Origin of the sequence: Nonomuraea sp. NPDC050022 (genome assembly GCF_044460705.1) — a bacterium.
In the GTDB taxonomy this organism is placed as follows: Bacteria; Actinomycetota; Actinomycetes; order Streptosporangiales; family Streptosporangiaceae; genus Nonomuraea.
In genome coordinates, this window is record NZ_JBITKE010000014.1 from 227832 (window position 1) to 330205 (window position 102374).

88 protein-coding genes and 1 pseudogene (1 of these 89 only partly in view) are annotated in these 102374 nt (G+C 70.1%); 38 read left to right on the top strand and 51 right to left on the bottom strand.

Features of this window, described 5'->3' with window-relative positions; all coding sequences use genetic code 11:
• The 9 genes from ACIBO2_RS46785 to ACIBO2_RS46825 all read right to left on the bottom strand — a co-directional run.
• Window positions 1-9, bottom strand: partial view of a fused response regulator/phosphatase gene (locus tag ACIBO2_RS46785; RefSeq protein ID WP_358537796.1) — the 5' portion only. 1596 nt of this gene lie to the left of the window's left edge; 9 of the gene's 1605 nt are visible here — the first part of the coding sequence; its start codon is at window positions 7-9; the stop codon falls past the left edge of the window.
• Window positions 2-1666 carry an ATP-binding protein gene (locus ACIBO2_RS46790; protein WP_358537798.1) on the bottom strand — a complete coding sequence of 555 codons (1665 nt, stop codon included), beginning with the start codon at window positions 1664-1666 and terminating at the stop codon, window positions 2-4. The genes ACIBO2_RS46785 and ACIBO2_RS46790 overlap by 8 nt, the downstream gene beginning before the upstream one ends.
• On the bottom strand, window positions 1653-2678 hold the full coding sequence (locus tag ACIBO2_RS46795; RefSeq protein ID WP_397304367.1) for an ATP-binding SpoIIE family protein phosphatase: 1026 nt from the start codon (window positions 2676-2678) through the stop codon (window positions 1653-1655). The genes ACIBO2_RS46790 and ACIBO2_RS46795 overlap by 14 nt, the downstream gene beginning before the upstream one ends.
• A gap of 1 nt (window position 2679) precedes the next feature.
• Window positions 2680-3081: an anti-sigma regulatory factor gene (locus ACIBO2_RS46800; RefSeq protein WP_397304368.1), complete on the bottom strand. Its 402-nt coding sequence runs from the start codon at window positions 3079-3081 to the stop codon at window positions 2680-2682.
• Window positions 3078-3443, bottom strand: a complete 366-nt coding sequence (locus ACIBO2_RS46805) for an STAS domain-containing protein (protein ID WP_358436944.1) — start codon at window positions 3441-3443, stop codon at window positions 3078-3080. Before ACIBO2_RS46805 ends, ACIBO2_RS46800 begins: the two co-directional genes overlap by 4 nt.
• Complete coding sequence (locus ACIBO2_RS46810; RefSeq protein WP_397304369.1) at window positions 3443-4282, bottom strand: STAS domain-containing protein; 840 nt, start codon at window positions 4280-4282, stop codon at window positions 3443-3445. Before ACIBO2_RS46810 ends, ACIBO2_RS46805 begins: the two co-directional genes overlap by 1 nt.
• Window positions 4283-4440: 158 nt before the next feature.
• Window positions 4441-5583 (bottom strand): DegT/DnrJ/EryC1/StrS family aminotransferase, encoded by a 1143-nt coding sequence (locus tag ACIBO2_RS46815; protein ID WP_358537808.1) that lies wholly within the window; start codon window positions 5581-5583, stop codon window positions 4441-4443.
• Between the two features lie 156 nt (window positions 5584-5739).
• Window positions 5740-7008 (bottom strand): NAD(P)/FAD-dependent oxidoreductase, encoded by a 1269-nt coding sequence (locus ACIBO2_RS46820; protein WP_358537811.1) that lies wholly within the window; start codon window positions 7006-7008, stop codon window positions 5740-5742.
• Window positions 7009-7059: 51 nt separating this feature from the next.
• Window positions 7060-8172 carry a ferritin-like domain-containing protein gene (locus ACIBO2_RS46825; protein WP_358537814.1) on the bottom strand — a complete coding sequence of 371 codons (1113 nt, stop codon included), beginning with the start codon at window positions 8170-8172 and terminating at the stop codon, window positions 7060-7062.
• Window positions 8173-8258: 86 nt separating this feature from the next.
• On the opposite strand from ACIBO2_RS46825, the gene ACIBO2_RS46830 reads away from it, so the two are divergent.
• On the top strand, window positions 8259-8909 hold the full coding sequence (locus tag ACIBO2_RS46830; RefSeq protein ID WP_397304370.1) for a TetR/AcrR family transcriptional regulator: 651 nt from the start codon (window positions 8259-8261) through the stop codon (window positions 8907-8909).
• Window positions 8910-8931: 22 nt separating this feature from the next.
• Here the strand turns inward: ACIBO2_RS46830 and ACIBO2_RS46835 are convergent, their stop codons facing one another.
• A complete protein-coding gene (locus tag ACIBO2_RS46835; protein ID WP_358537820.1) occupies window positions 8932-9504 on the bottom strand; it encodes a lytic transglycosylase domain-containing protein in 573 nt (190 codons plus the stop codon).
• Window positions 9505-9843: 339 nt separating this feature from the next.
• A complete protein-coding gene (locus ACIBO2_RS46840; RefSeq protein ID WP_357941357.1) occupies window positions 9844-10266 on the bottom strand; it encodes a transglycosylase SLT domain-containing protein in 423 nt (140 codons plus the stop codon).
• A gap of 187 nt (window positions 10267-10453) precedes the next feature.
• Between ACIBO2_RS46840 and ACIBO2_RS46845 the strand changes: the two genes are divergently transcribed.
• The gene (locus tag ACIBO2_RS46845; RefSeq protein WP_358537823.1) at window positions 10454-10939 is read left to right on the top strand and encodes a glutathione peroxidase; all 486 of its coding nucleotides are present in this window, start codon (window positions 10454-10456) and stop codon (window positions 10937-10939) included.
• A 265-nt stretch (window positions 10940-11204) separates the two neighbouring features.
• On the opposite strand, the gene ACIBO2_RS46850 is transcribed toward ACIBO2_RS46845, so the two are convergent.
• Entirely contained in the window at window positions 11205-12281 is a 1077-nt protein-coding gene (locus tag ACIBO2_RS46850; RefSeq protein WP_358537826.1) for a LacI family DNA-binding transcriptional regulator, read from the bottom strand.
• Window positions 12282-12452: 171 nt separating this feature from the next.
• Here ACIBO2_RS46850 and ACIBO2_RS46855 point away from each other — a divergent pair, with 171 nt between their 5' ends.
• On the top strand, window positions 12453-13670 hold the full coding sequence (locus tag ACIBO2_RS46855) for a sn-glycerol-3-phosphate ABC transporter ATP-binding protein UgpC (RefSeq protein ID WP_358436916.1): 1218 nt from the start codon (window positions 12453-12455) through the stop codon (window positions 13668-13670).
• A gap of 168 nt (window positions 13671-13838) precedes the next feature.
• Here the strand turns inward: ACIBO2_RS46855 and ACIBO2_RS46860 are convergent, their stop codons facing one another.
• From ACIBO2_RS46860 to ACIBO2_RS46885, 6 genes are all read right to left on the bottom strand, one after another.
• Window positions 13839-14588 carry an SDR family oxidoreductase gene (locus ACIBO2_RS46860; RefSeq protein WP_358537830.1) on the bottom strand — a complete coding sequence of 250 codons (750 nt, stop codon included), beginning with the start codon at window positions 14586-14588 and terminating at the stop codon, window positions 13839-13841.
• Between the two features lie 56 nt (window positions 14589-14644).
• Entirely contained in the window at window positions 14645-14980 is a 336-nt protein-coding gene (locus ACIBO2_RS46865) for a MerR family transcriptional regulator (RefSeq protein WP_358537833.1), read from the bottom strand.
• 109 nt (window positions 14981-15089) lie between these two features.
• Window positions 15090-15530, bottom strand: a complete 441-nt coding sequence (locus ACIBO2_RS46870; RefSeq protein WP_358537836.1) for an Hsp20/alpha crystallin family protein — start codon at window positions 15528-15530, stop codon at window positions 15090-15092.
• Between the two features lie 153 nt (window positions 15531-15683).
• Window positions 15684-15824 (bottom strand): hypothetical protein, encoded by a 141-nt coding sequence (locus ACIBO2_RS46875; protein WP_358537839.1) that lies wholly within the window; start codon window positions 15822-15824, stop codon window positions 15684-15686.
• A gap of 144 nt (window positions 15825-15968) precedes the next feature.
• Entirely contained in the window at window positions 15969-16754 is a 786-nt protein-coding gene (locus ACIBO2_RS46880; protein WP_397304371.1) for a neutral zinc metallopeptidase, read from the bottom strand.
• 256 nt (window positions 16755-17010) lie between these two features.
• On the bottom strand, window positions 17011-17226 hold the full coding sequence (locus ACIBO2_RS46885) for a hypothetical protein (RefSeq protein ID WP_358537845.1): 216 nt from the start codon (window positions 17224-17226) through the stop codon (window positions 17011-17013).
• Between ACIBO2_RS46885 and ACIBO2_RS46890 the strand changes: the two genes are divergently transcribed.
• Window positions 17219-18154, top strand: coding sequence for a hypothetical protein (locus ACIBO2_RS46890; protein WP_358537848.1), 936 nt, complete (start codon window positions 17219-17221; stop codon window positions 18152-18154). The two genes, ACIBO2_RS46885 and ACIBO2_RS46890, sit on opposite strands and share 8 nt — an antisense overlap.
• 44 nt (window positions 18155-18198) lie before the next feature.
• On the opposite strand, the gene ACIBO2_RS46895 is transcribed toward ACIBO2_RS46890, so the two are convergent.
• Together ACIBO2_RS46895 and ACIBO2_RS46900 are read right to left on the bottom strand one after the other, a co-directional pair.
• Window positions 18199-18384 (bottom strand): hypothetical protein, encoded by a 186-nt coding sequence (locus tag ACIBO2_RS46895; RefSeq protein WP_358537851.1) that lies wholly within the window; start codon window positions 18382-18384, stop codon window positions 18199-18201.
• Between the two features lie 84 nt (window positions 18385-18468).
• Window positions 18469-18804: a carboxymuconolactone decarboxylase family protein gene (locus tag ACIBO2_RS46900; RefSeq protein WP_358537853.1), complete on the bottom strand. Its 336-nt coding sequence runs from the start codon at window positions 18802-18804 to the stop codon at window positions 18469-18471.
• A gap of 227 nt (window positions 18805-19031) precedes the next feature.
• Between ACIBO2_RS46900 and ACIBO2_RS46905 the strand changes: the two genes are divergently transcribed.
• Together ACIBO2_RS46905 and ACIBO2_RS46910 are read left to right on the top strand one after the other, a co-directional pair.
• Window positions 19032-19709 carry a hypothetical protein gene (locus ACIBO2_RS46905; RefSeq protein ID WP_358537856.1) on the top strand — a complete coding sequence of 226 codons (678 nt, stop codon included), beginning with the start codon at window positions 19032-19034 and terminating at the stop codon, window positions 19707-19709.
• A 10-nt stretch (window positions 19710-19719) separates the two neighbouring features.
• Complete coding sequence (locus tag ACIBO2_RS46910) at window positions 19720-22626, top strand: AAA family ATPase (RefSeq protein WP_397304372.1); 2907 nt, start codon at window positions 19720-19722, stop codon at window positions 22624-22626.
• Window positions 22627-22640: 14 nt separating this feature from the next.
• Here ACIBO2_RS46910 and ACIBO2_RS46915 read toward each other — a convergent pair whose 3' ends face one another.
• Window positions 22641-23195, bottom strand: a complete 555-nt coding sequence (locus tag ACIBO2_RS46915) for a hemerythrin domain-containing protein (RefSeq protein ID WP_358537862.1) — start codon at window positions 23193-23195, stop codon at window positions 22641-22643.
• Between the two features lie 193 nt (window positions 23196-23388).
• Between ACIBO2_RS46915 and glnII the strand changes: the two genes are divergently transcribed.
• Complete coding sequence (glnII, locus tag ACIBO2_RS46920; RefSeq protein WP_358537865.1) at window positions 23389-24408, top strand: glutamine synthetase; 1020 nt, start codon at window positions 23389-23391, stop codon at window positions 24406-24408.
• A 64-nt stretch (window positions 24409-24472) separates the two neighbouring features.
• On the opposite strand, the gene ACIBO2_RS46925 is transcribed toward glnII, so the two are convergent.
• From ACIBO2_RS46925 to ACIBO2_RS46935, 3 genes are all read right to left on the bottom strand, one after another.
• A complete protein-coding gene (locus ACIBO2_RS46925) occupies window positions 24473-25903 on the bottom strand; it encodes a CehA/McbA family metallohydrolase (protein WP_358537868.1) in 1431 nt (476 codons plus the stop codon).
• A gap of 107 nt (window positions 25904-26010) precedes the next feature.
• The gene (locus ACIBO2_RS46930) at window positions 26011-27546 is read right to left on the bottom strand and encodes an aldehyde dehydrogenase family protein (protein ID WP_358537871.1); all 1536 of its coding nucleotides are present in this window, start codon (window positions 27544-27546) and stop codon (window positions 26011-26013) included.
• A gap of 712 nt (window positions 27547-28258) precedes the next feature.
• Window positions 28259-28480, bottom strand: coding sequence for a hypothetical protein (locus ACIBO2_RS46935; RefSeq protein ID WP_358537874.1), 222 nt, complete (start codon window positions 28478-28480; stop codon window positions 28259-28261).
• A 96-nt stretch (window positions 28481-28576) separates the two neighbouring features.
• On the opposite strand from ACIBO2_RS46935, the gene ACIBO2_RS46940 reads away from it, so the two are divergent.
• Window positions 28577-28843 carry a winged helix-turn-helix domain-containing protein gene (locus ACIBO2_RS46940; RefSeq protein WP_358537876.1) on the top strand — a complete coding sequence of 89 codons (267 nt, stop codon included), beginning with the start codon at window positions 28577-28579 and terminating at the stop codon, window positions 28841-28843.
• A 12-nt stretch (window positions 28844-28855) separates the two neighbouring features.
• Here the strand turns inward: ACIBO2_RS46940 and ACIBO2_RS46945 are convergent, their stop codons facing one another.
• The 5 genes from ACIBO2_RS46945 to ACIBO2_RS46965 all read right to left on the bottom strand — a co-directional run bounded on the left by ACIBO2_RS46945 (window position 28856) and on the right by ACIBO2_RS46965 (window position 33061).
• Window positions 28856-30139, bottom strand: a complete 1284-nt coding sequence (locus ACIBO2_RS46945) for an MFS transporter (protein ID WP_397304373.1) — start codon at window positions 30137-30139, stop codon at window positions 28856-28858.
• Window positions 30140-30229: 90 nt separating this feature from the next.
• Window positions 30230-30709 carry an RrF2 family transcriptional regulator gene (locus ACIBO2_RS46950; protein WP_397304374.1) on the bottom strand — a complete coding sequence of 160 codons (480 nt, stop codon included), beginning with the start codon at window positions 30707-30709 and terminating at the stop codon, window positions 30230-30232.
• Window positions 30710-30849: 140 nt separating this feature from the next.
• On the bottom strand, window positions 30850-31251 hold the full coding sequence (locus tag ACIBO2_RS46955) for a PIN domain nuclease (protein ID WP_358537885.1): 402 nt from the start codon (window positions 31249-31251) through the stop codon (window positions 30850-30852).
• Window positions 31248-31472 carry a type II toxin-antitoxin system VapB family antitoxin gene (locus ACIBO2_RS46960; protein ID WP_358537887.1) on the bottom strand — a complete coding sequence of 75 codons (225 nt, stop codon included), beginning with the start codon at window positions 31470-31472 and terminating at the stop codon, window positions 31248-31250. Before ACIBO2_RS46960 ends, ACIBO2_RS46955 begins: the two co-directional genes overlap by 4 nt.
• Window positions 31473-31552: 80 nt before the next feature.
• The gene (locus ACIBO2_RS46965; RefSeq protein WP_397304376.1) at window positions 31553-33061 is read right to left on the bottom strand and encodes a serine/threonine-protein kinase; all 1509 of its coding nucleotides are present in this window, start codon (window positions 33059-33061) and stop codon (window positions 31553-31555) included.
• 507 nt (window positions 33062-33568) lie between these two features.
• Between ACIBO2_RS46965 and ACIBO2_RS46970 the strand changes: the two genes are divergently transcribed.
• The 6 genes from ACIBO2_RS46970 (at window position 33569) to ACIBO2_RS46995 (ending at window position 49061) form a co-directional block, all read left to right on the top strand.
• Complete coding sequence (locus ACIBO2_RS46970) at window positions 33569-37633, top strand: LamG-like jellyroll fold domain-containing protein (protein WP_397304378.1); 4065 nt, start codon at window positions 33569-33571, stop codon at window positions 37631-37633.
• 178 nt (window positions 37634-37811) lie between these two features.
• Window positions 37812-39824, top strand: coding sequence for an erythromycin esterase family protein (locus ACIBO2_RS46975; protein WP_358537894.1), 2013 nt, complete (start codon window positions 37812-37814; stop codon window positions 39822-39824).
• Window positions 39825-39923: 99 nt separating this feature from the next.
• Window positions 39924-40571 carry a dienelactone hydrolase family protein gene (locus tag ACIBO2_RS46980; RefSeq protein WP_358537897.1) on the top strand — a complete coding sequence of 216 codons (648 nt, stop codon included), beginning with the start codon at window positions 39924-39926 and terminating at the stop codon, window positions 40569-40571.
• A 106-nt stretch (window positions 40572-40677) separates the two neighbouring features.
• Entirely contained in the window at window positions 40678-41007 is a 330-nt protein-coding gene (locus ACIBO2_RS46985) for a hypothetical protein (protein ID WP_358537899.1), read from the top strand.
• 39 nt (window positions 41008-41046) lie between these two features.
• Window positions 41047-48507: a zeta toxin family protein gene (locus ACIBO2_RS46990; RefSeq protein WP_397304379.1), complete on the top strand. Its 7461-nt coding sequence runs from the start codon at window positions 41047-41049 to the stop codon at window positions 48505-48507.
• 2 nt (window positions 48508-48509) lie between these two features.
• Window positions 48510-49061, top strand: coding sequence for a hypothetical protein (locus ACIBO2_RS46995; RefSeq protein ID WP_358537904.1), 552 nt, complete (start codon window positions 48510-48512; stop codon window positions 49059-49061).
• 1 nt (window position 49062) lies between these two features.
• Here the strand turns inward: ACIBO2_RS46995 and ACIBO2_RS47000 are convergent, their stop codons facing one another.
• Window positions 49063-49401, bottom strand: a complete 339-nt coding sequence (locus ACIBO2_RS47000) for a hypothetical protein (protein ID WP_358537907.1) — start codon at window positions 49399-49401, stop codon at window positions 49063-49065.
• 126 nt (window positions 49402-49527) lie between these two features.
• Between ACIBO2_RS47000 and ACIBO2_RS47005 the strand changes: the two genes are divergently transcribed.
• A complete protein-coding gene (locus tag ACIBO2_RS47005; RefSeq protein WP_397304380.1) occupies window positions 49528-50745 on the top strand; it encodes an FxsB family cyclophane-forming radical SAM/SPASM peptide maturase in 1218 nt (405 codons plus the stop codon).
• On the top strand, window positions 50742-52073 hold the full coding sequence (locus ACIBO2_RS47010; RefSeq protein ID WP_397304381.1) for an HEXXH motif domain-containing protein: 1332 nt from the start codon (window positions 50742-50744) through the stop codon (window positions 52071-52073). Before ACIBO2_RS47005 ends, ACIBO2_RS47010 begins: the two co-directional genes overlap by 4 nt.
• Here the strand turns inward: ACIBO2_RS47010 and fxsT (ACIBO2_RS47015) are convergent.
• On the bottom strand, window positions 52033-54537 hold the full coding sequence (gene fxsT, locus ACIBO2_RS47015; RefSeq protein WP_397304382.1) for an FxSxx-COOH system tetratricopeptide repeat protein: 2505 nt from the start codon (window positions 54535-54537) through the stop codon (window positions 52033-52035). The genes ACIBO2_RS47010 and fxsT (ACIBO2_RS47015) overlap by 41 nt on opposite strands.
• A 351-nt stretch (window positions 54538-54888) precedes the next feature.
• Window positions 54889-57375 carry an FxSxx-COOH system tetratricopeptide repeat protein gene (gene fxsT, locus ACIBO2_RS47020; RefSeq protein ID WP_358537916.1) on the bottom strand — a complete coding sequence of 829 codons (2487 nt, stop codon included), beginning with the start codon at window positions 57373-57375 and terminating at the stop codon, window positions 54889-54891.
• 191 nt (window positions 57376-57566) lie between these two features.
• Here fxsT (ACIBO2_RS47020) and fxsA point away from each other — a divergent pair, with 191 nt between their 5' ends.
• The 3 genes from fxsA to ACIBO2_RS47035 are packed head-to-tail and all read left to right on the top strand — an operon-like array spanning window position 57567 to window position 60703.
• The gene (gene fxsA / locus ACIBO2_RS47025) at window positions 57567-57752 is read left to right on the top strand and encodes an FxSxx-COOH cyclophane-containing RiPP peptide (protein ID WP_397304383.1); all 186 of its coding nucleotides are present in this window, start codon (window positions 57567-57569) and stop codon (window positions 57750-57752) included.
• Window positions 57753-57812: 60 nt separating this feature from the next.
• Complete coding sequence (locus ACIBO2_RS47030) at window positions 57813-58703, top strand: SIR2 family protein (protein ID WP_358537921.1); 891 nt, start codon at window positions 57813-57815, stop codon at window positions 58701-58703.
• Window positions 58700-60703: a tetratricopeptide repeat protein gene (locus ACIBO2_RS47035; protein WP_397304384.1), complete on the top strand. Its 2004-nt coding sequence runs from the start codon at window positions 58700-58702 to the stop codon at window positions 60701-60703. Before ACIBO2_RS47030 ends, ACIBO2_RS47035 begins: the two co-directional genes overlap by 4 nt.
• A 330-nt stretch (window positions 60704-61033) precedes the next feature.
• Here the strand turns inward: ACIBO2_RS47035 and ACIBO2_RS47040 are convergent, their stop codons facing one another.
• Genes ACIBO2_RS47040 through manD form a run of 4 tightly spaced genes read right to left on the bottom strand, consistent with a single transcriptional unit; the run spans window position 61034 to window position 66225 of the window.
• Window positions 61034-62071, bottom strand: coding sequence for an L-idonate 5-dehydrogenase (locus ACIBO2_RS47040; protein ID WP_358537926.1), 1038 nt, complete (start codon window positions 62069-62071; stop codon window positions 61034-61036).
• Complete coding sequence (locus ACIBO2_RS47045) at window positions 62068-63414, bottom strand: MFS transporter (protein WP_358537929.1); 1347 nt, start codon at window positions 63412-63414, stop codon at window positions 62068-62070. The genes ACIBO2_RS47040 and ACIBO2_RS47045 overlap by 4 nt, the downstream gene beginning before the upstream one ends.
• Before the next feature lie 49 nt (window positions 63415-63463).
• Window positions 63464-65020 carry a mannitol dehydrogenase family protein gene (locus ACIBO2_RS47050; protein WP_397304385.1) on the bottom strand — a complete coding sequence of 519 codons (1557 nt, stop codon included), beginning with the start codon at window positions 65018-65020 and terminating at the stop codon, window positions 63464-63466.
• The gene (gene manD / locus ACIBO2_RS47055; protein WP_358537935.1) at window positions 65017-66225 is read right to left on the bottom strand and encodes a D-mannonate dehydratase ManD; all 1209 of its coding nucleotides are present in this window, start codon (window positions 66223-66225) and stop codon (window positions 65017-65019) included. Before manD ends, ACIBO2_RS47050 begins: the two co-directional genes overlap by 4 nt.
• 115 nt (window positions 66226-66340) lie before the next feature.
• Between manD and ACIBO2_RS47060 the strand changes: the two genes are divergently transcribed.
• The 6 genes from ACIBO2_RS47060 (at window position 66341) to ACIBO2_RS47085 (ending at window position 71379) form a co-directional block, all read left to right on the top strand.
• A complete protein-coding gene (locus tag ACIBO2_RS47060) occupies window positions 66341-67051 on the top strand; it encodes a GntR family transcriptional regulator (RefSeq protein ID WP_358537938.1) in 711 nt (236 codons plus the stop codon).
• A gap of 50 nt (window positions 67052-67101) precedes the next feature.
• Window positions 67102-68073 carry a MerR family transcriptional regulator gene (locus ACIBO2_RS47065; RefSeq protein WP_397304386.1) on the top strand — a complete coding sequence of 324 codons (972 nt, stop codon included), beginning with the start codon at window positions 67102-67104 and terminating at the stop codon, window positions 68071-68073.
• Window positions 68074-68090: 17 nt separating this feature from the next.
• The gene (locus ACIBO2_RS47070) at window positions 68091-69479 is read left to right on the top strand and encodes an amino acid permease (protein WP_358537943.1); all 1389 of its coding nucleotides are present in this window, start codon (window positions 68091-68093) and stop codon (window positions 69477-69479) included.
• A gap of 93 nt (window positions 69480-69572) precedes the next feature.
• Window positions 69573-70373, top strand: a complete 801-nt coding sequence (locus ACIBO2_RS47075; RefSeq protein ID WP_358537945.1) for a PAS domain S-box protein — start codon at window positions 69573-69575, stop codon at window positions 70371-70373.
• On the top strand, window positions 70357-70824 hold the full coding sequence (locus ACIBO2_RS47080; RefSeq protein WP_358537947.1) for a hypothetical protein: 468 nt from the start codon (window positions 70357-70359) through the stop codon (window positions 70822-70824). The genes ACIBO2_RS47075 and ACIBO2_RS47080 overlap by 17 nt, the downstream gene beginning before the upstream one ends.
• Before the next feature lie 69 nt (window positions 70825-70893).
• On the top strand, window positions 70894-71379 hold the full coding sequence (locus tag ACIBO2_RS47085) for a DinB family protein (protein WP_358537949.1): 486 nt from the start codon (window positions 70894-70896) through the stop codon (window positions 71377-71379).
• 11 nt (window positions 71380-71390) lie between these two features.
• Here ACIBO2_RS47085 and ACIBO2_RS47090 read toward each other — a convergent pair whose 3' ends face one another.
• The 3 genes from ACIBO2_RS47090 to ACIBO2_RS47100 are packed head-to-tail and all read right to left on the bottom strand — an operon-like array spanning window position 71391 to window position 73883.
• Window positions 71391-72704, bottom strand: coding sequence for a hypothetical protein (locus tag ACIBO2_RS47090; RefSeq protein ID WP_397304387.1), 1314 nt, complete (start codon window positions 72702-72704; stop codon window positions 71391-71393).
• The gene (locus tag ACIBO2_RS47095) at window positions 72701-73366 is read right to left on the bottom strand and encodes an ABC transporter ATP-binding protein (RefSeq protein ID WP_358537953.1); all 666 of its coding nucleotides are present in this window, start codon (window positions 73364-73366) and stop codon (window positions 72701-72703) included. The genes ACIBO2_RS47090 and ACIBO2_RS47095 overlap by 4 nt, the downstream gene beginning before the upstream one ends.
• Complete coding sequence (locus tag ACIBO2_RS47100) at window positions 73359-73883, bottom strand: PadR family transcriptional regulator (RefSeq protein WP_358537955.1); 525 nt, start codon at window positions 73881-73883, stop codon at window positions 73359-73361. The genes ACIBO2_RS47095 and ACIBO2_RS47100 overlap by 8 nt, the downstream gene beginning before the upstream one ends.
• Before the next feature lie 39 nt (window positions 73884-73922).
• On the opposite strand from ACIBO2_RS47100, the gene ACIBO2_RS47105 reads away from it, so the two are divergent.
• Both ACIBO2_RS47105 and ACIBO2_RS47110 read left to right on the top strand, forming a co-directional pair.
• Window positions 73923-74918, top strand: coding sequence for a phosphotransferase enzyme family protein (locus ACIBO2_RS47105; RefSeq protein ID WP_397304388.1), 996 nt, complete (start codon window positions 73923-73925; stop codon window positions 74916-74918).
• A gap of 104 nt (window positions 74919-75022) precedes the next feature.
• Window positions 75023-77704 (top strand): hypothetical protein, encoded by a 2682-nt coding sequence (locus tag ACIBO2_RS47110; protein WP_397304389.1) that lies wholly within the window; start codon window positions 75023-75025, stop codon window positions 77702-77704.
• Here ACIBO2_RS47110 and ACIBO2_RS47115 read toward each other — a convergent pair.
• The 5 genes from ACIBO2_RS47115 to ACIBO2_RS47135 are packed head-to-tail and all read right to left on the bottom strand — an operon-like array spanning window position 77701 to window position 82036.
• A complete protein-coding gene (locus ACIBO2_RS47115) occupies window positions 77701-78357 on the bottom strand; it encodes a nucleoside/nucleotide kinase family protein (RefSeq protein WP_358537961.1) in 657 nt (218 codons plus the stop codon). The two genes, ACIBO2_RS47110 and ACIBO2_RS47115, sit on opposite strands and share 4 nt — an antisense overlap.
• Window positions 78354-79229 (bottom strand): sugar phosphate isomerase/epimerase, encoded by an 876-nt coding sequence (locus tag ACIBO2_RS47120; RefSeq protein ID WP_358537963.1) that lies wholly within the window; start codon window positions 79227-79229, stop codon window positions 78354-78356. Before ACIBO2_RS47120 ends, ACIBO2_RS47115 begins: the two co-directional genes overlap by 4 nt.
• A 35-nt stretch (window positions 79230-79264) precedes the next feature.
• On the bottom strand, window positions 79265-80011 hold the full coding sequence (locus ACIBO2_RS47125) for an ATP-binding cassette domain-containing protein (protein WP_358537965.1): 747 nt from the start codon (window positions 80009-80011) through the stop codon (window positions 79265-79267).
• Window positions 80008-80982, bottom strand: coding sequence for an ABC transporter permease (locus ACIBO2_RS47130; protein WP_397304390.1), 975 nt, complete (start codon window positions 80980-80982; stop codon window positions 80008-80010). The genes ACIBO2_RS47125 and ACIBO2_RS47130 overlap by 4 nt, the downstream gene beginning before the upstream one ends.
• Window positions 80983-80989: 7 nt before the next feature.
• Window positions 80990-82036 carry a substrate-binding domain-containing protein gene (locus ACIBO2_RS47135; RefSeq protein ID WP_358537970.1) on the bottom strand — a complete coding sequence of 349 codons (1047 nt, stop codon included), beginning with the start codon at window positions 82034-82036 and terminating at the stop codon, window positions 80990-80992.
• Window positions 82037-82166: 130 nt separating this feature from the next.
• Between ACIBO2_RS47135 and ACIBO2_RS47140 the strand changes: the two genes are divergently transcribed.
• Both ACIBO2_RS47140 and ACIBO2_RS47145 read left to right on the top strand, forming a co-directional pair.
• A complete protein-coding gene (locus ACIBO2_RS47140) occupies window positions 82167-83411 on the top strand; it encodes an ROK family protein (RefSeq protein WP_358537972.1) in 1245 nt (414 codons plus the stop codon).
• Window positions 83412-83414: 3 nt separating this feature from the next.
• Window positions 83415-84077: a nucleoside monophosphate kinase gene (locus tag ACIBO2_RS47145; RefSeq protein WP_358537974.1), complete on the top strand. Its 663-nt coding sequence runs from the start codon at window positions 83415-83417 to the stop codon at window positions 84075-84077.
• 51 nt (window positions 84078-84128) lie between these two features.
• Here ACIBO2_RS47145 and ACIBO2_RS47150 read toward each other — a convergent pair whose 3' ends face one another.
• From ACIBO2_RS47150 to ACIBO2_RS47165, 4 genes are read right to left on the bottom strand one after another with little or no spacing between them, the layout of a single operon-like run.
• The gene (locus tag ACIBO2_RS47150) at window positions 84129-85268 is read right to left on the bottom strand and encodes an acyl-CoA dehydrogenase family protein (RefSeq protein ID WP_358537977.1); all 1140 of its coding nucleotides are present in this window, start codon (window positions 85266-85268) and stop codon (window positions 84129-84131) included.
• Window positions 85269-85270: 2 nt separating this feature from the next.
• Window positions 85271-86833, bottom strand: coding sequence for an AMP-binding protein (locus tag ACIBO2_RS47155; RefSeq protein WP_397304393.1), 1563 nt, complete (start codon window positions 86831-86833; stop codon window positions 85271-85273).
• A gap of 17 nt (window positions 86834-86850) precedes the next feature.
• Window positions 86851-87768, bottom strand: a complete 918-nt coding sequence (locus ACIBO2_RS47160) for a sulfotransferase (protein WP_358537985.1) — start codon at window positions 87766-87768, stop codon at window positions 86851-86853.
• On the bottom strand, window positions 87765-89027 hold the full coding sequence (locus ACIBO2_RS47165; RefSeq protein WP_397304394.1) for a DegT/DnrJ/EryC1/StrS family aminotransferase: 1263 nt from the start codon (window positions 89025-89027) through the stop codon (window positions 87765-87767). The genes ACIBO2_RS47160 and ACIBO2_RS47165 overlap by 4 nt, the downstream gene beginning before the upstream one ends.
• 176 nt (window positions 89028-89203) lie before the next feature.
• Between ACIBO2_RS47165 and ACIBO2_RS47170 the strand changes: the two genes are divergently transcribed.
• The 5 genes from ACIBO2_RS47170 (at window position 89204) to ACIBO2_RS47190 (ending at window position 95223) form a co-directional block, all read left to right on the top strand.
• Window positions 89204-90568: an FAD-binding oxidoreductase gene (locus tag ACIBO2_RS47170; RefSeq protein WP_397304395.1), complete on the top strand. Its 1365-nt coding sequence runs from the start codon at window positions 89204-89206 to the stop codon at window positions 90566-90568.
• 116 nt (window positions 90569-90684) lie between these two features.
• The gene (locus ACIBO2_RS47175) at window positions 90685-92469 is read left to right on the top strand and encodes a carbamoyltransferase (protein WP_397304397.1); all 1785 of its coding nucleotides are present in this window, start codon (window positions 90685-90687) and stop codon (window positions 92467-92469) included.
• Window positions 92470-92514: 45 nt separating this feature from the next.
• Window positions 92515-93312, top strand: a complete 798-nt coding sequence (locus ACIBO2_RS47180; RefSeq protein WP_358537994.1) for a family 3 encapsulin nanocompartment shell protein — start codon at window positions 92515-92517, stop codon at window positions 93310-93312.
• A gap of 13 nt (window positions 93313-93325) precedes the next feature.
• Complete coding sequence (locus ACIBO2_RS47185) at window positions 93326-94090, top strand: SDR family oxidoreductase (RefSeq protein WP_357960323.1); 765 nt, start codon at window positions 93326-93328, stop codon at window positions 94088-94090.
• Entirely contained in the window at window positions 94087-95223 is a 1137-nt protein-coding gene (locus ACIBO2_RS47190) for an MFS transporter (protein WP_358537996.1), read from the top strand. Before ACIBO2_RS47185 ends, ACIBO2_RS47190 begins: the two co-directional genes overlap by 4 nt.
• 60 nt (window positions 95224-95283) lie before the next feature.
• Here the strand turns inward: ACIBO2_RS47190 and ACIBO2_RS47195 are convergent, their stop codons facing one another.
• The 3 genes from ACIBO2_RS47195 to ACIBO2_RS47205 all read right to left on the bottom strand — a co-directional run bounded on the left by ACIBO2_RS47195 (window position 95284) and on the right by ACIBO2_RS47205 (window position 97615).
• Window positions 95284-95934, bottom strand: a complete 651-nt coding sequence (locus ACIBO2_RS47195; protein ID WP_225289552.1) for a response regulator transcription factor — start codon at window positions 95932-95934, stop codon at window positions 95284-95286.
• A gap of 491 nt (window positions 95935-96425) precedes the next feature.
• Window positions 96426-96983 (bottom strand): NUDIX domain-containing protein, encoded by a 558-nt coding sequence (locus tag ACIBO2_RS47200; RefSeq protein WP_397304398.1) that lies wholly within the window; start codon window positions 96981-96983, stop codon window positions 96426-96428.
• A 77-nt stretch (window positions 96984-97060) separates the two neighbouring features.
• Window positions 97061-97615, bottom strand: coding sequence for a cupin domain-containing protein (locus ACIBO2_RS47205; RefSeq protein ID WP_358538001.1), 555 nt, complete (start codon window positions 97613-97615; stop codon window positions 97061-97063).
• 449 nt (window positions 97616-98064) lie between these two features.
• Between ACIBO2_RS47205 and ACIBO2_RS47210 the strand changes: the two are divergent.
• The 4 genes and pseudogenes from ACIBO2_RS47210 to ACIBO2_RS47225 form a co-directional block, all read left to right on the top strand.
• Window positions 98065-98118: pseudogene (locus ACIBO2_RS47210) on the top strand (hypothetical protein); the annotation flags it as partial.
• 567 nt (window positions 98119-98685) lie between these two features.
• Window positions 98686-99732, top strand: a complete 1047-nt coding sequence (locus tag ACIBO2_RS47215; protein WP_397304406.1) for a hypothetical protein — start codon at window positions 98686-98688, stop codon at window positions 99730-99732.
• Window positions 99729-101213, top strand: coding sequence for a DUF5691 domain-containing protein (locus ACIBO2_RS47220; RefSeq protein ID WP_397304399.1), 1485 nt, complete (start codon window positions 99729-99731; stop codon window positions 101211-101213). The genes ACIBO2_RS47215 and ACIBO2_RS47220 overlap by 4 nt, the downstream gene beginning before the upstream one ends.
• The gene (locus tag ACIBO2_RS47225) at window positions 101210-102289 is read left to right on the top strand and encodes an AAA family ATPase (protein WP_358538006.1); all 1080 of its coding nucleotides are present in this window, start codon (window positions 101210-101212) and stop codon (window positions 102287-102289) included. The genes ACIBO2_RS47220 and ACIBO2_RS47225 overlap by 4 nt, the downstream gene beginning before the upstream one ends.
• The last annotated feature ends 85 nt before the right edge of the window (window positions 102290-102374 follow it).

Below are 102374 nucleotides of genomic sequence, written 5' to 3' on the forward strand. Positions count from 1 at the left end.
CTCAGTCATGATCCGTCCCCGCCGCGCCCCGGATGGCCTGGAGCAGCTGGTCGCGGCGCAGCCCCTGCTTGGACAGCACCGGGTGGCCGGACGGCGCGGCGTCGGGCCGGATCGTCACCACCACGACGCCGACCCGCCCCAGGGCTTGGTCCTCGGCCATGCGCTGCAGCAGCGCGGTGCCGTCGAGCCGCGGCATCAGCATGTCCAGCAGGATCACATCCGGCGGGCGCGCGGTCATCATCTCCAGCGCGGCGACGCCGTCCGCCGCCTCCTCCACCTCGACGGCGAAGCCGTACAGCATCCTGCGGGCGGCGGCGCGGAACGCCTCGTCGTCGTCGGCGACCAGCACCCGCGCGATCTCGGGCGTGCCGTCGTGGTGCGGCAGCCGCATTGTCACCGTGGTGCCCCGCCCGACGTCGCTCGTCAGCTCCAGCGTGCCGCCCAGCGCCTCGGTGAGCCGGCGGGCGTACGGCAGGCCGAGCCCCGTGCCCTTGACCCTGACCTGGAGCGCGCTCGGCACCTGGAAGAACTCCTCGAACACGGTCGCCAGATACTCGCGGGGGATGCCGATGCCCGTGTCGGTGACCGTGATGACCACCTCGCCGGCGGCCGCGTCGGCGTGCGCGCTCAGCCGTACCTCGCCCTCCTGGGTGAACTTCAGGGCGTTGGACAGCAGGTTGCGCAGGACGCGGACCAGCATCCCCTCGTCGGTGTAGACGTCGGTGACCTCGGGCGCGACGTCGACGCGCACCGTGACGTCGCCGGGCCCGCTGGTGGGCTGCATCGTCAGGCGCAGGTGCTCGGCCAGCGTGGGCAGGTGGACGACCGACGACTGGGGGTCGAGCCGCCCGGACTCGGCCTTGGCCATGTCGAGCAGCTCGCCGACCTGCTCCAGCAGCGTCTCCGCCGAGTCGCCGATGAAGCGCACCTGACGTGACTGCTCCTCGCTGAGCGGCTCGCTGCCGGGCCCGATCATCAGCCTGACCAGGCCGATGATGGAGTTGAGCGGGGTGCGCAGCTCGTGGCTGACCGTCGCCCAGAACCGGTTCCTGGCCTCGGCCGCCTCGCGGAGCTGGGAGGACTTCTCATCCAGCTCCCCGTACAGGGCGACCACGCCGCGGTTGGTCTCCTCCAGCTCGGCCGACAGCTGGTTGTACAGGGCCAGCACCCCGGTGTTGGTCTCCTGCAGCTCGGCGTTGAGCCGCAGGACGTCCTCCAGGGTCGCGGCGAGCTCCTTGTTCTGCTGGCGCAGCTCTTCCAGGGCGCTGACCGGCGCCATCCCGGCCAGGCGTTCGCGGATCTCGTCGATCGGGAGTCGTGGGGAGTGGGGAGGCAGCCGCTTGGCTATGGTGACGCGACCGTGTTCGGCGTCGAGGGTGACCACGTCGACCAGGCGGCCGGCCAGCGCCAGCCCCTCCGATCGGGCGAAAACCGCGCCCATTGCGTGATCCATGGTGATGAGCAGTTTCCCTTCATCGAGCGAGAAGACGACGGCCGCCCCGGTGCCGAGCAGCTCCCGGCAGACCTCGCTCAGCGCGGTCGCCACCCTGACCTGGTCCTGTGCCTCCAGCCCGGCCAGCTCGGCGACGGCCTTGCCCAGGCGGCGCACCACGAAGACGTCATGGTCGTGGTCGAGCGCGGCCCTGGCCAGCTCAGTCGCGGTCATGGCCGGACCTCACGGTCACCACGCAGGCGTCGTCCCGGCGGCTGCCCGCCTCGCGCAGCAGCCCGGCGGCGACGACCGCGGGGGAGCGGGCGAACAGGCCCGGCATGGCGGCGGGGTCCCACCGTTCGGTCAGGCCGTCGGAGTGCAGCACCACGGTGGCGTGCTCGGGCAGCTCGAACTCGTACTGGCGCAGCTGCCGCGCCTGGTGTCCGGCGATGCCGGGCACCGAGATCATCCCTCTGCGGGCATCGGCGCTGACGATCCAGCCGGAGACGTTGCCCAGCCCGGCGTAGGAGACGGTGGCGCCCCTGACACGGGCCACCGCGACCGCGCCTCCCCGGGTATGGACGAGGCCCCGATGCAGGCGTTCGAGTGTCGCCAGCGGCTCTTCGTCCGCCGCCCGCCGGAACAGCTCCACCGCCGTCCTGGACGCCTGGGCGGCCAGCTCGCCGTGGCCCAGGCCGTCGCACAGCAGGATGGTCGTCTCGGACGTGGCGCCCTCGCCTGTGGCGGCGATCGCGAAGGAGTCGCCGCAGACCGCCTCCTCGCCGATGGGGCGGCTCAGGCCGCTGGCGTACGGCGCCGAGGTGGGCGCGCCGGTGGCGGCGAAGCGCATGACCAGGATGGTGCCCTTGCCGGGCAGGGAATGGACGTCGTACCAGGACGAGATGCGGGCCATCGCCCCCATCCCGATGCCGAGGGTGCCGGAGGTGGAGTAGCCGTCGCGCAGGGCGCGGGCGATGTCGGGCATGCCCGGGCCCTTGTCGATGGCGATCAGCTCCACGACGGCCGGGTCCCCGGGCTGGGAACGGACCATGACGACGCCCTCCACCGCGTGCTTGACCAGGTTGGAGACGGCCTCGGTGACCGCGACCGCGGTCTGCCCCGTACGTTCGCCGTCGAACCCGGCGGCCTCGGCGAGTTCGACGGCCATCCGGCGTACGGCGCCCACCGCGCTGGGGTTCTCCGCTCGCACCCAGGTGTCGTCCCGCGTGTAGCTCACCGGCACCATGTCATCGAGCCCATTTCGTCACCGTCACCGTCGTGCCCTTTCCTGGAGCCGAGACCAGGTCGAACTCGTCGACCAGCCGTCGTGACCCGCTCAGGCCCAGCCCCAGCCCGGTGCCGGTGGTCCAGCCGTCGGTGAGTGCCTGCTCGATGTCGGGAATCCCCGGCCCCTCGTCGCTGAAGGTGAGTTTAAGGCCGCGGCGCGTCCCGTTCTCGACGATCTCGATGTGGGCCAGGCCGCCGCCGCCGTACACCAGGGCGTTGCGGGCCAGTTCGCTGGCCGCGGTCACCACCTTGGTCTGGTCGATGAGGGACAGTCCCACCTCGACCGCGACACTCCGGACCCGCTGGCGGACCATGACGACGTCGGAGTTGCTGGCGATGGGCAGTTCCCAGCCGCCGGTCACGACGTCGCGCCTCTCACGTGGTCGAGCAGCGCGATTCCCTTCTCCAGGTTGAGTGCGGTGCGTACGCCGCCCAGCGACAGGCCGAGCTCGACCAGGGTGATCGCGACGGCCGGCCGCATGCCGACGACCACGGTCTGGGCGTCGAGCAACCGCGACGTGGCGGCGATGGTGGCCAGCATCCTGCCGATGAAGGAGTCGACGATCTCCACCGCGGTGATGTCGATGATGACGCCGCGCGCTCCGTGGGTCACCACGGCGTCGGCCAGGTCCTCCTGCAGGGCGAGCACGCTCTGGTCGTCCAGGTCGATCTGGATGGAGATGATCAGGATGTCGCCGAGCTTGAGAATGGGCACCCGGTCCATCAGACGTCCTCCGTCCGCACCGCGAGCCGGGTCGCCTTCGGCGCGATCACCTCGATGCCGCTGCGCCTGAGCGCGTGGGCCAGCGCGTCGGCGAGCGAGGCCTTGGTCACGATGTCGCCGAACTCGATGCCGAGGGTGACGATGGTGTGCGCGATCTGCGGGCGGATGCCGGAAATGACGCACTCGGCGCCCATCAGGCGGGCGGCGACGACGGCCTTGAGCAGGTGCTGGGCGACCTGGGTGTCGACGGCCGGGACACCGGTGATGTCGATCACCGCGTGCTCGGCGCCCGTGTCGACCAGCGTCTGCAGCAGCTTCTCCATCACGACCTGGGTCCTGGCGGAGTCGAGCGTGCCGACCAGGGGCACCGCCACGATGCCCTCCCACAGCTTGACGACCGGCGTCGACAGCTCCAGCAGCTGCTCGGCCTGGTCGAGGATGATCCGCTCACGGGCCGTCGTGTACGTCTCGAAGGTGAACAGGCCGAGGTCGTCGATGAGCCTGGAGAACCAGATGAAGCCGCGCAGCGCCTCGGCGCCGCCGTCGCTCTCGACGGCCTCGTACAGCGCCTCCTTCAGGCCGAAGACGGCCCTGGCGGTGTCCGCGGGGGTGAAGCCCTGGCGGGCGCGGGAACGTGACAACTCGGCGAGCAGGCCGCGCATGTCGGCGAGGTCGCCGCCCTGTTCGAGGGAGGCGAGCAGCGCCCGGTAGATGTCGTTCAGCTCCTCGCTGGACGCCTTGGCGATCAGGGTCCACCGGTGCAGGATCTGCGTCTCGTTCTCGCGGAGCAGCTCTTCGATACGTCGCCTGGCGACATCGGCATCGACGGTCAAGGTCACTCCTGGGAGGAAATTTCACCGGCATTGCCGGGGATGCTAACGACACTGTTCCGCTTCGGCGGGCGCTTAGCGAGATAGCCCGCTTCATGCGTTGAACGACCTTATCTGACGATATAAAGGGATAAGTCCTGCTTTGCGAGATAGTGATTCACGGCCGATCAGGCGAAACCGGCGCCATCCGCCGGGCGGGCACCCAGCCTGGTCAGCAGCCGTACCATGCGCGGGGCATCGAGCGGATCCACCGGCAGCACGTGGCCGGTCCACCAGCGGGCGATCTCGGGTGTGGGCCCCTGCTGGATCATCGGCAGATAGTCGTCCAGCGGCGGATCGTAGACGAAACCGGGCACTACACCGAGCCGCTCCAGCCCGGCGACGATCTCGTCGCGGCTCTCGACCAGTAACGGCACCCGCAGGAGCGGACGTACGGGGGATTCGCGGACGCCCGCCGCCACCCACGGCGTCCGGCGCAGCACCTCGACCCCGGCCAGGCGCCGCTCCCGCTCGCGGTCGATCGCCCGCAGGCGCGCGCGCTGGTAGCGGCAGAGCGCGGGGCCCGGGCGCATCCGCCAGCCGTCGTGGTCGATCCCCAGCCACGGGTCCATGGCCGACAGGTTGCCCCTGACGGCCATGAGGGCTTCCTCATGGGGCGCGGGGCGGTGCCCGCTCCACTTGACGATCCCGAGCCGCCGCGACAGGTGCCACATCAGCCGGACCGCGCCGGTGCGGTGGAGGGTCTCGCGGAGCATCGGCTGTACCACGGCCTCCAGCTGGTCGCGCGGCTCGCCGGACAGCAGCAGCGCGTCTCTCGCCTCGGCCAGCGCCGCCAGCGCGCCGGGATTGGGCGTGGTCAGGAAGCCGCCGGACGCCCGGCCGTGCTTGGCCAGGCTGTACACGCCGGCCTGGCCGAACGTGCCGGCCAGGCGCCCGCCGACCATCGTCTGGAAGGCGTGGGCGGCGTCGTCGATGAGGACGAGGCCGCGCCGCTCACACTGCGTGATCAGATCCCTTATCTGGTCCGGCTGGCCGTACAGGTGGGTAGTGATGACGCCGGCCAGGCCGCTCCAGTTGACGCGCGGCGCGTCGATGTTGCCGTCGCGCCACGACACCGGCGCCATCACCGGCTCCAGGTCGGCGGCCAGCACCATGAACAGCACGGCCTCGGAGGTGGTCGGCGCGATCAGCACCCGCTCGCCGGGGTCGAACCAGTGGCGTAACGCCAGCAGCAGGCCGAACCGGGCCGACGGCACATGCAGGCAGTCCTGGCCGACCCGGTGCCGCATGAGGTCTTCCAGCGGGCTCATCGGCGACCTCGCCGGACGCGGCGTCTCAGCATTCGTTCGGCCAGAGCGTGCAGGAAGGACCGGTCCAAATGCGCCCCTCCCTGGTCTTGATCACTTTGCAGATTTATAGCAGCAGAGCCTCGATAGGGCTTAGGGGGCGTAACGAAGTGATATCCGCTATTCGACGACGGTGGCCGCGCTGCGGCGCGGCCCCGCGTACCGCGCCAAGAAGCTGACCAGGACGCTCAGCCGGTTGCGGCCGCCCAGCAGGTAGGTCAGGTGCAGCCCGATCCAGGCCAGCCAGGCGAGCGGGCCGTGCATGGTCATGCCGTTGGACAGCTGCAGCACGGCCGAGGCCCGGCCGACCGTGGCCATGATGCCGGGATCGTTGTAGGAGAAGGGCGCCGCGGGACGGCCGTGGGCCAGCGCCAGGATCTGCTTGCCCACGTGCTCGCCCATCTGGATGGCGGGCTGGGCCAGCTGCGGCAGCGGGTCGGGCGGCCCGGCCAGGTCGCCGGCGACGAAGATCTCCGGGTACGCCGCGACGTTGAGCGCCTGGGTGACCTCGATCCGGCCGCCCTTGCCCTGCGGCAGGCCCAGGTTCGACACCTCGGCGGGCGCGGCGACGCCCAGCGCCCATACGGTGACGTCGCTCGGCAGCCGGGTGCCGTCGCTCAGCACGACCGCGTCGGGCTCGACCGAGGCCACCGTGCTGCCGAGCCGCAGGTGCACGCCGCGCCTGCGCAGCGCGTTCGCGGCCGCGTCGCGCAGCCGCGGCTTGTACGGCGAGAGCACGTAATCGAAGCGCTCGACCAGGGTGACACTCGTCTGATCGGGTTTGATCTCCGGATAGGTCACCGGGAGCGTCCGCTGGCGCAGCTCGGCCATCGTGCCCGCGATCTCCACCCCGGTCGCGCCCGCGCCGACCACCACGGCGTGCGCGCTCTCGCGCTTACCGTCCGCGACCTGCTCCAAGAGGGTCTGCAGCCGTTTACGCAGCACGATCGAATCCTGGACCGAATAGATCGGGTAGCCGTTGTCCCGCGCGCCCTCGATGCCGTACCAGTTGGTGGTCACTCCGGTGGTGAGCACGAGGTAGTCGTAGTCGAGCGAGGTGCCGTCGTCGAACTCCACCCGCCGCTCGGCCGGGTGCAGCTTCGTCAGCGCGCCCCGCCGGGCCCGCGCCCGCCGATACTTGGCGGCGAACGCCCGCGTCGGGTAGGTGATGTCCCCGGCGGCGAGCCCGGCCGTCGCCACCTGGTAGAGCAGCGGCTGGAAGGTGGAGTAGGGGTGACGGTCGACGAGCGTGACGCGCGCGCCACCGCGGGCCAGTTCCCGGGTGGCGTTCAGTCCGGCGAAGCCCGCGCCCACGACGACGACATGCGGCCTGGTGGACCGTGCTGGTTCCTGGACCATGGCGAGATGCCCCCTCCGGCGGATGCTCATAGGGTGCATATGGCACAGGAGGCAACTCTTAAACCATTCGCCGGAGCTCTCTCAGTTGGCGCCCATCTCGATGGTCTCGGCGACCTCGGCGTGCCGCTCGGCCTCCTCCTCGGCGAAGCGGGCCTCGTCGAGCTTGTCGGCGATGTCCTCGTCCTGCCGCATCAGCGCGTCGAGCGACTGGCCCGCCATCTCCAGCACGCCCATGTCCGCGTACGCCTGCTGCAACCGCGGGCTCCACAGCCCGATGTCCTTCACGCACGGCACGATCCGGCTGAACAGCAGCGACCGGAACAGCCGCAGATACTCCGAGTGCTCCGTGGCCACCTCCGCCTCTTCGACCTCCGCCTTCGACAGGCCCAGGTTCTCCCAGGTCTCCCGGCCCCTGAGCCGGTCGCGCATCAGGTAGCAGCCCTCGATGACGAAGTCCTCGCGTTCGCGCCGCTCGGCCTCGGTTAAGTTCCCGTAGAAGTCGCGCAGCGCCATCCGGCCGAAGGCCACGTGCCTGGCCTCGTCCTGCATGACGTAGGCGAGGATCTGCTTGGGCAGCGGCTTGGTGGTGATGTCGCGCATGACGCCGAACGCCGCCAGCGCCAGGCCCTCGATCAGCACCTGCATCCCCAGGTAGGGCATGTCCCACCGCGAGTCGCTGAGCGTCGAGTCGAGCAGCGACTTGAGGTGCTCGTTGATGGGGTAGGCCAGGCCCACCTTCTCCTGCAGGAAGCGGGCGTACGTCTCGGCGTGCCGGGCCTCGTCCATGGTCTGGGTGGCGGCGTAGAACTTGGCGTCGAGATCCGGGACCGACTCCACGATCTTGGCCGAGCAGATCATCGCGCCCTGCTCACCGTGCAGGAACTGCGAGAACTGCCAGGCCGCGCCGTGCAGGCGGACGTCCTGGCGCTGCTTGTCGTCCATCCGGCGCCAGAGCGGCGTGTCGTAGATGGCGATCGTCTGGTCCGGGATGCCGAGCACGTTGTACGGGTCGACCTCGAGATCCCAGTCGATGCGCTTGGTGGAGTCCCACTGCTTGTCCTTGCCCTTTTGGTACAGGGCCAGCATCCGATCCCTGCCGTCGTCGTACTCCCACGTAAACCTGCTGGCACCGGACATCTTCACGTCCCACGTGGAGAGCTCGGCCGGGATGGTGTAGAGATCGTGCGTCGACATGGGGTCCTCCGCAGGGGGGCTACGTACACCGTACGTCCACTGTCGAGGCTTGCACGTACGGCGTACGTACGTCAATAGAATGAGCTATGCCCACCGAGCCTCTCTCGCGGACCCGCATCGTCGCCGCGGCGATCGACCTCATCGAGCGTGAGGGGGCCGACGCGGTGTCCATGCGGCGCATCGCCGCGGACCTCGGCGTCGGCGTGATGTCGCTCTACAACCACGTGCCGAACAAGGACGCCCTGCTCGACGGCGTCGCCGAGGCGGTGCTCAGCCAGATCGAGTTCACCGACGACCCCGACGCCCACTGGACCGACCGGGTGCGCATGCAGGCCCGCGCCTTCCGCCAGATCGCGCACGGCCACCCGCGCTGCACGATGCTCGTCGTCAGCCGCCAGCTCCACTCCAACGCCGGGCTGCTGCCGGTCGAGCGGGCCCTGGCCACGCTGCGCAGCGCCGGATTCGACGGGCAGGACGCGGTGCGGGTGCTGCGGATGTTCATCGCCTACATCGTGGGCTCGCTGCTGCGCGAGGTCGGGGTCACGCCCACGTTCGCCCCGCCGCGCGGGCAGATGATCAACCCGGACGACGTCGATCCCACCCTGTTCCCCGAGGTGAACGGGCTGGCTCCGCTGCTGTCCAGCTGTGACCACGACGCCGACTTCGACTTCGGCGTCGAGTTGCTGATCCAGGCGATCGCGGTGCTGCCGAAGCGCAAGAGGGAGGGCACCCGGTGATCCCGGATGCCCTCCAGCTCTTCTAGTACCAGTTGTGCGCTCTGAAGTGGCCCCAGGCGCCGCACGGTTTGCCGTATCTGCCCTTGATGTAACCCAGGCCCCAGCGGATCTGCGTCTCAGGGTTGGACTTCCAGTCCTCGCCCGCTCCCCGCATCTTTCCTCCGGGGAGCGCCTGCGGGATGCCATAGGCGCCTGAGGAGCTGTTGTACGCGTGGTGGTTCCAGTTGCTCTCTCTGGTCCAGAGATTGTCCAGGCACTGGAACTCCTGGTAGGACCAGGCTCGCTGGACGACCTGGTTGAGCGCGATGCCCTTGTTCCGGCTCTTCGGCGCCTTGGCCCTGATCTTGATCTTCGGCCGCGCGGAGGTGGTCCAGGAACGGGTCTTGATCACGGGGGCGTGCCATGAGCCCTCGATGACCCGGGGCTCGGGTATCCGCGGTGCGGTCGCTCGCGGTTGTGCTGGTCTTGGTTGGGCTGTTCGCGGCTGTGCGGTTCGCGGTCCGGCTTCGGCCCAGACGAGGGTCGAACTGCCGGTGACGGCCGTGAGCGTGGTCAGAGTGATGAACGTGTAGCGCAGGGCGCGGTTGCTGTCCATGTCGATCCTTGCTGCCAGGTCGCGTGCGGACAGGCGCTCTTGCTTCCCCGGCGCCCTTGCCGGTCCGCGTCCGTGGCTCGGACGAGGAGGGTCCGCGCGGCCCCCCGGGCTTCCGTTGACGCCCACATGGTGCTGGGCGGCCCGGAGGGCTCCACGACGTTTCTCTAGCCCGGTTTCTATTACGCACAGTCACTATCAATCACTCTCAGTGATTGGCTTTGGGAAGACGATGGCGTGATCGCTAGAGATATTTAGGGTGCTCGCAGGGCCGCCATGGCGCGGCCCGTTCGCGCGTTGACCTGGCCTTTCGTGAAAACAGGGACAGGCTGGGGGCGCGGATCAGTACCAGTGGCGGGACTGGAAGTGCGCCCACGCGCGGCAGGGGGAGCCGTACCGCTGCTTGATGTAGCCGAGGCCCCACGCGATCTGCGTGCGCGGGTTGGTGCGCCAGTCGCGGCCCTTGGTGGCCATCTTGTGGCCGGGCAGCGCCTGCGGGATGCCGTAGGCGCCCGAGCCGTTACCGGCCCGGTGGTTCCAGCCGCTCTCTCGCGACCAGAGGCGCACCAGGCAGCGGTACTGGGCCTTGGTCCAGCCGCGCTTGGCGACCATGTGCTTGGCGATGGTCTTGTTCTTGCTGATGGCGCGTTGCGTGCTTGTTTCGGAGCTTGCCTGGGAGCTCTGCGCCTGTGCGGCCGTCGCGCCGCCTGCCACCACGAACGTGGCGGACAGGATCAAGGCGCTCGTACGGCGGAGCATGGGCATGCGGGTTCCCTTTCGATGGGTTCGGGGGACCGCGCCACCCTGCCCTATCCGCCCGATTTACCGCGAATTGACCATGAAAAGGTAGATCGTCAGTAAAGATCACGCTTTGGGGCTGTTCAGGGGAAATGTCGGGAAAATGTGGAGTGCATCACAAACCGGGAGAGGGGGCGTTCTGTAGGGTCGGCTCATGAGTCTTCGTGACATTCCTGTCCGCACCCTCGCGGACGCCCCCACCACGCTCGCCGAGCTCGTCGGCGACAAGGCCGTGCTCATCGTGAACGTGGCCTCCAAGTGCGGCCTCACCCCGCAGTACACCGGCCTCGTCGAGCTGCAGCGGCAGTACGGCGAGCGCGGGTTCAGTGTGATCGGCATGCCGTGCAACCAGTTCATGGGCCAGGAGCCCGGCTCGGCCGAGGAGATCCAGGAGTTCTGCGCCACCACGTACGGCGTGGACTTCCCGCTGCTGGAGAAGGCCGAGGTGAACGGGCCCGGCCGGCACCCGCTCTACGAGGCGCTCGTGGAGACGCCCGACGCGGAGGGGGCGGGCGGCGACATCCAGTGGAACTTCGAGAAGTTCCTCGTCGACCGCGAGGGGGCAGTGGTCGCTCGCTTCCGTCCGCGTACCACCCCGGACGACCCGGCGGTCATCGCGGCGATCGAGAAGGTGGTCTGAGGGCGGGTGGCCCCAAGGGCTCTCGGATGGTCCGTCGCACGACCGTCTCGGTCTCTGTGAGGTCCGTATGAGGCTGGGGTCCTTGGGAGGTACCCCCTCCGGGCGGCGGAAGAGGACCGTCCGTCGTGGCTGGGGTTCCTTCGGGGGGAGTGTAAGGACGGATGCCCGGCGGACGTGCGTGGACACCGTCCCAGGGGCGGCGGCAGTCGGTCGGCGGGGGTGGCCAGTGGCTGGGGCCCCAGCCACTGCGGACGTTGGGGGGTGGTCAGTGGCGGGGGCCGCAGCTGCCTCGGACGATGAGTTCCGTCGGGAGCAGTACGCTCCGGGGGCGCCGGGTCCCCGCTCGCAGCACCAGCTCCGCCGCTCGGTAGCCGATGTCGCGGCCCGGTTGGGCGATCACGGTCAGCGGCGGGGAGCACAGTTCGGCCCACGGCACGTCGTCGTACATCACCAGCGACACGTCCCGTGGCACCCGCAGGTCCAGCTCCCTGGCCGCCAGGACGGCCGCCTCGCCCAGGACGTTGCCGCCGGTCACCACGGCCGTCAGGTCGGGGCGGCTCTGGAACAGCCCGGACGCGGCCGCGTAGGCCGAGTCGCGGCTGCCCGTGGCGAACACGATCAGATCCTCATCCACCGGCGCGCCGACCGCCTCGCGGAAGGCCGCCACCCGCCGGCCGTGCCCCGGGCCGCCGAGGAAGGCGATGCGCCGGTGGCCGAGCCCTCTCAGGTAGCGCACCGCCGTACGGATGCCGGCCCGGTCGTCGGCCAGCACGGCGGGGACGTCCAGCGGCCGGGCGCGCGAGGCGGGCGGCAGGCCGTCGAGCAGCATGAGGTCGGAGACGCCACGCGACGCGGAGTCCCTGTCGGAGGGCACATCAGAGGCCGCGTCGGACGGCAGCCGGTCGGCGAAGACCACCGTCATGCCCGCCTTGATCGCCGGGGCCCACGTCTCGGCGCCGCCCGACGGGACCGCGATCACCCGGTCCACGCTCTGCTCCAACAGCATGCCGACCAGTTCGGCCTCCTGCTCGGGATCGTCGCCCGTCGAGCCGAGCACGACCGGCTCGCCCGCCGAGCGCGCGCAGGCCAGCACGCCCTCGGCCAGCTGGCCGTAGAAGGTGTCGGTGAGGTCGGGCACGAACAGCCCCATGCCGCCGGTGCGCCGCTGGCGGAGATTGCGGCCGAGCGCGCTCGGGCGGTAATCGAGGTGGGCGGCGACGGCCAGCACCCGTTCCCTCGTCTCCGGGCTGGCCGAGCCGCCGGACAGGACCCGGGACACGGTCGCGACGCCGACGCCCGCAGCCTCGGCCACATCCTTGATGGTGGCCCGCCTCGATTCCATGGAAACGATTCCATCATGGTTTCCGCCGCGCAGGAAGACCAGGACACTGACATGCGCTGATCCCTTGACACACATGTCCGTTTCGGGTGAGATGCTTGAAAACGTATCCATGCAAATGGATACCCCCCGCACATCATCCGGGTCACCCGCCCGGGAGCGCGAAGGAATGTCATGGCATCCATCGTTCTGACCAATGTCGACAAGATCTACGCCGGTGGCGTTAAGGCTGTGAACGGGCTCAACCTTGAGATCAAGGATGGCGAGTTCATGGTGCTGGTCGGCCCATCCGGTTGCGGTAAGTCGACCGCGCTCCGGATGATCGCCGGTTTGGAGGACATCAGCGGTGGCGAGATCGCGATCGGCGAGAAGGTGGTCAACCACCTGCCGCCGAAGGACCGCGACATCGCCATGGTCTTCCAGAACTACGCGCTGTACCCCCACATGACGGTCGAGGAGAACCTCGCCTTCGGCCTCAAGCTTCGCAAGATGCCCAAGCCGGAGATCCAGAAGCGCGTCAACGAGGCCGCCAAGATGCTCGGCCTGGAGACCTACCTCAAGCGCAAGCCGGCCGCCCTGTCCGGTGGTCAGCGCCAGCGTGTCGCGATGGGCCGCGCCATCGTCCGCGAGCCCCAGGCGTTCCTCATGGACGAGCCGCTGTCGAACCTCGACGCCAAGCTCCGTGTCTCCATGCGCGCCTCCCTCAACCAGATGCACGAGCGCCTCGGCGTCACCACCGTCTACGTCACGCACGACCAGGTCGAGGCCATGACGCTGGGCGACCGCGTCTGCGTTCTGCGCGACGGCATCCTGCAGCAGGTCGACACGCCGCAGAACCTGTTCGACAAGCCGGTCAACCTGTTCGTCGCCGGCTTCATGGGCTCGCCCGCCATGAACTTCGTCACCGCCGAGCTGGTCCGCGACGGCGGCACCGCCGTCACGTTCGCCGACCTCAAGCTGGACATCCCGGAGTCGACCTTCACCGACAAGCCGGGCCTCGACCAGTACATCGGCAAGCAGGTCATCCTCGGCATCCGCCCGTCCGACTTCGAGGACGCCGCCTCCGCCGGCCAGAACGCCAACGGCTGGGCCACGCTGGCCGTCAAGGCGGAGGTCACCGAGGAGCTCGGCTCCGAGATCAACGTCCTGTTCCTGATCGACGCCCCGCCGGTCGAGCACAAGGACACCGTCGCCGCCGCCGACACGGGCGACGACGAGGAGGCGGCGCTGCCGCTGGTGGGCGACAAGTCGCTGTGGACCGCCCGCGTGAACGCCCGCAGCCACGCCCGTCCTGGCTCGAGCCTCGACCTCGTGCTGGACACGCACAACCTGCACTTCTTCGACCCGACCTCCGGCCTGGCCATCGGTCACGAGGCGAACGTCGGCAAGTGATCTCCACCGAATCTCGGCCGTGAGCCCGCTCACGACCGGACTGGGCGTGAGTCCCCCTCACACCCGCCTGGGTGCGATCACGTCGCACCCAGCCAGGGCCCCCACCGCGACCCCCTCCCGCGGGTGGGGGCCCGCCTGCTTGTACGACCTCAGCGGCCTTGTACGACCTCAGCGGCCGAATTTCGCCGCCGCGCTGCTGACGATCGTGCGAGGGACGAACCTGCCGATCGCCGCGACCGCCTTGTACCGCACGTCCGGAATCGACACCCGCTTGCCCAGGGCCAGGTCGCGCATGGCCGCGTTGACCACGTTGTCGGCCTTGAGCCACAGGAAGCGGGGGATGTGGGAGGTGTCCATGTACGCCCGGTCGTGGAACTCCGTCCGCACGAAGCCGGGACACAAGGCCATCACCTTGATACGCGGATTGCCCACCTCGGCCGCGGTCGCCTCGCTGAAGTTCACCACCCACGCCTTGGACGCGCTGTAGGTGCCGTGGACGAAGAACGCCGCGACGGAGGCCACGTTGATCACGCCGCCCCGGTCGCGCTCCCTCATCCCGGGTAGCGCGGCGAGCGTCAGCCTCAGCACGGCCTCACAGTGGACCTTGAGCATGCGTAGCTCGTCCTCGACCGGCACCTCCAGGAACTTCTGGGGGTGTCCGAAGCCGGCGTTGTTCACCAGGAGATCGACTCCATCGCGCAGCCGCGCCTCGACCCGGGCGAGGCCGTCGTCGGTGGCGAGATCGGCGGGCAGCGACTCGACGCTGACGCCGTACCTGAGCTTGAGCTGGCCCGCGATCTCGCCCAGCCGGGCCTCGTCGCGGGCCACCAGGACCAGGCTGAACCCGTCGGCGGCCAGTCGGCGGGCGAAGGCGGCGCCGATGCCGGCGGTCGCGCCCGTGATCAATGCGGTAGGCATGGCAGCACCTTAACGCCTCTCCCGTCACCGTCTGGTGGGAGCGTGCTCACCGGTGCTCAGGGGCGTTCGATGTGCTCCGGGCGGGATTGGGCGTCCGCCAGGCGCCGGGCGAGTTCGTCGCGTTCGCGGGTGATCTCGGCGAGTTCGTGCTGTAGCTCGATGATGCGACGGATGGCCGGCAGCGTCATGCCCTGGTCCATCATCGTCACCACTTCTTGGACGCGGCCGATCTCGTGGCGGCTGTAGCGGCGCTGTCCGCCCGACGAGCGCTGGGGGGAGACCACCTGGTTGTCGTCGATGCGCCGCAGGAACGCCTGCTGTACGTCCAGCATGTTCGCCACCTGGCCGACAGTGAACAGGGCCGCGTGTTCGTCGTCCATGGGGAGTTTCATGACCGTTCCTCCTGTCGGAATGCGGGCGGCCCCGCCCGGTGGCGCTCGAAGGGGCCGTACCGGGGCGGGGCCGTGGCCTGTCCAGGTGCAACGGGCGCTGCGTGGGCGGTCAGCTCTTGATCGCCTTGTGTGACTCGGTGGTGCGCTGGATGGCCACCTTGCGCGGCTTGGCCTGCTCCAGCACCGGGATCCGCACCGCCAGCACGCCGTTGTTGTAGGCGGCCTCGATCGCGTTGGCATCCAGGTGCTCGGACAGGTAGACCCGGCGTGTGAAGGAGCCCATTACCCGCTCCCGTACGAACAGGCGCTCGTCCTGCTCGTACTCCTCCTCGCGCCGCGCGGTCACCGACAGGACGCCGCGGTCGACGGTGACCTCGATGGAGTCGGGGTCGACGCCGGGCAGGTCGAACCGCAGCACCACATCGTCGGCGCGGCGGAGCCCGTCCATCGGCATCGTGGCCCCGTTGCCCTGAGCGTTGGCTTGGCGGGCGAGACGGTCGAACTGACGCTCGAACTCCTGGATGAACGGGTCGATCGACGTGAGCAGCATCGCGCTTCACCTCCGAAGACACCCGGGGGCTCCTCAGTCCCCCGGAATACCTATCCTCCGTCCGAGAGGAAACCTACAGCTGGAATTATAAGTTCTCTCCAGGCGAAGTTGTCAACTGGTTGCCGCGGTGTCGCTCCCGGGGCGAGCCCCCGGTCACTTCTCGCCGCGGCCACCGCGATCGCTGCTGTGCTTGCCGCGCCCGCTTGCCTGCTTGTCCGGCCCCGGCTTTTCGGTCTCGAAGGACTTGTCCTGCTGCTCGTCCTTTTCGTCGCGCTCACGCTCGTGTTTGCCCATGCCGGCCTCCTCGCCAGTACGTCGCTTAGTGTGATCTTAAGACTACCTAGAGTCTCTGATGACCGTAATTCTCGGCGACGGACGGCCTGCATGGCGATCCGGCGACCGCGGTAGGGCAGCCGCCGGGATGCCGATGCGAAAGGGCTAGGCCACCTTCGAGGAGGGTGCCGCCCAGGTGTTGCACGAGCCCGGGTCGCCGGTGGCGAAGCCGCGCTTGCTCCAGGCGACGATGGTGGCCGTCTTGCCGTACCAGCGCGCCTCGCCGGCTGAGTCACCGTTCTGCATGCTCTGCAGGTAGGTCCAGTCCTTGGTGGTCCTGCCCTTCAGCGGCCAGACGCTCTTGATGAACGCGCCGGAGAAGCACTCGTTCTGGAGGGAGCTGCGCCGGCTCAGCTCGCGGTCCTCGGCCTTGCTGTGGACCGACAGCACGTCATAGGCGTCGGCGATTCCGACGAGCTTCTTGACGTGCCAGCCGTACACGTAGGAGACCGTATTGAGCAGCCACATGTCGGACGGGTCCTCGAGCCACGACTTGCCGACCTGGAAGGTCAGCGTGTTGGTGCGGTCGCAGTAGTAGACCTGGGAGTCGTCCTTGCGGGTCTTCATGCCGCAGTACGTCTTCGGGAACTTGTCCACGTGCCGAACCTTGGGCTTGCTGAAGGGCAGGCCGGCGGCGGTGAGGTGCTGTTCCCAAGTGGTGTCGAGGCAGGCGACGATCGCGTCGATGTAGGCGCGGGCCAGCTTGCGGTTGTTGCGCTTGACCGACGGCTCGTCACAGGTCGTGACGGGCAGCGCGCCGGCCTCGTAGAGGGGGTTGGCGATCAGCTTGGGGTGTTTGACGGGGTCGGCCGCCGTCGTCGCGGCGGTGGCCGTACCGGTTAAGGAGAGCATCGACGCGACGGTCAGCGCCATGATCGGAAATTTTCTCACGAGGGGTGACAATAGGGCCGCTGGCGTGTTTTCGCATCATCAATTCCTTTGTATCCGTTCCTTCACTGTGCGTCGTCTCGATGCGGGGGCGCGGGCCTGCCCGGGCGGGGGTCGGGAATGGCCGACCCAAGGGTGCGCCGGAGTAACAAACACCGCTATTGACTCGCCAGCCACCAGCACTGTCACAAATGCCATTTATTGTCATGTGAAATGTTAGATATCAAAATCAGCGCCGCCATTCGGGCGTCGGCGAAAATTAATTCCCATACCCCTTCACATTGAAGCGGCGACCTCTCAAGATGAAAAAGTTCGCCAGAATCGCTTCACGGAAGGGAAGATTCATGAGTGCACGCTCAAGGCGCGCCGCAATTGTCGCTTTTGCGACATTGCTGGCAGTCTCGGGGTTGAGCGCGACCGCGACCGCGACGGCAGCACCTTCCCCTGCCGCATCCGCCACGGGGGCGGTGAACAAGTCCGACAGCAAGAGCATCCAGGCCCACTGGACCGCCGAACGCATGCGCGCGGCCACGCCGGAGCCGGTCGTGGCGGTCCCGGACGCGAAAGCGGCGCCGGAGCAGGTCAAGAACGTTCTGCCCAGCCGCTCGGCCGAGGGGTCGCTGCCGACCAGGAAGATCAGCCGGTCCGCCAGTCCGTCGTCCGGTCTGCTCGCCGGCCAGCGGGCCGAGCGCTGGGGGCGTCAGGGGAGCATGCCCGCCCTCACGATCGGCAAGATCTACTACACGCGCAATGACAACAGCTCCGGCTACTGCACCGGCAGCGTGATCAACGCCGCCAACAAGAACACGGTCTGGACCTCCGGCCACTGCGTGCACGCGGGGAGCGGTGGCGCGTCCGGCTGGTTCCGCGACTTCATCTTCGTCCCCGACGCCGACAACGGGCTAGAGCCTCAGGGCCGCTGGACCTGGCGATACGCCAACACGACGAACGGCTGGTTCAACAACCACAACTGGAGTTACGACATCGCGGCCATCGCCTTCAACCCGCAGCCGGCCCGCGGCAACCTCCAGGACTGGACCGGCTCGCAAGGCTACAAGTTCAACCAGGGCCAGGCGTGGACCGGCATCAACGCCTTCGGTTTCCCGCAGGACGGCTACCAGCGCACCGACTTCACCGGCAACGACCTGTGGTACTGCTTCGGCAACGTCACCCGCGCCAGCTCCTCCGACGACCGTATGCACATGAACAACGACATGTTCCACGGCTCCAGCGGCGGCCCCTGGCTGCAGGACCTCCAGCTGAGCCGAGGCTGGGGCTACATCATCGGCGCCAACAGCCACCGGGACGTCGACGCCAACCAGAACCCCACCAATATCGTCTACAAGTCGCCCTACCACGGTGACGGGGCTGTCAACGTTTATAACGATGTAACGGCCCACTAATCACGATAAAAGAGGCGAGGGGCTTGACGGCCCCTCGCTTTTCGTCATCCCGGGCTGGCCTCATTCATGCGCTCCTTGGTCCAGTGGGACGCGATGTCCTGCGGAGCGCGCGTATTTTGGACCCCGGTCGCCGCTTCGTCGGGAGCGGGCGAACGGAAAATCACGACCACCGTCGCCGCCACCACGAGGGCGGCGGCGGCTGCCACAAGTGCGATGGCTTTACTCCTCATACCGCCATCGTACGACCAAGCGATGGCGCAGAGGCTTATGCGCGGTGATATGTCCGGTCAGGGATGAGCAGGAGCTCTACGCGCTCAGCCGCCAAGGTCTCCTCTATCGGATCGATCCCGCCTGACGCCCTCGATCAGATCCTCGACCTGATTGTTCAGTCGCGAGCCACGGGTCCAGCCCGCGTAGTGGGTGAGGAAGACCACGACCTCCCGCAGCTCGCTCTCACTCAGGTCGCCCGCGCGCAACGCGGCGTCGAGTCGCACCTCCAGCTGGTCGTCGATGCCCTGCCCGACGAGCAGGCCGAGCAGGAGCAGGTGGCGCTCCTTGGCCGAGAGGACGCCGCGTGACCAGAGGTCGGCGAACATCCGCTCCGCCGTCATGCCGAAGCTGTCCACTGTCTCCATGGCCGGTTCTGTCATTGTCCGCTCCGGGTAGCAGGGGATCCCTCTATCTTTCGCTACTTTGCCGGTTGAACCAATGGGGGCACGCCAACGCAGTGGGGACGTCCGCTTCGAGCGGATCTGTAACAACTGAAGCCAAGGTACGGCCAAGATTTGGTCAAGATTTATCACCGTACACTCGGCCTCATTCCGCATGAAAGCGGGCACAACAACTCCGTTGGTCCGTAAAGCGGAGGTAAGCCCTGGTGAACAAGACACGGGCTTGGATCGCGCTCATGACCGCGATCGTCATGCTGTCAGCGTGCGGGCAGCCGGATTTCACCTACGTACGTGACAAGGAAGGCACCACCTACTTCAAGGTGCCGTCCTCCTTCAGCCAGCTCAACGCCTATCCGATCGAACTCTCCCTGTCGGGCGACCATCCGAACTCGGAGGCGGCCCGGCTGCGTCGCGAGCGGGTCTGGTCCACGGCCTTCGACCAGTCCGCGCAGCCGTCCGTCACGCACCTGCTCAGCTCGACGGATCCGTTCATCTACGCCACCGTGCACAAGCTCACCGACGAGCAGCGAGACGGGATGTCGCTGGATCGGCTGCGTGACTTCGTCCTGCCGGTGACCGCGCAGATCCGCGCGATGTACCTGTCCAAGGCGACCGAGGCCGGGCGGCAACCGCTGTTCAACCGGTTCGAGTCGATCAGCGATCAGATCCTCCAGCTGGACCGTGGCGCCAGGGGAGTACGGGTTCGCTTCAACTACCAGATCGGCGGCGACGTCCAGACCTTCGACCACACCGCCATCCTCGACGAGCGGGGAGCCACGGTCTCCGTGATGCTCATCGGCTGCCAGGCGATCTGCTTCCGAGCGCGCGCGGCCGAGTTCGACAAGATCGAGCAAACCTTCAAGCTGCTCCGGCTGCCCGGATGAGGGAGCGTCATTGACCACGACCACGCATCACGGCGGGCTGCGCGCGCCCGGTAGCGGCCCCTCCGATCCCGAAGCCGTGACCAGGAAGAAGATGCGGTTCTGGGATCGCAGCAAGTTCCTCATCGGGCTGGTCCTCGCCTTCCTCGTCCTCACCTGGAAGGTGATGGCCGACTACGAGGGCATCGTGTCCTTCGGCGAGGCCATGCGGGCCATCGCGTACGCCTATCAGTGGATCTTCTGGCTGCTGGGCGTCGAGGCGCTGCGGCAGCTCCACTTCTTCGTCAGCGAGCGCTGGTCGGCCTACCACCGCTTCTGGAGCCACCGTGTCTTCGGCGGGTTCGAGCGGTGGTCACACCGGCGCTTCGACGACTGGACCAGGTATCGCTTCTCCCGCGCCGCGAAGATCGTCTTCTGGGTGGTGCTGATCGCGCTGGTACTCGGCGCGGTGCTTGAGACCAGCCCGTTCCTCGCCCTGTTCAGCGCGCCCGCGCTGATCTGGAAGGCGATGCCGTTCCTGATCCAGATCGTGTTCCTGTTCTTCGTGGTCATCATCCAGTTCGTCGGCCTGTTCTGGTTCCTGTCCAGAGGCGGCGTCGAGACGTACTTCCCCGACGACATCGAGACCCGCTTCTCCGACGTCTGGGGACAGGACCACGTCGTCGAACGCGTCCAGGAGAACATCGTCTTCCTGGAACGGCCCGACGAGATCGAGAGGCGCGGCGGGTATGTGCCCAGCGGCCTGCTGCTGTGGGGGCCGCCGGGCACCGGCAAGACGCTGATGGCCGAGGCGGTGGCCGGCGAGACGGGCAAGCCGTACGTGTTCGTCGACCCCGGCGCGTTCACGAACATGTTTATGGGCATCGGCATCCTCAAGGTCAAGACCCTCTTCAGGAAGCTGCGCAAGCTCGCGCTCCGGTACGGCGGGGTGATCGTCTTCTTCGACGAGGCCGACTCGCTGGGCAAGCGCGGCCGGCTCGCCCAGCAGGGCCCGCAGGGGCAGGGCGGCGGCTTCTCCGGCTGTCACGGCGCCAACTATCTGTCCGAGGAGACCCGCTCGGTGCTCGCCTTCCGCGCCCGGCGGGAGGCGGAGGAGCCGGAGACCCGCAACCGCTTCTTCATGGGCGGCGGCGGCATGAACAGCGGCGACCCGGGCACCCTGCAGGCCCTGCTCACCGAGCTGTCCGGGCTCAAGAAGCCGCGCGGCTTCTTCAACCGCCTGGTCAGGCGGCTGCTGGGGATGCGGCCCAAGCCGCCGCCCAAGTTCCGCATCCTCGTCATGATGGCCACCAACCGGCCCGACGCGCTCGACGAGGCGCTGCTGCGTCCCGGCCGCATCGACCGCATCTACAAGGTCGGCTACCCCTCCAAGGCCGGACGGGTCCGCACGTACCAGGGCTATTTCGACAAGGTCGACCACGAGCTGACCGAGCAGCAGATCGACAAGCTCGCCACCATCACCCCGTACGCGACGGGCGCCACGATCAAGGACCTGGTGAACGAATCGCTGATCACCGCGATCCGCGACGGCCGGGAGATCATCTCCTGGTCCGACGTACTGCGGGCCAAGCGACTCAAGCAGCTCGGCCCGCCCGAAGACGTCGAGTACATCGAGCGGGAGCGGCACGCCGTGGCCGTGCACGAGGCGTGCCACGCCGTGGTGGCCTACGTGACCCGCTTCCACCTGGAGATCGACATCGCCACGATCGAGAAGGGCGCCGACTACCTGGGCATGGTCGCCTCGATCAAGCCTGAGGACCAGTTCACCCGGTGGAAGTCCGAGTACGAGGCCGACATCATGGTCTCGCTCGCCTCTCTGGCGGGGGAGCGGATGTTCTTCGGCGAGGACAACTCCTCCGGCGTCTCCAGCGACCTGCACTCGGCGACGTTCCTGACGGCGCTCATGGAGTCGTACTGGGGGATGGGCTCGGGCGTCACCTCCCTTCCCGCGCTGCAGGAGCTGGAGATCCACGGCGGCAAGGCGATGCCACGGCGCGGCGGCGGCCCGATCGGCATCACCGAGCGGGAGCCGAGCCGGGGCCAGGCCGAGCTGGCGCCTGACGTGCTGGGCGAGCGGATCGAGTTCAACCTGGTCCGGCTGCTGGAGAAGACCGAGCGGCTGCTGGAGGAACATCGCCGCGACGTGCTCTGCCTCGCGCACGCGCTGGAGACGCACAAGACGCTCAACGGCGACGACGTCGTGGCGATCATCGAGCGGGAGACCGGGCCGCTGATCGATGGCACGATCTACGCCTCCGACGAGCTGTACCAGGAACTGGAGGAGTACCACCGGGACGCGGCCAGGGCGCACAAGGAGCACAGCCGGATCGAGCGCGACCTGCCTGGGCAGGTGGAAGAGCCTGCCTACCAGCCCAACGGCCAGACCCCCGGGTGGCCGGTCGGGCCCGCCCTTCAACCTGGGCCGGTTCTTCAACCCGAGCCGGTAGGGACTGTCCTGGCCGCCGAGCCCGCCGTGGTGACCGCCGAGATCGTCGCCGAGCCGGGCAGGCCCGAGTTCGTGCCGTGGGCGCCTGACCCCGCGCCCGTCTACGCGGCGCCGTCGCCCCAGCCGGTCGAGCCGCCGCCGCCCAGGCGCCGGGCGTGGGTCGTCGTCGCCAGTCTGCTGGCGCTCGTCGTGCTCGCGCTCCTCACCGGCCTGGTCCTGACGGGCGCGACCCCGGTCGCCGGGATGGCCTCGCCCGGACTGCTGCTCGTCCTGTTCGTCGTCGTGGTGGCGGTGATCGTGGGCGCCGGCCTGGCGCTCATCGCCATCAGAGCGGTACGAGGGGCGCAGGCCAAGGCGGAACACGAACGCGACCAGGCCCACGCCAGGGCGCAACTGCTGGCCGCCGCGATGGACCCCGACACGGCCATGCGGCTGCTCGGCTACGACGGCAGGGAAACGGACAGGAGGCCCTAAAGCAGGCGGGAGCCTTAGACCCGTATGTCGAGCCGGCCGATCGGCTCGACCAGCTCCTCCTCTTCATAGGTGAAGTGCGAGGACAGGACGGCGGCCAGCTGCTCGGCCTCGGCCCGTACCCGGTCGAGGCCGGTGTCGCCGGCCACCAGGTCCACACACGCCTGGTCGAGCCGGGTCAGCAGCCCGGCGATGACCTCGTGCTCCTCTTTGAGCTTGTCGATCACCGGCCCGAGCGAGCCGTCGCGCTCGAGTATCGCCGGGTACATGGCCTCGTCCTCGATCGTGTGATGCACGGTCACCAGCCGGCAGAACGTCGCGCAGAACGCGCCCAGCGTCCAGTAGTTCTGGCGCATGGTCAGCTGGTTGATCACCGAGCGCAGGGCGGCCGCGTCGAGGACGCCCGCGGCGACCTGGTCGAGCGCGTCCAGGACCTGTCGCATCTCCTGGCGGTAGCCGTTGTGCACGTCGATCAGGTGCCGGCCGAGCTGCCGCTGCCCCGGCGTGAGAGCCTCGGGATCGTGCTTGTGGCCGCGTGGCCTGCGCGCCTCGTCGAGGTCGGTCACTGTCACTGGCACTCCAGCCCGGCAGCCTCCGGCGCGGACCACAGGTCGTACATGAAGATCCCCCCATTTTGTAATAAATGATCTTATAGCCCGGTGGACTCTCCGTACTGATTAACACGACGTTCACATTCGGGCAAAAACCGGGAAACGGTTGACCGCAAGACTCGGCGTGGCTGTGAGACATCCTGAAAGGACCGACGTGAGCTACAAGGCTGAGTACATCTGGATCGACGGCACCGAGCCCACCGCCCTGCTGCGCTCGAAGACCAGAATCCTGGCTGACGGAGCCGAGCCGCCGGTCTGGGGTTTCGACGGTTCCAGCACGAACCAGGCCGAGGGCCACTCCTCGGACCGCGTGCTCCGTCCGGTCTTCACCTGTCCCGACCCGATCCGCGGCGGTACCAGCGTGCTGGTCCTGTGCGAGGTCGAGGAGATCGACGGCGCCCCGCACAAGAGCAACACCCGCGCCCTGCTCCGCCCGATCGCCGAGCAGTTCGCCGACCAGGACTCCTGGTTCGGCATCGAGCAGGAATACACCTTCTTCAAGGGCAGCCGCCCGCTGGGCTTCCCCGAGGGCGGCTTCCCCGCCCCGCAGGGCCCCTACTACTGCGGCGTGGGCGCCGACGCGATCTTCGGCCGCGACATCGTCGAGCTTCACCTCGACCGCTGCCTCGCCGCCGGTCTCGCGATCTCCGGTATCAACGCCGAGGTCATGCCGGGTCAGTGGGAGTTCCAGGTGGGCCCGGCCGGTCCGCTGGAGGTCTCCGACCACATGTGGATCGCCCGCTGGCTGCTCTACCGTACGGCTGAGGAGTTCGGCGTGGAGGCCACGCTCGACGCCAAGCCCGCCCGTGGCGACTGGAACGGCGCCGGCGCGCACACCAACTTCTCCACCAAGGCGATGCGCGAGGGCTACGAGCCCATCATCACCGCGTGCGAGGCTCTCGGCGAGGGTGACAAGCCGATGGAGCACATCACCCAGTACGGCGTGGGCATCGAGAGCCGCCTGACCGGCGCCCACGAGACCGCCCCGTGGAACAAGTACAGCTACGGCGTCTCCAACCGCGGCGCCTCCGTACGCATCCCGTGGCAGGTCGAGGTGGACAAGAAGGGCTACATCGAGGACCGCCGCCCCAACGCCAACGTCGACCCGTACGTGGTCACCCGCCTGCTGGTCAACACCTGCTGCTCGGCCCTGGAGAAGGCCGGCCAGGTCTGATCTCGGTAAGCGAGTAGAGAGGAACGCGGGCACCCCCGATATGGGGCCCGCGTTCCTCCGTTTTTCACACCAGGCGGGACTGGTAGACCCTGCGGGCCTCCTCCACGACCGCCAGATAGTCGGCGCTCACCCGGTCCCTGACGAGCTCTTCGAGCAGTTCCAGCCAGCGCAGGCAGAACGTCACATCCTCTTCCCTGGCCACCCGCCGGCCCTCGACGTCGAGGTAGACCGGGCTGGTGTGCGCCCGTACCTGCCCGCCGCCCTCGGCGACCGCCACCACATAGGTCGGCCAGATCACCGTCAGCTCCGCCGCCACCTCACCGGGCGGGCCGGCGGCCAGTTCGCCGTCGGCGGTCAGCAGCCGTACGTTCTCCACCAGCGGCCCGATCACCCGCCCGATGACCCGCACCCTGCTGCCGGGGGTCAGGTCGAGGGTGGCGCCGGGGCCGTGGCCCTCGATGGACAGCTCAAGGAACGGACCGGTCGTGGCGAACGTGCGGCCGCACCGTACCGCGTCGGCGTAGGACTCGGCGGTCAGCGGCCCGGTGACGTGCGCGTAGGTGCGCTCGCGGCCGATCGGCCCAAGCCGATGGGCCATACCGGCGACGGCGGCGACGCGGTTGCCCGCGCCGATCAGCCTGCGGTAGGCGCGGTCCGAGCCGATCGCCGAGCAGAAGCTGTCGACCAGGCCGAGCGCCGCGTCGACCACCGACAGCCGCGCGTCGTAGCCCGGATCGCCGTCGCCGACGAGCTGCTCGGGTGTCTCGACCGGACCGCGGAAGGCGTTGGCGTAGCCGATGAGCGCGCCTCGTTCGCGCAGCTTGCGGACGTTGTCGTAGCCCTCTTCAGGGCCGAGCGCGTGGTGGGCGAGATCCACCCTGGCCACGTGCGTCTCGTCCGACCACGGCAGATCGCGCCCCGACCAGCGCTCGACGGCGTCCTGGTCGCCCGGCAGCAGGTTGACCACGTGCAGGTCCTCGCCGTGCTGCGAGTCGGCCACCCACTGGGACGGCTGGTTGAGCGGGTCGTGCAGGTCGGCGCCGTACCAGCACGGCTGGTTGAGCGGGACGTGGAGGTCGGCGCCGTACCAGCCGCGGGCCGCCGCGTCATAGATGCGCCGCGGGGCCAGCTCGACCAGCGTCTCGCCGTCGCCCGGCACGAGGGTCGTCTCCGCCCAGTCGTACTCCATGCCTCTGGCCGCCCTGACCGTCAGCGGTTCGCGTGGGACGTCGAGCACCAGGTCGTCGCCGTGGAAGTACGGCAGGCCGTCGAGGTCGCGGGCCGGCGGGGTGTCGCGCGGGAACCAGCCCTTGCCGTCGGCGCTCCACACGCTCCAGCGACAGGGGAAGCCTGCCCGCAGCCGGATCGTCCGCTGCGCGATCTGCTGGGCGGTTTGTTGAGCAGCCCGTTGGGTCGTCCGTCCGGCAGTCCGCGCCTTGGTCGACGGCACCGGGGTGGTCGGCGCCTCGGTTAACGGTGTCGGATCGTCACGCATCGGCTTCTCCCTGTAATCGAAGGCGCCGTTATCGTGACACGACCATCACCCGCCCGGAAGCCCGTGCTTCCCGGCGGGGTGGTTTTCTTCCCTCAAGGTAGAAGGACCTAGAGCCGGAAGTTCATATCCGGTGCGATGTCCGCGACGTCCATCTGGGCCTTCTGCAGGTGGCCGGAGTGGTCCCAGTTCATCGCCTGCCAGCGGGTGAACTGGTCGAGCACCCACATGCCGGACTGGCGGCTGCCGTTGCCGGACTTGCCGTTGCCGCCGAAGGGCAGGTGCGCCTCGGCGCCGGACGTCGAGTTGTTGACGCTGACCATGCCGGCGGAGATGCCCTCGCGGAACTTCCACGCGTACCGGGCGTCGGTGGTGTAGATCGAGCTGGACAGGCCGTAGCCGGGCAGGTTGGCCAGCTCGATGGCCTCGTCGATCGTCTCGAAGGTCGTCACGCCCACGATGGGCCCGAACGTCTCCTCCAGGAACAGCTGGTCGGTCGCCTTGACGCCATCGACCACCACGGGGTGGTAGTAGAGACCGCCGTCGCCGGTGAAGTCGCGGCGCGGGGCTTCCTCGGTAATTTTCCCGATATTTCCGGACACGACGCGGTGGTGGGGCTGGATCCAGGTCAGATACTCCTCGTACCGATCCGCGAACTTCTGGTCCAGCAGCGGGCCCGCCAGCACGTCCTGCTCCGGGTCACCGACCTTGGCGTTCTGTACGGCCTGGGCGAACCGCTCGACGAACTCATCGTGAATGCTCTCATGCACGATGACCGTGCCCAGGCTGGTGCAGCGCTGACCGGCCGTACCGAAGCCGGAGAACAGCGCCCCCTCGACGGCGAGATCGAGATCGGCGTCCGGCATGATCACCATCGGGTTCTTCCCGCCCAGCTCCAGGCAGGCCGCCTGCAGATGCCGCCCGGTGAGCTCCCCGATCTTCCTACCGACCTCGCTGGACCCGGTGAACCCGACCTTGTGCACCGTGCCCTCCTCCAGCGCCAACTCCAGCCCCCGGAAGGTCTGGACGCCATCGGCGAACACGATGTTCAGCACCCCGTCGGGCAGCCCGGCGGCGGCGAACAGCTGGTACATCGCATGCGCGGAGGCCGCCGCGTATTCAGCCGGCTTCCACACCACGGCATTGCCGCAGAGCAGCGCCGGGACCAGATACCAGGACGGCACCGCGACCGGGAAGTTGCCGGCGGTGATCACCGCCGCCACACCTACCGGGTTACGGAAGGTGAAAAGCTTCTTGTCCGGCATCTCCGACGGCACGGTCTGCCCGTACAGCCTGCGGCCCTCGCCGAGGAAGAAGTCACACGTGTCAACGATCTCCCGCACCTCACCCAGGGCTTCGGCGTACGGCTTGCCGATCTCCCGGGTGACCAGGTGGGCCAGCGCCTCGGCATTGGCCTCGACCAGCCGCCCGATCGACGCGATCACCCGTCCCCTCACCGGAGCCGGCACCTTGGCCCACTCCCGCTGCGCCTCCTTGGCGGTGCGACAGGCGTCGGCGAACGCCTGGGCATCGACCAGGCCGACGCGGGCGACGACCTCGGCGATGCGTGCGGGGTTGGTCGATTCGTACGTGTCGGTGCCGGCGGCGTCCTTGCCACCCACAACGGAGACGATCTGACGAGTCACCGGATCCTCCTCATTTGGTCCTCAGCACAGCCCATCATCCCCCAAGCACGGACTTCGCTTGTGCTCAGGCTGTTTCCGCTGCTCACAAGCAGGGGCTTCGCTGCGCTCAGGCTGTTTTCCCAGTTGACAGGCATGGCCTTCGCTTGCGCTCAGGCTGTGCTCATTGGGGCTCCGCCCCGGCGAGGGGCCCCGGCCCCTCGCGCTCCCCGGGGGTTGACCGTCTGATCGAAAAGCGAGGCTCACGGTGCGCCCCGCGTCTAACCACCAGTTGGATCATCGTTCTGCTCTGGACCGGGTGGATCCATGATCGTGACAGAAAACCCCTTCTCGGAGGTCCCACGAGACTAGTCGACGGCGGTCGGACGAGATTGCCCGTAGGCAGCAGGCGTCTTCTTCGAACAATGAGCGGTGCCACTGAGTCACCGCGCCCGACCAGTCAAGATCTGCCACCACAGATCTCGGGCAGCATGGGCAGGCAGCCACGTACTTTCAAGAATGTCAGTGGCGGCCTCCCCGAGGATGCGCCGAATGAACCACAACCCACCGGCCGTCCAGAGCTCGAACATCGGGTATTCACACACGCACGTATGCTCGCGGACTCGCCGCCGATAACAGCGTGGCACACTTTGCCCCCAGTCCACGCGTATGGCCTCTGGGTGTGGGGTGGCCGCCACGTGCAGGCCGTGATAGTCGAAGTGCGGGGGCGGACGGTTCACGACCGTACCGCCATCAGGGCCTGGTCGCGAAGCAGCGCCACAAACGTGTCCATGTCGTCTGCGCTCACCGTCTGCCGCAACCCCCTGTCGATGTCGGCATTCCGGAGTTGGACACCGCGCCGGGTCGCGTAGAACGCCCCCGCATCACTGCGGAAGAAGGACCAGGCGGGGAAGGTGGCACGCAGCGCATCAAGGTCGTAGCCCGAAGGTTGTTGCACAACTGCAGGCTACGTGAACCTTCCTAGTCCTGCCTAGGGGTTCCCCTAGGTACCCCGAGGAATGGATGGGAACCTTTGGGTTCCTATCGTTGCCCTATGGACTTCAAGCCTGATGAGCTCCGCTGGCAGGCCGTGGCGGACGAGATCCGGCGCAGGATCGCAGCAGGCGTATACCAACCGGGCATGCCCGTCCCCGGCGAGCCGCGACTGGCCGTCGAACTGGGTGTCTCCAAAGGGACAGCCCGTCGGGCGCTCAATGCCCTGCTTGCCGACGGCACGCTCTACTCGGTTCTGGGCAAGGGAACCTTCGTGGGCGTGCCCACCGACACCGAGCGCGCCGAGAGCCAAGCGCCCACAGACTGAGCACCAAGCCGGTCAGGGGGTGTCTTCGGATTTCTTCCCCCGAGCTCTGCCGGCGGTGGCCAGGAGGTAGGTCAAGGCGAGGATGGCCAGAGCGGTGGCAGCGGCGTACATGCTGGTGGTGCCCAAGGAGACAGTCAGTCCGCCGAGAAGGGTTCCGGCGCCGATGCCCACGTAGATGGCGGAGGAGTTCAGAGCCACGACCAGCGGAGCCTCGTGGGGGGCGACGGCGATCAGCCGGTGCTGCTGCGGCGGCGTCTGGCACCAGCTACCAGCGCCCCAGGCCATGGCGAGCAGGCCGACCGTGACCGGGGAGGCGGTGTGGGTGGCGGCCAACGCGCCGAGAAGGCCCAGACCCGTGGCCATCGTCAGGTAGCCGGTGGTCAAGACGCGGACGCTGCCCCAGCGGTCGGTCGCGTATCCGGCGGCGAGGTTGCCCGCGACGGCGCCCACCCCGTAAAGGGCCAGGACCCAGACGGTGGCCGGGGGGGTGATCCCGACGGCCGACAGGGCGGGGACGCTGTAGGCGTACACCGTGTAGGCGGCTGCCATGCCGAGCACGGTCAGCGGGAGAATGGCGCGGACTGCGGGGTTGCCCAGGACGGACAGCCGGGTGCGTAGCGGGACCGGCGGGTTGGCGGGCAGGGCGGGTAGCAGGAGGGCCACGCCGATCGCGGTGATCAGGCAGAGGCCGGCGACCAGCGCGAGGGCGGGGCGCCAGCCCAGCCAGTGGCCCGCCAGGTCGCCGAGTGGCACGCCGAGTGCGGTGGCGATGGTCAGCCCGCCGATGACCACGGCCAGTGCTCGGGCTCGTCGTTCCGGACGTACGAGGGTGGCGGCTACGGCGCCCGCGTTCGGGGTGAACGCGGCGGCTCCTGCGGCGGCGGCGATCCTGGAGGCCATCAGCAGGGCGAAGTTAGGAGCCAGGGCGGAGCCTAGGTTCGCCAAGCCCAGGACGAGTAGGGCGGTGACCAGGAGCGCGCGGCGTGGGGCGCGGGCGGTCGCGGTGGCCAGGAGCGGAGACAGTAAGGCGTAGGCCGCGGCGAAGACCGTGACGGCCTGCCCGGCCGTGGCGGTGGATATGTCGAGGTCCGCGGCGGTGCTGGGCAGGAAACCTGCCATGACGAAGGCGTCGGTCCCCACGGAGAAGGTGCCCATGGCCAGGACCAGGACCGGGCCCAGTCCGCCCTGCCGGGACGGGTGATGGTGAGCGGCCCTGGCCCGGCCGGCCCGGCTGGCCCGGCCGGCCCGGCCGGTAGGTGCGGTGGCTCGACCGCCCATTATCGAGACATTTGGCATCCCGATTCTCCTTCGTAAGAGAGCCCGACCGATTGGCCGGGCCGTGTCGTCAGTCGCAAGAGAGCCCGGCCGATCGGCCGGGTTGTGCCGTCAGGTGCCGAGCCGCTGGTGGAAGCGTTGTACTCGGCGAGGGGCGCCGGCAGGGCTGGCGGCGATGAGGTCCGCGAGCGTCTGGGCGGCCAGCTCACGCCGCCAGGCCAGCTCGGCGCGGCGCATCGCGGTGGCGATGCCGCATGGACGTTCGAACTCCCGGGCGGGGGTCTCCGCGCCGGCTCCGCGCTGCCGGATCTCGGTGCAGCGGAACGCCTCGGCCGAGCCTTCGATCGCGCTCACGACGTCCATGAGCGTGATGCGCTCGGGCGTACGGGCCAGGCGGTAGCCGCCGCGCGCGCCCGGGGTGGAAGCCAGGATGCCCGCCCGGACCAGCGGCTGTAGCCGCTTCTTGAGGTAGGCGGGCGGGAGTTCGAAGATCTCCGCCAGCTGGGCCGTGGCCACGGGAGCCTGTTCTTCCAGCCATGCCAGTGCCAGACAGCAGTGCAGGCCCCACTCGACGCCCTCGCCCATGAACATATCAGGGATATTACATGTCCCGATTCGCCGGCCTCGTCGCGGATGCGGGCGCATATCCCGGAACGGGTCCGGAACGCGATCAAGTATCCGGTGAAGGGTGATAGGGGGACGGTCGGTTTCACGACGCCGGCGACGATCGGTCAGCTGATCCACCGCGCCGGCTGTCCGGTCAGGCGGGAGATGGTGTCGAAGTCGGCGTCCGCGTGCAGCACGGTGAGCTTGTGGTGCCGGGCCGTTACCGCCATGAGCAGATCGACCGGCGAGGCGCATTGGTGCCACCCCTTGTCGGCGAGCTCGCGCTGCAACTCGCCGGTCTCGGTCCAGGCGGAGTCGGGGATGGCGTAGTACGGGAAGGTTTCCCGGAGGAGGTCGCCGGCCTCGTAGAAGGCGGGTCGGCCGCCGACGGCGCGAAGATACTCCTGTCTGACCGGCTCGCAGATGCCGACGAGCCCGGCGCAGACGGTCTGGTCCCATTCCGTCCCAGCCTGGCCTCGGTAGAAGCGGACCAAGGCGCTGGTGTCGATGAGATAGAGCTCCGTCACGCCACGTCCGGTTGTGCGCTGTCGCTCTTGTCGATGGCGGAGAAGTCGATCTCTCCCTGGGCCACCATCTCACGCATGCGCGCCACAGCCGCCGCCCGTCTGCGTCTATCGACGATCTCTCGCAGGGCGGCGTTGACCGTGTCTTTCTTGGAGGAGGTGCCGAGCAGCTTCGCGGCCTCGGCCAAGGCTTCGTCGTCGAGGTCGATCAAGGTCTTGGTCATGACGTCACCTCGCTGTATATACGAATCAGAATTAGTATATCAGCGGCAGGTCGACAGAATCGGGTACTGGACGTGCTGGGCTACCGATACCTGTTGACGGACGCCGCGACGAGCTTGGCCGCCCGATCCGCAGTGGCGTGACCAGGTTGCCGGGCAGAGACGTCGATGACCACCGAGACGTTCAACAGGCGGAAGGTGGTGTGGGTTTGGTAGGGCGCGAACCCCCAGGTGCGCTTTTGGGTATAGCTGTACGCCTCGTCGCCGACCTTCGGCCCTTTGCGGAGCTTGGTCCCCGGGTTGCGCTTCGGCTCGTCCTTCATGTACTTGACCAGGCTCTGGTGGTAGAGACCGGCTGCCGAGGCATTGGGCAGACGGAACGCCATGACGCGCAGGCCGGTGCCGTCCGTCGCGGACCAGCCGCAGGAGGTGTCGAGCACGTACTGGCGCTTCATCGGAGTGCCGAACAGCGAGCGCGTCTGGGCGTTGGTCAGCAGGTCGCAGGCCTCGAAGTCGCGAGTGATCAGCGGTGTGGCCGTCGCCGACGGCGACGGGCTGAACCTCGGTGCCGCGGAGTAGGTGGTCCGGGGTGTGAGCGCGTAGCCGAGTAGGCGGACGATGTTCGGAAACAGGATCGGCACGACCACGACCCCCGCTGCCACGGTCAGCACCACCGCCAGCGCGGCTCCCACCAGGACCTGGGGCCGGACGCGTCGAGGCGGACGCTGGGGCGAGCGGCCCGGCATGGTCCGTTCTTGTTTCGGAGCCGGGCCCGTCGCGGAATCTCCGCGTGAGATGGCCTCCAGCCACCCGGCCACCTCGTCCGGGGGACAGCGGCGTTCCGGGTCCTTGTCCAAGATCGCGGCCAGCACGGGGGCGAGCGGGCCGGCCAGGCGGAAGGGGGCAGGCTCCTGCATCAGCACCGCGGCCAGCACCGCGGCCTCGTTCGGGCGGGCGAACGGCGGGCCGCCCTCCACCGCCGTGAACAGGGTGGCGCCGAGCGACCACAGGTCGGCGAGCGGGCCGTCGGCCTCACCCCGCAGACGCTCCGGGGCGATGTAGCCCGGCGAGCCGCTCAGCATCCCCGTCTGCGTGAGCCCGGTGTCTCCGGCGACGGTCGCGATGCCGAAGTCGGTCAGCAGCACCCGTCCGTCGTCGGTGAGCATGACGTTGGCGGGTTTGACGTCTCGGTGCAGGATGCCCGACGCGTGCGCCGCCGCGAGCGCGTCGAGCATCCGCAGGCCGATTTCGGCGACCCGGTGCGGCGGCAGGGGGCCGTCGTCGCGTACCGCCCGGTCGAGGGAGCGGCCGCGGACCAGCTCCATGACGATCCACGGCCGGTCGTCGTCGAGGACCACATCGTGCACGGTGACGATGGACGGGTGGGAACGCAGCGTCGCCGCGGCGCGCGCCTCACGGAGTGTGCGTTCGGTCAGCTCGGCCCGCGATGCCTCGTCGAGGTCCGACGGGAGCCGCACCTCCTTGACGGCCACTTCCTGCCGGAGGAGCTCGTCCGTCGCCCGCCAGACCGTGCCCATGCCGCCCTGGCCGAGCTGCGAGAGCAGCCGATAGCGACCCGCGAGCAGCCTCACAGCGCTATTGCTGACGTTCCGGACTTTCCGACCATTTGTCGTCTCCTGTCGATATACGGCTCAGCGCAGGCACATTAGATAGTAAAGGGATCGGGTCGCGAGCGTCAGCGAATGGTGATCAGAGCCGGACTGGACGTAATCACGGCCACCAATCGAGCCATCAACCGAGCCGGCAAGCGGCTACCGGGTCACGACGGCCGGATCCGAGGGCCGGGACACGGCGGTGTCCCGCACGTTCTGAGATCACCGCGAGTGATGTCACAGCCCCCGGCCGGACCTGGTGCGTGAGGCAGGACAAAGTCCGCCAAATGTCCGGTGTATGCCCTGGCTCAAGGATCTTCGGCGGCTGACACTGAGCCTGGCCGAAATGTGCGGCCTCTTCTATCGAACCGGCAGCTCAACAGGGCCGTTGCAGGCTGCCCCCGATTATCTTTTGGAGACACCGTGTGGCGATGTTCGCGTGCTCCGCTCGTGGGATTGACGGCCGTATGCGCCGGCTTATTACCCGTGGCGGTACCGGCTGACGCGAGTGCGGCGGCGGTTACCGCGAGTTCAACAAATTTCACCGTCAACGATCCGGTGGGCTCCGCGTCCTGGGCGGTCGGTGAGGCGAAGCGGTCCGGCAAGCGGGTCGCGGTGACCGCGGAGCAGGCCGAGAGCCGGGACGTCTACGCCAACCCGAACGGATCGTTCACGGCCGAGCTGCGGACCATCCCGGTCCGGGCCAAGCGTGACTCCGGCTGGGTGCCGGTCGACACCGCGCTGCGGCAGCGGGCCGACGGCGGGGTGGAGCCGGGCGCGACCACGGTTCCCGTGGTCTTCTCCGGCGGCGGCGACCAGCCTCTCGTACGGCTCGGGCAGGGCGAGGCGCAGGTCGAGCTGCGCTGGCCGACACCGTTGCCGAAGCCGGTGCTGAGCCGGGACTCCGCGACCTACCCCGACGTCATCGCGGGGGTGGATCTGCGTATGACCGCCACCGCACAGGGCTTCACCGAGGTGCTGGTGGTGAAGGACAAGGCCGCGGCGGCGAATCCGAAGCTGGCCGAGTTGTCGTTCGGCCTGGCGGCGAAGGGCGTGTCGGTACGCGGCGACGGGCACGGGAACATCGGCGCCTACGACGACAAGGGCAAGCAGGTCTTCGGGTCCGGCGCGCCGATGGCGTGGGACTCGACGCCGTCGGCCACCAAGCGGGCCGTGGGCGAGCTTGAGCTGGGCAAGGACACGCTGGTCCTGCGGCCGGACAAGAAGCTGCTGAGCGATCCGGCGGCGACGTTCCCGCTGTACATCGATCCGGACTTCGCCGCGGGCCAGACGGGGTTCGCCATGGTGCTGTCCGGCCATCCGTCGCAGGCCTATTGGGGCGGTGACGGGGAGAACCTGGCCAAGGTCGGTTACTGCAACTGGGCGGGCTGCAACGGCATCGGGGTGGCCCGTTCGTACTTCCAGTACGACGCGTCGTTCATGGTCGGCAAGCACGTACAGGTGGCGGAGTTCAACGCCTTCGAGAACTACGCCCCCTCATGCTCGGCCCGGCCGGTCGAGGCGTGGGGGACGAACCCCGTCAGCGCGGGGACGACCTGGAACAACCAGCCCTTCCCCGGCGGCGGCCCGGTCGGCCTGGGGACGGTCAACGTCGCCTATGGCTACAGCGGTGCCTGCCCCGGCAACTGGGTCGGGTTCGACGCGACCGCCGTGGTCAACACGGCGGTGGCGAACAGCAACGGCCTCACGGCGATCATGCTGAAGGCGGCGAACGAGGGCGACGCGTACGGCTGGAAGAAGTTCAACACCAACCCCAGCCTGGTCATCACGTACAACAGCTACCCCAACACGCCGACCGGCCAGACGGTGGAGAACACCGCGTGCGCCGTGCAGCCGAACGAGCCGTACATCAATCCCTACATCGACAACGACCCCAACAAGGGACCGCGCGGGCCGCAGATGTCGGCGGTCGTCTCCGACCCCGACGGCGGCCCGGTGCAGGCCCAGTTCGAGTGGTACACGAGGTTCGGCGCGCGGCTCGGGGTGGCCGCGACGGAGTACAAGGCGTCCGGCTCCACCTTCACCATGGACGTGCCGGCGGCGAACGCCGGAGACGGCGCCAATCTGGCCTATCGCGTACGGGGCGCCGACGGCGTCGACTTCGGGACGTGGGGGCAGTGGTGTGACGTCACCATCGACAGAAAGGGCCCGGACAAGGCGCCGAAGGTCACTTCGGCGACCTACCCCGAATGCCCGCCACCGGACTACGACCCCTGCCCCAGAGGCGGCGGCATCGGACGCACCGGCGGATTCACCCTGAGCGCCGACGGCGTCAGTGACGTGCAGGGGTTCGAGTACTTCCTGTACGGCCAGGAGAACACCTTCTCCTCCGTCACCGCCAGTTCGGGCAGCGCGAACATACTGGTCACACCGCCGGAGGACGGCTCATTGGACCTGTACGCCCGCAGCGTCGACCGCGCGGACAACCTGGGGCCGCTGTACCGCTACCACTTCATCGTCGGGCCGGGCACGCCCCCGAGGGGCCACTGGAAGCTCGACGGGTACGTCGAGACCAAGGCCGTCGACGAGTCGCCCGCCCAGCACGACGCGACCCTCTCAGCCGCGGCGCGCTGGCGGGCCGGCCGCCATGGTGACGCGCTCTGGCTGGACGGCGGCACCGCGTATGGGGAGACCACGGGCGGCGCCACCGTGGATACGACGAAGACGTTCAGCGTCTCGGCCTGGGTGAAGCTGGACCGGCTCGACACCGTCTACCGGACGGCGGTCAGCCAGGACGGCAGCCGGATCAGCGGGTTCTTCCTGCAGTACAACCCGAACACCAAGAAGTGGAACTTCATGATGCCGGCCTCCGACGCCGACGCCGCCGCGCGTCACGTCGCCGAATCGGCGGGCCCGGCGGTCGCCGGCCGGTGGACCCATCTGGTCGGCGAGTACGACGCCGCCGCCAAGGAGATCAAGCTCTATGTGGACGGCGTCGCCGGCGCGCCCGCCGCTCACACCACGCCATGGAGCGCGAGCGGGACGGTGCAGCTGGGCCGGGCCCGATACGCCGCCGGGCCGGTCGACTACTGGCCGGGCTCGCTGGACGAGGTGCGCGTCTACGACCGGACCCTGGCCACCGAGGAGATCCACGATCTGGCCGGCAGCCCGGCGGCCGAGGAGCTGTTCCTGCCGCTCGACGACGGGACCGGCACGACGGCGCAGGAGGTGTCCGGTAGCTACCGGGTCGGCGCCCTGGGCAGCGCCGCCTCCTGGAGCACCGGCAAGGTCGGGAGCGGGGCGGTGCGGTTCGGCGGCGGTAGCGAGACACTGGCGACCGGCGTGCCGGTGCTCCGTACCGATGCCGGTTTCACCGTCACCGCGTGGGCCAGGCTGGACGCGGCCGACGATCAGTGGCGGACGGTCCTCAGCCAGGACGCCGTCCAGGGGAGCGGCTTCCAGCTGCGCTATCGCGGTGACACGCACAAGTGGTCGTTCGCGCTGCCGCAGTCGGCGACCGACACCCAGCTGACCGCCCTCAGCGCCGATTCGGGAGAGAGCGCGCAGGCCGGGGCGTGGACGCATCTGGCCGGGGTCTACGACCCGGCGGCTCAGGAGATCCGGCTCTATGTCGACGGCGCGAAGGTGGCCTGGAAGAAGGCCACGGCGACGGTGAACGCCACAGGCGCGTTCCAGATCGGCCGGGGCCGGCAGAACAGCGCGGCGGCGACACCGTTCGCCGGAGACGTCGACGACGTGCACGCGTGGACCGGCGTCCGTACCGCCGACCAGATCAAGGCGGACAAGGCGCAGCCCGTCACCAAGCGACGCAGCCTCTACGGGAGCCAGATCGCCCGATACGTCAACCTCGCCGGGCCGCACATCGTGACGGACGGGCCGGTGCCTGCGGGTTCGCACTTCGAGTTCTCCCTCGGCCAGCCGGCCGGGGCGGACGAGCCCAACACCCGCGTGGTCTATTCGTGCCGTAGCGGGACGGCGGACTACTTCCTCAACCCTGACAACTGCGGTACCTACACCAACCTCGGCAGCGTCGGCCGCTTCTACATCACGCCGCCCGCCGGTGTGCCCACGCGCCTGGTCTACCGGTGCCAGGTTCCCGGCGTGGGACATTTCGCCTCCACGGATCCGGGGTGTGAGGGCCAGACGACGGAGCTGCCGGCGCTCGGCTACACGCGCGCCTACACCCACCTGATCAGGCACAACACGACGGGCTACCCGTACGACCACGCCAGCGACACCGCCCGGCTCCCGGCGAACTACCGTCCGGAGGGCAACATGGGGACCCTGTCGATGACCCAGCTGCCCGGAACCACGGCGTTGATGAGCTGTCAGGACGGCACCGACACCTTCACCTCCGCCGACGCCGCCTGTGAGGGCAAGACGGTCGTGCGCAGGCTCGGCTTCATCTGGACCAGCGCGCCGCAGTCCGTGCCCGGGGCGCCGAACGCCGTCGGCGTCGAGCTGTTCCGCTGCCGGGCGAGCTGGGGCGATCTGTTCGACTCGCGTGATCCCAAGTGTGAGGGACAGACGCAGGACCGCTCCCTCGGTTTCGCCGTCACCGGCCTCTGACCCGGAAAGGGATCTCGACCCGCCGGCCGGCCGCCAAGGCGGACTGGCCGGAGACGGTGCCGGCCGATGGGATGAGACACGAGTGATTAATCCACGGAAGGGACTGATTGCCCAAGGGAGGGAAGGGACGGAGTAGGAGCAGGTCACATGCTCTGTCACGAGATGGGATGGGGCGGTTATGGCAGATCACACCTTTCGTGATCGCCGGGACGCCGGACGGGCACTGAGCGGTCTACTGACTCAATACCGCGATCGTGACGACGTGATCGTGCTCGGGCTGCCGCGCGGCGGCGTACCTGTGGCCTACGAGGTGGCCGCCGCGCTGGAGGCCCCGCTGGATGTGTTCCTCGTGCGCAAGCTCGGCGTGCCGGGGCACGAGGAGCTCGCGATGGGGGCGATCTCCAGCGGCGGGGTGATCGTGCTCAATGAGGAGGTCGTCCGCGGGTTCGGCATCGAACCGTCGGTCGTGCGCAGGGCGGCCGAGCGGGAGGGCCGCGAGCTGGTACGGCGGGAGCTGGCCTATCGCGAGGGGCGGCCGATGCCGGAGCTGGGCGGCCGTACCGTCATGCTGGTCGACGACGGCCTGGCCACTGGGTCGAGCATGCGGGCGGCCCTGCTCGCGGTGCGGCGGCTGCGGCCGGAGCGCATCGTGGTGGCGGTGCCGGCCGCGCCCAGCTCGACCTGCGAGGAGCTGCGGCTGGAGGCGGACGAGGTCGTGTGCGCCACGACGCCGTCCCCGTTCTTCGCCGTCGGGCAGGCGTACTGGGACTTCGACCAGGTCACCGACGAAGAGGTGCGGGAGCTGCTGCGGGCGGCGGCACGGCCCGGGAACGCGAACAGTACGCGCTCGGGCGGCGGGCGGTCCGAGGCGGCGATCATCCGCATGGCCGCCGCGGTCGTCGAGAACGGCGTGCCCCCGGACGAGACCCTGTTCGGGCTGGTCGGGGATGCCCGGCTGGTGCTGATCGGGGAGGCTACGCACGGCACCGCCGAGTTCTACGCGGCGCGGGCGGAGATGACCAGGAAGCTCATCGAACAACGCGGCTTCCACGGCGTGGCGGTCGAGGCCGACTGGCCGGACGCCTACCGGGTCAACCGCTACGTACGCGATCGCGGCGAGGACGAGACGGTGGAGGAGGCGCTGCGCGGTTTCGAGCGGTTCCCGACGTGGATGTGGCGGAACACGGCCGTTGTGGACTTCGTCGGCTGGCTGCGCGATCACAACGACCAGGTCGGCGACGAGGTGCGCAAGGCCGGTTTCTACGGGCTGGACCTGTACAGCCTGTACCGGTCCATGCAGGACGTCATCGACTACCTCGATCGGGTGTCCCCTGAGGCCGCGGCGCGGGCTCGCGAGCGGTACGCCTGCTTCGACCACGCCGACGGCGACGCCCAGTCGTACGGGCTGGCGGCGGCCTTCGGCGCGGGGGAGTCGTGCGAGGAAGAGGTGGTCGCCCAGCTGGCCGACCTGCAGCGGCACGCGTACGAGTACACCATGAGAGACGGCCTGCTGGCCGAGGACGAGCTGTTTCACGCCCAGCGCAACGCCGTGAGCGTGCGCTCGGCCGAGCGCTACTACCGCTCGATGGTCACCGGCCGCATCTCCTCCTGGAATCTGCGCGACGAGCACATGGCCGACGCCCTGGACGCCCTGGCCGACCATCTCGGCCGCGTCCGTGGTGAGCCCGCCAAGCTGGTGGTGTGGGCGCACAACTCCCACCTCGGCGACGCGCGGGCGACCGAGATGGGCGCCCGGGGCGAGCTCAACGTCGGCCGGCTGGTCCGCGAGCGCCATCCCGGCGAGTGCCGCCTGATCGGCTTCACCACCTATTCGGGTACGGTCACCGCCGCCGACGACTGGGGCGGCCCGGCCGAGCGCAAGACGGTCCGGCCGGCGCTGCCCGGCAGCGTGGAGGAACTGCTGCACCAGGCGAGCAGCGGGGAGTTCCTGCTCTGGTTCGACGTGGCCAAGCCCGCCGCCGACGTGCTGCGGACGGCGCGGCTGCAACGGGCCATCGGGGTGATCTACCGGCCGCAGACCGAGCGGCAGAGCCACTACTTCCAGGCCCGGGTGGCCGACGAGTTCGACGCGTTGATCCATATCGACGACACCCGCGCGCTGGAACCGCTCGAGCGGACCGCCGTCTGGGAGCGGGGCGAGGCGCCCGAGACGTACCCGTTCGCGGTCTAGCTTCGGGGAGGAGACCTTGTCGGGGGACAGGACCTTTCTGGGGACAGGACCTTTCTGGGGAGAAGACCTTCGGGGGAGAGGATCTTTCGGGGAGGGGACATGAACATCGCGGAAGCCGGCGTGCGGATCCCGATCGGTGACGTGGCCCTGGACGCCGACGTCGCCGTGCCCGCCGAGCCGCGCGGAGCGGTGCTGTTCGCGCACGGCAGCGGCAGCGGGCGCCACAGCCCGCGCAACCGGTACGTCGCGGGGCAGCTCCAGGCCGCTCGCCTGGTCACCGTACTGGCGGATCTGCTGACCACGGCGGAGGAACGGCGTGACGCCGTGACCGGCGAGCTCAGGTTCGACATCGGCCTGCTCGCCGACCGCGTGGCCGCGCTGACCGACTGGGCCAGGGCCGACGCCAGGACCGCGGACCTCGGCATCGGCCTGTTCGGCGCCAGCACCGGCGCCGCGGCGGCCCTGGTCGCCGCGGCGGAGCGGCCCGACGCGGTGCGGACCGTCGTCTCCCGAGGCGGGCGGCCCGATCTGGCGGACGACGTCCTCACCCGGGTACGCCAATCCACCCTGCTCATCGTCGGCGGCGAGGATCCGGCGGTCATCGACCTCAACCTCCGGGCGATGCGGCGGATGCCCGGCGAGGTCCGCCTGGAGATCGTGCCGGGCGCGTCCCACCTGTTCGCCGAGCCCGGCACGCTTGAGCAGGTGGCCCGCCTGGCCACGGACTGGTTCGTCACCCGCCTCTGAAGTGTCAGCGGATCGTTTCGACGATCGGTGAAGCGTGGTTCCGGCGGGTCCGCCGCGCACTAGCGTCTATTCGCGGTACAGGCGTACGCGCGTAAAGGACAGGCCCATGGGGGAGCGGCTGGAAATCCATCGGCACGTGGTCGATGGCGGGGTGGCGCGCTGGACGGACGCGGCCGTCCAGCTGCGGGACAAGCTGGCCGAGGCCAGAGGCAGGATCGAGAGCCTGCACGCGGCCGCGCCGTGGGGGCACGACTCGGCCGGCCGGGAGTTCGAGCAGGCGTACTTGGCCGACGACGGCCCCAACGCCATGCTCCGGGCGGGCGCCGAGTCGGCGGACTTCGCGGTGGCGGCCGGGCCTGCGGTGACGGAGAACGTGACCAACTCGGCGGGGGCCGACGCCGACCTGGTGGCGCCCAGACGCGTGATGCCGTCCTGATCATGTTTGGGGCCTGATCATGCGTGGGGAAGGGAAGGCGTGACCCGAAACGTCAGCACCCCGGTCACCAGCCCCCTGGCCGGGCAGGATGACACGATCGGCAGCGGCGGCTATGCCACGGACATCACGCCCGCGTGGGGGACGAGCCTGCCCGCGTGGTGCGACGCGCTGATCGCGCTGCTGTCCTCGGGACAGATGTGGCCGGAGGCCAGCGAATCCGGCGAGGCGGCGCTGGCGGTCGCCTTCGAGGACTGGAGCCAGGCGGCGCTGGAGTTCGCGGTGGCCGGGGGCACGGCGCGTGACCTGATCATGCAGGGTTACTTCGGCTCGGCGGCCGAGGAGTTCAAGAGGCAGGCCGACCAGCTGCTCGCGGAGGGGAAGGGCATCCCTGCCCTCGCCGCGCTGGCGCACGCGTACGCCCTTCAGCACGACAGTTACGCGCGTGAGACGCAGTACGCCAAGTTACTGATCAACGCCGGATTCTGGATCACCGTCTCGTCCATCGCCATCTCCGCGTTCGCGACGGCGGCCAGCGCGGGCGTGTTGACGCCGCTGATCGGCAAGTTCGCCGGCCGGCTGCGGACGTTCATGGACAAGGTGTTCACCTGGCTGGAACGGGTGGCGAAGGGCAGGTACGCCGGGTCGGCCGCCATCAAGCAGGCGCCGAAGCTCGCCGCGCTGGGCGGACGGCAGGCCGGCAAGGGGCTGCTGGCCAGGGCGGCGGCCAGCCACATGCTCAGGGAGATTCCCGAGGAGATCGGTGAAGGCTTCCTGATGGACTACGTCGCCCAGAAGGAACAGATGGATCGGGGCACCCGCACCCAGTGGGACGGGCAGAAGACCGCCTCCACGATCCTGGGTGACGCCTCGGGCGCGGTGCTCGCGTCGAAGGTGGCCGGGCCGGTGGCCGGGTTCGTCGGGCGGATGCCCGGAATCAGGTCGCTCAACGCCGCCGCCGGCGACGCTCCCGGAGCGCTCAACGCCGTCATGCGCTTTCCCGGCAGGGCGCTGCAGACCGGCCTCACGAACGCGGTGATCTCGACGCCGGCCGGCCTGGTCTCCAACGGCATCGTGTACGGCAAGTGGGACATGCCGACCGCGGAATCGCTGCTCGGCGGCGTCGTGGCGGGCGTGGGGCGGACGAACACGATCAGCCCGTTCAGCGTCGACGTCATGAGCGCGATCAGCCATCCGCGACAGGCCCTCGACACGGCCTCCACCGCCGCACTGGCCGCCGACACGGCCCGCGCCGCCGCGACCGTCGCGCCGCCCGCTTCGGCGTCGCCCGTCTCGGCGCCGCCGGACACACCTGCTGGTCCTGGTGGGCCGGTCGAGGCCAGGGGCTTCCCGGCGCAGGACGTGGCCGCTCCCCGGGAACGTGCGGAGGTCCCCCGGGGCGTATCGGACACCAAGGTGCCGACGTCCAGGCCGGAACAGGCCGGTAGCACGAGGACGCCACACCGCCCGGAACCGGCACAACAGGAACCAGAGCACCAGGAACCAGAGCACCAGGAACCGGGACAGCAGCCCCGACAGGAGCCACGACAGCAGGCGGACCCGACGGACTCGACGGACCCGACCGAGCATGCGGACACGCGCGAGCGCGCTGAGCCGCCAGCTCCCGCCGACCGCGCCGAGGTAGCGGATCCTGCGGACAGCCCGCAGGCCAGGGAGGCCGTGGCGCCCTCTGTCCTGCCGGACCATACCCCCGCCCACGACGACCCTTCGTTCGACCACGTCCGGGACAACCTCAGCTCCACCCAGACCGACGCCGTTCATCGGGCCGAGCCGACAGCCACGGCGCAGGCGGACATCCCGGGCGGCACCCCGAGTGACGGCCCGCGCACCGCCGAGGACGCCCCCACCCGGCGCCCGCAGGCGAGCGCCGCCGATCCGGTGCCCGGTGGCCGGAGCTTCTTCGACCTCCTGAGCGGCAAGGACGCCGCCCCACCGCAGATGTACGGCCCGGCCGAGGACCGGAGCCAAGGGCGGCCGTACCAGTACGAGACCAGCGGCCCCGATCAGTGGAAGCTGACCGAGGAGGACAACGACCTCATCTTCCGGCGGGACATCGTCCCCGACCTGATGGCGGGCGTGAGACGGCCGGAGCACCCGCGCATCGTGTTCATCGGCGGCCAGGCCGCGTCGGGCAAGACCACCGCGCAGCAGTCGGCCATGGACGGCATGGGTCCCGACCGCGCCCTCATCGCCGACTTCGACGGCCTGCTGAAGTACCACCCGAGGTACGCCCAGCTGATGGCCGAGAACGACCGCATCGCCGCCAAACAGGCCGGCGGGGACGCGTACTTCTGGATGAAGAAGGTCATCGCCCTGGCCGCCGAGCTGCGGGTCAACCTCATCCGCGAAGGCGCGATGAACAGCAGCGAGGCCGTCGAGACCGAGGCCGCCCAGTTCCACGCCCTCGGCTACCGCGCCGAGGCCCACGTCATGGCCGTCCCGGCGCCGATCAGCCGCCTGTCCGTGCTCAACCGCTACCTGCGGATGCGCGACCGGGACGGGGTCGGACGCCTGGTCGCCCAGGACATCCACGACCAGGGGTACGGCGGCATCCCCGACACCATGCGGGCCATCGACCGAGCCAGGTACCTGGAGGCGATCACCCTCCACCAATGGGGCGGCGAAGTCGTCTACCGCAACTCCCTCGACGACACGGGGCACTGGCGTGGCCCGGCCAGGGCCGAGGAGATCCTGCGGGAGGCGCGCGAGCGCCCGTTCACCCAGGAGGAGGCCGACTGGTTCCGCAGGACGTACGCGGACCTCGACGCCAGGCTGCCGGAAGAGCTGCGGGCCCAGCTGCCCGGCATCGCCGACATGGCCGCCGCGCACGGCGTGGACCTCGACCCGGAGGGCAGGACGGAGCGGCTCCGGGAGCGCTACACGGCCCAGGCGGACGGCGTACTGCGCGACGAGCAGGCCGAGCAGCGCGAGCGGCTCTGGCAGCAGCACCAGCGCCGGCTGGCCGAGGCGGCGCCCGCCGAGCGGGAACGGCTGAGCCGGGAGCTCGCCGAGGAGTGGAACCGCCTGGCCGAGCAGCACGAGCTCGACCGGGCCGGGCTGCGCGTGCTCGCGTACTGCACCGAATGGGACCCCCACAAAGGCGGCATCATCGCCGTCAACCGCAAGCTGGTCGAGGGGCTCGCGGAGGCGGGGCACGAGGTGTACGTCCGGGTCGGGCACGAGGTGCCGAGCGGCACGGGCGGCGAGCGGCTGCACGTGATCGGCCCCCGGCGGTACGACCCGAGCCGCAGCGAGATGGACCAGCTGGAGTTCGACGGCGAAGAGCTGCCGCCGGACGTGGACGTCGTCATCGGGCACAGCCGCTACTCCGGCCCGGCGGCCCTGCGGGCGCGTGATCAGCTTTATCCGGACGCGCCGCTCGTGCACGTCCTGCACATGGTGACCGGCGCGCTCGGCCGGATCGCGGACATGGAGGCGCTGGGCCGCGACTTCGAGGGCATCGAGCGGGCGCTCGTCGCCGAGGCCGACATGCTGGCCGGCGTCGGCCCGGTGCTCGCCACGGAGGCGCAGCGGCTCGCGGACTCCAACCCCGGCGATCGTGTGCCTCCCGTCCACGAGCTCCTGCCCGGCGTGCCGTTCGAGCTGTCCCGGCAGCGCCCCTTCTTCGGGGAGCGGACCCGTACCGTCCTGCTCATCGGCCGCGCCGACGCCGCCCAGAAGGGCGGGCACGAGGCGGCGCTGATGATCCGGGAGCTGCAGAAGGACCTCGACGTCCGGCTGGTCATCCGGGGCGCGGCCCCGGAGACCGTGCCGGAGGTGAAGGAACGGCTGTCGAACGTGGCCGGCCGGGAGGTCGAGATCAAGCCCTTCACGCTGGACCGCGAGGAGATCCTGGCGGACATGCGGAACGCCGACGTGGTGATCATGCCGTCGCGGGGCGAGGGGTTCGGGCTGGTCGGGCTGGAGGCGGCGGGCGCGGCGGTGCCCATCCTGGTGCCCCGGTCGAGCGGCGTCGGCGCCCTGCTCGGCGACCCCGGCCGCTTCCCGCCGGAGCTCACCCGCGCCAGCCTGGTCGAGCAGGGGTTCGAGGACAGGGTGCCGGTCGAGCGCTGGGCCACGCACCTGAAGGAGATCCTGGGGGACCTGCCCAGGGCGCAGGAGAAGGCCCGCCAGCTGCAGCAACTCCTGCGCGAGGCGAACGCCACGTGGAAGGGCGCCGGAGAGTCCCTGGTCGCCGCGGTGCAGGACCTGGCGACCCGGCAGGGGCTCGCGGCGGCACCGGTGCCGGGGCACGCGGCGGCGCCCGATCTGCCGCCGATGCCGGGCGAGGGCTGGGTGAACTGCGCGCAGGGCCACGCCCACCGGGGACTCTTCGGCAGGTCCGGGCTGCTGGTCCACCACAGCGCCCCCGGCGGCGAGACGCACGTACTCATGCGGCAGCGGGATCCGTCCGACGACCTAGGGGGGACCTGGTCCCTGCCCGGCGGCGCGCGGGACAGCCACGAGTCGGCACCCGAGGCGGCCCTGCGGAAGACCGCAGAGGAGAGCGACCTGCCGCCCGGTGAGATCCACGTCGAGGAGGTCGTCAGGGACGACCACGGTGGCTGGTCGCACGACACCGTGATCGCCTCCGTCGCCGAGCGGGTGCCCGTCGCCGTGAAGGGGGACGAGTCCGGGGCGATGGCCTGGATCCCGATCTCCAGGGTCACGGAGCTCGACCTGCACCCCGGCTTCGCCGCCACCTGGCCCCGCCTCCGAGCGGTCCTGGAGGGTGAGTCTCCCTCCCCGGCACAGACCGAGCCGCCCTATCCGGCGGCGGCCAGGTACGGGTTCGCCGACGCCCCGGCACTGACCCTGCCCGCCCATCCCGTCACCGGTGCCCGCGTGACCAGGAGAGAGCCGCTCACCCATGGCGACGGCCTGCTGAACCGGGAGCTCGTCACGTTCGACGACGGCACCCAGGTGACCTACGAGCGGTACGCACGCATGGGCGACGCCACGGTCAAGGTGCTCGACTCGCATGTCGGCCGCGCGGTCGGCGCACGGGTCCCGCTGTCGTACGCGCTCGGCAGCCGGGACGTCTACAGCGACCACATGCCCGGCGAGCAGGCGACCGACCAGTCCTGGCAGCGGGCGGCCACCCGTGACGGGGTGTTCCTCGGCCTGTATCACGCGGTGACCGCCAAGCACGGCGTCACCCTCCAGGATCTCGCCCTCGGCCGGGGCGGCGCCCTCCTCGGGGTCGGCGACGGGGCCGCGTCCCATCTGCTGCTTCCCGACGCGGCGAACCCGTTCGTCCGCACGTTCTTCCGCGAGACCGAGCCGCGCGTGTTCAGATGGGTCGACAACCCGATCCCGCCGAACGACATCGCGATCATCAGGCGGCAGCTGGACGGTCTGCGCCCGCTCTTCGAGCGCATGAACCGGCTCCCCCTGCACGAGGCGGTACTCCAGCGTCTCTGGCACGTCGCCGAGCACGCGCGGGGCACCGGGCGGCTGCTGCCCAGAGCGGCGGACCACGCGGTCATGCTGCCGGTGACGGAGCCGGTCGGGCACTACGCGCCGCCTCCGCCGCCCGACTCCCCGGAACGCGCGCACCACCGCCAGGTCGCGGAGGCGCTCCTGACCGGGGACGGCGCCTTCACCAGCACCAGCGTCGCCAAGACGCACACCATCGACGCCCTCGCGGGCAGCATGCGCTCCTCGACGCCGGAGCTGGTCCTGGCCGCCGTCGGCCTGCACGTCGGCTCCGACATGGTCAACCGCCTGGGCGACGGCGACTACGTCCTCGCGCCGTTCAACGAGCGCTTCCCCTCCATGGGCGCGCGGGTCCTGCGCGTCGACGTGCTCGACCCCGCCGACCCGGCCCACGCGCCGGACAAGGTGGTACGGATGGACGATCCGTCCGCCGAGACCCTGGTGCGGCGGATCGCGGTGAGCGAACTGCTCGGGGCCTGGGCGCATCGCAACGCCAACAGCAACGTACGGGTGCTGGCGATGCAGGAGGTCGTCCAGGAGGAGTTCGGTCTCACGGAGGCGATGTCCTGGCCGATGGACGGCAAGACGCGCAGCGCGGTCGACATGGAGCTCCTGTACAACCGCGAGACGCTGCGCGAGTTCATCCGCCGCCAGTACGAGCTCACCCAGGCCGAGCTGGCCCGGCGCGGCATCGAGGAGGTGATCGCCTACCGGGGGATGGCGTGGCCGGAGGGCGAGCACTCGGCGTGGGCCGGGCTGCGCCCCGGGGACATGTTCGAGATGCGGCACCGGCCGCTGGCGAGTTGGTCCGCCGACCGCCAGGTGGTCATGGACTGGCTGGACACCCTCCCCGGCCGCGGCGTGCTCCTGATCGACAGGAAGCCCGCGCGGGACATCATCTCCGTGCCGCTCACGGGGATGGGCTTCTTCCGGCAGCGCGAGTACGTCTCGCTGCCGGGCGATCGGCTGGCGACCCTGGACCACGTCTCCGCGGGGATCGGCGGGTCCTCCCGGGAGGCCGAACCGCCGGTGGCCACCGGCGACCACGGCGGCTGGACCCTGCGGCCGACCCCCGTGACCACGGGCGAACTCGACCTCACCGACCCGCTGAGCCACCGGATCGACCGGGTACTCAAGGGGCAGGAGCCCTACCCGTCGTGGTGGCCGCACGACGACTCCGGTTACCACGTCACCAAGCGCGATCTCGACTTCCTCGGCATGTCCCCCATGCAGCTCAAGTGGCTCCTCACCCGGCAGGCCCCCATGGGCATGACACCGGAGCGGTATCACCGCTACGCCGGTGAACTGCTCGACGCGATCGGGCGCGACGGCATCGGACCGGCCGAGGTGGACATCCGGCTCAAGGGGACCGGCGCCGAGTTCTTCGCCGGGCTGCACAAGACGTTCCCGGCCGGGGAGGAGCTGGCCGGCAACCCGGAGGCGCTGCGCAGGCTGCGGGAATGGTTCGGCGACGACCCGAACCGCCCGCTGCGCCGTCCCTTCGACTCGATGTACCGGCTCGGCCTCGAGGAGCAGCCCAGCGACTATGACATGGACATCTCCAGCAGCGCGATGGTGCAGGTGGCCCGCTCGCACTGGCCGCCCGGCCGCTATCCGGGCGACTTCATGGGCGGCCACGGCTACATCGACAAGGACAGCCTGATGAGAGCCTTTCCCGAGCTGGCGGCGTGGAAGAATGACTGGGAGACGGCGCTGGGGCGGCCCATATCGCTGGGCTTGTTCGAGTCCAGCGGGCCGTTCGACGGGACGAGCATGGGCTCCGAGCTATCCTCGCACTTCCGCGACACCGACTGGATCATCCACCGCCCGGCCAACCCGAGAGCCTGGCTGACCACCTGGGGGTCACCCGACACGGGCGGGCCCTCGACCGACGAGCTGTCATCCGACCGGCTGTCCACCGACGGGCCATCCAGTTACGGACCGTCCACCAACGGACCGTCCACCGACGGACCGTCCACCGACGGACCGTCCACCAACGGACCGTCCACCGACGGACCGTCCACCCGACGAGAGGGAGAGTGACGATGCTCTGGCCGGCACTCCGTGTCCTGGCCCATGGGCGCCTGGCCGCCGATCAGGTGCGGCAGCTGATCGGCGCCCTGGACCTGGACGAGGTCGCGCGCGCCGAGGGGCCGGGGGAGGCGGCGAGCCTGGCACACCGCACCTTCACCGACGGCACCGGCGTGCGTCTCGTCCTGGACCTCTCGCGGGTCGGCGAGTCGGGCTGGCTGCTGGCCCTGTTCGCCGATGGGACGCCGCCGCCGGAGACCGTCGAGAGCCACCGTCGGCTCCTCCGCGACGCCGCCGAACGCCTCGGCCTGACGATCGTCCAGGTCGACCCGCCGCAGACCGCCGACGAGGTCTTCCTGACGCCGGCCCCGCCGGAGGGCGCGATCGGCGAGTCGTGGGAGCTGCCGTACGACGAGCTGGACCAGCTGTGGCAGCACCTCGGAGTGCGCGATGACGCACCCCGTGAGGTGAAGAAGATCAAGCTGGAGGCGATGACACGGGCCCCCGTCTGGTCCACCGCCCCGGACCGGCTACGCCGTCAGGCCGCCGACTTCCTGCGCGACTGACTCACCGAGTGCCGATGAACGTCTGGCCGAGCAGTTCCTGAGACAGGTCCCTGGCCAGACCAGCGAGCGCCTCTCCGCTGTCGCCAGGCCCGAAGGCGGCGCCGGGGGACAGGCGCGCGGCGAGCTCGTCCAGCAGGTCGGCGATGATCATCGCCTGGAGCTCCGTGACGGTCACGTTGCGAACCGGCTCGCCGGGTTGCCGGTCGTCGAGCCCGCGATCACCGGCCAGCCGCTGCCGCAGGTCCGCCGCCCGCTGCTCCAGAGTGATGGGCTCGCCCGGACCGTCACCCTCGTAGCGCAGGGACGTCAGGCAGTGCCGGAACGGATCCAGCTGCGACATTCGGGGTTTCGTCCTCTCAGTGGGCGACATCGTCAGGACCGCCATGCTACTCGCGACGGACCACCGGCGGCCGATTAAGGCCGGCACCGCAGAATCGCGGAGAGGATAAGCGGTAGGTTCGGCCACGTGCCACGCTCGCATGAAACCTGGCTGGGCGAGATAAAGCCCCAGGTCACGCCGCTGCCGCCGGAAGGATGGCAGCCATGGCCTTTGTGCCAGTTCATCCTAAAAATACATAGTAGATGCGACTTGAGGTGCGATTATTGTTATGTCTACGAAATGGCCGATCAAAGCTGGAAAGAGCAGCCGCGTCGGGTTTCGAAAGACGTCATCGCGCACACCGCCTCCCGGATCGCCGAGCACGCTCACGCGCACCGGATGCCGTCCGTCCACCTGATCCTGCACGGCGGGGAGCCGCTCCTGGCCGGTGCCGACCACATCGCCCATACCGTCCGGGCCGTCAGGCAGGCCCTGGGGCCGGGCGTCCATCTCGACGTGAGCCTGCAGACCAATGGGATGCGCCTCGACGAGACGTACCTGAAACTCTTCGACGATCTCGGGGTCCGCGTCGGCCTCAGCCTGGACGGCGACGCCGCCGATCATGACCGGCACCGGCGGCGGGCCGACGGGAGCGGCAGCCACGCGACCGTCTCCGCCGCGCTCGACCTGCTCACCGAGCGCTACCTCCACCTGTACGGCGGGCTGCTGTGCACGGTCGACCTCGACAGCGACCCCCTCACCACCTACGAGGCGCTGCTGGAGTCCGGGCCGCCGCGGATCGACTTTCTCCTGCCGCACGGCAACTGGGCCGAACCGCCGCCCGGCCTGCCCGCCGAGGACGGCGCGACACCGTACGCCGACTGGCTGATCCCGATCTTCGACCGGTGGTACGGCGCCCCGCGGCGGGAGACCGAGGTGCGGTTGTTCGCCGACATCCTGCACCTCCTCATGGGCGGCACGTCGTCGAGCGAGAGCCTCGGGCTGGGCCCGGCCCGGATGGTGGTGATCGAGGCCGACGGCGGCATCCAGCAGTCCGACACCTTGAAGTCCGCCTATCCCGGCGCTCCCGTCACCGGGTTCCACGTCGCCCGCGACACCTTCGACGCCGTGCTGCGGCATCCGGCCGTCATGAGCCGGCAACTGGGCGCCGAGGCCCTCGCGAAGGAATGCCGGGACTGTCCGGTCCTGTCGGTCTGCGGCGGCGGCCTCTACGCGCACCGCTACGACCCGGACCGCGGTTTCGGCAACCGCTCGGTGTATTGCGATGACCTGTTCCGTCTGATCACCCATATCCGCGGCGAGGTCGAACGCGACGTCGCCGCCCTGCTGGAAGGGCGCCGATGAGCCTCAAGCACCACATCATCCCGGACGAGCACTTCCAGGCGCTGGGCTCGGGGGCGGGGGGCGCGGCGGCGGCCCGCCTGCTGCTCAGCGCCCAGCACAGCAAGCACGTCCTGCTCATCCACGGGGTCGGCCGCGTCGCCCCGGAGGCGTACCGGCTGCTGAGCGAGGCCCAGAGGCATCGCCCGGAGGCGGTGGCAGCCGTGCTCCGCCATCCCGCCGTCGGCGCCTGGGCCTGGCGTACCTACCACGCGCTGGCCTACCGTGCGCTGGCGACGGGGTCCGGCGGGCACTCGCCGGCCCGGCTGGCCGCCGTAGCGGCCGCGGCCGCCGTCCGTTCGGGCATGGACTTCGAGATCGAGGTGCCCGCCGAGGAGGGCGGCATCATGCTGCCGTCGCTCGGCCGGGCCGTACTCGTCGGCTCCGCCGGCTCCTCGGCGACGGTCAGGCGCGCGGGCGGCCCGGCGGAGGTGATCGGTGACGAGACGGTACGCATCCCCGACGATCCCCATCAGGACGCCTCCGGCTGGCAGGCGCTGCGCCGCCTGGAGGCCACGGCCCACGGCGAGACCCTCTCGCTTTGTGTCGACGACCTCGACCCGTACCGGATGCCCGGTGCCCGGCTGGCCGCGGACCGGCTGTCCGACGACGAGCTGGCCGTCTGGGGTGAGGCGCTGCGGCGGTCATGGGAGCTGATGCTCGCCCATCACCGGACCGTCGCGGAAGAGGTGTCCGTCGCCACGAGCGTGCTGACGCCGCTGACCGACGTACCCGGTGACCAGATCAGCGGCAGCTCGCGCGAGGCGTTCGGCTGCGTGGCGCTGTCCACGCCGCCTGACGCGACGACGCTGGCGCTGACGTTCGCGCACGAGGTGCAGCACGGGAAGCTGTCGGCGGTGCTCGACGTGCTGCCCCTGCTGCGGCCGTCCGGCGACCGGCGCTACTACGCGCCGTGGCGCGACGATCCCCGCCCGCTGGGCGGCCTCTTCCAGGGCGCGTACGCCTATGTCGGGGTCAGCGGGTTCTGGCGCAGGCAGCGGCGGCACGAGCGGGGGGAGGCGGCGCTGGCCGCGAGCGCCGAGTTCTACCGCTGGTGGGAGGCCGCGGAGGGGGCGACGCGGGTGATCGCCGAGAGTGGATTCCTCACGCCGCCCGGCGAGCGCTTCGTCGCCCGGATGGCCGGGACCCTGAACGCCTGGCGGGAGGAGGAGGTCTCCGCCGAGGCCGTCGAGAAGGCGCACCGGGACGCGGCGGCCCACCGCCGGATGTGGGAGGAGCGCAATGGCATGGTCACGCCGTCGTCTCCAGGCGGCGCGACAATTCCTGGATGAAGTCGCGGGCGTCCCCCCAGAAGACGGCCGCGCGGATGTTCAGCCGGGCGATCCGGGCCAGGTGATACCTCCTGGCGGCCTCTTCCATCCCACCGGGGCCCGGATCGTAGAGCGCCATGATGTTCCTCTTGGGGCTGGGGACGCCCGACAGCAGGGACATCAGCAGGTCGAACGACGATGAGCGAGGGTTGAAGCCGATCATGAGGAAGGGGTACGTCACCAGCGCCCCGAGGATGTCGGGCGACCATTGGTCGTACTCCACCCGCAGGCACCTCAGCCGGTCGCTCTCCGACAGCACCAGCGAGCCCGGCAGGTCGTACGAGCCGGCCAGGTGACACACCAGGGGCCGCTCGGGGGTGGGCGCGACCACGGGCTCGGCCGCGGCGCGCTCCGGGCGCCAGGGCAGCACCTTGATGACGGGCTCCCGGCCCGCGCCCAGCAGCGACCGCGCGAGCCGGCCGTGGTAGCCGGTGGTCAGGTAGGAGGTGGCGGGCATCTTGGCGAGGAAGGCGTACGGGTCCTCCGCGTGCGGGTCCTCCTCGTCCTGCCGCTCCCACTCCCGGCGCAGCCCGTCCAGGATCTCCTCGGCCATGGCCGCCTGGTCCGGCAGCGTCACCGCGTAGTCCAGGACGGACTCGAAGTCCCACGCGTCCGCGAACGGGTAGCCGAGCCGGCCGGCCCACTCCCAGCTCATCGCCCGGACCCTGGCGGCCTTCTCCCTGGAGACGTCGGCGCCGACGATCGGCGTGCAGTCGCCCGTGGTCACCTGGTAGATCAGCCGGGCCCAGTCGTCGCGCTCCATCTCCTGGGCCAGGAGCGCCCGGCGCGGCACGGCCGGCGCGGGCGCGGGCCGGGCCACCGTACTGTCATGAACGGTTGTGCGGGCCCCGGCCTCGAGCGCGACGCCGCTGTAGCGCTCGGCGCCCTCCCCGTCGTTGATCGCCCGGAAGTACGCGACCAGCCGGGTGACGAAGCCCCGCACCTCCTCGTCCGTGGAGTCGGCCAGGGACGACGCCTCGGCGTGGCCGGCCAGTTCGGCGTAGCGAGGGAAGTTCGCCCGGTTGTCCGGATCGCCGCAGTCGAATCCGGCCAGCAGCCGGTGCACGTCCCGCCGTACGCGCTCCCGTTCCTCGCCGGCCATGCGCTCCTTGACCGTCGACTGGAGCAGGCGGTGCACCTGGATCGTGCCCTGACCGGCCAGACGGACGAACCCGTAGCGGGTGAGCGCCCGGATCGCGTTGTCGGCCAGCACCGGATCCTGGAACACCGCGACCGACTCGCCCGACAGCGCCAGGCGCCCCTGGCGCAGCAGGCCGCGCGAGATCGACTCCGGCCGGAGGAACGCGCAGCGCCGCAGCAGGTGCAGGGCCTCGGGGCAGGTCTGCGCGAGGGTCTCGAAGCCCAGGTCCCACGCCGAGGCCAGCCCGCGCCCGTAGTCGACCGGCGGATGCTGGTCCAGCATCCGGCCGGGCTGTTCCCGCAGCCGCGCGAGGTAGGCCCCGGGGGCCAGGCCGGAGCCCTTGATGTACGTGCCCGCCTGCACGACGCCGAGCGGCATGTCCGCCAGCTCCTCCGCCACCTGCCCAGCCTCGTCGACGGATATTCCGGGCACCCGCCGGGTGAGCAGTTCGATGCTGTCGCCGCGCTCGAACACGCCGACGTCGATAGGGACCGCGACCTCGTCCCACGCGGGCTCACGGGAAGTGATGAGCACATGCCCCGACCCGCCACGCGGCAGGAACGCCCCCATGGTCGCCGGATGCCCGGCGTTGTCGAACACCAGCAGCCACGGCGCCCAGCGCGGGTCCTCCCGCAGCAGCTTCAGCGTCTCCGAGACGATCGCCGCCTCGCCGATGCCCTCGTCGAGCCGGTGCCCTAAGGAGGCCAGATCGGTCCGGATCAGGCTCGGCTGCTCGGCCCTGACCCACCAGACGGTGACGTATCTGGAGGAATGCTGGTGGATGTATTCGGAGGCCAGCTGGGTCTTGCCGTGGCCGCCGGGCCCCACCAGGCACACCGGCCAGCCCGTCTGCGCGGCCATCGCGGTGCCGAGCTCGGCGAGCAGGCGCCGGCGGCCGGAGAAATGGCCTCTGACCGGCGGGGTGCCGCCGCCCAGGATCCGCGGCAGGGAGTCGTCCCGGTCGTCCGGTGCCGGCTCGGCCGCCTGGCTCATGCTCGCCGAGACGCTCCGGTGCCGGTCCAGCCACCCTCGGACGTACGCCTCCTCGTCGTCCTCCAGACGCAGTCCGTTCTCGCGCCCGAAGGCCAGGCAGGCGCGGACGAAGGCGTCGACGAGCGGCCACGAGGGCGTCCGTTTGCGCTCACCCTCCAGCAGGCTCTGCACGGTGCTGGGCGCCAGCCGCTCGGGATTCAGCCGCCGCAGTTCGCGGTAGGACGGGCCGCCGGCCCGCCCGCGTAGTTCGCCCAGGGCCGCGATGAACGCCTGGAGGGATTCTTCAGGCATCGGTCCCCCTGTCCGCATCCGTACGAACTCATTCAGAATTATCCGCTTTATCGGCGCCGCTCACCAAGCCGATGTACCAGGTCGTCCAGACCCTTCCGGCATTGACCCGGATCATTGCGGGACACCGGCACCGCCGCCTTCCCTGAATACGGGACGCATCACCAAGGGAGGCAAAATGTGGCCCGAAACCGTACTGCTTTTCTCGGCCGCTCCTTTTCTCCTGGGCGCGCTGCGTTTTCTGATCCTTTACCTCGGACTCCGGCTCACGCTGCGCAAGGCGCGGCAGAGCGATCGGCCTGGCCTGTATCACGACTTCGCCCTGGCGATAAGAGGCGGCCATCCGGAGCCGGATCAGATGGGGGGCGGGTCGAAGTCGCAGTCCATGCGCGCGCCCTCTTCCAGGGCCAGTCGCGCGTCGGGATGATCGAGGCCCATGGCGTCGGCGTAACCTCGCCGGGCCTCGGCGTACAGCGCGTCGGCCTCTTCCTGCCGGCCGCACGCGCGCGTGTCGAGGGCAAGGTTGGACAGGCAGGCCAGCAGCAGCGGGTATCTGTCGGTAAAGGTCCTGCGCAGACTGACGAGCGTCTCGCTGCCCAGCCGCATTGCCCCGTCGTGGTCGTCCAGCGCGGCATGGTCGCTGGCGAGGTTGACGGCGCAGGTCAGGGCGTAGTGGTGAGCACGCCCGAGCCGGGCGTCGAGACCGGCCAGCGCCCGCTCGTCGGTGTCCTTGGCCGCCGCGGCGTCGCCGCGCAGCCTCTGGAGGACCGCCAGGTTGGTCTCGCAGCCGTAGACATAGGGGTGGTCCTCGCCGTAGATGGCGCGGTATCTCGCCACCGCCTGCTCGGCGATGTCGTAGGCGAAGCCGATGTCGCCGGTCGCGCGCAGGGCGTTGGACAGGTTGCTGGCCGCCGCGACGGTGTCGGGATGGTGGTCGCCCATGATGCGTTGCAGGCGGGAGTGCACGTCCTGGGCGAGTTCGAGCGAGCCATCGAGGTCGCCTGCCCTGCGCTTGGCGATCGACAGATCGCGGGCCGTGCGCAGGGTCCACAGGTGGTCGGCGCCGAGCTCCTGGACGCCGTACGCGTAGGCGTCCTCACCGAGGTCGACCGCCTCCCGCGCGTCGCCGCTCAGCCGGACGGCCCTGGCCAGGCCGTTCCAGCTGTTGAGCACGTCGGCTTCGCCGATCCGCTCCGCGCTCTCGCTCTGCTTGCGGTGCACGACGTCGTGCAGGTTCCTGGCCGCCGGGTAGTCGCTGTTGAGGCCGTAGTCGACGGCCAGGTTGTTCATGATCTGCAGGGTCGCCGCCGCCTGCTCGCCGAACACGGTCACATGCTGGGTCCGCAGCCGCTCGTCCAGCTCCCGGGCCGCCGACCAGTCGCCGGCGGCCCGCAGGTCGGCCGCGAACCCGCTGCTCAGCACCAGGGTCTCGCGGTCCTCCGGGCCGAGCACCTCGGTCATCGTGGCCAGCGTGGCGCTGTCGAGATCGTAGGCGGCCCGGTATTCGCCCAGCTCGCGGATGATGGTGCCGAGGTGGCGCTGGGCGATCAGCACGTCAGGGTGCTCGGGCCCCGACTCCTCGGTCCACTTCGCCACGAACTGCTCCGCGAAGATGCGCGCGGACTGGTAGTTGCCCGAGCGATTGAGGTAGTAGAGGACGTCGCGCACCATGCTCCGGACCGCCGGATCCGCGCAGTCCTCCACCCGGGCCGGCAGGATGTGCGCGATCAGCTCGTTGTAGCGCTGCCAGCTGGCCGTCTCGTCGGGCTGCTTCGGCGCCGCGCCGGCGAGCAGCAGGTGCACCTCGTGCCGGAAGCGCCGGCGCTCGTCCTCATCCAGCTCGTCCCGCAGCAGCGCCTGGACCAGCCGGTGCACCTGGATCGTGCGTGACTGCGAGTCGATGGTCGCCAGCGCGAACCTGCCCAGCTCCCTGATCGCCCTGGTGAGCAGGATCGTGTCCCCGAAGATGCTGCTCAACCTGGCGTCGGACGCCTGATGGCCGGCCCGGCGGAAGACGTCGCGGGGGATCGGCTCCGGGCCGAAGAAGGCGCAGCAGCGCAGCACGTCGACCGCCTCGGGCAGCTTGCTGCGCAGTTGCGCGACCGACAGCGCCCACGCGGCGGTCATGGGCATCGGGTATTCGGACGGCTTGCTCTCCGAGAGCAGGGCGCTGGTCTGCTCTTTCAGCAGCCGGAGGTAGTCGTCCACCGAGATGCCGGTCTCCACGTGCAGCGCGCCCGCCTGCTCCAGTGCCAGCGGGAGGTCGCCGAGCTGCTCGGCGAGCCGGTCGGCGTCGGCGCCGGACAGCGCCGCGCGCCTGGAGAGGAACTCCACGCTCTCCACCCGGTCGAAGACGTCCACCGCGACGGTGTCGACGATGCCCTGCCAGCGGTGGTTGCGCGAGGTGACGATCACCTGCCCCGGCCCCTGGGGGATGAGCTCGCTGATCTCCTCCGGCTGGTCGGCGTTGTCGAAGACCAGGAGCCAGCGGTCGTAGGGCACGCCGCGCCGCAGGGCGTCGAGCACCGCGTCGGCCGCGTCCTCGGCGCCGCTCCGGGTGGCGGCCTGCAGGCCGAGGTGCGCCGCCAGGCCTGCCAGCGACGACTTGACCAGAAGGGGCTGGTCGGCGGGGATCCACCAGACCACGTCGTACTCGGCCTTGAACCGGTGCGCGTATTCGACCGCGAGCTGGGTCTTGCCCACCCCGCCCAGGCCGTGCAGGGCGTGCGGGACGACGGCGGTCACCTCGGTGGACAGGCCCGCGTGCAAGCGCTCAAGCAGGCTGGACCGGCCGGTGAAGTTGACGTTGCGGGTGGGGATCTTGCCCCAGACTTCGGGCACTCGCCCCGTTCTGACCGATTCTGGCTGCGAACCTGTCACGTCACGCCTCCGGGGTCGCTGGCGACCTCCTTATATTAAAGCGTTTGGGCGTCGCAGGAACGTTATTGTCACCCTTACGGACGACGCCATGTAATCTCGGTCGGTAGGTTGGCGTGTTCGCTGTGTCCGAATTCAGGATCGTAGGAGCTTCAATGAGCGATGAGCTGGCCGAGCCGGGTCTCGTCGATGTGAGTGATCTGTCGCTCACCGACCTCGACGAGCTGGACGCGTCAGCGCTCGCCCATGCCCTGCGTACGCTCCTGCGCGCGGGTGAGGACACTATGGGACCGATCGCGGGGTTCAGCCAGAGCATCGACGGGCCTGCCGCCACCAGCTAAAAATAGGGTCGTACCTCGTGCTCCACGCCCTCGTCGTGCCAGGAGAGCAGGTCGCCCCCGATGAAGGAATCCGACTGGGCTCGGCTGATCGATCAGCTCCGCACCGGTGACTGCACGCCGTTCATCGGCGCGGGGGCCAGCGGCGGCAACGTCCCGTCCGGCGGTGAGCTGAGCCGTGAATGGGCGGCCCGCTTCGACTATCCCTTCGCCGACGACGGCGATCTCGCCAGGGTGATGCAGTATGCCCGCAGCATCCTCGGCGACGCCGGGCTGAAACACGAGTTCAGCCGCCACCTTTCGACGATCGGGCCGCCGGACTTCACCACTCCGGGGGAAATCCACTCCTCCATCGCCGCCTTTCCCATTCCGGTGTTCCTGACCACCAATTACGACGACTTCCTCTTTCGAGCACTGCGCGCTTCCGGTAAGGAGCCCAGCGCGGCCATTTGCCCGTGGCACGAGGGCGTGCCGTACGACAGAAACCTGTTCGAGCGCGGCCCTGGAATACGCCCCGACGTCAACCGGCCGCTGGTCTACCATCTCTACGGAAGCACGAGCCTCTCGTCGTCCATGGTGCTGACCGAAGAGGATTACATCGACTTCCTCGTGCACATGACCACCGCGCGAGCGCAGCACAACCGGCATGTGATTCCGCCGATCATCCTCGATGCCCTGGCGAACCGGCCGCTGCTCTTTCTCGGCTACACGCTTCAGGAATGGACGTTTCGGGTGCTGTTCCATGGACTGATCAGACGTTACCCGGCCATCCGCCGCCGGCGTCATGTCAGCGTCCAGCTCACGCCCGGCAACGAGAATGTGAAACCCGGCGCCGCCCTGCGCGCCAAGGAATACCTCGACCGATATTTCGACGGTTGGGAGGTCTCCATCTTCTGGGGCACCCCTCGCCAGTTCTGCGCGGAGCTGGACGAGCGTATGGGAAACCGGTCGTGAGCGCCGAGCCGCCGACCGGCGCCTTCGCAGCCGAGCCGTACGTGGGCCTGCGCTCCTACACGAAGGACGACCAGAAACGCTTCTTCGGGCGGGACGCCAAGGCGTACGAGATCTCCGTGATGTGGCAGGCGCACCGTCTCACGATGCTGCACGGACCGTCAGGAGTGGGCAAGACGTCCGTGCTGGAGGCCGGTGTGCTGCCCGAGCTGGCGAACAAGCGGGTGGACGTGCTGCCGATCGGGCGGCTCTCCCACGGCTCGGCCTTCCCGATGGTCGCGCTGCCCGAGCGCAACCCGTTCACGGTGGCGCTGCTGTCGTCGTGGGCTCCGGGCGAGTCGCTCACGCGGCTGTCGGGGCTCACCGTCCAGCAGTTCTTACGGCGGCGCGGCCCCAGGGTCGACAAGTACGGCGACCCCATCCCCATCCTGGTGGCCATCGACCAGGCCGAGGAGCTCTTCTTCGACTTCTCCCACCGCCAAAGCTTCCGCGACCCCTTCATCGCCCAGCTCGCCGAGGCCCTCGACGACAACGAGGACCTGCGCCTGCTCCTGTCGATCAGGGAGGACTACCTGGCCCGGCTCATGGCACACGGCGACCCGCTGCGCAGCGGCGGCCCGTCGGCGTCGGTGGTGCTGAACCCGTTCCGGGAAGAGGAGGCGCTGGCCGCGATCAGGGAGCCGCTCGCCGGAAGGGAACGCTCCTACGCGCCCCAGGCCGCCGAGACCCTGGTCAGGGAGCTGCGCACGGTGCGGCTGCAGGGCACCGGCAGCCCGGCCTCCTACCTCGTGGAGCACGTGGAGCCGGTACAGCTCCAGATCGTCTGCTCCGCGCTGTGGAACTCCTGCCCCCTCGACCTGACGGTCATCACCCCGGAGTACGTGGAACGGCACGCGGACGTCGACCGATCCCTGGGCGACTTCCTCGACCAGGCCCTGGCCCAGATCGGGCACGACTACGAGATCCCCGTCGACCGATTGGGCGCCTGGCTGCGGGAGACGTTCATCACCGAGCTCGGCACCCGGGGCATCGCCTACGAGGGGGAGACCCAGACCGCGGGCATGTCCAACCGTGTGGTCAAGGCGCTGATCGACCGGCACGTGCTCAAGGCGGAGATGCGGTCGGGCTCACGGTGGTGCGAGCTCCAGCACGACCGGCTGCTCCAGCCGGTGCTGCGCGCGCTCGGCGGCGCTCGTCCCCGTCCCGGCTCCGGCCAGGCTCCCGTGAGCGCCGCCGAGCACCTGCGCGTGGCCGAGCAGGTGCTGGCGGACGGTGACTCCAAGCTGGCCGGGACGCACGGCGAGAAGGCCAGGGACGCTTGCGGTGCGGACGAGCTCCGCACGCGTGCGGAGATCGAGTCCTTCCTCGGCAACCTCGCGGCCACGGCGGGGAAATGGGCGACGGCCGAGAAGTGCTACAAGCAGGCCAGCCAGGTCTATGAGCGGCTGCGGGACACCTCGGCGGTGGGCCACTCGCTGGCCGCGGCCGGCCGGGTGATCCTGCACCAGGGGCGCCCGGACGAAGCCATCGCGGAGCTGCTCGCGGCCGTGGGCAGGGTGCCGGGCGACCTGGCCGTGCAGGTCGAGCTGGCCACCGTGCTGTGGCACACGGGCAACCCGCAGGCGGCGCTCCCCATCCTGCACAGCGTGCTGTCGGCGGACGGTGACACGCCCGTCGCGCTGCGGGCACGCGGCGGGATCCTCGCCGACCTCGGCAAGCCCGAGCTGGCGCTGCGTGACCTCGACCGGGTACGCGAGCCCGCCGAACCGGCCACCATCGCCGCCCGTGCCCTGGCACTGGCCGAGCTGGACCGGGCCGAGGAGGCGTCCGTCGAGCTGGAGGCGGCCCTGCTCGGGGGGCGTGATCAGGGGCTGGTGGCGTACCTGTGCGCCCGTGCCCTGGCCCGGATGGGTGACCGCGCTCGCGCCGCCCAGGTCGTGCGCGAGGCGACCCGGCCGCCCCTCACCTCCTACCAGCGGCGGATCTTGGCTGACCTGCGGTAATTGCTAGCTTTGTCAACTTCTGTGGTAAATCTCCGTAGTCACGGGAGCGCATGCGTGACGCCGAGCCGCTGGTGGAGCCGGCGCAGGGCGCGAGCCCCTCAGCGGCCGCGGTCCCGAAGGCCGCCGGGGAGCAGGTGAACCTTCCTCCCCTGGTCGTCGCCCAGACCAACAGCTGGGTCCGTCCGTACGCCGTCTCGGCCGCCAAGCAGCAGACGTGGCGCTCCGGCGGCCTCATCGCCAAGACCGCCGGCAAGGTCTTCGGCACCGGCGGCAACGGCAACGACTTCGTGGCCTCCGGGAACGTCGCCGCCGAAGCCGCCTGGTCCGTGCTCACCGCTCCGCCCCGCCGAGCCGCAGCATCACCTTGCCGCTGCCGCTCGCGGGGTCGGCGGCGATGGCGAGCGCCTCGGCAGCCCGGTCGAGGTCGAAGCGGTGGCTGATGATCGGGGAGACGTCGAGGCCGTCCCGCATGGCGCTCAGGGCCTCGTCGATCTCCTCGGCGAAGCGGTAGGAGCCGATCCAGGTGATCTCCCTGGTCACCAGATCACCGAGGGCCGCGGAGACGGCCGTGCCGGGCAGGCTGCCGACCTGGACGAGGGTGCCGCCACGGGCGGTCGCCCGCAGGACGGAGCCGAGCGCGGCCGGGCTGCCCGAGGCCTCGAAGACCAGCTCGACGTCCTGGGGGAGCGTGGCGTCCCCGCCGACCTGGACGGTCTCGTCCGCGCCCATGGCGCGGGCGACGGCGAGCGAGGTCGCGGAGAGGTCCGAGGCGATGACCATGCCCGCCCCGCGGTGTTTCGCGGCGGCCACGACCAGTGAGCCGATCGAGCCGGAGCCGTTGACGAGCACGGTCTTCCCGCGCAGGTCCCCGGCGCGACGCACGGCGTGCATCGCCACGGCGAGGGGCTCGGCGAGGGCGCCGCGCTCGGTGTCCACGCCCTCGGGCAGCGGCCGGATCTGATCCGCGCGGACCACCCGGTACTCGCTGAACCCGCCGTCGGTGTGCGGGTCGAAGGCGGCCGACCCGAAGTAGCGGACCCGGGGGTAGAGGTTCGTGCGGCCGGCGAGCCGTTCGGGCAGGCGGCCGTCGCCGACCAGCTCGGCCGGGTGCACGGTGACCGGCTGCCCGACCGTCAGCCCGCTGACGCCCGCGCCGATCCCGGCGATCCGGCCGGCGACCTCGTGCCCGAGCACCAGAGGGTGCTTGAGCACGGCGGTCCCGGACGCCCCGTTCTTCCAGTACGAGATGTCGGAGCCGCAGATCCCGCCCCACTCCATGGCGAGCAGGACCTGCCCTTCCCCCGCCACCGGCTCGGGGCGCTCGTCGATCCGGAGGTCACCGGGACCGTGTACGACGGCCGACTTCATACCGCGTCCTCCAACCGGACCAGGTCGCGCCCGCGAGTCTCGGGGGAGAGGACCGCGGACAGCAGGGTGATGAGCGAGTAGACGACGAGCATCGCCGCGATGGGCCACCAGCTGCCGGTGACGGCGGTGAGGGTGGCCGCCACGACCGGGCCGATGGCGGTGGCCAGGATGCCGCCGATCTCCTTGGCCAGGGCGAGCTGGGTGAAGCGGGTCCGGGAGCCGAACAGCTCGGCCATCGTGACGCTCTCCAGCGAGAACAGGCTCAGGACACCGACGTTCAGCCCGAGGATCATGCCCAGCATCAGGGCCGCCGTGCTGCCAGAGATGATCATCAGCATCATCGGGAACGCGAACGCGATGGTCAGCAGCGTGACCGCGATGTACATGGGCCGGCGGCCGAAACGGTCGCCGAGCAGGCCGACCACCGGCACGGTGACGAAGCCCAGCAATGAGCCGTAGACGATGGCGCTGGTCGGGATCGACCGGTCGACGAGCAGCGTGGCGGCGATGTAGCCGACGAGGAAGGTCTGGACCAGGCCCGAGTTGCCGGCCTGGCCGAACCGCAGGCCCAGGGCCAGGAAGAACGCCTTGCCCTTGCGCTGGTGGAGCCCGGCCTCGAGCACGCCCTCATCCTTCTTCTGGAAGGCGGCCTCGGCCTGCGTACGGGACATCGCGACGCCGTCCACGACGTCGGGGCGTTCCTCGAAGACCGGGCTCTCCTTGAGATTGCGGCGTACCCACACCGCGAAGACCATGAGCACGAAGCTCAGCAGGAACGGCACCCGCCAGCCCCACGTGAGCAGCTGATCCTCACTGAGGACGGCGAGCAGGATCGCCCACAGGCCCGAGGCCGCCAGCGTGCCGGTGTTGGTGCCGAGCGACACCAGTGAGGAGACCAGGCCGCGACGCTGTACAGGGGCGTACTCCGCGAGCATGACGGTGGCCCCGGCGATCTCGGCGCCGGCCCCGAAGCCCTGGATCAGCCGCAGGGCGACCAGCAGGATCGGGGCGAGGATGCCGATCACCGCGTAGGTCGGCAGTACGCCGATCAGCGTGGTCGAGGCGCCCATGAGCAGGATGGTGATGATCAGGACCTTCTTGCGGCCGATCCGGTCGCCCATCCGGCCGAAGTAGATGGCCCCGGCGAGCCGGGCGACATATCCGACGCCGTAGGTGGCCATGGCGGCGATCAGGCCGATGGCCGGGCTGACGTCCGGGAAGAAGATCTTGTTGAAGACGATGGCGGCCGCCAGCGAGTACAGCTGGAAGTCCATGAACTCCATCGCCGTGCCGAGCCAGCCGGACATGGCCGCCCTGACGAGGTCGCGGGTCGTTCTGGTCACGGCGCCCGCGGGCTCCATGTGCGTGCTGTCTGTCATCATGAACTCCGGGTCAGATTTCGACGTGCCCGGCCCGCAGGGCGGGCAGTCGGGCGGCGGTGCCGGCGATGAGCGCGCCGTCACCGGCCAGGTCCGCCGCGCCGAGCACGTGAAGCAGGCGGCGGATGGTGTCTTCTTGGTCGGCCGCCTCATGCCAGCAGGCCGCCAGCTGTGCGGCGGCCGGGTCCGTCGTGCCGAACAACTGGCCGGTGGGATCTGGCGCGCCGAACGGTCGTCCGGTGGGATCTGGCGCGCCGAACGGTCGTCCGGTGGGATCTGTCGCGCCGGACGGCCGGCCGTCGTCGGCGGGGCGGGTGGCGTTCGCCCAGGCGGCGAGTGCCAGTTCGAGCGCCGGGGTGCCGGCGCGTTCGGCGCGCAGCGAGCGCAGGGCGCCGAACCAGCGTTCCGGGATCTTCCGGGAGCCGTCGGAGCCGATCTGCCGGAGCAGATGCCGAATTTTGCGGTTACGGAACCGTTTGACCAGGTCATCAGTGTAGGTGACCGGGTCGGGACCGCCCTCGGGCAGCGTCGGCGCGACTTCGGCGCTCAGCGCCCGGACCAGCCGCTCACCCCAGCCGGTCTCCAGGACGTCGGCGATCGTCGCGCAGCCGGCCGCCGCGCCGAGATAGGCCAGGGCCGAGTGCGACCCGTTGAGCAACCGCAGCTTGGTGAGCTGGTACGGCACGACGTCGGGGACGAACAGGGCGCCGTCGAGCTCCCATGGCGGCCGGGGCCCGGCGAAGGAGTCCTCCAGGACCCACTGCCGGTACGGCTCGCCGACCACCGGCACCTCGTCCCACACGCCGAGCGCGGCGCGGGCCGCCTCCCGGTCCGCGTCGGTCGTCGCCGGCACGATGCGGTCGACGATCGTCGCGGGGAAGGCCACCGACGTCGCCATCCAGTCGAGGACGGCCCGCCGGTCCGGCCACGACGAGGCTTCGACGAAGCCGCGTACCACCGTGCCGAGCGCGGCGCCGTTGGCGGCCATGTTGTCGCAGGACACGACGCTGATCGGGGCGCCGCCGGCGCGCATCCGCGCCGCGAGCCCCACGGCGAGCCGGCCGACGACCGTGGTGATGTCCGCGGTCCGCGCCGCCGCGAGGTCCGCCGCGATCTCCGGGGCGCCGGTGTCGAGCCCGTCGGCTCCGGGGCGGCGGTAGTGGCCGGCCTCGGTGATCGTCAGGGTCGCCACCGTGACGCCGGGATCGGCGAGCAGCTCGTCGACCCGCTCGGCGTCCTGGCGCATCCCCAAGGCGCCGACGATGGACCCGATCGCGCGGGTGGTGGTGGCCGCGGGGTGGTGCTCGGCCACCGAGTACAGGCAGTCCTGTACGCGCATCGCCTTGACCACTCGCGTCGAGCGTGGGGCCACGGCGACGATCCCCCACGGCTCGCCGCTACGGGCCGCCGCGCTCTCGGTGTAGACCGCCTGGTGGGCCCGGTGGAAGGCGCCGAGGCCGAAGTGGACGACCTTCGGGCGCAGTTCCCGGGGATCGACGGCCGGGCGCAGGTCCGGCGCGATCCGGTCGAGCGTGGCGAGGCTCAGCGAGGGCAGGATCGAGGTCTTCACCAGTCATGCACCGAGCCGTCGAGGCGCCGCGCGACGGGCAGGTAGCGAGCCTCATAGGGGAAGCGCGCGGCCTCCTTCTCGTCGTACTCGACACCGAGACCGGGCTCCTCCGACGGGTTGAGCATGCCGTCGGCCAGCGTCACCCCGCTGCGGAAGACCTCCGCGGCCTCGTCGGGGTGGCCCATGTACTCCTGGATGCCGAAGTTCGGCACCGAGAGGTCGATGTGCACCGCGGCGGCCAGGGTGATCGGTGAGAGGTCCGTCGCCCCGTGGGAGCCGGTTCTGACCTGGTAGAGCGCGGCCAGGTCGAAGATCCGGCGCAGGTGCGTGATCCCGCCGGCGTGGACGACGGTGGTGCGCACATAGTCGATGAGCTGCTCGGTGATCAGGTGCTGGACGTCCCAGATCGAGGTCAGCGTCTCGCCGACCGCGATCGGCGTCGTCGTGTGCTGACGGATGAGCCGGAACGACTCCTGGTTCTCGGCCGGTGTCGGGTCCTCCATCCAGAACAGCCGGCAGTCCTCCACCCGCTTGCCGAAGCGGGCCGCCTCGATCGGCGTGAGCCGGTGGTGGATGTCGTGCAGGAGGTGGAAGCCGAAGCCGAAGCGCTCGCGTACGGCTTCGAGGTAGGTCGGCGCGAACCCGAGATAGGCCTCGGTGTCCCAGGGCTGCTCGTCGGGCAGCGAGCTCGCGGCCGGCTCGTACACCTTGCCCTTGCGGATCCCGTAGGTGCCGCCGACGTCCGGGACGGCGGCCTGGGCGCGGACGGCCTTGTAACCGAGATCGAGGAACCGCTCGACGTCGTCGAGCAGGGAGGGGACGTCCATGCCGCTGGCGTGCGAGTAGACCATGACGCCGTCACGGGAGCGCCCGCCGAGCAGCTGGTAGACCGGTAGACCGGCGACCTTGCCCTTGATGTCCCACAGGGCCGTGTCCACGGCGGAGATGGCCGTCATCGTGACGGGGCCGCGGCGCCAGTACGCGCCACGGTAGAGGTACTGCCACATGTCCTCGATCCGCGCCGGATCCTTGCCGATCAGCAGCGGTACGAGGTGCTCCTGCAGGTAGCTCGCGACGGCCAGTTCGCGACCGTTCAGCGTGGCGTCGCCGAGACCTGTCACACCGTCCGAGGTCGTGATGCGCAAGGTGACGAAGGTCCGCCCCGGGGAGGCCACGAACACCTCGGCGCGCTCGATCTTGCTCACAGGTCCACTCCTTCGGACGATCTCCGACGTTCTGTAGTCGAGCAGTACTGATATACAAGCATCTGTCGCACAGATGCGCAATACTAGTTGTGCGATGACCGGGTAGGCTGGGCGTGTGGCCGGATCGAATCAGCGGCGGACCAGTCGTCGCACTGTTTACGAGGCCCTGCGCCGCAAGGTCCTGACCCTTGAGCTCCCGCCGGGGACGGCCCTGTCCGAGAACGAGCTCGCGGCCGCGCTCAAGGTGAGTCGCACGCCGGTCCGGGAGAGCCTGATCCTGCTGTCGGAAGAGGGCCTGGTCCAGATCTTTCCCCAGGTCGGCTCGTTCGTCTCCCGTGTCGACCCGGCCCGGGTGGCCGACGCGCAGTTCCTGCGTGAGGCCGTGGAGCTGGCCTCACTCGACGACCTGCCCGCCGAGCTCGACCCCGGCCTGATCGAGGAGCTGCGGCAGAACCTCAGGGACCAGCAGCGGCCCGACCTCGACATCGAGGGGTTCTTCGCCCTCGACGAGGCCTTCCACCAGGGCCTGCTGCGGCTGAGCGGGCACGGCAGCGCCTGGACGACCGTGGCCTCGGCCAAGGGGCATCTGGACCGCGCGCGCCGGCTCGGCCTCCATGTGACCTCCCCGACGAGTTTCGCCGCCCAGCACGTCGAGATCCTCGACGCGGTGGTCCGCGGCGACGTGGTGCTGGCCCGCTCGGCCATGCGCACCCACCTGAGGGCGGTCTTCAACGACGTCGAGCGCATCCGGGAGCACTCGCCGGAGCTGTTCGCCACGGACTCCGGCTCGGCTCCGGTCCGCCGCAACGTCGTCGTCTGGGAGTAACGGGAGGTGCGCTTGAGTCTCCACTAAGGGGAGGCACGAGGGTGGAAGGCATGGACGGCGACACGCTCTACTCGATCGGCGAACTGGCGCGGCGGACCGGCCTGACGGTCAAGGCCATCCGGTTCTACTCCGACCGCGGGATCGTGCCGCCGACCGGCCGAAGCCCGGCCGGCTACCGCCGCTACGACGTCGACGCCCTCGCCCGTCTCGAACTGGTGCGGACGCTGCGCGACCTGGGGCTGGACCTGCCCACGATCCGGAAGGTCGTGGACCGGGAGGTCTCGCTCGCCGAGGTCGCCGCGGCGCACGCCGACGCGCTGGCGGTGCAGATCCGCACGTTGCGGCTGCGGCGCGCGGTGCTGACGGCGGTGGCCAGGCGCGGGTCCACACCTGAGGAGACGGATCTCATGCACAAGCTGGCCAAGCTCTCCGAGGACGAACGCCGCCGACTGATCGGCGACTTCCTCGACACCGCCTTCGGCGGCCTGGACGCCCACCCCGAGTTCACCGGGATCAGGCACTCGATGACCCCCGAACTGCCCGACAATCCCGAGCCCGAGCAGGTCGAGGCGTGGGTGGAGCTCGCCGAGCTGTCCCAGGACCCGGACTTCCGGTCCGTCATGCGGCACATGGTCGAACAGCTCGCGGCCGAACGGGCCCAGGGCGACACCACGGTCCTGCGCCGCGGCTCCGCCGCGATGGTCCGCGACGCGGCGGGCCCGGCCCTGGCGGCCGGCATCGACCCGGCCTCGCCCCGGGCCGAGGCGGTCGTGGCGGCGGTCACGGCTCGATACGCGCACGTCTTCGACTGTCCCGACGACGCCGATCTCCGGCGCAGCCTGCTGGTACGGCTGGAGAACGCGAACGACCCTCGCCGGGAGCGCTACCTGCGGCTGCTCGCGGTGATCAACGGCTGGTCCGCCCCGGAGAGCCTGGCGCCGGTGCTCGACTGGTTCATCCGCGCCCTGCGGGCCAGCGGTACGCATAGTGCCAGTTCAGAGGGGAAAGAGGGACGCATGTAGCCATTGATGGGGGCGTCATGGTCTCTTCGCAAGGTGTCTTCAGGCGCAAACCGGTGGAGCAGATCGCCACCGAGCACGAGGGGGAGCTGTCCAGGTCACTCGGCCTGTGGCAGCTCACCGCCATCGGGGTGGGCGGCATCATCGGCGCGGGGATCTTCGCCCTGGCCGGCGCGGTCGCCAACCAGACGGCGGGGCCGGCCGTGCTGGTGTCCTTCCTCATCGCGGGGGTGGCCAGCGCCGCCGCCGCGTTCTCCTACGCCGAGTTCGCGGGCATGATCCCGAAGTCGGGTTCCGCCTACACCTACGGGTACGCGGTCCTGGGCGAGATCGTCGGCTGGTTCATCGGCTGGGACCTGCTGCTGGAGTACACCGCCATCGTCGCGGTCGTGGCCATCGGTATCTCGGGCTACTTCGGCTTCCTCGTCCAGCAACTCGGCTTCACGCTGCCCGCCTGGATGCTCGGCGCGCCCGGCACCGGCCCCGGGCACGTGGTGGACCTGTTCGCGGTCCTGTTGTGCCTGCTCATCGCGTACCTGCTGAACCTCGGCATCCGCGCCGCCGCCAGGTTCGAGACGTGGGTGGTGGCCATCAAGGTCGCCGTCGTGGTGCTGGTGATCGTGGTCGGCTTCTTCTACATCAAGCCCGCCAACTACACTCCGTTCTTCCCGTTCGGGGTCAGCGGCGCGATCACCGGGGCCGCGACCGTGTTCTTCGCGGTGTTCGGCTATGACGCGATGAGCACCGCGGCCGAGGAGTCGCGGGACGCCCGGCGGCACATGCCGAAAGCGATCATCTACTCGCTCACCATCTCGATGATCCTCTATGTGCTGGCCACGCTCGTGCTCACCGGCATGCAGAACTACCGCGACATCGACCCGGAGAGCGGCTTCGCCACGGCGTTCGCCTCCGTCGGGCTGTCCGGGCTGGCCTCGCTGATCGCGGCCGGCGCCGTGGTGGGCATCCTCACGGTCATGTTCACCTTCATGCTCGGTGTCACCCGGGTCTGGTTCTCGATGAGCCGTGACGGGCTGCTGCCGCAGTGGTTCGCCAAGCTGCACCCGGTACGGCGGGTGCCCACCCGGGTCACGTGGATCGTGGGGGTCGCGTCGGGAGTGATCGCCGGGTTCCTGCCCATCCGGGAGGCCGCCGAGCTGACCAACATCGGGATCCTGCTGGCGTTCGTGGTCGTGTGCGTGGCGGTGATCGTGCTCCGCTATCGGCAGCCCGAGCTGCACCGCACGTTCCGCACGCCGGGCATGCCGGTGGTGCCGGCCCTCGGCGCGCTCTTCTCGATCTGGCTGATCACGTTCCTGGACCCGCTGACGTGGCTGCGGTTCGCCGTCTGGTTCGTGCTGGGGCTGATCATCTACTTCAGCTACAGCCGCCGGCACTCTCAGCTGGCCTGACGCTCCCTGGATCAGATGCGCGAGGGGTGAGGCCGCGCGGGTGGCGTGTGGATAACCTCTCGATCGCTAACTATGTGCATTAGCCTAACCACCGTGAGTAACAGAGCCGCTGCCGGCACCCCCCTCTTTCGCCGTACGATCGCCCGCGTTCTGCGTCGCATCGGGCGGCGCGGCGCCTCCCTGGCGTTCATCGGTCTGCTGAGCATGGCCATCGCCGCGTCCCTCGCGTTCGTGCCGGCCGACCAGCGGGTCGCCCCCGGATACGCCATGCTGGCCTCCATCGCCCCCTTGACCGTCTGGGCGCTGGTCTGGTGCGCCACCGGCGCTCTGTGCCTGGTGCAGATGTTCATGCGCTCGGACCGGGTGGCCTTCGCCGCCGCCACCGCGCTGCTCATGATGTACGGCCTGGTCTACCTGCTTTCGACCTTCACCGGCGTCAACCCGAGGGGGTGGGTCGGCGGCGCGGTCTGGCTGGCCTTCGGCGGCTGGATCGCGCTGATCGCCACCTGGCCCGAGGCCGTCGTGGTGAGCCGCTTCCCGGGCGGCCGGGCCGACTCGGCGGCCGTCATCGTCGCCGACGGCGCCGGAGTCATCCAGTCGTGGAATCCCCAGGCCGCGACCCTGTTCGGCTGGACCATCGACGAGGCGGTCGGACGGTCGCTGACCATCCTGATGCCGCCGCGATTCCGCGGCCAGCACGCCGCCGGCCTGGCCCGGGTGGGCTCCACCGGCCGCTCCGAGCTGGCCGGGCGGGACATCCCGCTGGTCGGCCTGCACCGCGACGGCAGTGAATTCGCCATCGCCCTGACCGTCAACGCCTGGCACAGCGATGACGGCGTCACCTATACCGGCGTGGTGCGGCCAGTCGGAGGCGGCAGTGTCCAGCCTGAGTAACATCCTCATCCAGCTCTCCGTCGGCATCGTCCCGCTCGGCGTGGCGTACCTCGCCTTCCGCTCGGCCACCGACGCCAACAAGAAGACGCAGCAGACGGCGCTGATGCAGGCCGAACGCCACGCCGAGCTCGAACGCTCCAAGGTGGACGCCGACGCTTTCGTCCGCGCCAAAACGATCTACGAAGACGCGTTGACCCAGATGGAGAAGCAGGTGGCCCGCTTGCAGGGCCAAGCCGCCCAGGTCAGCGCCGACCTGGTCAGTGAGCAGACCGGCGCGGCCGCGATGCGCGAGCAGATCAGCCAGTTCCAGGCCCAGATCCGCGCCCTCGAACGTACCGTGATCGCGCTGCGCGCCCAGCTCATCGCGGCCGGACTCTCTCCCGTGGCCGTCTCCGAGACCACCGGCCCGTTCATGATCGGACATCCGCCGCGCCCCCGAACGGCGGAATGAGGCGGTCTGTCGTCACTTCGCGGGCGGTCGCTAAGATCGGCGCCACTTCGAACGGTGGAGGAACCGATCATGACCAAGGAGACGGAGACGCTCCTCGCGTCCCTGAACAGCCAGCGTGAGCATGTGCTCGGGATCCTGGACGGCCTTCCGGCGGAGGCGCTGCGGCGGCCGGTGCTGCCGTCGGGGTGGACATGCCTGGGGCTCGTCCGCCACCTCGCCCTCGACGTCGAGCGGTTCTGGTTCCGCGCCGTCGTGGCCGGCGAATCGGTCGAGCTCGAAAGCGGGGACGCCGCCTGGCAGGTCGCCCCCGACGAGCCGGTCGAGACCGTGCTGGGCTTGTACCGGCGGGAGATCGAGCTGGCGAACGCCGTCATCGCCGCCACCCCTCTCGACGCCGGAGCGGCCTGGTGGCCCGACGAGCTCTTCGGTGACCGGCCGCCCCGGGATCTGTTCACGGTCATCCTGCATGTGATCACCGAGACGGCGTGTCATGCCGGTCATCTCGACGCGGCACGTGAACTGACCGACGGCCGAACCTGGCTCGTCCTGACGTAGCGCCCTGCCCGTCACTCGGTACGGAGTTCCTCCGGGTGCAGGGTGCGGCGGAGGAGGGGGCGGGCGGCTCTGGCCACCAGGACTGCTGTCACTACGCCGATCAGCACCATGAGGATCAGGCGGGTCGCCACCCAGATGAGCGCTTCCGGCTGTTCCTGGTAGCCGTGCGCGCCGGTGGAGATCAGGACGACGCCCACCCCGGTGAGGGCGGCGACCAGGCACACCGGGATCGACGTGGTGAGCGCCTGACGGATGAGGACCCGGCCCAAAGCGGCCACGGGCGTGCCGGCGTCGGCCAGGGCCGCGAATGACCGTCGATGATCCAGCAGCGCCTCCGCCTGGTGCACGACGAGGGCGGCGGCCGAGGTGGCCAGCGCTACCAGCAGAGCGAGGTCTATCAGCAGATAGACCGTCGACCAGGAAGAAGAGACGTCACCATAGGCGAAGATGCTCCCCTGTTGGGCGCCCTCGGCGGCGCCGAAGAACACGGTCAGTCCCACCACTGACAGCGCGCGGGCCCAGCCCCGTGGGTCGGCTTCCACAAGCCGGGCCGCGAGCAGGGTCTCGGCCGTCCGTGCGCGCCGCCCCACCCATCGTGCGGCTGCCCTGATCAGCCATGCGGTGGCGAGGACCAGGCCGAACAGCAGGAGCACCATGCCGATGACCATGATCAACGCCGCGCCGTACGCCCCGCCCAGCGGGAAGTGGCCCTTGCCGGTCAGCCCGGCGGCGAGCGCCCCCACGCCCGCCGCGACGAGCACCAGGTCGAGCACCCTCGGGCCGGTCGGCTGCGCCCGCCGGACCACGCCCAGCGGAGAGGACACCACGTGCCGTCCCGCCTTCAGTCCTGAGTACGTGCCGCTGAAGGTCACTACGGCGAGGATCGCCGGCATCAGGAGGGGGCGGTTCAGCGGCAGCGGCCACGACAGTGCCAGGTCGATCACCAGGTACACCGCGATGCCGATCAGCCCGCCCAGCGCCGCCCGCCACCCGCTCTCGTAGGCCCCGAGCAGGCCCACGTGGCGCGGCGTGGCCCCGGCCAGCCGGAGGGCGGCCAGCCGTCGTTCCCTGGTGGCGCCGGCCAGGCGGCTCACCTGGTAGAGGAAGGCCATCGCCGGGAGGATCAGCAGGGCCAGCCCCAGCGCGGTGAGGGCGCGCCCGTCGTCGCTGAGGAAGGCGTCGACGCGGGCGTCCCACGCCTGGAGCAGGCTCACCGCCACGCAGAACAGGAAGGTCGCGAGCGCCGCCCCCGTGGTCATGAGGCGCCCCCGAATCCGTTCGCGTCGCGACCCGCCCATGGCGAGCATGCGCATCACGGCGATCACGCGGCCACCTCCGCCGCGAGTTCGCCGTCGCGCAACACGAGCTCCCGGTCGGCGTAGGCGGCCACCCGGTTGTCGTGGGTGACGATCACCAGGGTGATGCCGTCGGCGCGGGCCGTACGGGTGAGCTCGTCCATCAGCTGTTCGCCGGCCAGCGAGTCGAGCGCGCCGGTCGGCTCGTCGGCGAAGACCACGCGTGGGCCGGTGACCAGCGCGCGGGCCATGGCGACGCGCTGTATCTGGCCGCCGGACAGGGTGCCGGGCCGCTGGTCGCCGCAGCCGGCCGCGTTCAGGCGCTCCAGCCAGGAGCGGGCGGTGTTCAGCGACTCCTGGCGGCCGTGCCGGTCGAACAGCAGCGGCAGCGCCACGTTCTCCGTCGCGGTCAGCTCGGGCACCAATTGGCCGAACTGGAAGACGACGCCGAAGCTCTGCCTGCGCAGGTTCGTACGGTCGTTCTCGCCGAGCGTGTCGATCCGCTTGCCGTCGAACAGGACCTCGCCCGACTCCGGGCGGATGATCCCGGCCAGGCAGTGCAGCAGCGTGGACTTGCCCGAGCCGCTCGGCCCGGTGATCGCCACGATCTCGCCCGCGCCGATCTCCAGCGAAACCCCGTCTAAGGCGACGGTCGAGGCGAACGTCTTGCGCAGCGCGCGCGCTTCAAGCATGGGAGTCCTCCTTCAGATCGGCCAGCCGTCGCATGGCCGTCTCGATCCAGCGCAGGTCGGCGTCGAGGTGCTGGAGCGCGTAGTCGGCGGCCAGCGCCTGGGCGGGTGAGCCCGCCGAGCGCTCCGCGGTGAGCTCGCGCATCCGCGCCAGATGCGCGGCCCGCTGCCGGGACAGGTAGCCGTCGGCGGCGCCGTTGGCCACGGACGCCACCACCACACGCGACAGCAGCGCGCTGGACAGGTGCGGCGCGGGCGCCTCCACCCCGTCCAGCCACCGGGTGAGCTCGGCGATCCCTTCGCCGGTGATGGCGTACACCGTGCGTTCCGGGCCGCCGTCCTGCACCGTCTCCGCGACCTCGGCGAACCCGTCACGCTGCAGGCGCTGCAGCGTCGCGTACACCTGGCCGTAGGCGAGCGGTTTGGCGCCGGGCAGGCGCCGGTCGTGCTCGCGTTTGAGTTCGTATCCGTGTTTCGGGCGCTCCACGAGCAGCCCGAGCAGCACATGTCCGGTCGACATGGCGAGCACTATACATTGAATGAATAGTGAAGCGCGATCATGGTCGATAACCTGGCGGGCATGAAGGACCGGCCGGCGGGAGTCGACGAGCGGGCGTTGCGGGATGCCCTGGAGAAGTGGGGGATCGGGGCCGTCTCACTGGAGTACGCGCCGGTCGGGTTCGGGGATTACCACTGGATCGCGGCTGACGCGGATGGACCGCGATGGTTCGTCACGGTCGCGGACCTGACGCAGAAAGACCAGGCCGGGGACGGGGAGAGCGCGCTGCGCCGGGCCATGGACACCGCCGTCGCCCTGCGTGCGCAGGGTCTCGACTTCGTCGTCGCGCCTTTGGCGGCCGTCGGGGGTGAGACGCTTCAGCTGCTCGGGCCCCGGCACGCGGTGAGTGTCTTTCCGCTGGTCAGCGGGCGTCCTGGGGAGTTCGGCGACCGTCTGGCGGCCAGTGAGCGCCGGAGGACTGTGGAGATGCTCGCCGAGTTGCACCGTACGCCGCCGCCGCCGTCGACTCCCGTCCGGCCGTTGCGCATCCCGATGCGGGGCCGGCTGGAGGAGGCCATCGAGGCGTTGGGCGGGGTCTGGCGGGGTGGGCCGTACGCGGAGCCCGCCCGCGCTCTGGTGGCCGACTCCGCCGGGCGGTTGCGGGAGCGGCTGACGGAGTTCGATCGGCGGGTCGATGAGGCGAGCGGCGCGGACCTCGTGGTGACCCACGGGGAGCCGCATCCCGGCAACGTGGTGATGGTCGAAGGCAGCCCGGTGCTGGTGGATTGGGACACGGTGGGGCTGGCGCCGCCCGAGCGGGATCTGTGGCTGGTCGCCGACGGGCCGGATGACCTGGCGCGTTACGCGGAGCTCACCGGGCGGCGGCCCGACCCGGAGGTCATGGAGCTCTTCCGCCTGCGCTGGGCCATCGAGGACGTGGCCCTCTATGTCGAGGATCTGCGTTCGCCCCATGAGCTGAGCGCCGACACCCGGGAGGCGTGGGAGGCCCTCACCGAGACCGTGCGTGAGCTGACAACTCCGGCGTCAAAGAGCTGACATCTTCCTGCAAGGTACGGAAAACCTCGGCATAGTAGGAGAGATCTTGGTGTGCCGGAGAAAGAAGAGGATCCCGAGGGCTGAGTTCCATGTGGCTTGACGGGATGGAGATCCCCGGGTGGCTGCGGCCGTGGGTCGGCTGGGTGGTGGGCTCGGACTGGCCGCAGGCCGACGAGCGGGCGCTGTTCCGGATGGCCGACGCGTTGGTGCGGGCCGCGCGGCGGATCGTGGCCACGGCCGACGGGTCGGGACAGTGGCTGACCGGCGGGGTGCGGGGGGAGTGGGACGGCGACGCGCTCAAGGCGTTCGTGAAACGGGTGGGTGAGGTCCTCGGGGGGCGGCAGGCCGATCTGGTGGAACAGCTGGTCACCATGGCCATCGGGCTGAACGACCTGGGTGTGCAGGTGCAGTACACCAAACGGATGATCAAGCTGACCGTGCTGCTGTTCGTGGTGCAGATGTTGTGGCTGACATGGGCGCTGCTGCATCCCGCCGGTCGGCTGACGGTGCGGGGACTGTTCAAGGCGCGGGCGCAGGTGGCGCGGTGGACGGTCCGGCAGTTCGGGCAGCGTCTGGCGGTCAACGTGGCCTGCTTCGGGCTCCTGATGGGCGCTATGGACTTGTACGTGCAGGGGACCCAGTCGCGGCGCGACGCCATCGACTGGAAGCAGGTCGGCACGTCGGCGGGGATGGGGGCGCTGAACGGCGGGTTGCTCACGGGGCTGGCGTGGGCGCTCCCGACGCGGTCGTTGTGGATGTTGATGGGGCACACGGGGGTGGCGTCCGCGGGTGCGACGGTGGCGGGTGCGTTGCTGAGCGGCCAGCCGATCAGCTTGAAGGTGGTGGCCGAGGCGTTCACCTCGGGTGTGGTCAGCGTCGCGGACGGCCATCTGGCGAGCTGGAGTCCGCACGGTCCCCGCGGCGACGGTGGCGGGGCGGCCCGGCCCGATGCTGATCGGCCGGCCCCCGTCGGGGGAGAGGATCCCAGGCCGCAGGAGCCGGTGCCCGCACCTGAGGGGCCCGGACCGCACGGGGCGCGGGGTGCGGACGCGCCGCGCACCGACCTCGCCCAGGTACGGGAGGGCGCCCACGGCCGCAGCATCGACCAGCTGATCAACCGGGGCGGAGACGCTCTGGTGCACCACTTCGGCCGGAACAGCGATGAACCGAACGCTCAGCACCGCGCCGGACGGGAAACCGAGACGGCGGGCACCGTCTACCGGAGGATCGACTTCCCGGTCAGTGACATGCGGCCGGGCGCCGAGTTCACGCTGCCCGACACGGTGCTCAACACGCGGTCCTACACCGCCGATCACCTCGCCCCCACGGAGGTCGTCACCTTCTCCAGAACGGGCAGGGACCTCGGCGACGGTCAGGTGGGGCAGGCGCCGGGCACCAAGATGCGGGTCCTCGGCGCGCACGAGGGCGCCTACATCGCGCCGGACGGCCAGGCCGGGACCAGGGTCTACCTGGTCGAGGTCGGGCAAGACCCGTTACCCGTACAGCCGGCGCCGCACCTCCAACCCCGGCACGCGGAGATGATCGGCCGCTTCAGGCAGGAGGTCGCGGCGGGCGTGTGGTACCGCGACCCGGGTTCCATGTCGATGCCCACCGCCGACCCGCGGCTGCTGTCGCCCACCTCCGGCATCATCGACGTCGGCGTCGCCGCGGACGGCACCCACTTCCTCATCGGCGAGCATCGCCTGACCGCCGGCGATCTCGGCACCATGCTCGTGCACGACCCCCGGCTGGTCGACGCGCCCGACGCGGCCCTGCGGGTGCTCGGCTGCGAGACCGCCACCAACCTCGGCCTGCTGCAGGAGCTGGCCGACACCACCGGCCGCGAGGTGATCGCGGGCGACAGGTACGTCTACATCGGCGCCGACCGGCAGGCGCACACCGCCAACATCCAGGGCTACACGGCGGACGGCCGCCCGATGTTCCCCCACCGGGGTGACGGTGCCTGGCACATCGCCGTGCCGGAGGCCAGGGTCGAACGGCCGGCGGTGGCCGCCGAGGTGAGGCCGCCGAGGGCGGGCGTACCGGCGGCTCCCGAGTCGCTGCGCGCGGCGATCGACGCGGAGGAGGCGACCTACGTCCCCATCCGAGGGGGATCGGATGGGAAAGTCGACATCATCACGCTGGACGACGTGCCGCAGGCCATCAGGAAGGAGATGCACGGCAGGGCGGAGCGCCCGGCGCGCATCGAGGTGGTGGTCTCCCAGGTGGGGCAGGCGATCGGGGCCAACGTGGCCCGCGCCATGCTGGACCCCTACGCCAAGGGCGCCGTGCTCGCCGACTTCATCGACGCCTCGGGCGCCCACGAGGTGGCCCACATCCTGTCCGGCTTCAAGAGCAGGCGGGACGCGATCCTCATCGGCCTGCTCGACGTGCTGACGGCGAACTCCGACCGGGCCGCCCGCAACCTGATGCTGACCGACGACGGCCGGTTCTTCGCCATCGACCACGCGCGCTCGTTCGACGGCGACCGGATCACCATGCACCGGGACCAGCCGTTCGCCTCGAACTTCATCGGGCGGCGGCCCGACGGCCTGTTCGGCTGGGTCGACAACCCGCTCACCAGGCAGGATGTCGATCTCATCACCGAACGCCTGCAGGCGCTGCGGCCCGAGTTCGAACGGCACGGCCTGCGCCCCGAGTACGAGGTCATGATGGGCCGCCTCTACCAGGTGGCGGACCACGCGACAGGGCAGACCCCGCTCATCGCCGTCGACGACGTCCCGGCCGACGCCGACCGGCTCGAGCACCACTTCGGCCGGGACTAGGCCTTCAGCGTGCGGAGAGTCGGGTCGGAGATCACCAGGTCGGCATGCGGGCGGGTGCCGTTGACCAGGGTCGCGTTGCGCTGGTCGGTGCCCATCACCCAGGCCACGGCCGCGTCGTGCTCCTTGCCGAATTGCTCGTGGCGGGCGACGAGCCGCCGCACGCGCTCCTCCTCGTCGAGATCGCAGTACCAGACCTCGTCGAGCTCGGGCCGGACCCGGGCCCAGTCGCCGTCGTGGAGCAGCAGGTAGTTGCCCTCGGTGACGATGAGGCGGGCGGTGCGCGGGACCGGGATGCTGCCCGCGATCGGCTGTTCCAGGTCGCGTTCGAAAGCGGGGGCGTAGATCACGTCGTCCTCGTCCTGGCGCAGGCGGCGCAGCAGCGCGGCGTACCCGGCGGCGTCGAAGGTGTCGGGGGCGCCCTTGCGATCGCGCCGGCCGAGCCGCTCCAGCTCCACGTCGGCGAGGTGGAAGCCGTCCATCGGCACGTGCGCCACCCAGTCGAGCGCGGGCCGGTCCTGCCGCAGCAACTGGACCAGGTTCTCGGCGAGCGTGGACTTGCCGGCTCCGGGGCTGCCCGTGATGCCCAGGACCGCGCGGTGGCCGTCGCGTACGAGGGAGCGGGCTCGGGCCGCCAGATCGTGGAGGGTCATCATCGAGCCTGGCTCGCGTGGAGCTGGCCGGTGATGAAGCCGTGGGCGTGACGGGCCAGGTCCTCGCCGTCGGACCACAGGTTGCGCCAGATGGCCAGGTCGTTCGACAGCCCGCGCATCACCACGGCCGAGGAGAAGGACTCGAAGGTGATCGGTCCCCGGTAGCCGATGTCGGCCAGCGCGTGGAAGAACGAGGTGAAGTCCAGGTGGCCGGAGCCGAGGTAGCCCCGGTGGTTCTCGCCGATGTGGACGTAGCCGAGCCGGTCGCCGACGTCGTGCACCGGGCGTACGAGATCGTCCTCTTCGATGTTCATGTGGTAAGTGTCGAGGTGAATGAGGACATTGTCCTCCCCGATGTCGTCGGCGAGCCACAGCGCGTCTCGCGCGGTGTTGATGACGTTGGTCTCGTAGCGGTTGCAGATCTCCAGGCCGAGCGTCATGCCGCGGCCCCGCGCCTCCTGCGCCAGGCCACGCAGCACCGTCACCACGTTGCGGCGTCCGGCGTCGGTGAGCGGGCGGTCGTACTTGCCCAGGGCGCTGTAGAGGGCGCCGGTGAAGTGGGTGCCGCCGAGCTCGTGGGTGACGATGAGCGAGTCGTACAGCAGCTTCTCGCCACGCGCGACCACGTCGGCGTCGTCGCTGGAGACGTCGGCGTCGAAGGCGAGGCCGCGCGAGCAGGCCACGCCGAGGCCCGCCGACCGCAGGGCGTCGCGGGCGGCCGCGACGTCGAGGTTGGCGGAGTCGTGCAGGGACAGTTCGAGCAGGTCGAACCCGGTCTCCTTCGTCTTGCGGATCGCGTGCTCCACCGACGCGGGCGTGGTGTCACCGACCCAGACGAGGGCGTGCACGCCGATGGGGTTGGTCGTGGTGGTCATTGTGGTGCTTTCTCCTTGGTGGTTCGGTACGGGGTTCACTGGCCGGTGGCGCCGGTGACGAGGGAGACGATCTCCTCGCCGGTGATCTCGGACGTACGGCGTCCGCCGACGCAGCGGCCGGCGCGCATCACCCAGACCTGGTCACTCAGCCGCATGACCTGCGCGAAGTTGTGGCTGATGAGCAGCACCGTGTGCCCCTCGTCGCGCAGCCGCAGGATGAGCTCCTCGACCCGGGCCGTCTCCTGGACGCCGAGCGCGGCCGTCGGCTCGTCCATGATGACCAGCCGGGAGCTGAAGCCCGCCGCGCGGCAGATGGCGACGGCCTGGCGCTGCCCGCCGGACAGCCGCCGGACGCGGGATTTCACCGCGGGGACGTTGACCGCGAGCGTGGAGACCATCTCCCGCGCGCGGGCCTGCATCGCCCGCCGGTCCAGGAACGCGATGGGACCGAACCCGCGGACGAGCTCGCGGTTGAGGAAGAGGTTCTGCCACACGGTGAGGTCCTCGACGAGGGCCAGGTTCTGGTGGACGGTCTCGATGCCCGCCCTGCGGGCGTCGTCGGGGGAGTGGAAGTCGGCCTTCTCTCCCTCGAACAGGATGTGGCCGCTGTCGGGCCGGTGGATCCCGGAGACGCAGCGCACCAGCGTGGACTTGCCCGCGCCGTTGTCGCCGACCAGCGCCGTGATCTCCCCTTGGCGCAGGGAGAGCGAGACGTCGGCGAGGGCGCGGACGTTGCCGAACGACAGGGACACGTTCTGGCAGTCGAGCAGGGTGTTCGTCATCGCTGGAACCTTGTCAGGAGCGCGGCCAGCACCACGACGATGCCGACGGCGAGAGGCTGGTAGAACTGCGAGACGCCGAGCAGCGTCAGCCCGTTGACCAGGGCGACGAGCAGGAGCGCGCCGATGACCGGGCCGATGATGCTGCCCCGCCCGCCGAACAGGCTCACCCCGCCGAGCACGACCGCGGCCACGGAGTTGAGCAGGAAGGAGGTGTTGGCGGCCGGCTCGGCCGCGCCGATCCGGGCCACCAGCAGGATGGCCCCGAGCCCGGCGAGCACACCGGAGATCGTGTAGACGGCGATCTTGACGCGCTGGGTGCTGATTCCCATGGCCGTCGCGGACTCCGCCGCCCCGCCCGTGGCCAGCACGTGCGTGCCGAACCTGGTGTGGAACAGCAGGACGTGCCCCACCACCGCGACGACCGCCGCGATGATGAACGACCAGCCGAAGATCCCGATCCCGCCGGTCGACAGGCGGAGCAGCGCCGCGTCGATGATCGTCACGGGCTTGCCCTCGGACAGGATCAGCGCCAGCCCGGAGGCCGCGGAGAGGGTGCCGAGCGTCACGATGAAGTCGGTGATCTTGCCTCGGGCGATGATCACTCCGTTGACCACGCCGACCAGGCCCGAGGCGACGATGGCCGCCAGGCACGACAGCGTCAGCCCCCAGCCCATCGCGTAGGACTGGCCGAAGGCGACCGCGCCCAAGGTCATCGCGGAGGCGATCGACAGGTCGATGCCCGCCGTGGCGATGACGAACGTCTGGCCCACGCTCAGGATGATCAGGATCGCCGCGGCGACCAGCATCGAGGCGATGTTGCCGGCGCTGAGGAATGTGGGGTTCAGCGCCTGGAAGACGATCACCAGGACGATCAGCCCGACGAGGGCCGCCCACTCGGCCCAGAAGCCGACATCCTTCAGGCGCGCGGTCCAGGCTCCGTGGTTGGGTGCGGCGATTGCGGTGTTTGCCATCTCTGTCCTACTGGATGAGGCTCTTGAACGGGTCGGTGTAGGTGCCGAACGGCTTGGGCGTGGTCGCCAGCGCCTTATCCGCGTTGTCCTTGGTGACCAGCTCGACCGGGGACTTCACCTTGGGCGGCAGCGCCTTGCCCTTCGTGGCGGCCTGGCACGCCTCGACGCCCATCAAGCCCATCGCGTACGGGTACTGGGCGACGGTGCCGTCCAGCGTGCCGGCCTTGACCGCTTCGAGGGCGTCCTTGATGCCGTCGACGCTGATGACCTTGACCTGTCCCGCCTTGCCGGCGTTGGCGATGGCCCGCGCCACGCCGAGCCCCATGTCGTCGTTGGCGACGAAGAAACCCCGCAGATCCGGCTTCGCGCGCATGACGTCGGTCGCGGCGGTGAGCGCGGTCTGGCGCTCCCAGTTGGCGGCGACGGTCTGGACGACCTTGAGATTGGGCCCGATGCCCTGCTGGAACCCCTCGACCCGGGCGCCGCTGGTGACGTCGCCCGCGATGCCGCCGATGACCGCGACGTCACCGGCCGGTACGAGCTCGCTCATCCGCTTCCCGGCCATCTTGCCGGCTTCGACGTTGTCTGTGCCGATGTAGGTGGCCAGCTTGACGTTGGCGCTGCCGGCCGCACCGGCGTCGACCGGGCTGTCGATGTTGACGATGGGCTTGTTCTGCGCGCCGATCTTGGCCAGGCCCTGGATGAGGTTGGTGCCGGTGATCGGGTTGACCACGAAGCAGGAGAAGGGCTGCCCGGCCAGGCCGTTGAGCTTGTCCGCCTGTCCGGTGGTGTCGGTGATGGAGGTGGCCGCCTGGACCGTGAGAGACAGGCCGCCCGCCTTGGCCTGGTCGTCCATGCCCTGCTTCATCGTCTGGAAGAAGGGGTTGTCCAGTCCTTTGATCACCGCGGCGACGCTCGGGCCTTCGGCGGCGGCGGCGTCTTTGCCGGACGGACCGGCGGACACGCTGGAGCCGCAGGCTCCCAGAGCCAGAGTCCCGGCCGCCAGTACGGCGGTGACCGCCGTCGCTCGCCTTCCATGCGAGGTCATGTGCATCGGATGCCCCTTTCGGCGTCAATGGGACGACCGTATGACTACTTCTGAACTCTGACAACCCATGTTTCGACTTTTTAAGTCGAAACATTCTTGACTTACGAGCACTCCCGGTCGCCGATAGAGTGGGTAAATGGCCATAACCGGTGTGTCCGCGCTGCGGATGGGAGTCAGCTCGGGCGAGATCCTCAGCCTGTTCCGTGACATCCCCGACGGGCTCACCAAGGCCGACGTCATGCGGCTTACCGGCCTGTCGCGCACCACGGTCAACCAGCGCCTCGACGGTCTGCTCGCCGCCGGGCTGCTCATCCCCGCGCCCACGGAGGCGCGCACGGGCGGCCGGCCCGCCGGTCAGTTCGTCGTCAACCGCGACCGGGGCGTGCTGCTGGTGGCCGACGTGGGCGCCACCGGCCTGCGCACCGCCGTGTGCGATCTGGGCGGGGTGGTGCGGGCCGAGCGCGACGTCCGCGCCGACGTGACCAGCGGCCCGGAGGCGATCCTGACGATCGTGTCCGAGCTGTTCGCCGAGCTGCTCGCCGAGCGCGGCCACCAGCCGGGCGACGTGCTCGGCATCGGCATCGACGTGCCCGGTCCCGTCGACTTCGCGAGCGGGCGGGTGGTCAGCCCGCCGATCATGACCGGCTGGGACCGCTTCGACATCCCGGGCTGGTTCACCGCCCGCTACAACTGCCCGGTGCTGGTCGACAAGGACGTCAACGCGATGGCCTTCGGCGAGCAGCGCCTGCGCTACCCCGACGTCCCGCACCTGCTCATGGTCAAGATCGGCACCGGTGTCGGCACCGGCCTCATCGCGGGCGGCCAGGTGCACCGGGGCGCCGACGGCGCGGCCGGCGACATCGGCCACATCCAGGTCGTGGTCGACGACGTGGCCGAGCCGCCGCTCTGCCGGTGCGGCAACCTCGGCTGCGTGGAGGCCTACACCGGGGGCTGGGCGCTCGTCCGCGATCTCCAGGCGGCGGGTCACGACATCACCACCGTCGACGACGCCGTACGCCTGATCCGCTCAGGAGACCTGGCCGCGGTACGCCTGGCGCGGCGCGCCGCCCGCATCCTCGGCGGCGCCATCGCCGACACCGTCAACCTGTTCAACCCGCGCATCATCGCGATCGGCGGCCAGCTCGCGCACACCGACGAGCAGCTCTTCGCCGGCATCCGCGAGATCGTCTACCGGCGGTCACTCCCGCTGGCCACCCGCAATCTCCAGATCGTCCGCAGCGACCTCGACCCCAACGCGGGCATACTCGGGCTCGCGCAGCTCCTCGTGGACGGGATCTACGCTCCCCAGCGGGTTCAGGAGCTCGTCGATCGCGGCGCGGCGGGCGCCGAGATCATGCTGCCCGTCTCCGGGGGAGAATGAGGCATGCGGAAATACGTGATCCTCGGGGTGCAGGGCAGCGGCAAGGGCACCCAGAGCACCCTGCTGGCCACCGACCTCGACCTCGTGCACATCAGCGTCGGCGACATCTTCCGCTGGCATGTCAAGGTCCACACCAAGCTCGGCGCCCAGGTCCGCCGCCTGGTCGCGGCCGGCGAGCTCGTGGGCGACGACCTGGTCGAGGACGTCGTCAGGGAGCGCCTCCAGCAGCACGACTGGAACTACGGCTTCATCATCGACGGCTTCCCGCGCAGCCGGCGGCAGGCGGAGTTCTTCCTGGAGAGCTACGACATCGACGGCGTGATCCACCTCGACCTGCCCGACGCGGAGGTGCGGCGCCGGGTGCTGGCCAGGCGGCTGTGCTCGCGCTGCGGCATGGACTACAACCTGATCGCCCACCGGCCCGCGACCGAGGGCAGGTGCGACGTGTGCGGCGGCGAGCTCGTCACCCGTGAGGACGACGCCCCTGACGCGCTCGCCACGCGGCTGCGCGAATACCACGACAAGATCGACCCGGTCGTGGAGCTGTTCCGCGGCAAGGAGTACGTCGTGTCGGTCGACGCCCGCGACGACAAGGCCACCGTCCAGCGCAACATCCGCGACCGCCTCAACCTGCCGCCGTACGCCGCAGAGAAGACGGCCTCGTGAAGATGGCCTCGTAAAGGCGGACTCGTAAAAGGCGGACTCGGAAAGGCGGGCTCAGGGTGCGGCGTCGCGGCCGAGCAGCTGCCGGGCGACCACCAGCTTGGTGATCTGGGCGGTGCCGTCGGCGATCTGCAATGCGATCACGTCGCGCAGCCGCTGGGCCTGCCGCAGCTCCTCCGAGTAGCCGGCCTGTCCGAAGGTGAGCAGCGCCTGCTGGACGGCGTCCGCGGCCATCCTGGGCACCCACCACTTGACCATGTTCGCCTCGGTCGTGTGCGGGAGTCCCTGGTCCTTGCGCCACAGTGCCTCGTAGCAGAGCGCCCTGCCCGCCCGCAGCTGCGTGGCGTACTCCACCAGGGGGAAGCTGAGCCCCTGGAAGGCGCCGAGCGGGCGGCCGAAGGCGTTGCGGGTGCGCGCCCGCTCCAGCGCGTCGTCGATCGCCGCCTGCGCGGTGCCCGTCGCCATCAACGCGATCAGCGCCCGCGAGTAGTCGAAGCCCCGCATGACCTGGACGAAGCCCAGGCCCTCGCCGCCCACGATCGTCTCGGACCCGGTGGTCAGGCCGTCGAAGGTCAGGTGGGCGCGGCCCACGGCGCGGTTTCCGAGGTCGCTGAACGCCTCCCGCTTCGCCGCGGCCAGGTCGGCGAGGAAGGCGGTGACGCCGCGCGCGCCAGGACCGCCCGTCCTGGCGAAGACCAGGCCGTGCGTGGCGGTCATGCCGAGCATGATCGAGGTCTTCTCGCCGTGCAGCAGCCAGGCTCCGTCCTGGACAGTGGCGCGGAACTCGATGGCGGCGGCGTCCGAGCCGTGCTCGGGCTCCGTCAGGCAGATGGCCGGGATCAGCTCCCCCGAGGCCAGGGCGGGCAGCCACTCTCCCCGCTGCTCCGGCGAGGCGTTGGCCTGCAGGATGTCGGCCACGAGCGCGGCGTTGAGCACCAGGTAGCAGCTGTTGACGTCGGCGCGGGCGAGCTCTTCCAGCACCAGGCCGGTGGTCACGGCGTCGGCGCCCGCGCCACCGTACTCCTTACGCACGCGCAGGCCGAGCAGGCCCATGCGGGCCAGCTCGCCGGGCAGCTCGGGGCGCATGGCCGCGGCCCGGTCGTCGGACTGGTAGTGCGGGGCCAGGCGCTCGGCCGCGAAGTCGCGCACCCGGGCGCGCAGCCGCTCCTGCTCGTCGTCGAACGCGAAGTCCATGCTCAGCCCATCCGTTCGCGCAGCTCGAACTTCTGTACCTTGCCCGACGCCGTCTTCGGCAGCTCGGCGACGACCGTCACGCGTTCCGGCCAGAACTGCCGGGCCATGCCGAGCCGTTCCAGATGCAGCTGTACGTCGGCGAGCGAGGGCGGCTCCCCGTCCGGGACGATGAAGGCGCACGCCCGCTCGCCGAGACGCTCATCGGGGTAGGCCACCAGCGCGGCCTCTTTGATCCGCGGGTGCCGCCACAGCGCGGCCTCCACCTCGACCACGGGGATCTTCTCCCCACCCCTGACGATCAGGTCCTTGGCCCGGCCGGTGATCCGGATGCCGCCCTCGCCGTCGTCCCTGGCCAGGTCGCCCGTGTCGAACCAGCCGTCGCCGGTGAGGGCCTCGGCGTACAGGTCGGGGCGTTTCCAGTAGCCCACGCACTGGTTCGCGCCGCGTACTTGCAGGCGGTCGCCGGCGATCCGGACCTGCATCCAGGGGGCGGGGCGGCCGTCGGAGCGCGCGGCGAGATCCGGCGGGTCCTCGGGGCGGGTGATCGTGACCGTGGCGTTCTCCGTCATGCCCCACAGCGCGTACATGCGCACGCCCAGCACCTCGCCCGCCTCCTCCACGACCTTCGGCGGGATCGGCGACCCGCCGCACGCGAAGGAGTCGAGGGTCCGCAGGTCCCGGGGCCGGGCCCGCTGCGCGGCGATGGCGTCGACCACGAACGTGGTGGCGCCCATGCCGAAGTTGACGCCCTCCGACTCGACCAGGCCGAGCATGACGTCCGGGTCCCACACGTCCTGGAACACCGCCCGGCCGCCGAGCTGGAGCGGCATCAGGAAGCAGTAGAGGTACCCGGCCTGGTGGGTGAGCGGCGAGCCCATGTGGACGACCAGGTCCTCGTCCAGCCCGAGGGCCTCCGCCTCGGTGCGGATCCCGGCGTACAGGGTGTTGTGGGTGTGCATGACGCCCTTGGGCTCGCCCGTCGTGCCCGAGGTGAACATCACCTGGGCCAGGTCGTCGGGGCCCGCCTCCGACTGACCGAGCCGGACGTCGCCGCCGGACATGAAGACGTCGTCGAAGTCGAGCGGGCCGCCGCCGATGGTCACCGCGTGCCGCAGCGTCGGCACCTCCTTGGCGATCTCGGCGAGCATCCCGGCGTGGTCGAAGCCGCGGAACGACGCGGGCGCGACGCAGACCTTCGCTTCCGTACGTTCCAGCATGAAACCGACCTCGCGTTTGCGGAGGATCGGGATGATGGGGTTGACCGCCGCGCCGACCCGCATGCAGGCCAGCGCGAGCGGCGGGAACTGCCACCAGTTCGGCAACTGCAGCGCGACCACGTCACCCGGGCCGACGCCCAGCTCGGTCAGGGCCCCGGCGAACCGCTCCACGAGTCGCGATAAGTCCGCGTACGTCAGTTTGACCAGGTCGGCGGCGCCCGCCTGGTGCGCCGTGATCGCGACGCGGCCCGGGGAGCGCTCCACGGCTCGCCGGAGGTCGTCCAGGGGTGTGCCGTCCCGCCACCAGCCTTCGCGGTAGCAGTGCTCGGCGTCGCTTCGCCAGTTCATACATGCTCCCATCGCGGTCAGAGGCTGGTCAGGCGGTAGCCGTACCTGCTCATGAGCGGCAGCGCGGCCAGGGTGCTCAGCGCGACGCTCGAGGCCGGCAGGGCGGTGCGCCAGGCGTCGTCGGGCCTGATGGCCACCGGCCCGGTGCGCAACCGGTCGGGATTGCCGGTCACGGTGTGGTTGACGCCGAGCCGGGCGGCGTTCCCGTCGAGCACCGGGCCGGGCGGCGGGAGCCCCGCCCACGCCATGACCTGGCCGATCGTCTCGGCGGGCCGCGCGGCGAAGTCCTCGTACCTGACCCTGAGGCACCTGCCGGGATAGGCGCGCGCGATCCACTCCGACGCCGCGTTGAAGCCGGTCCAGTACGCGCTGCTGCGCAGGGGGCTCATGGCCGGGATGTAGCCCTTGGCGCGGTGCCACGAGTAGGCGGTCGCCCTGGGGTCGCGCACCATGTGCAGCACCTGGGGCCGCAGGTCGGGCAGGCCCATGAGGTGGGCCGCCTCGGCGGGGAACTTGGAGGTGTCGACGATCACCTCGGCGCCCAGCGCCGCGCCGATCGCGGTGTAGAGCCGCCGCTTGACCTCGCTGATGCGCCGCACGTCGCGCGGCGGCCGGGCCATGCCCCGGGCCTCGCGCAACCGCTCCTGAGTGAAGCGGGTGCGCAGGTGGGCGTTGTGCAGGCCGATCATCTCCCTCGCGAGGGTGTGACCGTCCAGCTCGCGCAGCACCTGTCGCCACACGTCGCAGTCCTGGAGGTCCTTGCCGCAGCCGCAGGTGCTGTTGGTGCCGGTGCCGAGCACGCCGTTGGACCACAGGTAGTTGAGCTCGCCCACGTGCGCGACGCCCGGCAGTTCGTTGAGCAGGTTGCCGAGCAGCGTGCTGCCCGACCTGCACCAGCCCGTGACGTAGAGCACTCGCGGCGCTGTGGGTGTCATCGGCTCGCGGTCCGTCCGGCGACGGCGCTCTCACTGCTTGGCTTTGTGGCGGATGCTCTTCCGGCGGCGGCTTTTCTGATGGCGGTCACCAGGCGGTCGCAGTCGGCCAGGTCCAGGTTCGCCGAGAGTGGGATGTCGATCGCCTCGCTGACATAGCGCGCCGACGTCGGGAACAGGCTCCGCGCGGCCTCCGGGTTGTCGCCGAGCAGGAAGTGCCAGTTCCAGAAGGCGCGTACGTTGACGTCGTCGCGGTCGCCGAGCGCGCGGGCGTCGACCCCCTCGGCCGCGACGGCCCCGGCGAACGCGACGCACTCCCGCGGCGTGGCCCCCGGCAGCCGGAACACCAGCGCCTCGCCGAGGTAGGCGCCGGGCGCCACCGGCTGCCGCAGCGCGATCCCGTCAAGGTCCGCCAGCCGCTCGGCCACGTAGTCGTAGTTGCGGCGATGGGCGGCCAGCCGGTCGGGCAGCCGCTGGAGCAGGGCTCCGGCCAGCGCCGCCCTGATCTCGTCCATGCGGAAGCTGAAGATGGGGTACGCCCGGTCGTCGACGTCCGGGACCTTGCCGGGGAAGTGGCGGGCCATCCGGCCTTCGTAGGCGCCGCTGTAGACCGCCGCGCGGGCGTACGCCTCGGGGTCGTCGGTGAGCAGGAAGCCGCCTTCGCCGGTGTTGAGCGACTTGTCGGACTGGGTGCTGAAGGCGCCGAAGTGGCCGAACGTACCCAGGTAGCGGCCGTCGAGCCGCGCGCCGAGGGCGGGCACCGCGTCCTCGACCACCAAGGCCCCGTACTCCTCCGCCAGTCGGCATATTTCCGGCATGTCGCTGGCGAAGCCGCGCATGTGCACCACGACGACCGCCTTGGCGCCCTCGTCGAACACCCGGCGCAGGTCGCGCACGTCCAGGTGCAGGTTCTCGTCGCACTCCACGAGCACCGGCCGGTGCCCGGCGAGCAGGATCGCGCTCGGCGTGGCCGCGAAGGTGAACGCGGGGCAGGCGATCGGCGAGCCGGCGGGCAGCTGGAGGGCGAGCAGGCTCAGAGTGATCGCGGTGGTGCCGCTGGCGCAGGCCAGCGCGTGCCCGGCGCCGAACACCTCGCACAGCCGCCGTTCGAAGAGCCCGGTAAATGTCTCCTCGTGCGGCCGGAAATCGTAACGGAAGAACAACCGGGCGCGCAGCGCCTCGATCGCCGCGGCGATGTCCTCCGGGCTGAGGAAGACATCACCCTTGTCATAAGTGGGCCAGGTGGTCAGAGGTGGATTCACCGGTCCCTCGAATCTGTTGGTACAAATAACGTGAGCTATTTGGTCGGGTAGTGAATTACGCGCTGGACCTAAGAGCCGACTATCGCGGCAAGTCCCCGGAAAGACAACCCCCTCGCGTGTGTCACAAATGCGTGATAAGCCGTCGAAGAACCTCGGCCCGAGAAAGGAACGAGCCAGTGACGGTCTCCACGCTGAACGCCCTGAACGCCGCCTGCCCCGATCGGGTGGTCGGACCCGGCCACCCCGCTTATGACGAGGTGCGGCTGCTCTTCAACGGCATGCACGATCTACGGCCGCGGCTGATCTGCCTGCCGCGTGACGTCGCGGAGCTGCGGGCGGTGATCCGTACCGCACGCGAGTCCGGGCTGGTCACGGCGGTACGCGGCGGCGGGCACAACGTCGCCGGGTACGCCTCCGTCGAGGACGGGCTGGTCATCGACCTGCGGCTGATGAGCTCGGTGACGGTCGATCCGGGCCGGCACACCGCCACGGTCGGCGGCGGCGCCACCTGGAGCCAGGTGGACCTGGCGACCACCGCGTACGGGCTGGCCACCACGGGCGGCACCTTCGACACCACCGGCGTCGGCGGCCTGACCCTGGGCGGCGGCCTCGGACATCTGATGGGCAGATACGGCCTGACCTGCGACAACGTGCTCTCCTACCAGCTCGTCACGGCCGCGGGGGAGGTGGTCGAGGTGGACGCGGAGCGCGATCCCGAGCTCGACTGGGCGCTGCGCGGCGCGGGCCACAACTTCGGCGTGGTGACGGAGTTCCGCTTCCGTACGCACCCGGTGGGCCTGCTCTACGGCGGCTGCGTGGCCTATCCGCGCGCCGAGCTCGGCCGGGCCGTACGCCTGTTCCGCGAGCTCATGCTCGACGCGCCCGACGAGCTCAACTGCACGCTGTTCCTGAAGAGGTACGGTCCCACGCACGTCCCGGCGGCGGTGATCTGCGTGGCCTACAGCGGCGACGACGAGGGATACCGGGCGGCGCTGGAGAAGCGGCTGCGCGGGCCGGAGCTCCTCGACTGGCAGCTCATGCCCAGGTCGTACCTGTCGCTGCAGACCGCGCTCGGCCGTCTGGCGTTCGGGCTCAGGCACTACTGGAGCGCCCGCTTCGCCGACGCCCTGCCGGACGCGCTGGCCGACGCGCTGGTCGAGCGGTTCCTGGCCGGCCGCTGGCTGGGGCCCTTCAGAGACGGGATCCTCGTCGAGGCGTTGCACGGCGCGGTGCGGCGGGTGCCCCCCGAGGCCACGGCCGTGCCCTTCCGCGGCGCCGCCTTCAACGTCACGGGCACGGCGATCTGGGCCGACCCGGCCGCCGACGAGGAGCGGATCGCCTGGGCGCGGTCCGTCTCGGCCGCCGCCGAGCCGTACAGCCGCTGGGGCGACGGCTACATCAACTATGCGTCCACCGGCGACCGAGTCAGGAAGACCTTCGGCCAGACGGCCTTCGACCGGCTGACCTCGGTGAAACGGCGGCTGGACCCGGACAACTTCTTCCGCGCCAACTACAACGTCGCGCCCTCACCCGTCCGCTGAGCCGCGTCCACCGGCTCAACGATGCGTCGCCCCCGGGGTCATCACCAGGTGGACGCCGTCCAGGGCGGCATGACCTTCACTGGTGGGACCCGAGTCCTTCACCGCAAGGAGTTCTCGTGATCGTCCTCGGATACAACGGGTTCGGTAAGGTCGCCGAACTCTTCGCGCGTTATTACGGGTCGACGGGAATCGACCGCCACATGCTCTACGGCCACGATTCCTCGGCGGCCCTCATGGTGGACGGGGAATTGGTCGCGGCCGTGGAGGAGGAGCGGCTCAATCGCGAGAAGAAGACCGCCCGGTTTCCGGCCCGGGCCATCGAATGGGTTTTAAGGGCGGCCGGGAAAACGTACGACCAGGTCGATGTCTTCGCGCATTCCTGGCGTTTCTCCCAGGACGTCATGAACAACATGATCGCCGAGATCGTGGACGCCGACGCGCCGGTGGACAAGAAATTCGCCAGGCTGCGGCGGCTGGACGACACCTATACCAGGATATTCAGCCAGGAGGCCATTCTCGCCGACTTCCACGAGCACACGGGCCACCCGCTGACCGCCGAGAAGCTGGTCACGGTGCCGCATCACCTCGCCCACCTGATGACGGGATACCACCTGTCCGGGGGCGGGGAGGCGGCCTTCGTGGTCAGCGACGGCCGGGCGGAGTGGCTGTCGGCGATCCTCGGCGAGGTGCGCGACGGCAAGGTGCGCCTGTTCGACGACGCGACCGTGGACGGGGACAACTCGCTCGCCCTGCTGTTCGCGGTGCTGACCAGGTATCTCGGCTTCATGCCCAACAACGACGAGTACAAGGTCATGGGCCTGGCCGGCCACGGCCCGCCGCCGGAGCCCAACCCGCTGCTCAAGCACGTGGTGGCGCTGACGGGCAACGGCCGCTACACCATCCCCTACGCGCCGCGGGCCGTACGCGCCTATTACGCGCTGTTCGACCGGATCTTCGACACGGACCCGGACGGCCGGGAGGACTTCGACGTGCGGGTCCGGGTCGCTGCGGCCGCACAGGAGATGGTCGAGGCGGTGACGGCCCACCAGTTGCGCGCGCTGGAGGAGCGCAGCGCGCTCCCGAGGCTGCTGTTCGAGGGCGGCCTGGCGCTGAACTGCGTCAACAACACCAAGCTGCTCGAAGGCTCCAGGTTCGCCGAGATGGAGGTGAGCTTCGGCGCCAGCGACCCCGGTGTGGCCATCGGCGCCGCCTTCTACGCCAGTCAGGAGGGGGGCGACAAGCCGCGGGTCTCCGGCTCGCCGTATCTGGGGCCCGCGTACGGCGACGACGAGATCCTCGCCACCCTCGACGCCCACGCGGGGCGCGTCGAATGGCGTGAGCTGGCACCCGGCGACGTGGCGCGGGAGACGGCGGCGCTGCTGCGGGAGAAGTGCGTGCTCGGCTGGTTCCAGGGCCGGACCGAATACGGGCCGCGCGCGCTGGGCAACCGGAGCATTCTGGCCAATCCCCGGTTCGGCGATATCAAGGACATCATCAACGACCGGATCAAGCACCGGGAGCCGTTCCGGCCGTTCGCGCCCGTCGTCCTGGAGGACGTGGCACCCGAGGTGTTCGAGATGGGGAAGAAGCGGGCCTCGCCGTACATGACGTTCGTCTTCCCCGTACGGCCCGGCTACCGCGACCTGATTCCCGGCGCCACGCACGTGGACGGCACGTCCAGGATTCAGACGATCCGCGAGGAGGACAACCCGCTGCTGGCGGAGTTGCTCCGCGCCTTCACCGAGCTGACCGGGGTGCCCTGTCTCATCAACACCTCGTTCAACGTGGCCGGTGAGCCCATCGTGTGCTCTCCGGCCGACGCCATGGACTGCTTCCTGAAGACCGAGATGGATTACCTCGTGCTCGGACGGTTTGTAGCCACCAAATCAGCTCAGCGTTGACAACCATTTGTGCCATTTCAACGGTCTTCTGAGGAGGGGCAAGGTATGTCTCCTGGCGAGGAGTTCGCGTGGGCGGTGGCGGGCTCGCGGAACGGTGGCGACGTCGAGGTGCCGTACCGGCTGGCGCTGACCGAGGCGTTCCCGCTGTTCAAGACCCGGCCGCGCTACACGGTCCGGCACCTGCTGAAGAGCGCGAAGGTGGGCGACGGGCAGGTGCCCTACGTCCATGAGGCGCCACCGCCCGAGCTGGCGCCGTCGGGGACGTCGTACGCCGAGACGCCCGAGTCCGTCTTCGCCGCCAGCGTCCGCGTGGCCGGTCTGACCGAGGTCAAGGTCGGTGTGCCCGTGCCCAAGGGCGTGCTCGACGAGCCCGGCCTGCTCGCCGCCTTCGTGGACTACCGCGTGCTCGTACGGCTGTCCACGGTCGAGAACCAGATCCTGCTGCACGGCTCGGGCGACGGCGCGATCGACGGGCTGCTGCACCTGGCGGAGTCGCGGCACGCGCCGTTCGACGGCGATCCCGAGGACGTGCTGACCGAGGCGGCGGCCGAGGTCGAGGAGACCGGCGGCTCGTGCGACGGGATCGTCACCCACCCCGGCCTGTACTGGAAGCTGGTCCGGGACGGGGCGCTCGACCGGCTGGCGACGGCCGGGATCCGCGTCTCGCGCACCCGCATGATCGGCGCGGGGGACGCGCTGCTCGGCGACTTCCGCGCCGCCGTGACGCTGCTCGACCCCGCGCAGTCCACGCTGCGGCTGCGCAGGGACACCGAGGTCATCGAGGCGAGCACCCGCGTCGGCCTGGCCGTACATCTGCCGCAGCACTTCCTGCTGGTCTCCTGAGAGGTGTCTGATCATGGACCTTGGGTTGAACGGACGTGTCGCGCTCGTGGCGGCGGCCAGCAGCGGGCTCGGGCTGGCCGTGGCCCGCACGCTGGCGGCCGAGGGCGCGCATGTCTCCATCTGCGCGCGCGAGCCGGACCGGCTGGCGCGGGCGCACGCCGAGATCGACGCGGCGGGTCCGGGACGGGTGCTCAGCACCAGCGTGGACGTGCGTGACGAGGCGGCCGTGGCCAAGTGGGTGGGGCGCACCGCCGACGAGTTCGGCTCGCTGCACATCGTGGTCAGCAGTTCGGGCGGGGTGCCGCACGGGTCGCTGGAGGAGTTCGACGTGCCCGTGTACCGGCGGGCGCTGGAGGACAACACGATCCCGCACGTGAGCGTCGTCCTGGCCGCCCTGCCGCACCTGGACACCGGCTGGGGCAGGGTGCTGATGCTCACCTCGGAGGCGGTACGCCAGCCGCTGCCCCTGACCGGCCTTTCGGCGGTGGCCCGGCTGGGCGTGCTGGGCTTCGCCAAGGGCCTCGTGCCTAGCCTCGGCCCGCGCGGCATCACCGTGAACGTCCTCGCCCAGGGCTTCCACCGCACGCCCGCGCTGGACCACCAGTTCGGCGACGAGGCGGACGCGGCGCTGGCGCGGGTGGCCGAGGGCCTGCCGATGCGCAGGATCGGGCGGCCGGGCGACTTCGGGGCGATCGCCGCGTTCCTGGCCAGTGAGCACACCTCCTTCATCACGGGCGTGGTGCTGCTGGTGGACGGCGGCAACACCCGCGGCCTGTGACCCCCTGGGCGCGGACGTTCGCCGGGCTGGTGGCGGCGCTGTTCGTCACCTTCACGGCGTTCGGCGCGGCGGTGCCGGTCATCCCGCGACTGGTGACCGAGGAGCTGGGCGGCCCGCCGTTCGCCGTCGGCGCGGCCTTCACCGCGACCGCGGCGGTAACCCTGGCACTGCGCCCCTACGGCGGCCAGCTCGCGCAGCGCTTCGGCGGTCGCCGGCTGATGCTGGCCGGCTCGGCGCTGGCCGCCGTCATCGGCGCCCTGTACGCGCTCCCGTGGGGCCTGCCCGGCCTCATCACCACCCGGCTCGTCATGGGCGTCGCCGAGGCGTTGTTGTTCACGGCGGGCTCGGTGTGGACGGTCCAGCTCGCCCCCGAGAACCGCCGGGGTCAGATCGTCGGCTGGTACGGCCTGGCGATGTGGGGCGGCTTCATGGCCGGGCCCGCCCTGGGCGAGTCGCTGTACCGGCTCGGCTCCTACCCGGCGGTGTGGGCCGCCGCCGTGGTCCTGCCGCTCCTCGCCGTCGCGGTGCTGAGCTTGCTGCCGTCCGGCGCGCGGCTGCCGGTCGTGTCGCGCAAGCTCATCCCGGGCGCGGCGGTGCTGCCGGGGCTGGCGCTGGGCATGGGGGCGTTCGGGTACGGCGTGCTGGTGGGCTTCGGCGCGCTGGCCCTGTCTTCCAGAGGGATCTCCAACGGGCCCGTACTGCTGAGCGTGTTCAGCGCCGCGTACATCACGACCCGGCTCGTGGCCGGTCGCCTCCCGGACCGGCTCGGCCCGATGCCGGTGATCGTCGCGTCGAGCCTCGCGCAGGCCGCCGGCCTGGCCATGATCGGGTTCGCGCCCGGCTGGTGGGTGGCGGCGGCGGGGGCGGTGCTGTCGGGGGCCGGGTTCACCCTGCTCTACCCGTCGCTCGCGATGATCACTATCAGTCGAGCTCCGGAGGCGGAGCGGGGGGCGGCGCTGGGGGCGCTGAGCTCGCTGTACGACATCTTCTTCGGGCTCGCGGGGCTGGTCGGCGGGGTGGTCGCGGACATCAGCTATCCGGGGACGTTCGCGCTGGCGGCGGCCGTCGTACTCGGCTCACTCGCCCTCGGGCCGCTGGCGACGCGCCAGATCCCTGCGCGGCGATCAGGTTGACCTGAGGCCGGAGCAGCGGTCGGCGGAGGAGACCCATTGGCGGTCAGGTGGCATGGGCGGTCAGGTTGACATGAGGCCGGAGCGGTAGGCGAAGGAGACCAGCTGGGCCCGATCCTTCGCCTTCAGCTTCGCGCGGAGCCGGTGCAGATGTGTCCGTACCGTACTGACCCCGATGTACAACTCTCCCGCCACCTCCTCGGTCGACCGCCCCTGCGCGACCAGGAGCAGCACCTGCTGCTCGCGCGGCGTCAACCCGGCCAGCGTGGGCTGTTCCAGCTCGGCGGGAGGGGGTTCCCGCTGTCTGAACCAGTCGACCAGCCGCTGGGTCACGACGGGCGAGAGCATGGTCTGTCCCCGGCCCGCCGCCCTGATGACGGCGACGACCTCGTCCTGCGTGGAATCCTGGGTCAGCAGCCCGTTCGCGCCCGCGCGCAGCACGTCGGTGACCGTCTGGTCGGTATGGTCGACGGTGAAGACGACCACCCGAGGCTCGGGGTCCAGCTTCTCGGCCCGTAATCGCTGGATCAGCTCCAGCCCGGACAGCCCGCCGAGAGTCAGCCCGGTGACCACCACCTCGGGATGATGCTTGCGGGCGAGCATGATCGCATGGACGCCGCTGTCGGTGGTCTCGATCACGTTGACGTCGTCCCGGGAGGCCAGGATCGACAGTAGGCCGAACCGCGTGATCGCGTATTTATCACAGATAATCACTCTTAGTGACGCACCGCACATGCGAACTCTTTTCCGTGATTTGTGGGCAGCATGTCACATCTGTTCGGTTACGCCGGGGATGTACACGCGAATTCAGGGATTTCTAGGGGGCGCAGCATCTTGACATTTGATCCGACTTGGAGCTGGACGAGTGGGTAATGCGCTGTGGCGTGTGCGACAGGTGGGGCGGCGATGGCCACTGTCCGTCTGCACGGCTTGTTCCGTCGCCCGCTCAATGGCCGCGTGATCGCCCCCGTCGTCCCACCGCGCTGCTGCTCAACGCCACGGCCGCCGGGTAACCCTGGCGTGGCCGCGTGGCGCCGCTCACGGTGGCCCCCGCGAGGAAGCTGCGGAAGCGGCAGGGCGAAAAGGCGCAGTGCTCTGCGGACGGCGCTTTAGCGTCGTCCTATCGAATCCGAGGACTCAGCGGGAATTCTCGATGATCCCGTCTTTAAGCAGATTTGCCGTTGGTGTCGTTCGAGCGGGATGCGCTACTGGTTCGAGAGCAAGAACAGCGTGTAGGCCGCCAGTGTGGCGGCGTCCGTGATCTCGCTGTCGCGGATCATGGCCTCGAAGTCCGTGCGCTTGAACCACCGATGCAGCAGATCCTGCTCCTCGACCTCCAGCTCGTTGGGCCCCGGCTCCAGCCCGGTGGCCACGAACACGTCGAAGCCCTGTGACGACATGCCCTTGGCGCAGCTCAGCCGTCCCAGGTGCCGCATGTCCGCCGCCGTCAGGCCGGTCTCCTGGCGCAACTCCTCGCGTGCCAGATGCTCGGGGTCACCGGTCCGCATCTGCGGGAACGTGCCCTGCGGGAACTCCCACGACCGGGCGCGGATCGGGTAGCGGTACTGCTCCACCAGGTGCAGCCCGTCGTTCTCGACCGGGATGACCAGCGCGTAGTCGGGCTTCTCGACGTACGAGTAGATGCCTTCGGAGCCGTCCAGGCGGCGGATGCGGTCCTCGCGCATGCGCAGGTACGGGCTCTCGTACACGACCTCGGTCGAGAGGCGCCTGATGGGGTGTTCGCTGTCCGGTCGTACGTCCATGGCTCCTACTCGAATTGCGCGGTGAAGTCTGTCCGTGGCTCCTACTCGAATCGCGCGGTGAAGTCTGTCCGTGGCTTCTACTCGGTTCGCGCGGTGAAGTCGGCGAAGTCGAATCCCGGTGAGACGACGCAGCTGACCAGGACCTCCTCGCCGCCGGCGGGCCGGGCCGACTGCCACACGCCGCCCGGCACCACGGCCTGCGGCACCTGGCCGTCCTCGACCAGCGGGCCCAGGATGACAGTCTCGTCGCCGATGGTCAGCTCCAGCGGGCCGCCCCGATGCCACAGCCACACCTCGTCGGACCGGACCACGTGCGGCACCGACTCCTCACCGGGACCCAGCAGGAAGTAGATGCCGGTGGCGGAGGAGCGGGGCCCGGGATAACCGGCGGGCAGGAAGGTGACGGGAGCCCGCCAGGTCTCGCGGAACCAACCGCCCTCGGGATGGGGCAGCAGATCCAGGGCTCGGGCGATGGGCGGCCGCTCCTCGAACGCGATCGCCGCGCCGGTGACGTCACGACGCAGGAAGCGGGTGCCGTCGAGGACCAGCTGGCCGTCCAGCTCACTGGCCAGGGCCTCAGCCTCGTCGGCGACCTCGATGGACGGGCCGCTGGGATAGATCGTCAGCTCCACGTTGGTGATCCTACGTGCTGGGGTTCGCGGTGGCGGTGAGGTCGGTTGGCGGCGAACGGATCGCCCGGGTGCCGGTTTGCCGACGACTGCGGTTGACCGAGTGACAGGAGTGGGGTGGACCGACACACAGGAGCGCAGGGGAGCGACTGACAGGAGTGGGGTGGAGCGACTGACAGGAATGGCGTTGAGCGACGTCGTCTCACCCTGACCAGTAGCCGTGTGGATCTACTTGATGGATCGGTTGGAGCGGGCGGTAATTGTCGGTCGAGCTGGCTAGTCTGCGGCAAGTGATCGAACGGTGGAGCCGTGATCAGGTGCTCGCTCTCGCCCCCGACGCCTCGTCCCAGAAGGCGGCGCAGGGCGTGGCGACACCTGGCAAATGGAGCTTGCGCGGCACGACTGACGACGTGCTGTTCGGTGAGTGCAAGGGGAGTGGGGCCACGCCCTACATGGCGTGCGTCGACCTCTCCGAGCCCGCATATCGGTGCAGTTGCCCCAGCCGGAAGTTCCCGTGCAAGCACGCGCTCGGGCTCCTGCTCATGTGGTCGGCAGACGGGGTTCCCGCCGCCGATTCGCTGCCGCCGTGGGCCGCGGAGTGGGTCGCTATACGTACGGAACGTGCCGCCAAGGCGGCGGCCAAGCTCGAGGCCGCCCGCGCCCGTGCCACCGCGGAAGCCGAGAGCGACCCGGAACCGGCCGACTGGCCCGAATCGGATCCGACGCCGAACGCCGGGTCGGGTGGCGACCCAAACACAGCGTCGGACACGGGCTTGGGTGTCGGGTCGGGTTCGCACGCCGGATCGGGCACGGCGACGAACACGGGCATGGGCCCGGGCAGCGAATCGGGCACAGCGTCGGACACGGGCGCGGCCTCGGGCGGTGGACCGGGCACGATCTCGGGAACTGATTCGGGACCAGGTTCGGGCACGTCCTCGGGCTTGGGCGCGGAAGGTGGGCAAGGCTCGGGCGCGGCGGCTGGCGGTGGGTCCGGTCAGGGCTCCGGGCCGTCCTCCACTGGTAGGTCAGGTGGTGGGCGGGGTGCAGGGGTTGAGTCCGTTCGGCATGCGCGGGTGAGTGCCGGACTGGCCGAGCTCGAACGGTGGCTGGCCGACCAGGTGCGACAGGGCCTGGCGGGGACCGACGCCGACGAATGGGACGACCTGGCCAAACGCCTCGTCGACGCCCAGGCACCGGGCGTCGCCAACGCGCTCTCCCGGTTGCGGGAGGTGCGCATGGCCGACGACTGGCCGAGTCGGCTGCTGGCCGAATACTCGCTGATCAACCTACTGGCGGTCGCCTACCGGCGGCGAGCCGAGCTGCCTGGGCCGTTGCGCCAGACCGTCCTGATCCGCGCGGGCTTCCCCGTCGCGCGGGAGGACGTGCTGGTCCGGCCGGTCGTACGCGACCGGTGGCACGTCGTGGGCAGACGCGACGAGGAACACGACCGGCTGACCGCCCGCCGGGTCTGGCTCCGGGGCCATGACACGGGCCGGGCGGCGCTGATTCTCTCCTTCGCCGCCTCCGGCCAGCCGCTCGACGCCTCGCTGGTCACCGGCACCACGATCGACGCCGACGTCGCCTTCTACCCGGGCGCCGCACCCCTCCGCGCCCTGGTAGCCGCCCGCCACGCCATCCCTCGAAGCCTTCCCACTGACCGGACCACCTTCGCCGACCAAGGCGACGCCTCCGACCGGAACGCCTCCGACGATCGAGCAGATCTCGCCGGCCGGATGGATCTTGCTGGTGGGACGGATCTCGGGGGCCGGAGCGTCGTCCCCGACGGTCGGGCGGAGTTTGGCGGCCGGAGAGATCTCGGTGGCCGGGTTGATCTCGACGGCCGGGTCCCGCCCGGAGTGTCGCCGGAGAAGGCGCTCGGTGAGATCGCCGCCGCTGTGACCGCCGACCCGTGGACCGACTCCTGGCCCGTCGTGCTGGCGGGTGTGGTTCCTGGCCGCACTTCTGTGGGCGGGTTCCCGCTGCACCCGAGGTCACGTGACCCGTGGCGGTTGATCGCAGTCTCCGGCGGGCGGCCGGTGACCGTGGCCGCCGAGTGGACCCCACTGGGCCTGCGCCCGCTGACCACCTGGGCCGACGACGGAACGGCGGTGATCCTGTGACCTGGGACGACCTGGCATCGACGGCACTGGTCGGCACCGACCGCAGGCCGTACGAGGGAGACCTGCTTGAAAGCGCCGCCGTAGAAGTGGTGCGCCGCCGCGCCGGTCAGCAACTCATCGAGACGACCAAGGCCGAGACGACCAAGGCCGAGACGACCAAGGCCGAGACGACCGAGGGCGACAGGGCCGACGGCCAGGCGACAGCGCGTGAGGCGACAGCGGGCGAGGGGGCCGAGAGCAAGGCACCGGCGGGTGAGGCGGCAGTGGGTGAGGCCACCGAACAGGGGTGGGCGAAAGACGAGGAGTTGCCCGCCGTGACCGCCCAGGCCGCCGAGCGCCTGGCCAGGATCCTGGGCGGCGAGTACGACCGTCTGCTCCCCGAATGGCTGGCCGCCGCCTCCACCGCAGGCCGCAGAGTGCCCCCGTACGTCCTGCCCGAACTCCTCGACCGGGGCAGACGCGACCAGTCGATCAGGGCGAATCTCGGCCTGGTCGCCGGGCAGCGCGGCAGGTGGCTGGCCGCCCTGAACCCCGATTGGGCGTACCTGCTCGAAGAGCCGACCGGCGAGACGTGGGAGCTGGGCAGCTCGGCCGACCGCCGCGCCTACCTGAGCCACCTCCGAAGGCACGACCCCAAGCAGGCCAGGACGCTCCTGGAGGCGGGCTGGGAGCGTGAGGGGCCGGACGACCGGGCGGCGTTCGTCGAGGTGCTGGCCGACGGGTTGTCGATGGACGACGAGCCGTTCCTGGAGCAGGCCCTCGACGACCGCAGGCGAGAGGTACGCCAGCAGGCCGCCAACCTCCTCACCCGCCTCCCCGAGTCGCGCCTGGCCCAGCGTATGGCCGTACGCGCGAGAAGCTGCCTGACCGTCGCCAGAAGCACGATCATCGTCGAGGCGCCCACAGCGTGTGACAAGGCGATGGAGCGCGACGGCATCCGGGCCAAGCCCCCGAGAGGCACCGGCGAGCGGGCCTGGTGGCTCCAGCAGGTCGTCGCCCGCGCGCCCCTCGCTCTCTGGGGCAGCCCCGCCAAGCTGCTCAAGATGAAGATCCCTGACTGGGACGGTGAGGTGAAGACCGCCTGGGTGCGGGCGGCTGTGCTGCAGCGGGATCCGGGGTGGGCGCGGGCGATGTTCGCGTGGGACCCGATCGCGGATCTGCTGGAGGCGCTGGGCCCGGACGAGCAGCAACAGCTTGCCGCCGATTTCGTGAAGAAGCATGACCTGGACAGCCAATTGATCATGGTGCTGGGCGGCGTGTCCTCGCACTGGCGGGAGAAGCTGGCGACGGCCGTCCTCCGCAAGATCACCAAGGTGGCCACCACCCAGCCGTGGAACCTCGGTGAGCTGATCAAACTGGCCGGCGAGCACATCGACCCGGCGCTCGCCGAGCTGGCCGAGAACTACTCACCCGTGCCGCCCATCCAGCAGGTCGCCGCCCTGCTGCGCTTCCGTGCCGACCTGATGAAGGAGCTCTCATGACCGTTCTGCGCCCCCATGCGGAAGACCAGTACGCCGAGGAGTTGGCCGTACTCGCCAAGGACGACGACCGGACCAGGCCACCCGGCTGGAAGCTGTCCCCGTGGGCCGTGACCACGTACATCCTTGGCGACGGCCGGCAGATCACCCCGAAATACGTGGGCGCCCGCCGCATCGTCGAGGTCGCCGTCGCCACCCTGGCCACCGACCGCGCGCTGCTGCTGCTCGGCGTGCCCGGCACGGCCAAGACCTGGCTGTCCGAACACCTGGCCGCCGCGATCAGCGGCGACTCCACCCTTTTGGTGCAGGGTACGGCCGGGACGGCAGAAGAGGCCATCCGCTACGGCTGGAACTACGCGCGGCTGCTGGCCGAGGGCCCGTCCGTGGAAGCGATGACCCCGTCGCCCGTCATGCGGGCCATGGCCGAGGGCCGGATCGCCCGCGTCGAGGAGCTCACCCGCATGCCCTCCGACGTACAGGACGCCCTGATCACCGTCCTGTCGGAGAAGACGCTGCCGATCCCCGAGCTCAACCGCGAGGTCCAGGCCGAACGCGGCTTCAACGTCATCGCCACCGCCAACGACCGCGACCGGGGCGTCAACGAGCTGTCCAGCGCCCTGCGCCGCCGCTTCAACACCGTCGTACTGCCGGTGCCCGCGACCGCCGAGGAGGAGGTGGACATCGTCTCGCGCCGCGTCACCCAGCTCGGCCGTTCGCTGGAGCTGCCCGAGACCAGCACGGGGCTGGCGGAGATCCGCCGCGTGGTGACGGTGTTCCGGGAGCTGCGTACGGGTGTGACGGAGGACGGCCGTACCAAGGTCAAATCACCCAGCGGCACCCTGTCCACGGCCGAGGCCATCTCGGTGCTGACCAGCGGCATCGCCCTCGCGGCCCACTTCGGCGACGGCGTGCTACGGCCCTCCGACGTGGCCGCCGGGATCGTGGGCGCGGTGGTGCAGGAGCCGGTGTCCGACCGGGTGGTGTGGCGCGAATACCTCGAAACGGTTGTCCGCGAGCGCTCCGACTGGCGCGACTTCTACCGCGCCTGCCGTGAGGTCTCGTCAACGACCCCCTCCTGAAGGAGAGGGCTTGAGGTGCCGTCAGGTGCTTTGAAGCCCCGCGTTGACCAGCCCTAGTCATCACCGTTGGAGGTGTGATCCAGAT

Coding starts and splice junctions, on each gene's coding strand:
- ACIBO2_RS46945 (WP_397304373.1), bottom strand. CDS start 30,139: ATGCCAAATGTCTCGATAATGGGCGGTCGAGCCACCGCACCTACCGGC.
- ACIBO2_RS47085 (WP_358537949.1), top strand. CDS start 70,894: ATGACCAAGGAGACGGAGACGCTCCTCGCGTCCCTGAACAGCCAGCGT.
- ACIBO2_RS46825 (WP_358537814.1), bottom strand. CDS start 8,172: ATGTCGACGCACGATCTCTACACCATCCCGGCCGAGCTCTCCACGTGG.
- ACIBO2_RS47120 (WP_358537963.1), bottom strand. CDS start 79,229: ATGACCACCACGACCAACCCCATCGGCGTGCACGCCCTCGTCTGGGTC.
- ACIBO2_RS46865 (WP_358537833.1), bottom strand. CDS start 14,980: ATGAAACTCCCCATGGACGACGAACACGCGGCCCTGTTCACTGTCGGC.
- ACIBO2_RS46860 (WP_358537830.1), bottom strand. CDS start 14,588: ATGCCTACCGCATTGATCACGGGCGCGACCGCCGGCATCGGCGCCGCC.
- ACIBO2_RS47160 (WP_358537985.1), bottom strand. CDS start 87,768: ATGACACCCACAGCGCCGCGAGTGCTCTACGTCACGGGCTGGTGCAGG.
- ACIBO2_RS46835 (WP_358537820.1), bottom strand. CDS start 9,504: ATGGACAGCAACCGCGCCCTGCGCTACACGTTCATCACTCTGACCACG.
- ACIBO2_RS47110 (WP_397304389.1), top strand. CDS start 75,023: ATGGAGATCCCCGGGTGGCTGCGGCCGTGGGTCGGCTGGGTGGTGGGC.
- ACIBO2_RS46925 (WP_358537868.1), bottom strand. CDS start 25,903: ATGCGTGACGATCCGACACCGTTAACCGAGGCGCCGACCACCCCGGTG.
- ACIBO2_RS47040 (WP_358537926.1), bottom strand. CDS start 62,071: ATGAAGTCGGCCGTCGTACACGGTCCCGGTGACCTCCGGATCGACGAG.
- ACIBO2_RS46900 (WP_358537853.1), bottom strand. CDS start 18,804: ATGACAGAACCGGCCATGGAGACAGTGGACAGCTTCGGCATGACGGCG.
- ACIBO2_RS47150 (WP_358537977.1), bottom strand. CDS start 85,268: ATGGACTTCGCGTTCGACGACGAGCAGGAGCGGCTGCGCGCCCGGGTG.
- ACIBO2_RS47100 (WP_358537955.1), bottom strand. CDS start 73,883: ATGTCGACCGGACATGTGCTGCTCGGGCTGCTCGTGGAGCGCCCGAAA.
- ACIBO2_RS47225 (WP_358538006.1), top strand. CDS start 101,210: ATGACCGTTCTGCGCCCCCATGCGGAAGACCAGTACGCCGAGGAGTTG.
- ACIBO2_RS47125 (WP_358537965.1), bottom strand. CDS start 80,011: ATGACGAACACCCTGCTCGACTGCCAGAACGTGTCCCTGTCGTTCGGC.
- ACIBO2_RS46840 (WP_357941357.1), bottom strand. CDS start 10,266: ATGCCCATGCTCCGCCGTACGAGCGCCTTGATCCTGTCCGCCACGTTC.
- ACIBO2_RS46845 (WP_358537823.1), top strand. CDS start 10,454: ATGAGTCTTCGTGACATTCCTGTCCGCACCCTCGCGGACGCCCCCACC.
- ACIBO2_RS47135 (WP_358537970.1), bottom strand. CDS start 82,036: ATGCACATGACCTCGCATGGAAGGCGAGCGACGGCGGTCACCGCCGTA.
- ACIBO2_RS47070 (WP_358537943.1), top strand. CDS start 68,091: ATGGTCTCTTCGCAAGGTGTCTTCAGGCGCAAACCGGTGGAGCAGATC.
- ACIBO2_RS47115 (WP_358537961.1), bottom strand. CDS start 78,357: ATGATGACCCTCCACGATCTGGCGGCCCGAGCCCGCTCCCTCGTACGC.
- ACIBO2_RS47105 (WP_397304388.1), top strand. CDS start 73,923: ATGGTCGATAACCTGGCGGGCATGAAGGACCGGCCGGCGGGAGTCGAC.
- ACIBO2_RS46895 (WP_358537851.1), bottom strand. CDS start 18,384: ATGAGGAGTAAAGCCATCGCACTTGTGGCAGCCGCCGCCGCCCTCGTG.
- ACIBO2_RS46870 (WP_358537836.1), bottom strand. CDS start 15,530: ATGCTGCTCACGTCGATCGACCCGTTCATCCAGGAGTTCGAGCGTCAG.
- ACIBO2_RS47155 (WP_397304393.1), bottom strand. CDS start 86,833: ATGAACTGGCGAAGCGACGCCGAGCACTGCTACCGCGAAGGCTGGTGG.
- ACIBO2_RS46795 (WP_397304367.1), bottom strand. CDS start 2,678: ATGGTGCCGGTGAGCTACACGCGGGACGACACCTGGGTGCGAGCGGAG.
- ACIBO2_RS46820 (WP_358537811.1), bottom strand. CDS start 7,008: ATGAGCATCCGCCGGAGGGGGCATCTCGCCATGGTCCAGGAACCAGCA.
- ACIBO2_RS46790 (WP_358537798.1), bottom strand. CDS start 1,666: ATGACCGCGACTGAGCTGGCCAGGGCCGCGCTCGACCACGACCATGAC.
- fxsT (WP_397304382.1), bottom strand. CDS start 54,537: ATGCCTGAAGAATCCCTCCAGGCGTTCATCGCGGCCCTGGGCGAACTA.
- ACIBO2_RS46985 (WP_358537899.1), top strand. CDS start 40,678: ATGGGGGAGCGGCTGGAAATCCATCGGCACGTGGTCGATGGCGGGGTG.
- ACIBO2_RS46950 (WP_397304374.1), bottom strand. CDS start 30,709: ATGTTCATGGGCGAGGGCGTCGAGTGGGGCCTGCACTGCTGTCTGGCA.
- ACIBO2_RS47145 (WP_358537974.1), top strand. CDS start 83,415: ATGCGGAAATACGTGATCCTCGGGGTGCAGGGCAGCGGCAAGGGCACC.
- ACIBO2_RS47200 (WP_397304398.1), bottom strand. CDS start 96,983: ATGGACGTACGACCGGACAGCGAACACCCCATCAGGCGCCTCTCGACC.
- ACIBO2_RS46975 (WP_358537894.1), top strand. CDS start 37,812: ATGGCAGATCACACCTTTCGTGATCGCCGGGACGCCGGACGGGCACTG.
- ACIBO2_RS47065 (WP_397304386.1), top strand. CDS start 67,102: ATGGACGGCGACACGCTCTACTCGATCGGCGAACTGGCGCGGCGGACC.
- ACIBO2_RS47140 (WP_358537972.1), top strand. CDS start 82,167: ATGGCCATAACCGGTGTGTCCGCGCTGCGGATGGGAGTCAGCTCGGGC.
- ACIBO2_RS47095 (WP_358537953.1), bottom strand. CDS start 73,366: ATGCTTGAAGCGCGCGCGCTGCGCAAGACGTTCGCCTCGACCGTCGCC.
- ACIBO2_RS46995 (WP_358537904.1), top strand. CDS start 48,510: ATGCTCTGGCCGGCACTCCGTGTCCTGGCCCATGGGCGCCTGGCCGCC.
- ACIBO2_RS46830 (WP_397304370.1), top strand. CDS start 8,259: ATGCCCACCGAGCCTCTCTCGCGGACCCGCATCGTCGCCGCGGCGATC.
- ACIBO2_RS46850 (WP_358537826.1), bottom strand. CDS start 12,281: ATGGAATCGAGGCGGGCCACCATCAAGGATGTGGCCGAGGCTGCGGGC.
- ACIBO2_RS47030 (WP_358537921.1), top strand. CDS start 57,813: ATGAAGGAATCCGACTGGGCTCGGCTGATCGATCAGCTCCGCACCGGT.
- ACIBO2_RS47130 (WP_397304390.1), bottom strand. CDS start 80,982: ATGGCAAACACCGCAATCGCCGCACCCAACCACGGAGCCTGGACCGCG.
- ACIBO2_RS46855 (WP_358436916.1), top strand. CDS start 12,453: ATGGCATCCATCGTTCTGACCAATGTCGACAAGATCTACGCCGGTGGC.
- ACIBO2_RS46875 (WP_358537839.1), bottom strand. CDS start 15,824: ATGGGCAAACACGAGCGTGAGCGCGACGAAAAGGACGAGCAGCAGGAC.
- ACIBO2_RS46815 (WP_358537808.1), bottom strand. CDS start 5,583: ATGAGCCCGCTGGAAGACCTCATGCGGCACCGGGTCGGCCAGGACTGC.
- ACIBO2_RS47180 (WP_358537994.1), top strand. CDS start 92,515: ATGTCTCCTGGCGAGGAGTTCGCGTGGGCGGTGGCGGGCTCGCGGAAC.
- fxsA (WP_397304383.1), top strand. CDS start 57,567: ATGAGCGATGAGCTGGCCGAGCCGGGTCTCGTCGATGTGAGTGATCTG.
- ACIBO2_RS46980 (WP_358537897.1), top strand. CDS start 39,924: ATGAACATCGCGGAAGCCGGCGTGCGGATCCCGATCGGTGACGTGGCC.
- ACIBO2_RS46960 (WP_358537887.1), bottom strand. CDS start 31,472: ATGACCAAGACCTTGATCGACCTCGACGACGAAGCCTTGGCCGAGGCC.
- ACIBO2_RS47185 (WP_357960323.1), top strand. CDS start 93,326: ATGGACCTTGGGTTGAACGGACGTGTCGCGCTCGTGGCGGCGGCCAGC.
- ACIBO2_RS47010 (WP_397304381.1), top strand. CDS start 50,742: ATGAGCCTCAAGCACCACATCATCCCGGACGAGCACTTCCAGGCGCTG.
- ACIBO2_RS46805 (WP_358436944.1), bottom strand. CDS start 3,443: ATGGACCGGGTGCCCATTCTCAAGCTCGGCGACATCCTGATCATCTCC.
- ACIBO2_RS46940 (WP_358537876.1), top strand. CDS start 28,577: ATGGACTTCAAGCCTGATGAGCTCCGCTGGCAGGCCGTGGCGGACGAG.
- ACIBO2_RS47000 (WP_358537907.1), bottom strand. CDS start 49,401: ATGTCGCAGCTGGATCCGTTCCGGCACTGCCTGACGTCCCTGCGCTAC.